103 protein-coding genes and 3 pseudogenes (2 of these 106 only partly in view) are annotated in these 114,675 nt (G+C 71.1%); 66 read left to right on the plus strand and 40 right to left on the minus strand.

Annotated features, from left to right (window positions below; translation table 11 throughout):
• Positions 1–165 carry the 5' end (the start) of a transketolase gene (gene tkt, locus O3597_RS06285; protein WP_164448287.1) on the minus strand. The gene continues 1,974 nt to the left of window position 1, outside the view, so 165 of the gene's 2,139 nt are visible here — the first part of the coding sequence; it begins with the start codon at positions 163–165; its stop codon lies off the left edge, out of view.
• Between the two features lie 289 nt (positions 166–454).
• Between tkt and O3597_RS06290 the strand changes: the two genes are divergently transcribed.
• From O3597_RS06290 to O3597_RS06300, 3 genes are all read left to right on the plus strand, one after another.
• On the plus strand, positions 455–1,411 hold the full coding sequence (locus O3597_RS06290) for a heme o synthase (protein ID WP_164448286.1): 957 nt from the start codon (positions 455–457) through the stop codon (positions 1,409–1,411).
• 194 nt (positions 1,412–1,605) lie between these two features.
• Positions 1,606–1,941: a hypothetical protein gene (locus O3597_RS06295; RefSeq protein ID WP_164448285.1), complete on the plus strand. Its 336-nt coding sequence runs from the start codon at positions 1,606–1,608 to the stop codon at positions 1,939–1,941.
• Positions 1,942–1,948: 7 nt separating this feature from the next.
• A complete protein-coding gene (locus O3597_RS06300; RefSeq protein ID WP_281603495.1) occupies positions 1,949–2,872 on the plus strand; it encodes a hypothetical protein in 924 nt (307 codons plus the stop codon).
• A 93-nt stretch (positions 2,873–2,965) separates the two neighbouring features.
• On the opposite strand, the gene O3597_RS06305 is transcribed toward O3597_RS06300, so the two are convergent.
• Positions 2,966–3,937 carry a COX15/CtaA family protein gene (locus O3597_RS06305; protein WP_281603496.1) on the minus strand — a complete coding sequence of 324 codons (972 nt, stop codon included), beginning with the start codon at positions 3,935–3,937 and terminating at the stop codon, positions 2,966–2,968.
• A gap of 178 nt (positions 3,938–4,115) precedes the next feature.
• Here O3597_RS06305 and O3597_RS06310 point away from each other — a divergent pair, with 178 nt between their 5' ends.
• From O3597_RS06310 to O3597_RS06355, 10 genes are all read left to right on the plus strand, one after another.
• Positions 4,116–4,853, plus strand: a complete 738-nt coding sequence (locus O3597_RS06310; RefSeq protein WP_164448393.1) for an HTH domain-containing protein — start codon at positions 4,116–4,118, stop codon at positions 4,851–4,853.
• Positions 4,850–6,280, plus strand: coding sequence for a Fe-S cluster assembly protein SufB (sufB, locus tag O3597_RS06315; protein WP_281563793.1), 1,431 nt, complete (start codon positions 4,850–4,852; stop codon positions 6,278–6,280). Before O3597_RS06310 ends, sufB begins: the two co-directional genes overlap by 4 nt.
• A gap of 55 nt (positions 6,281–6,335) precedes the next feature.
• Complete coding sequence (gene sufD / locus O3597_RS06320; protein WP_281603497.1) at positions 6,336–7,478, plus strand: Fe-S cluster assembly protein SufD; 1,143 nt, start codon at positions 6,336–6,338, stop codon at positions 7,476–7,478.
• Positions 7,478–7,804: a non-heme iron oxygenase ferredoxin subunit gene (locus tag O3597_RS06325; RefSeq protein ID WP_164448280.1), complete on the plus strand. Its 327-nt coding sequence runs from the start codon at positions 7,478–7,480 to the stop codon at positions 7,802–7,804. Before sufD ends, O3597_RS06325 begins: the two co-directional genes overlap by 1 nt.
• Positions 7,804–8,577, plus strand: a complete 774-nt coding sequence (sufC, locus tag O3597_RS06330) for a Fe-S cluster assembly ATPase SufC (RefSeq protein WP_164448279.1) — start codon at positions 7,804–7,806, stop codon at positions 8,575–8,577. The genes O3597_RS06325 and sufC overlap by 1 nt, the downstream gene beginning before the upstream one ends.
• 26 nt (positions 8,578–8,603) lie before the next feature.
• Complete coding sequence (locus O3597_RS06335) at positions 8,604–9,908, plus strand: cysteine desulfurase (RefSeq protein ID WP_164448278.1); 1,305 nt, start codon at positions 8,604–8,606, stop codon at positions 9,906–9,908.
• Positions 9,908–10,384, plus strand: a complete 477-nt coding sequence (gene sufU / locus O3597_RS06340; protein WP_164448277.1) for a Fe-S cluster assembly sulfur transfer protein SufU — start codon at positions 9,908–9,910, stop codon at positions 10,382–10,384. Before O3597_RS06335 ends, sufU begins: the two co-directional genes overlap by 1 nt.
• Positions 10,381–10,782: a metal-sulfur cluster assembly factor gene (locus O3597_RS06345; protein ID WP_164448276.1), complete on the plus strand. Its 402-nt coding sequence runs from the start codon at positions 10,381–10,383 to the stop codon at positions 10,780–10,782. Before sufU ends, O3597_RS06345 begins: the two co-directional genes overlap by 4 nt.
• 481 nt (positions 10,783–11,263) lie before the next feature.
• Complete coding sequence (locus tag O3597_RS06350) at positions 11,264–11,986, plus strand: LysE family transporter (protein WP_281603498.1); 723 nt, start codon at positions 11,264–11,266, stop codon at positions 11,984–11,986.
• A 30-nt stretch (positions 11,987–12,016) separates the two neighbouring features.
• Positions 12,017–12,679 carry an acVLRF1 family peptidyl-tRNA hydrolase gene (locus O3597_RS06355; protein WP_281603499.1) on the plus strand — a complete coding sequence of 221 codons (663 nt, stop codon included), beginning with the start codon at positions 12,017–12,019 and terminating at the stop codon, positions 12,677–12,679.
• Between the two features lie 78 nt (positions 12,680–12,757).
• Here O3597_RS06355 and O3597_RS06360 read toward each other — a convergent pair whose 3' ends face one another.
• A complete protein-coding gene (locus O3597_RS06360) occupies positions 12,758–13,666 on the minus strand; it encodes a neutral zinc metallopeptidase (RefSeq protein ID WP_164448275.1) in 909 nt (302 codons plus the stop codon).
• 232 nt (positions 13,667–13,898) lie between these two features.
• Between O3597_RS06360 and O3597_RS06365 the strand changes: the two genes are divergently transcribed.
• From O3597_RS06365 to O3597_RS06380, 4 genes are all read left to right on the plus strand, one after another.
• Positions 13,899–15,503 (plus strand): ABC-F family ATP-binding cassette domain-containing protein, encoded by a 1,605-nt coding sequence (locus tag O3597_RS06365; RefSeq protein ID WP_164448274.1) that lies wholly within the window; start codon positions 13,899–13,901, stop codon positions 15,501–15,503.
• 146 nt (positions 15,504–15,649) lie between these two features.
• Positions 15,650–15,877 carry a helix-turn-helix domain-containing protein gene (locus tag O3597_RS06370; protein ID WP_007072022.1) on the plus strand — a complete coding sequence of 76 codons (228 nt, stop codon included), beginning with the start codon at positions 15,650–15,652 and terminating at the stop codon, positions 15,875–15,877.
• A gap of 58 nt (positions 15,878–15,935) precedes the next feature.
• Positions 15,936–16,703 carry an enoyl-CoA hydratase/isomerase family protein gene (locus O3597_RS06375; RefSeq protein WP_281603500.1) on the plus strand — a complete coding sequence of 256 codons (768 nt, stop codon included), beginning with the start codon at positions 15,936–15,938 and terminating at the stop codon, positions 16,701–16,703.
• A 110-nt stretch (positions 16,704–16,813) separates the two neighbouring features.
• Complete coding sequence (locus O3597_RS06380) at positions 16,814–18,790, plus strand: ABC transporter ATP-binding protein (protein WP_164448392.1); 1,977 nt, start codon at positions 16,814–16,816, stop codon at positions 18,788–18,790.
• A gap of 21 nt (positions 18,791–18,811) precedes the next feature.
• On the opposite strand, the gene mug is transcribed toward O3597_RS06380, so the two are convergent.
• The 6 genes from mug to O3597_RS06410 all read right to left on the minus strand — a co-directional run bounded on the left by mug (position 18,812) and on the right by O3597_RS06410 (position 23,199).
• Positions 18,812–19,333, minus strand: coding sequence for a G/U mismatch-specific DNA glycosylase (mug, locus tag O3597_RS06385; RefSeq protein ID WP_281604491.1), 522 nt, complete (start codon positions 19,331–19,333; stop codon positions 18,812–18,814).
• 143 nt (positions 19,334–19,476) lie between these two features.
• Positions 19,477–20,238, minus strand: a complete 762-nt coding sequence (locus tag O3597_RS06390; protein ID WP_281603501.1) for an SDR family oxidoreductase — start codon at positions 20,236–20,238, stop codon at positions 19,477–19,479.
• Between the two features lie 64 nt (positions 20,239–20,302).
• Entirely contained in the window at positions 20,303–20,791 is a 489-nt protein-coding gene (locus O3597_RS06395; RefSeq protein ID WP_281603502.1) for a hypothetical protein, read from the minus strand.
• Entirely contained in the window at positions 20,788–21,606 is an 819-nt protein-coding gene (locus tag O3597_RS06400) for a DUF692 domain-containing protein (protein ID WP_281603503.1), read from the minus strand. The genes O3597_RS06395 and O3597_RS06400 overlap by 4 nt, the downstream gene beginning before the upstream one ends.
• Positions 21,603–22,523 carry a TIGR04222 domain-containing membrane protein gene (locus tag O3597_RS06405; protein WP_281603504.1) on the minus strand — a complete coding sequence of 307 codons (921 nt, stop codon included), beginning with the start codon at positions 22,521–22,523 and terminating at the stop codon, positions 21,603–21,605. The genes O3597_RS06400 and O3597_RS06405 overlap by 4 nt, the downstream gene beginning before the upstream one ends.
• 103 nt (positions 22,524–22,626) lie before the next feature.
• The gene (locus O3597_RS06410; RefSeq protein WP_093401424.1) at positions 22,627–23,199 is read right to left on the minus strand and encodes a TetR/AcrR family transcriptional regulator; all 573 of its coding nucleotides are present in this window, start codon (positions 23,197–23,199) and stop codon (positions 22,627–22,629) included.
• Positions 23,200–23,350: 151 nt separating this feature from the next.
• On the opposite strand from O3597_RS06410, the gene O3597_RS06415 reads away from it, so the two are divergent.
• Entirely contained in the window at positions 23,351–23,995 is a 645-nt protein-coding gene (locus tag O3597_RS06415) for an HAD family hydrolase (RefSeq protein ID WP_281603505.1), read from the plus strand.
• Positions 23,996–24,151: 156 nt separating this feature from the next.
• Positions 24,152–25,087, plus strand: coding sequence for an RIO1 family regulatory kinase/ATPase (locus O3597_RS06420; RefSeq protein WP_281603506.1), 936 nt, complete (start codon positions 24,152–24,154; stop codon positions 25,085–25,087).
• Between the two features lie 129 nt (positions 25,088–25,216).
• On the opposite strand, the gene O3597_RS06425 is transcribed toward O3597_RS06420, so the two are convergent.
• Positions 25,217–25,465: a DUF2630 family protein gene (locus tag O3597_RS06425; protein WP_281603507.1), complete on the minus strand. Its 249-nt coding sequence runs from the start codon at positions 25,463–25,465 to the stop codon at positions 25,217–25,219.
• A gap of 411 nt (positions 25,466–25,876) precedes the next feature.
• Between O3597_RS06425 and O3597_RS06430 the strand changes: the two genes are divergently transcribed.
• From O3597_RS06430 to O3597_RS06445, 4 genes are all read left to right on the plus strand, one after another.
• Positions 25,877–28,261, plus strand: coding sequence for a nitrate- and nitrite sensing domain-containing protein (locus O3597_RS06430; protein ID WP_281603508.1), 2,385 nt, complete (start codon positions 25,877–25,879; stop codon positions 28,259–28,261).
• A gap of 86 nt (positions 28,262–28,347) precedes the next feature.
• A complete protein-coding gene (locus tag O3597_RS06435; RefSeq protein WP_164448265.1) occupies positions 28,348–28,770 on the plus strand; it encodes a roadblock/LC7 domain-containing protein in 423 nt (140 codons plus the stop codon).
• Between the two features lie 30 nt (positions 28,771–28,800).
• A complete protein-coding gene (locus O3597_RS06440; RefSeq protein WP_281603509.1) occupies positions 28,801–28,977 on the plus strand; it encodes a DUF742 domain-containing protein in 177 nt (58 codons plus the stop codon).
• Positions 28,958–29,557 carry an ATP/GTP-binding protein gene (locus O3597_RS06445; protein WP_164448264.1) on the plus strand — a complete coding sequence of 200 codons (600 nt, stop codon included), beginning with the start codon at positions 28,958–28,960 and terminating at the stop codon, positions 29,555–29,557. The genes O3597_RS06440 and O3597_RS06445 overlap by 20 nt, the downstream gene beginning before the upstream one ends.
• A gap of 63 nt (positions 29,558–29,620) precedes the next feature.
• On the opposite strand, the gene O3597_RS06450 is transcribed toward O3597_RS06445, so the two are convergent.
• Positions 29,621–32,476, minus strand: coding sequence for an aconitate hydratase (locus O3597_RS06450; protein ID WP_281603510.1), 2,856 nt, complete (start codon positions 32,474–32,476; stop codon positions 29,621–29,623).
• 226 nt (positions 32,477–32,702) lie between these two features.
• Between O3597_RS06450 and O3597_RS06455 the strand changes: the two genes are divergently transcribed.
• Positions 32,703–33,062 carry a VOC family protein gene (locus O3597_RS06455; RefSeq protein ID WP_164448262.1) on the plus strand — a complete coding sequence of 120 codons (360 nt, stop codon included), beginning with the start codon at positions 32,703–32,705 and terminating at the stop codon, positions 33,060–33,062.
• Positions 33,063–33,263: 201 nt separating this feature from the next.
• Here O3597_RS06455 and O3597_RS06460 read toward each other — a convergent pair whose 3' ends face one another.
• Entirely contained in the window at positions 33,264–33,920 is a 657-nt protein-coding gene (locus tag O3597_RS06460) for a C39 family peptidase (protein WP_281603511.1), read from the minus strand.
• Positions 33,921–34,415: 495 nt separating this feature from the next.
• On the opposite strand from O3597_RS06460, the gene O3597_RS06465 reads away from it, so the two are divergent.
• Positions 34,416–36,089, plus strand: a complete 1,674-nt coding sequence (locus tag O3597_RS06465; protein WP_164448260.1) for a right-handed parallel beta-helix repeat-containing protein — start codon at positions 34,416–34,418, stop codon at positions 36,087–36,089.
• Positions 36,090–36,097: 8 nt separating this feature from the next.
• Here the strand turns inward: O3597_RS06465 and O3597_RS06470 are convergent, their stop codons facing one another.
• A complete protein-coding gene (locus tag O3597_RS06470; protein ID WP_208020949.1) occupies positions 36,098–36,286 on the minus strand; it encodes a hypothetical protein in 189 nt (62 codons plus the stop codon).
• A 19-nt stretch (positions 36,287–36,305) separates the two neighbouring features.
• On the opposite strand from O3597_RS06470, the gene O3597_RS06475 reads away from it, so the two are divergent.
• From O3597_RS06475 to pulA, 5 genes are all read left to right on the plus strand, one after another.
• A complete protein-coding gene (locus tag O3597_RS06475; RefSeq protein ID WP_281603512.1) occupies positions 36,306–36,965 on the plus strand; it encodes a hypothetical protein in 660 nt (219 codons plus the stop codon).
• A 37-nt stretch (positions 36,966–37,002) separates the two neighbouring features.
• Positions 37,003–37,392, plus strand: coding sequence for a hypothetical protein (locus O3597_RS06480; protein ID WP_164448257.1), 390 nt, complete (start codon positions 37,003–37,005; stop codon positions 37,390–37,392).
• Between the two features lie 154 nt (positions 37,393–37,546).
• Positions 37,547–38,401, plus strand: coding sequence for a hypothetical protein (locus tag O3597_RS06485; protein WP_281603513.1), 855 nt, complete (start codon positions 37,547–37,549; stop codon positions 38,399–38,401).
• Positions 38,402–38,480: 79 nt separating this feature from the next.
• Positions 38,481–39,176, plus strand: coding sequence for a cellulose binding domain-containing protein (locus tag O3597_RS06490; protein ID WP_281603514.1), 696 nt, complete (start codon positions 38,481–38,483; stop codon positions 39,174–39,176).
• 131 nt (positions 39,177–39,307) lie between these two features.
• Complete coding sequence (pulA, locus tag O3597_RS06495; RefSeq protein ID WP_281603515.1) at positions 39,308–44,800, plus strand: pullulanase-type alpha-1,6-glucosidase; 5,493 nt, start codon at positions 39,308–39,310, stop codon at positions 44,798–44,800.
• A 117-nt stretch (positions 44,801–44,917) separates the two neighbouring features.
• Here pulA and O3597_RS06500 read toward each other — a convergent pair whose 3' ends face one another.
• From O3597_RS06500 to O3597_RS06510, 3 genes are all read right to left on the minus strand, one after another.
• Positions 44,918–46,630 carry a hypothetical protein gene (locus O3597_RS06500; RefSeq protein WP_281603516.1) on the minus strand — a complete coding sequence of 571 codons (1,713 nt, stop codon included), beginning with the start codon at positions 46,628–46,630 and terminating at the stop codon, positions 44,918–44,920.
• A 352-nt stretch (positions 46,631–46,982) separates the two neighbouring features.
• Positions 46,983–48,716: a right-handed parallel beta-helix repeat-containing protein gene (locus O3597_RS06505; protein WP_281603517.1), complete on the minus strand. Its 1,734-nt coding sequence runs from the start codon at positions 48,714–48,716 to the stop codon at positions 46,983–46,985.
• Between the two features lie 355 nt (positions 48,717–49,071).
• Positions 49,072–50,553, minus strand: a complete 1,482-nt coding sequence (locus tag O3597_RS06510; RefSeq protein WP_281603518.1) for an aminopeptidase P family protein — start codon at positions 50,551–50,553, stop codon at positions 49,072–49,074.
• 134 nt (positions 50,554–50,687) lie between these two features.
• Between O3597_RS06510 and asnB the strand changes: the two genes are divergently transcribed.
• Complete coding sequence (gene asnB, locus O3597_RS06515; RefSeq protein WP_164448250.1) at positions 50,688–52,649, plus strand: asparagine synthase (glutamine-hydrolyzing); 1,962 nt, start codon at positions 50,688–50,690, stop codon at positions 52,647–52,649.
• A 61-nt stretch (positions 52,650–52,710) separates the two neighbouring features.
• On the opposite strand, the gene O3597_RS06520 is transcribed toward asnB, so the two are convergent.
• Positions 52,711–53,820, minus strand: coding sequence for a lytic polysaccharide monooxygenase (locus O3597_RS06520; protein ID WP_164448249.1), 1,110 nt, complete (start codon positions 53,818–53,820; stop codon positions 52,711–52,713).
• 398 nt (positions 53,821–54,218) lie between these two features.
• Between O3597_RS06520 and O3597_RS06525 the strand changes: the two genes are divergently transcribed.
• Complete coding sequence (locus tag O3597_RS06525) at positions 54,219–55,154, plus strand: PfkB family carbohydrate kinase (RefSeq protein WP_281603519.1); 936 nt, start codon at positions 54,219–54,221, stop codon at positions 55,152–55,154.
• Between the two features lie 37 nt (positions 55,155–55,191).
• Here the strand turns inward: O3597_RS06525 and O3597_RS06530 are convergent, their stop codons facing one another.
• Positions 55,192–56,028 carry an MBL fold metallo-hydrolase gene (locus O3597_RS06530; protein WP_164448248.1) on the minus strand — a complete coding sequence of 279 codons (837 nt, stop codon included), beginning with the start codon at positions 56,026–56,028 and terminating at the stop codon, positions 55,192–55,194.
• Positions 56,025–56,429, minus strand: coding sequence for a hotdog domain-containing protein (locus O3597_RS06535; protein WP_164448247.1), 405 nt, complete (start codon positions 56,427–56,429; stop codon positions 56,025–56,027). The genes O3597_RS06530 and O3597_RS06535 overlap by 4 nt, the downstream gene beginning before the upstream one ends.
• A gap of 109 nt (positions 56,430–56,538) precedes the next feature.
• On the opposite strand from O3597_RS06535, the gene O3597_RS06540 reads away from it, so the two are divergent.
• Positions 56,539–57,561, plus strand: coding sequence for a phosphatase PAP2 family protein (locus O3597_RS06540; protein ID WP_164448246.1), 1,023 nt, complete (start codon positions 56,539–56,541; stop codon positions 57,559–57,561).
• A gap of 22 nt (positions 57,562–57,583) precedes the next feature.
• Here the strand turns inward: O3597_RS06540 and O3597_RS06545 are convergent, their stop codons facing one another.
• The 3 genes from O3597_RS06545 to O3597_RS06555 form a co-directional block, all read right to left on the minus strand.
• Positions 57,584–58,915, minus strand: a complete 1,332-nt coding sequence (locus O3597_RS06545; RefSeq protein WP_281604492.1) for a PH domain-containing protein — start codon at positions 58,913–58,915, stop codon at positions 57,584–57,586.
• Between the two features lie 245 nt (positions 58,916–59,160).
• The gene (locus tag O3597_RS06550) at positions 59,161–59,691 is read right to left on the minus strand and encodes a PH domain-containing protein (protein ID WP_164448245.1); all 531 of its coding nucleotides are present in this window, start codon (positions 59,689–59,691) and stop codon (positions 59,161–59,163) included.
• Positions 59,692–59,786: 95 nt separating this feature from the next.
• Positions 59,787–60,059, minus strand: coding sequence for a hypothetical protein (locus tag O3597_RS06555; RefSeq protein ID WP_164448244.1), 273 nt, complete (start codon positions 60,057–60,059; stop codon positions 59,787–59,789).
• A 236-nt stretch (positions 60,060–60,295) separates the two neighbouring features.
• Here O3597_RS06555 and O3597_RS06560 point away from each other — a divergent pair, with 236 nt between their 5' ends.
• Genes O3597_RS06560 through O3597_RS06570 form a run of 3 tightly spaced genes read left to right on the plus strand, consistent with a single transcriptional unit; the run spans position 60,296 to position 63,341 of the window.
• The gene (locus O3597_RS06560; protein ID WP_164448243.1) at positions 60,296–61,402 is read left to right on the plus strand and encodes a MoxR family ATPase; all 1,107 of its coding nucleotides are present in this window, start codon (positions 60,296–60,298) and stop codon (positions 61,400–61,402) included.
• A complete protein-coding gene (locus O3597_RS06565; protein WP_281603520.1) occupies positions 61,381–62,394 on the plus strand; it encodes a DUF58 domain-containing protein in 1,014 nt (337 codons plus the stop codon). Before O3597_RS06560 ends, O3597_RS06565 begins: the two co-directional genes overlap by 22 nt.
• A complete protein-coding gene (locus O3597_RS06570; RefSeq protein WP_164448242.1) occupies positions 62,391–63,341 on the plus strand; it encodes a VWA domain-containing protein in 951 nt (316 codons plus the stop codon). The genes O3597_RS06565 and O3597_RS06570 overlap by 4 nt, the downstream gene beginning before the upstream one ends.
• A gap of 113 nt (positions 63,342–63,454) precedes the next feature.
• Here O3597_RS06570 and O3597_RS06575 read toward each other — a convergent pair whose 3' ends face one another.
• The 5 genes from O3597_RS06575 to O3597_RS06595 form a co-directional block, all read right to left on the minus strand.
• Positions 63,455–63,616: a hypothetical protein gene (locus tag O3597_RS06575; RefSeq protein WP_164447950.1), complete on the minus strand. Its 162-nt coding sequence runs from the start codon at positions 63,614–63,616 to the stop codon at positions 63,455–63,457.
• Positions 63,617–63,914: 298 nt separating this feature from the next.
• A complete protein-coding gene (locus O3597_RS06580) occupies positions 63,915–65,039 on the minus strand; it encodes an acyltransferase family protein (protein ID WP_281603521.1) in 1,125 nt (374 codons plus the stop codon).
• Positions 65,036–65,965 carry an alpha/beta hydrolase gene (locus O3597_RS06585; protein ID WP_281603522.1) on the minus strand — a complete coding sequence of 310 codons (930 nt, stop codon included), beginning with the start codon at positions 65,963–65,965 and terminating at the stop codon, positions 65,036–65,038. The genes O3597_RS06580 and O3597_RS06585 overlap by 4 nt, the downstream gene beginning before the upstream one ends.
• Before the next feature lie 97 nt (positions 65,966–66,062).
• Complete coding sequence (locus O3597_RS06590; RefSeq protein ID WP_269742475.1) at positions 66,063–66,725, minus strand: response regulator transcription factor; 663 nt, start codon at positions 66,723–66,725, stop codon at positions 66,063–66,065.
• Positions 66,722–68,008, minus strand: coding sequence for a histidine kinase (locus O3597_RS06595; RefSeq protein WP_281603523.1), 1,287 nt, complete (start codon positions 68,006–68,008; stop codon positions 66,722–66,724). Before O3597_RS06595 ends, O3597_RS06590 begins: the two co-directional genes overlap by 4 nt.
• Positions 68,009–68,161: 153 nt before the next feature.
• On the opposite strand from O3597_RS06595, the gene fabG reads away from it, so the two are divergent.
• The 4 genes from fabG (at position 68,162) to O3597_RS06615 (ending at position 71,591) form a co-directional block, all read left to right on the plus strand.
• Complete coding sequence (gene fabG / locus O3597_RS06600; RefSeq protein ID WP_164448237.1) at positions 68,162–68,866, plus strand: 3-oxoacyl-ACP reductase FabG; 705 nt, start codon at positions 68,162–68,164, stop codon at positions 68,864–68,866.
• A gap of 26 nt (positions 68,867–68,892) precedes the next feature.
• Positions 68,893–69,660: an enoyl-ACP reductase FabI gene (fabI, locus tag O3597_RS06605; RefSeq protein WP_164448236.1), complete on the plus strand. Its 768-nt coding sequence runs from the start codon at positions 68,893–68,895 to the stop codon at positions 69,658–69,660.
• Between the two features lie 82 nt (positions 69,661–69,742).
• A complete protein-coding gene (locus O3597_RS06610) occupies positions 69,743–70,774 on the plus strand; it encodes a ferrochelatase (RefSeq protein ID WP_164448235.1) in 1,032 nt (343 codons plus the stop codon).
• Between the two features lie 37 nt (positions 70,775–70,811).
• Positions 70,812–71,591, plus strand: coding sequence for an HAD-IIA family hydrolase (locus O3597_RS06615; protein WP_164448389.1), 780 nt, complete (start codon positions 70,812–70,814; stop codon positions 71,589–71,591).
• Between the two features lie 28 nt (positions 71,592–71,619).
• On the opposite strand, the gene O3597_RS06620 is transcribed toward O3597_RS06615, so the two are convergent.
• Positions 71,620–72,396 (minus strand): alpha/beta hydrolase, encoded by a 777-nt coding sequence (locus O3597_RS06620; protein WP_281603524.1) that lies wholly within the window; start codon positions 72,394–72,396, stop codon positions 71,620–71,622.
• A 28-nt stretch (positions 72,397–72,424) separates the two neighbouring features.
• Here O3597_RS06620 and O3597_RS06625 point away from each other — a divergent pair, with 28 nt between their 5' ends.
• Positions 72,425–73,030 carry a TetR/AcrR family transcriptional regulator gene (locus O3597_RS06625; protein ID WP_281603525.1) on the plus strand — a complete coding sequence of 202 codons (606 nt, stop codon included), beginning with the start codon at positions 72,425–72,427 and terminating at the stop codon, positions 73,028–73,030.
• A 186-nt stretch (positions 73,031–73,216) separates the two neighbouring features.
• Here the strand turns inward: O3597_RS06625 and O3597_RS06630 are convergent, their stop codons facing one another.
• A complete protein-coding gene (locus tag O3597_RS06630; protein WP_281603526.1) occupies positions 73,217–74,011 on the minus strand; it encodes a hypothetical protein in 795 nt (264 codons plus the stop codon).
• Between the two features lie 204 nt (positions 74,012–74,215).
• On the opposite strand from O3597_RS06630, the gene O3597_RS06635 reads away from it, so the two are divergent.
• A complete protein-coding gene (locus tag O3597_RS06635; protein ID WP_281603527.1) occupies positions 74,216–75,028 on the plus strand; it encodes a DUF3097 domain-containing protein in 813 nt (270 codons plus the stop codon).
• Positions 75,029–75,104: 76 nt separating this feature from the next.
• Positions 75,105–76,415 carry an AI-2E family transporter gene (locus O3597_RS06640; RefSeq protein WP_281603528.1) on the plus strand — a complete coding sequence of 437 codons (1,311 nt, stop codon included), beginning with the start codon at positions 75,105–75,107 and terminating at the stop codon, positions 76,413–76,415.
• Positions 76,416–76,502: 87 nt separating this feature from the next.
• Here the strand turns inward: O3597_RS06640 and O3597_RS06645 are convergent, their stop codons facing one another.
• Entirely contained in the window at positions 76,503–77,822 is a 1,320-nt protein-coding gene (locus O3597_RS06645; RefSeq protein WP_281603529.1) for a serine hydrolase domain-containing protein, read from the minus strand.
• 83 nt (positions 77,823–77,905) lie between these two features.
• Between O3597_RS06645 and O3597_RS06650 the strand changes: the two genes are divergently transcribed.
• The 4 genes from O3597_RS06650 (at position 77,906) to O3597_RS06665 (ending at position 82,953) form a co-directional block, all read left to right on the plus strand.
• Positions 77,906–78,376, plus strand: coding sequence for an NfeD family protein (locus tag O3597_RS06650; protein WP_269742465.1), 471 nt, complete (start codon positions 77,906–77,908; stop codon positions 78,374–78,376).
• A gap of 4 nt (positions 78,377–78,380) precedes the next feature.
• Positions 78,381–79,490 carry an SPFH domain-containing protein gene (locus O3597_RS06655; protein WP_164448229.1) on the plus strand — a complete coding sequence of 370 codons (1,110 nt, stop codon included), beginning with the start codon at positions 78,381–78,383 and terminating at the stop codon, positions 79,488–79,490.
• A 251-nt stretch (positions 79,491–79,741) separates the two neighbouring features.
• Entirely contained in the window at positions 79,742–80,551 is an 810-nt protein-coding gene (locus O3597_RS06660) for a hypothetical protein (protein WP_216592197.1), read from the plus strand.
• Positions 80,552–80,757: 206 nt separating this feature from the next.
• Positions 80,758–82,953: a transglycosylase domain-containing protein gene (locus O3597_RS06665; protein ID WP_281604493.1), complete on the plus strand. Its 2,196-nt coding sequence runs from the start codon at positions 80,758–80,760 to the stop codon at positions 82,951–82,953.
• Positions 82,954–83,068: 115 nt separating this feature from the next.
• On the opposite strand, the gene O3597_RS06670 is transcribed toward O3597_RS06665, so the two are convergent.
• On the minus strand, positions 83,069–84,919 hold the full coding sequence (locus tag O3597_RS06670) for a thiamine pyrophosphate-requiring protein (protein WP_281603530.1): 1,851 nt from the start codon (positions 84,917–84,919) through the stop codon (positions 83,069–83,071).
• A gap of 139 nt (positions 84,920–85,058) precedes the next feature.
• Between O3597_RS06670 and O3597_RS06675 the strand changes: the two genes are divergently transcribed.
• Both O3597_RS06675 and O3597_RS06680 read left to right on the plus strand, forming a co-directional pair.
• Positions 85,059–86,135, plus strand: coding sequence for a crosslink repair DNA glycosylase YcaQ family protein (locus O3597_RS06675; protein ID WP_281603531.1), 1,077 nt, complete (start codon positions 85,059–85,061; stop codon positions 86,133–86,135).
• A gap of 383 nt (positions 86,136–86,518) precedes the next feature.
• Positions 86,519–88,759, plus strand: a complete 2,241-nt coding sequence (locus O3597_RS06680; protein WP_281603532.1) for a tetratricopeptide repeat protein — start codon at positions 86,519–86,521, stop codon at positions 88,757–88,759.
• 127 nt (positions 88,760–88,886) lie between these two features.
• Here the strand turns inward: O3597_RS06680 and O3597_RS06685 are convergent.
• Positions 88,887–89,201: pseudogene (locus O3597_RS06685) on the minus strand (Scr1 family TA system antitoxin-like transcriptional regulator); the annotation flags it as partial.
• 65 nt (positions 89,202–89,266) lie between these two features.
• On the minus strand, positions 89,267–89,791 hold the full coding sequence (locus tag O3597_RS06690; protein WP_164448221.1) for a hypothetical protein: 525 nt from the start codon (positions 89,789–89,791) through the stop codon (positions 89,267–89,269).
• 71 nt (positions 89,792–89,862) lie between these two features.
• On the opposite strand from O3597_RS06690, the gene O3597_RS06695 reads away from it, so the two are divergent.
• From O3597_RS06695 to O3597_RS28520, 7 genes and pseudogenes are all read left to right on the plus strand, one after another.
• Positions 89,863–90,726, plus strand: coding sequence for a LysR family transcriptional regulator (locus tag O3597_RS06695; RefSeq protein ID WP_164448220.1), 864 nt, complete (start codon positions 89,863–89,865; stop codon positions 90,724–90,726).
• Positions 90,723–91,268, plus strand: coding sequence for an RNA 2'-phosphotransferase (locus O3597_RS06700; protein WP_164448219.1), 546 nt, complete (start codon positions 90,723–90,725; stop codon positions 91,266–91,268). The genes O3597_RS06695 and O3597_RS06700 overlap by 4 nt, the downstream gene beginning before the upstream one ends.
• 33 nt (positions 91,269–91,301) lie before the next feature.
• On the plus strand, positions 91,302–91,601 hold the full coding sequence (locus O3597_RS06705; RefSeq protein WP_281603533.1) for a metalloregulator ArsR/SmtB family transcription factor: 300 nt from the start codon (positions 91,302–91,304) through the stop codon (positions 91,599–91,601).
• Positions 91,601–91,987 carry a VOC family protein gene (locus O3597_RS06710; protein WP_216592259.1) on the plus strand — a complete coding sequence of 129 codons (387 nt, stop codon included), beginning with the start codon at positions 91,601–91,603 and terminating at the stop codon, positions 91,985–91,987. The genes O3597_RS06705 and O3597_RS06710 overlap by 1 nt, the downstream gene beginning before the upstream one ends.
• A gap of 97 nt (positions 91,988–92,084) precedes the next feature.
• Positions 92,085–92,894: an RNA methyltransferase gene (locus O3597_RS06715; protein ID WP_164448216.1), complete on the plus strand. Its 810-nt coding sequence runs from the start codon at positions 92,085–92,087 to the stop codon at positions 92,892–92,894.
• A gap of 48 nt (positions 92,895–92,942) precedes the next feature.
• Positions 92,943–93,656, plus strand: a pseudogene (locus O3597_RS28515) (PucR family transcriptional regulator ligand-binding domain-containing protein); the annotation flags it as partial.
• Positions 93,657–93,863: 207 nt separating this feature from the next.
• Positions 93,864–94,889: pseudogene (locus O3597_RS28520) on the plus strand (helix-turn-helix domain-containing protein); the annotation flags it as partial.
• Between the two features lie 160 nt (positions 94,890–95,049).
• On the opposite strand, the gene O3597_RS06725 reads toward O3597_RS28520, so the two are convergent.
• Positions 95,050–96,405 carry a hypothetical protein gene (locus tag O3597_RS06725; RefSeq protein ID WP_281603535.1) on the minus strand — a complete coding sequence of 452 codons (1,356 nt, stop codon included), beginning with the start codon at positions 96,403–96,405 and terminating at the stop codon, positions 95,050–95,052.
• A gap of 48 nt (positions 96,406–96,453) precedes the next feature.
• On the opposite strand from O3597_RS06725, the gene murD reads away from it, so the two are divergent.
• Positions 96,454–97,809 carry a UDP-N-acetylmuramoyl-L-alanine--D-glutamate ligase gene (gene murD / locus O3597_RS06730; protein ID WP_281603536.1) on the plus strand — a complete coding sequence of 452 codons (1,356 nt, stop codon included), beginning with the start codon at positions 96,454–96,456 and terminating at the stop codon, positions 97,807–97,809.
• Here the strand turns inward: murD and O3597_RS06735 are convergent.
• Positions 97,749–98,753 (minus strand): hypothetical protein, encoded by a 1,005-nt coding sequence (locus tag O3597_RS06735; RefSeq protein ID WP_281603537.1) that lies wholly within the window; start codon positions 98,751–98,753, stop codon positions 97,749–97,751. The two genes, murD and O3597_RS06735, sit on opposite strands and share 61 nt — an antisense overlap.
• The gene (locus O3597_RS06740; RefSeq protein WP_235944859.1) at positions 98,750–99,667 is read right to left on the minus strand and encodes a hypothetical protein; all 918 of its coding nucleotides are present in this window, start codon (positions 99,665–99,667) and stop codon (positions 98,750–98,752) included. Before O3597_RS06740 ends, O3597_RS06735 begins: the two co-directional genes overlap by 4 nt.
• Positions 99,668–100,010: 343 nt before the next feature.
• Between O3597_RS06740 and O3597_RS06745 the strand changes: the two genes are divergently transcribed.
• The 6 genes from O3597_RS06745 (at position 100,011) to O3597_RS06770 (ending at position 105,790) form a co-directional block, all read left to right on the plus strand.
• Positions 100,011–100,712, plus strand: coding sequence for a protein phosphatase 2C domain-containing protein (locus O3597_RS06745; protein WP_164448211.1), 702 nt, complete (start codon positions 100,011–100,013; stop codon positions 100,710–100,712).
• Positions 100,713–100,923: 211 nt separating this feature from the next.
• Positions 100,924–101,298 carry a hypothetical protein gene (locus O3597_RS06750; RefSeq protein WP_164448210.1) on the plus strand — a complete coding sequence of 125 codons (375 nt, stop codon included), beginning with the start codon at positions 100,924–100,926 and terminating at the stop codon, positions 101,296–101,298.
• Positions 101,299–101,357: 59 nt separating this feature from the next.
• Positions 101,358–102,371: a UDP-N-acetylmuramate dehydrogenase gene (locus O3597_RS06755; RefSeq protein ID WP_281603538.1), complete on the plus strand. Its 1,014-nt coding sequence runs from the start codon at positions 101,358–101,360 to the stop codon at positions 102,369–102,371.
• 182 nt (positions 102,372–102,553) lie between these two features.
• Positions 102,554–102,904, plus strand: coding sequence for a CATRA system-associated protein (locus tag O3597_RS06760; protein ID WP_164448208.1), 351 nt, complete (start codon positions 102,554–102,556; stop codon positions 102,902–102,904).
• Positions 102,905–102,906: 2 nt separating this feature from the next.
• Complete coding sequence (locus O3597_RS06765; RefSeq protein WP_281603539.1) at positions 102,907–104,385, plus strand: CATRA conflict system CASPASE/TPR repeat-associated protein; 1,479 nt, start codon at positions 102,907–102,909, stop codon at positions 104,383–104,385.
• Between the two features lie 118 nt (positions 104,386–104,503).
• A complete protein-coding gene (locus tag O3597_RS06770) occupies positions 104,504–105,790 on the plus strand; it encodes a hypothetical protein (protein WP_281603540.1) in 1,287 nt (428 codons plus the stop codon).
• Here the strand turns inward: O3597_RS06770 and O3597_RS06775 are convergent.
• The 4 genes from O3597_RS06775 to O3597_RS06790 all read right to left on the minus strand — a co-directional run bounded on the left by O3597_RS06775 (position 105,783) and on the right by O3597_RS06790 (position 111,691).
• Positions 105,783–108,077, minus strand: a complete 2,295-nt coding sequence (locus O3597_RS06775) for a CHAT domain-containing protein (RefSeq protein ID WP_281603541.1) — start codon at positions 108,075–108,077, stop codon at positions 105,783–105,785. The genes O3597_RS06770 and O3597_RS06775 overlap by 8 nt on opposite strands.
• The gene (locus O3597_RS06780) at positions 108,016–109,233 is read right to left on the minus strand and encodes a VWA domain-containing protein (RefSeq protein WP_281603542.1); all 1,218 of its coding nucleotides are present in this window, start codon (positions 109,231–109,233) and stop codon (positions 108,016–108,018) included. The genes O3597_RS06775 and O3597_RS06780 overlap by 62 nt, the downstream gene beginning before the upstream one ends.
• Positions 109,230–110,078, minus strand: a complete 849-nt coding sequence (locus tag O3597_RS06785; RefSeq protein WP_164448203.1) for a MoxR family ATPase — start codon at positions 110,076–110,078, stop codon at positions 109,230–109,232. Before O3597_RS06785 ends, O3597_RS06780 begins: the two co-directional genes overlap by 4 nt.
• A gap of 248 nt (positions 110,079–110,326) precedes the next feature.
• Positions 110,327–111,691: an acyltransferase gene (locus O3597_RS06790; protein WP_281603543.1), complete on the minus strand. Its 1,365-nt coding sequence runs from the start codon at positions 111,689–111,691 to the stop codon at positions 110,327–110,329.
• Positions 111,692–111,943: 252 nt separating this feature from the next.
• On the opposite strand from O3597_RS06790, the gene O3597_RS06795 reads away from it, so the two are divergent.
• The 3 genes in view from O3597_RS06795 to ngcE are tightly spaced (at most 26 nt apart) and all read left to right on the plus strand, a layout consistent with a single transcriptional unit that may run on beyond the window.
• On the plus strand, positions 111,944–112,942 hold the full coding sequence (locus O3597_RS06795; protein WP_164448202.1) for a MurR/RpiR family transcriptional regulator: 999 nt from the start codon (positions 111,944–111,946) through the stop codon (positions 112,940–112,942).
• Complete coding sequence (locus tag O3597_RS06800) at positions 112,939–113,688, plus strand: SIS domain-containing protein (protein ID WP_164448201.1); 750 nt, start codon at positions 112,939–112,941, stop codon at positions 113,686–113,688. Before O3597_RS06795 ends, O3597_RS06800 begins: the two co-directional genes overlap by 4 nt.
• 26 nt (positions 113,689–113,714) lie before the next feature.
• Positions 113,715–114,675, plus strand: partial view of an N-acetylglucosamine/diacetylchitobiose ABC transporter substrate-binding protein gene (gene ngcE / locus O3597_RS06805; RefSeq protein ID WP_164448200.1) — the 5' portion only. 443 nt of this gene lie beyond the right edge of the window; only the first 961 of its 1,404 coding nucleotides appear in the window; its start codon is at positions 113,715–113,717; its stop codon lies off the right edge, out of view.

Below are 114,675 nucleotides of genomic sequence, written 5' to 3' on the forward strand. Positions count from 1 at the left end.
GTTGAACAGCAGGTACGCCGCAGGGGCGAGGCTCATCGCGGTGCCCGGGTGGCCGTTGCCGGATTTCTCCACGGCGTCCATGGCCAGGACGCGGACGGTGTCCACGGCACGGCGGTCGAGATCGGACCAGTCAAGTGCGGGGTGCGCGGGTCGGTTGGCAGCCACGGTGGTTTGTGCTCCTCGGCGAGATGGGCGGAACCCTCAGTGGTGACCCTATCGAGCGCGGCTAAACGTGCGCCCGAGGATCTCAGCATGCTGGTCTGTACGTTTCGGGCGTGTCTCGCGGTTCACCCTCGTCGCCGGCTCGGTCGCCAGCCTCGGGTGTGACGACTGGCACCGTTGCCGGGTCGCCCGGGCAGCCAAAACGACGACGCGTAGTGTGTGGGTCGGTGTGTGGACCCGAGGTGGTCCCGCCGCCGTGACCTCCCCTCCCGACGCCGGAAGGTGGCAATCCGTGAGCATGATCACCGAGCGCCCCGTCAGTAACCCTGCCGGGCAGCCGCCGGTGCGTACGGCCGGGGAGACCCCAGCCCGCCCCCGCGACCTGCGGGCGGTGGTGGCGGCGTACGTGACGCTGACCAAGCCGCGGATCGTGGAGCTGCTGCTGGTCACCACGGTGCCGGCGATGATGCTCGCGCACGGGGGGCTGCCGTCGCTGTGGCTGGTCGCGGTGGTGCTGGTCGGCGGCTCGCTCGCGGCGGGCGCGGCCAGCGTGCTCAACTGCTACATCGACCGCGACATCGACCAGTTGATGCGACGGACGAAGCGGCGGCCGCTGCCGGCGCACACGGTGACGCCCCGCAACGCGCTGATCTTCGGCTTGGTGCTGGCGGTGGTCTCGGTCGCGTTGATGGCGGCCTTCACCAATCTGCTCGCCGCCGGGCTCACGCTGGCCGCGATCGTCTACTACGACGTCGTCTACACCCTGTGGCTCAAGCGCACGACGACGGCGAACACCTTCTGGGGCGGTGCCTGCGGTGCCGCGCCGGTGCTGATCGGCTGGGCGGCGGTTACCGGCTCGCTGTCGCCGGTGGCGTGGGCGCTGTTCGGGGTGGTCTTCTTCTGGCAGATGCCGCACTTCTATCCGCTGGCGATGAAATACAAAGACGACTACGCGCGGGCCGGCATCCCGATGCTCCCGGTGGTCGCCTCGGTGCGGCGGGTGAACGCCGAGATCGTGCTGTTCGCCTGGCTGACCGTGCTGACCTCGCTGGCCGTGTGGGCGTTGGGGCTGAGTGCGGTCTACGGCGTCCCGACGCTGGTGGTCGGCGCGATCTTCCTGGTCGAGGCGCACCGGCTCGCCGGGCGGGCCCGTCGGGGCGAGCCGGTCAAGCCGATGCGGTTGTTCCACTGGTCGACGTCGTACCTGACGATCGTCTTCGCCGCCGCGGCGCTCGACGCGCTGCTCTGACGGCCGCCCGCGGCGGGTTCCCCCTCGTCGGCTCCGTCCGTTTGCGGACGTTCTGTCGCTCCGATTCACCCGATTTGTTGCTGATAAATACGGGCGAAACGCCTTTGGTCTTCCTTAAACCTGCGGGTAATGGGTATCACAAAAGGTTGATGGTTCTCGCCCGTCCGGGTGCATCTCTGCTTAGTCTTCACGTTATGGCAGATGGTTCCGATACGACGTTGACGGCCGGTCAGACCGCCTCCGGGCAGGCCCCCAACGGCCTGATCGCGGGCATCCGGTCGTTCGCCGCCGAGCATGGCGGGGCGAAGGCGGTCATCGAGTACGTCGGCAAGCGCGGTGCCCGCATCGTCCTGGTGGGCTCCGACGGCGCGTGGGGCGACCAGTTCGCCGAGGACACGGTGACCGCCCGCGAGGCCTGTGCGCAGGCCGGGGTCGCCGTGGAGAACGCCTGGGAACGGGAACTGATGGACCAGATGCGCCCGAGCAACGACCTCTGGCGCTCGATGGCCCGACGCACCATGGCCCGTTGAGAATAAATTGACCGATCACCACCAGTCGACCCGGGGGAGACCCCGGGTCGCTCTCGTCACCTGCACCGAACTCGCCGACCTCGACGACGACGACCGTCTCGTGGTGGCTCCGCTGGCCGCGCGGGGGATCGCCGCCGAGCCGGTGGTCTGGGACGACCCGACCGTCGACTGGGCCCGCTACGACCTGGCGGTGCTCCGCTCGCCCTGGGATTACATGTCCCGCCGGGACGAGTTCGTCTCCTGGGCGACGGACGTACCCCGACTGGTCAATCCGGCGGACGTGGTGCGGTGGAACACCGACAAGCGCTACCTCGACGAGTTGTCAGCAGCCGGGGTGCCCACCGTCCCCACCGGTTGGGTACTGCCCGACCAGCCGTGGCAGCCACCTGCTGATCACGGTGAGTACGTCGTCAAACCGGCCGTGAGCGCCGGCAGCCTGGACACCGGCCGCTACGACCTGGCCGAGCCCGGCCACCGGGATCTCGCGGTGGCCCACGTACGTCGGCTCGGCGCGGCCGGTCGGGTGGCCATGGTCCAGCCGTACCTGACCGCGGTGGACACCGTCGGCGAGACCGCGCTGCTCTTCCTGACCGGCCCGACCGGTCTGACCTTCAGTCACGCCATCCGCAAGGGTCCGATGCTGACCGGGCCGGACGAGGGTGTCGACGCGCTGTACAAGGTCGAGGAGATCACCGCCCGCACCGCACAGCCGGCCCAGCTCGCCGTCGCGGCGCAGACCCTCGCGGCGGTGCCCGGCGGATCCGACCGCCTGCTCTACGCCCGGGTCGACCTGATCCCCGGCCCCGACGGCACCCCCGTGCTCGTGGAACTGGAACTGACCGAGCCCTCACTGTTCCTCGGCCACTCCGACGGCGTTCCCGACCGCCTAGCCCACGCCATCACCCTCCACCTGCCCCACCCCACCCGCTGACCCCACCCCACCCCCGCCCTCGGTCAGGTTGATCATGAAGTTGTTGTCACCCGCCCCGGCGTGGCGGGACAAGAACTTCATGATCAACGGAGGTCAGGCGGGGGTTGGGGCCGGGTGGGAGGGTTCGGCAGGGACGGATGTGGCCGGGCGGGTGGGCGGGGGTGGGTGGTCGGCGGGGCGGCGTTCGCGGGTGGACCAGAGCACGGCGAGGGTGGCGAGCCAGACCAGGCAGGAGCCGAGCATGTGCAGGCCGACCAGCAGTACCGGCAGGTTGGTGAAGTACTGCACGAAGCCGATCACCCCCTGACCCAGCTCGACCAGGAGCAGGGTCAGCGCCGCCCGCACGGCGGCTGCCGGCGCGCCGACCGCGCGCAGTGCCAGCCACAGGCCCACGGTCAGGCCGACGAGCAGGAAGACCAGGTCGGCGTGGATCTGGGAGATGGTCTGCGGGTCCAGGCCGTTACGGACGGCGTCGGCGTCGCCGGCGTGCGGGCCGCTGCCGGTCACCGCCACCCCGACGACGATCACCGCCGCGCTGGCCACCACGGTGAGCCAGGTCAGGGTCCGCACTGCCGGTGGCACCACGGGCACCGTCGGGCCGTCCGGCTCGCTCACCCGGCGCCACAGGGCGTACGCGACGAGCAGCAGCAGCATCGACACCACGAAGTGGATGCCGACGATCGAGGGATGCAGCTGGGTACGGACGGTGATCCCACCGATCACCGCCTGTGCCACGATGCCGAGCACGACCGCCAGCGCCAGCGGCACCGCACCGCGTCGCCGGGGACGGTGTGCCAGGGCGGCCAGCAGGGTGGCGCCCGCGATCAGCACCAGCACGAACGTGAGCAGCCGGTTGCCGAACTCGATCGCTCCGTGCATGCCCATCTCGGCGGTGGCGGTGTACGACTCGTCGGTGCACCGGGGCCAGGTGGGACAGCCCAGGCCGGACGCGGTCAACCGCACCGCCCCGCCGGTGACGACGATCGCGGCGTTCGCGACGATGTTGGCGAACGCCAGGCGGCGCAGCAGGGTGCCGGAGACCGGGGAGCGGTCGGGTCGCTTCACGAGGCGAATCCTACGCAACGTAGTTGTCACCGATCGGGTGACTCCGCCCGTGCGGTGGTTCGGATCACCGGGGTCACGTTTGCGGGCCCTGATTGAATTACGTAACGTGGGCGTTGTGAAAAAGGCGGCGGGGCTCACCGGGCACCAGCCGACGGCCGGTACGGTCGCCGGCCGGTCGCTGCCGGACACCCACGTCCCGCCTGCCACGACCAGCACCCAGGCCGCGCCGACCGGTGAGCAGTCGACCCGGGACCGGGTCACCCTGCTGCTGCTGGAGCGCCGCGCCGCCACCGCCGCCCAGTTGGGCGACGCGCTCGGGCTCAGCCCGGCGGCGATCCGCCGGCACCTGGACGCGATGCTCGCCGACGGTGACGTCGTGGCCCGCGAGCAGACCGTACGCGGTCACCGTGGGCGGGGCCGCCCGGCCAAGGTGTTCCTGCTCACCGACGCCGCCCGCAGCCGGTGTGGCACCCACCACTACGACAACATGGCCACCGCCGCGCTGCGCTGGATCGCCCGCACCGGTGGCTCGCAGGCGGTGGAGCGGTTCGCCGCCGAGCAGGTGGCCGCCCTGGAAACGCGCTGTCAGGCCGCCCTGGCCGACGCGGGCGACGATCCGATGGCCCGTGCGGAGGCACTCGCCGCGGCGCTGACCGCCGAGGGATACGCTGCCAGTGCCTCCACGATCGCCTCCGGCGGCCAGCTCTGCCAGCACCACTGCCCGGTGGCGCACGTGGCCGCCGAGTTTCCCCAACTGTGCGAGGCCGAGACCACGGTGATCTCCCGCCTGGTCGGTACCCACGTGCAGCGCCTGGCCACCATCGCGCACGGCGACGGGGTGTGCACCACGCACATCCCGGGTTCGCCGCACGCCCAGTCCGGTAAGACCGTCACCACTGTGAGGACAGATAGATGACCGAGCAGATCGTCCAGCCCCTGACCCAGGAGGAGCAGCTCGCCGCCCTGGGCAACTACGAGTACGGCTGGGCCGACCCGGACGTCGCCGGGGCCTCGGCTCAGCGCGGCCTCAACGAGGCGGTGGTGCGGGACATCTCGGCCAAGAAGAACGAGCCGGCCTGGATGCTCGACCTGCGCCTTAAGGGCCTGCGGCTGTTCGAGCGCAAGCCGATGCCGGCCTGGGGCGCCGACCTCACCGGGATCGACTTCGACAACATCAAGTACTTCGTGCGCTCCACCGAGAAGCAGGCCGCCAGCTGGGAGGACCTGCCCGAGGACATCAAGAACACCTACGACAAGCTGGGCATCCCGGAGGCGGAGAAGCAGCGCCTCGTCGCCGGTGTCGCCGCCCAGTACGAGTCCGAGGTGGTCTACCACAAGATCCGTGAGGACCTGGAGGAGCAGGGTGTCGTCTTCCTCGACACCGACACCGCCCTCAAGGAGCACGAGGACCTGTTCAAGGAGTACTTCGGCACGGTGATCCCGGTCGGCGACAACAAGTTCGCCGCGCTGAACACCTCCGTGTGGTCCGGCGGCTCGTTCATCTACGTGCCGAAGGGCGTGCACGTGGAGATCCCGCTGCAGGCGTACTTCCGGATCAACACCGAGAACATGGGCCAGTTCGAGCGGACGCTGATCATTGTCGACGAGGGTGCGTACGTGCACTACGTCGAGGGCTGCACCGCGCCCATCTACTCCTCGGACTCGCTGCACAGCGCCGTGGTGGAGATCGTCGTCAAGAAGAACGCCCGGTGCCGTTACACGACCATCCAGAACTGGTCGAACAACGTCTACAACCTGGTCACCAAGCGCGCCGTGTGTCACGAGGGCGCGACCATGGAGTGGATCGACGGCAACATCGGTTCCAAGGTCACCATGAAGTACCCGGCGGTCTACATGACCGGTGAGCACGCCAAGGGCGAGGTGCTCTCGGTGGCGATGGCCGGCGAGGGGCAGCACCAGGACGCCGGCGCCAAGATGGTGCACGCGGCACCGCACACCAGCAGCACCATCGTGTCGAAGTCGATCGCCCGGGGTGGCGGCCGGACCTCGTACCGGGGTCTGGTGCAGGTGCTGGAGGGCTCGCACAGCAGCGCCAGCACGGTCAAGTGCGACGCCCTGCTCGTCGACACCATCTCCCGCTCCGACACCTACCCCTACGTCGACATCCGCGAGGACGACGTGTCGATGGGGCACGAGGCGACCGTCTCCAAGGTCAGCGAGGACCAGCTCTTCTACCTGATGAGCCGGGGCCTGAGCGAGGACGAGGCGATGGCGATGATCGTGCGCGGCTTCATCGAGCCGATCGCCAAGGAACTGCCCATGGAGTACGCCCTGGAGCTCAACCGCCTGATCGAGCTGCAGATGGAGGGCGCGGTCGGCTGACCCCGGCCGCACCACAGCACCGGACACCGTCGTCGTAGACACAAGCAAGGACGAGATGACTACCCAGGCTTCCGCGCCGCCCAGCACCAAGTCGCAGGCGCTGCGTTCGTACGATGTCGCCGACTTCCCGGCCCTGACCGGCCTGGAGGAGGAGTGGCGCTTCACCCCGCTCAAGCGGCTGCGGGGGCTGGTCGGTGACGACCCGACCGCCACCGGCACGGTCCGGCACGAGTACGCCGACCTGCCCGAGGGCGTGTCCGTGGAGCGGGTCGGCCACGACGACCCGCGGGTCGGCAGCGTGCTCACCCCGTTCGACCGGGTCAGCGCGCTGGCCTACGGCGGGGCCGGGCAGGCGCTGCTGGTGCGGGTGGCGCAGGACGCGGTGATCAGTGGCCCGACCATCCTCCGGGCGGTCGGCGAGGGCGTCGAGGGCCTGGCCTTCGGTCACACGGTGATCGAGGTGGGCCGGTTCGCCGAGGCCATCCTGGTGCTGGAGCACGTCGGCTCGGCCACCCTCGCCGACAACGTCGAGGTGTCGGTGGGCGACGGGGCGAAGCTCACCCTGGTCACCGTCGCCGACTGGGCCGACGACGCCGTGCAGGCGCAGCACCTGAAGGTACGGCTGGGGCGCGACGCGCGGGTGCTGCACGTCCAGGTCACCCTCGGCGGTGACATGGTCCGGCAGTACACCACCGTGGAGTACACCGACCGGGGCGGCGAGGCCGAGCTGTACGGCGTCTACTTCGCCGACTCCGGCCAGCACCAGGAGCACCGCCAACTGGTCGACCACACCGTGCCGGACTGCCGCAGCTACGTCGGCTACCGGGGCGCGTTGCAGGGCGAGAGCGCCCGTACCGTCTGGGTCGGCGACGTGCTGATCCGGGCCGAGGCGACCGGCACCGACACGTACGAGATCAACCGGAACCTGCTGCTCACCGACGGTGCCCGGGCCGACTCGGTGCCGAACCTGGAGATCGAGACCGGCGAGATCGCCGGCGCCGGCCACGCCAGCGCCACCGGCCGCTTCGACGACGAGCAGTTGTTCTACCTGATGGCCCGGGGCATCCCGGAGGCCGAGGCTCGCCGGCTGGTGGTGCGCGGCTTCTTCGCCGAGCTGCTGCACAAGATCCCGGTGGAGTCCCTGCGGGAGCGCCTGGGGGACGCTATCGAGGCGCGGCTGACCAAGGCGGGCGCCTGATGATCCGCATCTGCGCCGTCGAGGACGTGCCGAAGGGCACCGCGATCAGCGCGGACGTCGACGGCACCCAGATCGCGCTCGTGCACGGCGAGGACGAACAGTTCTACGCCGTGTTCGACGAGTGCTCGCACGCGGCCGTCGCGCTCTCCGAGGGCGAGGTCGAGGGCTGCACGCTGGAGTGCTGGCTGCACGGCTCCCGTTTCGACCTGCGTACCGGCGAGCCCACCGGGCTGCCCGCCACCGAACCCGTACCCGTCTACCCCGTCGAAGTCCGCGACGGTGACATCTACGTCAGTCTGACGCCGAGCAATGGAGTGACCCGATAATGAGCACCCTGGAGATCCGCGACCTACAGGTGTCGGTGAAGCTGCCCGAGGGTGAGCTCAAGCCGATCCTGCACGGTGTCGACCTGACCGTGAAGTCGGGGGAGACCCACGCGATCATGGGCCCGAACGGCTCCGGCAAGTCGACCCTGGCGTACTCGGTCGCCGGCCACCCGAAGTACGAGATCACCGGCGGCTCGGTGACCCTGGACGGCGAGGACGTCCTGGAGATGTCCGTCGACGAGCGGGCCCGGGCCGGCCTTTTCCTCGCCATGCAGTACCCGGTCGAGGTGCCCGGCGTGTCGGTGGCGAACTTCCTGCGTACCGCGAAGACCGCGATCGACGGCGAGGCGCCGAAGCTGCGCACCTGGGGCGGCGAGCTGCGCGGTGCCATGGAGCGGTTGCACATGGACCCGGCCTTCGCCCAGCGCAACGTCAACGAGGGCTTCTCCGGTGGTGAGAAGAAGCGCCACGAGATCGTGCAGCTGGAGCTGCTCAAGCCGAAGATGGCAATCCTCGACGAGACCGACTCCGGTCTCGACGTGGACGCGCTGCGCGTGGTGAGTGAGGGCGTGAACCGGGTGCGCGACACCGGCGACACCGGCCTGCTGCTGATCACCCACTACACCCGGATCCTGCGCTACATCAAGCCCGACTACGTGCACGTCTTCGTCGCCGGCCGGATCGTCGAGCAGGGCGGCCCGGAGCTGGCCGACAAGCTCGAGGAGTCCGGCTACGAGCGGTACGCGGCCGGGGCCGGTCCGGCGCGGGTCTGACCCCGAAGGAAGGGGCGGTCACCACGATGACCACCATCGCGATCCCGCCGGGGATGCCGCAGTACGACGACGTGCCGCGCTACGACGTGGCGGCGGTACGCGCCGACTTCCCGATCCTCGATCGGGAAGTCAACGGGCATCCGCTGGTCTACCTGGACAGCGCCAACACCTCGCACAAGCCGCGTCAGGTGCTCGACGTACTTGCCGAGCACTACGCCCGGCACAACGCCAACGTGTCCCGTTCGGTGCACACCCTGGGCACCGAGGCGACCGAGGCGTACGAGGGAGCCCGGGCGAAGGTCGCCGCGTTCGTCAACGCGCCGAGCGTCGACGAGGTGGTCTTCACCAAGAACTCCACCGAGGCGATCAACATCGTGGCGTACGCGTTCTCCAACGCCTCGCTGCGGGCCGACGCCGACCCCCGGCTGCGGCTGGGGCCGGGCGACGAGATCGTCATCTCCGAGATGGAGCACCACTCGAACATCGTGCCGTGGCAGTTGCTGGCCGAGCGCACCGGCGCGACGCTGCGCTGGTTCCCGGTCACCGACAACGGCCGGCTGGACGAGTCGGGCCTGACCGACCTGGTCAACGAGCGGACGAAGATCGTCTCGCTGGTGCACATGTCCAACATCCTCGGCACCGTCAACGCCACCTCGCGGATCACCGCCCGGGTCCGCGAGGTGGAGGCGCTGCTGTTGCTGGACTGCTCGCAGTCGGTGCCGCACATGCCGATCGACGTGGTCGACCTGGACGCCGACTTCATCGTCTTCACCGGGCACAAGATGTGCGCCCCGACCGGCATCGGCGTGCTCTGGGGCCGCACCGAGCTGCTGGCGGCGATGCCGCCGGTGTTCGGCGGCGGCTCGATGATCGAGACGGTGACGATGGGCGGCTCCACCTACGCGGCACCGCCGGCCCGGTTCGAGGCCGGCACCCCGCCGATCGCCGAGGCGGTCGCGCTCGGCGCGGCCGTGGACTACCTCACCGGCATCGGCATGCGGTCGATCCAGTGGCACGAGAAGCAGCTGACCGCGTACGCGCTGGACGCCCTGGGCGGCGTGCCCGGCCTGCGGATCTTCGGCCCGGAGGTGCCGGTGGGCCGGGGCGGCACCATCTCGTTCGCGCTCGGCGACGTGCACCCGCACGACGTGGGGCAGGTGCTCGACTCCCTCGGCGTGCAGGTACGGGTCGGGCATCACTGCGCCCGCCCGGTCTGCACCCGGTTCGGGGTGCCGGCCACCACGCGGGCGTCGTTCTACCTCTACACCACCACCGAGGAGATCGACGCACTGGTGGCGGGCCTGGAACAGGTGCGGAAGGTGTTCGCCTGATGCAGCTTGATTCTCTCTACCAGGAGATCATCCTGGACCACTACAAGCACCCGCACGGTCGCGGGCTGCGCGACGCCGCGGACCCGGCCGACCGGGTCGGCGAGGCGCACCACGTCAACCCGACCTGCGGTGACGAGGTCACCGTCCGGGTGGCCACCGACGGTGCGACGTTGCACGACGTGTCGTACGACGGGATGGGCTGTTCGATCAGCCAGGCGTCCGCGAGCGTGCTGCACGAGCTGCTGACCGGCCGGGGTGCGACGGAGGCGTTCGAGGTGCACGAGGCGTTCGTGGCGTTGATGTCCGGCCGTGGTCAGGTCACGCCGGACGAGGATGTGCTCGGCGACGGGGTGGCGTTCGAGGGCGTGGCCCGCTATCCCGCCCGGGTCAAGTGCGCGCTGTTGCCGTGGATGGCGTTCAAGGACGCCGCGGCACGCGCCGGTGTGGGCGCGAGCCCGACGGAGGTGAAGGCATGACCGAGCAGACCAACAGCACGCCGGAGTCGGGCGCCGTGGCGACCGACGGCGCGGTGACCCCGGCGGTCGGCGGCAAGGCCGCCGTCGCCGACATCGAGGAGGCGATGAAGGACGTCGTCGACCCGGAGCTGGGCATCAACGTGGTCGACCTCGGCCTGGTGTACGGCGTACACGTCGACGACCAGAACGTCGCCACCCTGGACATGACGTTGACCTCGGCGGCCTGCCCGCTCACCGACGTGATCGAGGACCAGGCCCGTCAGGCGCTCACCACCGGCCCCGGCGGTGGTCTCGTCGACGACATCCGGATCAACTGGGTCTGGCTGCCCCCGTGGGGACCGGACAAGATCACTGACGAGGGCCGCGACCAGCTCCGCTCCCTCGGTTTCAACGTCTGACGGCTCCTCCGGGCAGTCTGCCTCGGGCGCGGCATCCACCGGGTGCCGCGCCCGACGTGACTCACCCGTCCGCCGCCGTGCCACCACGGTCGGACCGCCCGGAGTTATCGTTGCCGCGCGGCGACCCGTCCAGTGGGTCGACCCCGGTTGATGGTGGTGGTCCCGGCGCTGTCGAGCTGAGAGCGCAGACGCATCACCCCAGGCCCCGCTTGACGCCGACGGTTCAGCTCGACAGCCTCGGCAGGGGTAGAGGTGCCGGGCGTGCGGCGGTCCGCCACGGGTCGCGGTAGCGAGCCCTGATCGATCGCCTGACGGGAGAGGGCGTGCTGCTCTGTCGATAATCCGTGGCGTCGCCGCAGCCGGGCCCGGAAGATGGCGCGGTGAGTGAGGCGTACCCGAAAAAGCTGTGTCCTGTCGCCGTGGCCACCGCCGCGCGTCGACAGCGGCTCGCGCCGGGCCGCGTCTCGCCACGGCGTCGGTCGTGACCGGCGCGTTCCTCGCCGGTCTGGTCGCCGGCTACGGCGTGGCCGTCCCGGTCGGGGCGATCGCCGTGCTCATCCTCGGCCTCACCGCCCGGACCTCGTTCCGGGTCGGTTCGGCCGCCGCACTGGGGGTGGCCACCGACGACGGGCTCTACGCCGGCGTCGCGGCGCTCGGCGGCGCGGTGGTCGCGGGCTGGCTCGCGCCGGTCGCCGGGCCGCTGCGACTGATCGGCGCGACGGCGCTACTCGCCCTCGCCGCCCACGGCGCCTGGCGCGCCCTGCGGGTGCCCGGCCCACGCCGGTGCCCGAACCACGCGCCGACGCCGGGCGTCCCGGCCGTCTCGTCGGTGGGTGACCCGGACCGGTCGGCGGCCGTCGCGGCCGGGCCAGGGTCCGGTCCGGCATCGGTACGGCGTGGGTTGGACACGCCGACCCGGGCGTTTGTCGGGATCCTCGCGTTGACCCTGCTCAACCCGGCCACCATCGTCTACTTCACGGCGCTGGTGCTCGGCCGGGCCGACCTGGGCGGCTCCGGCACCGCCGTCGCGGTGGTGTTCACCCTCGGGGTGTTCCTCGCCTCGGCCAGTTGGCAGCTGTTGATCGCCGGGGGTGGCTCGCTGATCGGGCGGGTGCTCACCAGCGATCGTGGTCGGCTGGTCACCGCGCTGCTGTCCAGCGCCATCATCACCGTGCTCGCCGTCGGCATGCTCCTCGGTGGCTGAACCGGGCCACCCGTGCCGTACGGTCGGGTGATGAGCAGCCGACCCGCCGCCGGGGGCGGCCGGTGGGTGGAGGTCGATCCGGACCGCGTCGCCCGCTGGGTCGCCGGCTTCGCCGACCGGCACGGCCCGCCCACCGTCAGCGCGCACGGGTACGGCCTGCTGCTGTCCGCTCCGGACGGTGCCACCGCCGAACTGCACGCGCCCCCGGGCTCGTCGCCCGCCACCGATCTGGCGGGTTTCGTGGCGGCGGTCACCCTGCCGCACCGGCTCGGGCTGCTGCTGGTCCGCAAGGGCGCGGTGGCGGTGGGCATCGCGGAGGGGGAGCGGCTGCCGGTGCACAAGGTGGACACCCGCTACGTGCAGGGACGTACCGCCGCCGGTGGTTGGTCGCAGCAGCGTTTCGCCCGCCGCCGGGACAACCAGACCAAGGCGGCGCTGGCCGACGCCGTCGAGTTGGCCGTCCGGCTGCTGCTGCCGGCGGCCGACCGGCTCGACGCGCTTATCGCCGGCGGGGACCGGCGGGCCGTGGACACCGTGCTGGCCGACCGTCGACTCGCCCCGCTGGCCGCACTGCGCGCCGACCGTCTGCTCGACGTCCCCGAACCTCGACACGCGGTGCTGCTGGCCGCGGTGACCGCCGCCCGGGCGGTTCGCATCCTGGTCCGCGAACCGCAGCCGGAAGGCAGCCGCTAGCGCCCGGCCGGCGGAGAGGGCGCGTAGTACGGCTGTGGGCCCGGTCACCGGTGACCGGGCCCGCGGCGTGCCGCTTCGTCAGACCGCGCCGCTGAAGGTGTCGCAGGAGGCCGGGTCGCCGCTGTCGTAGCCCCGGTTGAACCACTGCTTACGCTGCTCCGACGAGCCGTGGGTGAACTCCTCCGGGTTGACCGGCCGGTCGGCGCGCTTGGAGATGGCGTCGTCACCGATGGCCTCGGCGGTGTCGATGGCCTCGGCGATGTCCCGCTCGGTGATGCTGGTGAAGATCTTCTGGCCGCTGTCGTCGGCCGTGCCGGTGGCGTTCTTGGCCCAGGCTCCGGCGTAGCAGTCGGCCTGCAACTCCAGGCGTACCGACAGGTCGTTGGCGTTGCCGGGGTCGCGCTGCTGCTGGCGGCGCACCTGCTCGTTGGTGCCGAGCAGGTTCTGCACGTGGTGGCCGTACTCGTGGGCCAGCACGTACGGCTGGGCGAACTCGCCCTCGGCGCCGAGTTGCGTGGCGAGCACCTCGTAGAAGGAGAGGTCGATGTAGACGAGCGAGTCGGCGGGGCAGTAGAACGGGCCGACGCCGGAGTCGGCCTGGCCGCAGGCGGTGTTGACGGCCTGGCTGAAGAAGACGGTGCGGGTCGGTTGGTACTGCTCGCCGAGCGCCTGCGGCAGGGCGGTGCGCCAGTACGCCTGGATCGAGTTGACGTAGAGGGTGTTGCGGCAGTCGAGCTGCTCCAGCGCGTTCTCGGCGGCGCAGCGCTGTTCCAGCGCGGTGTTGTCGCCCTGCTCCGCGCCGCCGGTCATGGCGTTCAGGCCGAAGCCGCCACCGACGAGGGCCACCAGTACGGCGATGACGATGCCGACGATGCCGCCGCGCCCGCCGCCGATCGGGATGGGGATGCCCATCCCACCGCCTCCGCCGCTGCCTCGCCGGTCCTCCACCTGACTGGTGTCGATCCGTGCGTTCTCGTTCAGCTCCATGGTGACCCCGATCAGTAAGTGGCTCGTTAGCCGGAACCGGGTCCGGTCGGCGATCCGGTACCCGACGATCTTGCTCGGTAATCCGCGTGGGGTACCGCGCCGGGCCCGGTACACTTGGTGCCGTGCTGCGCTGCGAAGGCTGAACGCCCCGCGCCGACGGGTCTGGTGGATCCGCCGGCGCTTTCGTGTGCCCTGAGTCAGCCCTTCGGATCCCGAGAGCGAGTACCTGGAAATGATCACTGCCACCGGCCTGGAACTGCGCGCCGGAGCCCGGATCCTGCTGTCCGACACCACGCTGCGGGTGCAGCCCGGTGACCGGATCGGCCTGGTCGGGCGCAACGGCGCCGGCAAGACCACCACGCTGAAGGTGCTCGCCGGGGAGGGCCAGCCGTACGCCGGGCAGGTCGACCGGCGCAGCGCCGTCGGCTACCTGCCGCAGGACCCGCGTACCGGCGACCTGGACGTCACCGGCCGGGACCGGGTGCTCTCCGCTCGCGGCCTGGACGCGCTGATGGCCGGGATGAAGGAGCTGGAGGCGCGGCTCGCCGAGGACGCCGACGAGCGCCTGGTGCGCCGCTACGGCGCGCTTGAGGATCAGTTCGCCGCGCTCGGCGGGTACGCGGCCGAGGCCGAGGCGGCTCGCATCTGCGCGAACCTGGGGCTGCCCGAGCGGGCCCTGGCGCAGACCATCGGCACCCTTTCCGGCGGTCAGCGTCGCCGCATCGAGCTGGCCCGGATCCTGTTCCGGGACGCCGGCGAGAACGGCGGCGGCATCCTGTTGCTGGACGAGCCGACCAACCACCTCGACGCCGACTCGATCACCTGGTTGCGGGGTTTCCTCGCCAACCACAAGGGCGGCCTGATCGTGATCTCCCACGACGGCGACCTGCTGGAGTCGGTGGTCAACAAGGTGTGGTTCCTCGACGCCACCCGCAGCGTGGTCGACGTCTACAACCTGGGCTGGAAGGCGTACCTGGAGGCGCGGGAGACCGACGAGCGGCGTCGTCGCCGGGAGCGGGCCAACGCCGAGAAGAAGGCCGGCGCGCTGATGGCCCAGGCCGACAAGATGCGGGCCAAGGCCACCAAGACGGTTGCCGCGCAGAACATGGCCCGTCGCGCGGAACGGCTGATGTCCGGCCTGGAGGAGGTACGCGTCGCCGACAAGGTGGCGAAGGTGCGGTTCCCCGCACCGGCGCCCTGCGGCAAGACGCCGCTGACCGCGACCGGGCTGTCCAAGTCGTACGGCTCGTTGGAGATCTTCACCGACGTGAGCGTGGCGGTGGACCGGGGCTCCCGGGTGGCCATCCTCGGGCTCAACGGCGCCGGCAAGACCACCCTGTTGCGGATGCTCGGCGGTCTGCTGGAGCCGGACACCGGCGAGGTGCGCCCCGGTCACGGTCTGCGACTGGGCTACTACGCCCAGGAGCACGAGACGCTTGACGTGGACCGGACCGTGCTGGAGAACATGCGGGCGGCGGCGGTCGAGCAGACCGACACCGAGCTGCGGAAGATCCTGGGCGCCTTCCTCTTCTCGGGCGAGGACGTCGACAAGCCCGCCGGGGTGCTCTCCGGTGGCGAGAAGACCCGGTTGGCGCTGTCGACCCTGGTCTGTTCCGGTGCCAACGTGCTGCTGCTCGACGAGCCGACGAACAACCTGGACCCGGTGAGCCGGGAGCAGGTGCTCGACGCCATCGCCCGCTATCCGGGCGCGATCGTGCTGGTCACGCACGACCCGGGCGCGGTCCTCGCGCTCAAGCCGGACCGGGCGATCCTGCTGCCCGACGGCGACGAGGACGCCTGGAGCGACGACCTGCTGGAACTGGTCGAGCTGGCCTGAGCCGGCGGTGCCATCACCTATCGGGAAGCTGACACTGCATAGCGTGTCGGTTGGCGAATAGTTGATATCTGGCGCATGATCGTTCGAGACGGTCTAATAGGTGGGACCGTATCCGAACCGCACAGTCTGGGACGTGAGGACACAGCATGGCAGCCACTGGCACAGCCACCAGCACTGAGAAGGGTCGCCGGATCGTCGGAGCCGAGCGTCAGACGCTCGCGAAGGACCTCGTCAAGCGGTACACCGGAGGCGAGAGCATCCGGGCGCTCGCGGCCTCGACCGGGCGATCGTACGGGTTCATCCACCGCGTACTCACCGAGTCCGGGGTGCAGCTGCGGCAGCGCGGCGGCGCCCGGCGCCGCAAGAAGGCGTGACCCGCCCGTCAGCGTCGTTCAGCAGCACCGCCACCACCACCGCGACCCGGGCCGCCCGGTGACCGCCGAGGCGACCGGGGTCCGGCTGGAATGCGACGGGCCGGTTGCCACGGTCACCCTGTGCCGGCCCGACGTGCTCAACGCGCAGACCCCGGCGATGTGGCGCGCGATGAGCGAATTCTCCCGGGAGCTTCCCGGTGACGTGCGCGTGGTCGTGGTACGCGGCGAGGGGCGGGCCTTCTCCGCCGGTCTCGACCTGGCGGTGGCCGGCGCCTCCGGGCCGGGTTCCTTCGCCGAGCTGACCACCCTGTCGGAGCAGGAGTGCGCCGACCGGATCGCCGAATATCAGGGCGGATTCACCTGGCTGCACCGCCCGGACGTCATCTCGGTCGCCGTCGTCCAGGGGCACGCCATCGGTGCCGGTTTCCAACTCGCCCTCGCCTGTGACCTGCGGGTGCTGGCCGATGATGCGAAGTTCGCCATGGCCGAGGCGACCTTGGGGCTGGTGCCCGACCTGGCCGGCACCAAGCGCCTGGTCGAGTTGGTCGGCTACGCCCGCGCGCTGGAGATCTGCACCACCGGGCGGCGGATGGACGCCGCCGAGGCCGACCGGATCGGGCTGGCCACGCTCGTGGTTCCCGCCGTCGAGTTGGACGACGCGGTGCGTGACCTGACCGCTGGGCTGCTCGCCCCCAGCCGGGACGCCGTCGTCGAGATCAAGGCGCTGCTCACCGGCGCCGCCGGGCGTACCCACGCCGAGCAGCAGCGCGCCGAGCGGGAGGCGCAGACGCGCCGACTGCGGGATCTTGCCGGACGGGGCGAATAGTAAGGACCGTTCGGGAAGATCCGGGTTACTCGCGTGGTTGTCGTAGGCGTCGGGAGAATTGACCCGACGGTGTACGACGTCCCGACCCGGAGGTGAGCGTGTCCAACCACATGGCCGCTGGCGGCATGGGCGGTTGGAGCATGCTCCGCTCGATGCGCAGCCAGGACGACATCTCCGCGCACCGGCTCAAGCGCGGTGTCGCCCGCCGGATCGTCGCATTCGCCCACCCCTACCGGCGCGACATCGTCGTCTTCCTGCTCACCGTCATCGTCGCCGCGGTGATCGGGGTGGCGACCCCGCTGCTGGCCGGCGACGTGATCGACGCGATCACCCGGGGTGGCGCCGAGGCCGGCGCACTGGTGACCCGGCTGGCCCTGTTCATCGCCGCGCTCGCGGTCGCCGACGCTCTCCTGTCGCTGGCCCAACGGTGGTATTCGGCCCGCATCGGCGAAGGCATCATCCTCGACCTGCGTACCCGCGTCTACGACCACGTGCAGCGGATGCCGCTGCAGTTCTTCACCCGGACGCAGACCGGTGCGTTGGTCAGCCGGCTCAACAACGACGTGATGGGGGCCCAGCGGGCGTTCACCTCGACGTTGTCGGGCGTGGTCAGCAACGTGATCCAACTGGTCCTCACCGCCGCGGTGATGTTCACCCTCTCCTGGCAGATCACGGCGCTGTCCCTGGTCCTGCTGCCGGTGTTCATCATTCCGGCGCGCCGGGTGGGCCGGCGGCTGGCCGAGATCACCCGCGAGTCGTACAACCTCGACGCCAAGATGAACGCGACGATGACCGAGCGGTTCGGGGTGGCCGGCGCGTTGCTGGTGAAGCTCTTCGGTCGACCCGACGCCGAGGCGGCCCGCTTCGCCGCCCGCGCCGAACGGGTCCGCGACATCGGCATCACCTCCGCGATGTACTCGCGGACCTTCTTCGTGGCCATGCTGCTGGTGGCCTCGCTGGCGCAGGCCCTGACCTACGGCCTCGGCGGCTGGCTCGCGGTCAGCGGCCAGGTCAGCGCCGGCACCGTGGTGACCCTCGCGCTGCTGCTCACCCGCCTCTACGGCCCGCTCACCGCGCTGAGCAACGTCCGGGTGGACGTGATGAGCGCGCTCGTCTCGTTCGACCGGGTCTTCGAAGTGCTCGACCTGCAACCGGGCATCAAGGAACGCCCCGACGCGGTGCGGATCCCCGAGGGCGCGGGGACCGTCGAGTTCCGGGACGTCCGGTTCCGCTACCCGAGCGCCGCGGAGATCTCGCTCGCGTCGTTGGAGGAGGTCGCCGCCCTGGATCGTACGGTCAACGAACCGGTGCTCAAGGGCGTCTCGTTCAGCGTCGAGCCGGGGCAGATGGTGGCGCTGGTCGGGCCCTCCGGTGCCGGCAAGTCCACGCTGTCCATGCTGATCTCCCGCATCTACGACGTCACCGACGGGCAGGTGCTCGTCGGCGGGGTCGATGTCCGCGATGCCCGGCTCGACTCGTTGCGCGACGAGATCGGCGTGGTCACCCAGGATTCGCACCTGTTCCACGAGACCATCGCGGAGAATCTGCGCTACGCCAAGCCGGACGCCACCGATGACGAGCTGTGGGCGGCGCTGGCCGGGGCGCAGGTCGCCGACCTGGTCAGGTCGCTGCCGGACGGGCTCGACACCACCGTCGGCGAGCGTGGATACCGCTTCTCCGGTGGCGAGAAGCAGCGCATCGCCATCGCCCGGCTGCTGCTCAAGGCACCGTCGATCGTGATCCTCGACGAGGCCACCGCCCACCTCGATTCGGAGAGCGAGGCGGCGGTGCAACGGGCACTGTCGGTGGCGTTGACCGGGCGTACCGCTCTGGTGATCGCCCACCGCCTGTCCACCGTCCGGGACGCCGACCAGATCCTGGTCCTCGACGACGGCCGCATCGTGGAGCGGGGCCGCCACGACGAGCTGGTCGCGGTCGGTGGCCTCTACGCCGAGCTGTACCGCACCCAGTTCGCGGTGGCTGATTCGCCGAGTCCGTACGCCGACGCCACCGGGCCGGAACCGGTGGTCATTCCCACCCGGGAGTACATCGCTGACGAGGCCATGCCGCCCGCCGCCGCCAACTGAGGCTGCTGGTCGAATCGCCGCTCACTCGATTGTGGCCGCGTGGAGTTCGGCGAAGGCGGCACCGAGGGTCTGCGGGGTGTAGTGGGCGTTCAGGCCGCTGGGGTTGGGCAGCACCCACAGCCGGGCGTCGGCCAGCTGTTCCGGTTGCGGCCCGAATCCCGCCTTCGGCCGGGCGAAGCCGATCCGGTACGCCGTCACCCCGACCACCGCGACCCAGCGCGGCCGGTACCGGGCCACCTTGTCGGTGAGTTGCCGGGCGCCGTCGGCCAGCTCGACGGCGGTCAACTCGTCGGCGCGGGCGCTGGCCCGGGCCACCATGTTGGTGATGCCGAGCCCGAGTGTCGGGAGTTGGTCCTGCTCGCTGGGGTGCAGCAGCCGGGGGGTGAACCCGCCCCGGTGCAGCGCCGGCCAGAACCGATTGCCGGGGCGGGCGAAGTGCCATCCGGTCGCGGCCGACCACAGCCCCGGGTTGATCCCGACGAAGAGCACGTCCAGCCCGACGGCGATGAGGTCCGGGATGGTCTTGTCGGCTGCGGCGGCCAGTTCCTCCCGGCTCGGGCGCGGGTACGGTCGTGGCTCCTCGGGCCTCGGCCGGGACGGGTTCGGTGACCTGCCGTCGGTGGCCGGTGCCGGCCGTGACGGGCTCGTGGGGGTGACCCGCTGATCGCGGGGCGACTGGCCGGCGATCACAGGCCGCGCAGCGCGCCGCCGTCGACCGGAACGGTGACGCCGGTGAGGTAGCTGGCCGCGGGAGAGAGCACGAAGGCGGCGACCCGGCCGAATTCCGCGGGGTCGCCGATGCGGCGCAGCGGGATGGCGGCTTCCGCCTCGGCCCGGGCCCGTTCGGGGTCGCCGGAGGCGGCGAAGAGTTCCCGGTTGCGGTCGGTCAGCAGTCGACCCGGCAGTAGCCCGACCACCCGTACGCCACGTGGGCCGTACTCGTCGGCGACGTCTTTGGCGACGCCGGCCAGGCCGGGCCGCAAGCCGTTGGAGATGCCCAGCCCGGGCACCGGGCCGCGCGCCGAGGTGGAGAGCACCAACGCGATGGCGCCGCCCTCGGGCAGTGCCGCGGCGACCGCCCGTACCATGCGGACGCTGCCGAGAAAGACGGTCTCGAAGGACTGCCGCCACTGCTCGTCGGCGACCGACGCGGCACTGCCGGCGGGCGGTCCGCCGACGGAGACCAGAGCGCCGTCGACGCGGCCGAAGTGCTGCTGTGCGGTGGTCAGCAACCGTTCGGGTGTCGCCGGGTCCGCCAGGTCGGCGGTGATGCCGACGGCCCGGTCGGGTCCGCCGAGGCCGGTCACGGCGGCCTCCATTGGTTCGGCGTGCCGGGCGCAGAGCACCACCCGGGCACCGTCGGCCACCAGGCACTGTGCGGTGGCGTATCCGAGCCCACGGGAGGCGCCGGTGAGCAGGTACACCCGATCGGTCAGTCCGAGATCCATGCCGACGATCCTGCCCCAGCCCGCCTGACGGGAAACAGGGGTGGTCCCGGGTCGTGGGTCGGGTTCAGGGGCGGGCCGGGCGCAGCAGGCGTACCCGGCCGGCGACCTGGACCGCGATCGCGCCGCCGACCCGCCGGATGGCGGGGGACCGGCGGCGACGCGGTGCCCGGTGCGCGTCGTAGCGGAATTCCGCCTCCCGGACGGCCAGTTCCTCCGCGCCCAGCGCCGGCAGGGCGGTACGGGCGTGCAGTACGCGGGCCAGGTCCCAGCCGTCGCGTAGTCCGCCGCCGGTGGGTCGGCCGGCCGCCCACTCGATGAATACCGTCGGCCAGGCCGGTCCGAGCCCGGCGGCGAGCAGCGGCCAGTGCCGGGCGACCTCGCCGGCCCGCTTGCGCAACAGTGCCGCGCGGGCGGCGGCCAACGGCCCGGGTGCGAAGCCGGACGGTGGTGGACCACCGGCCACCAGGGCCGCGACCAGTTCCGCCTGCCGCGAGGCCAGTGATCCGACCACCTGACCACCCGGGTCGTCGGGCCCCACCCCGGCCGGTGTCATGTCACCGCCGGAAAGCCGCAGGCGGCGGCCACGGCGTCGAGTTCGGTGCGTAGCTCGGCCGCGGGTGGGTAGTGCCCGTCGCGTTCCAGCAGGGCCGCTGGCGGACGGTGTCGGGCGCACAGTTCGGTGAGCAGCTCCAGCACCTCCCGTCCGATCGGATCGGTGTGCGTGTCGTGGTAGAAGCCGCCGCGCTCGGCGCCGCCCGCGACGTGCAGGTACGCCACCCGTTCCAGCGGCAGCCGGTCCAGTAGTGCCAGCGGGTCGGTGCCCCGGTTGCGGGCGTTGGCGTACACGTTGGCGATGTCGAGCAGCAGCAGCGCCGAGGTGCGGTCCAGGATCTCGGTGAGGAACGCCGCCTCGTCGAGTTCGTCGTCCGGCCAGTCGAACAGGGCGGCGATCGGCTCCAGCGCGATCGGCACCGGCAGTTCCGCCTGGGCGCGGACGATGTTGGCGCAGATCGCGTCGACCGCCTCGTGGGTGCGGGGCAGCGGCAGCAGGTGGCCCGCCTCCAGCCCGCCGGCCCGGACGAAGGCGATGTGCTCGCTGACCAGGGGAGCCGCCAGCTGCTGCGCGACCGCCGCCAGGTGGGCGACCCGGGCCGGGTCGACCGGTTCCGCGCCGCCGAGGGAGAGCCGCACGCCGTGCGGTACGACCGTGACGCCCCGGTCGCGCAGTTCGACAAGATCGTCCGGTGGCGGTCCGGCGGCCGGTACCGATTCGGCGACCACCTCGACGAAGCGCAGGCCGGGCAGCTCGGCGACGAACCCGGAGATCTCCGGCCGCCAGCCGATGCCGACGCCGTGCGGAAGGTTCATCCGCCGCACCCGCCGCCACCGCAGCCCCCACCGCCACCGCAGCTGCTGCTGCTGCCGCAACCGGCACCCGCGGTGCTGCCGCCGCCGCACCCTCCGGTGGACGTCGCGCCGCCGGCCACGGCCTGGCGCTGGATCTCGGCCTGCTGGGCGAACGTCGGATCGAGGGCCCAGAGCGACGCGGTGCCGTAGAGAGCCACCGCCATGGCCGCCCCCGCCGCTCCGTAGGTGGCGTACGCCGGGTTCGAGGCGGGCGCGAGGTGTCGGTTGCGCTGGCGCAGGGTCCGTAGCGCGGTCTCGGCCGCTCGGGTCCGGCGGGGCACCCGGACGAGCAGCACGGTGGTCAGCGCGCCGAGCGCGAGGACGGTGAGTACCAGGTACCAGACCGGACGGTGGTTGGCGAGCCCGGCGACGATCCGGGCGACACCGAGCGCCAGCAGCGCGACCAGCAGCAACGGGCCGTGGCGCAGGGCCGCCCGCCGGTCCGGGCCGATAACCAGACCGCGGTGGTCGAGCCCGTCGCGCAGCTCGGTGAGGGCCCGCTCGACCCACTCGGTGCGCCGCACGTCCCGGGCCAGGGTGCGCTGCGTCGCGGCGTAGTGGATGGCCCGGTCGAGTTGGGTGGCGGCGGGTGGCAGCGGACCGTCGGCGGTCAGTCGGTGGTCCGGGTGGACGCCGATCGCGCCCTGGCTGCGCAGCGTGCCCAGCGAGGTCCAGACGGCGAGGTCGTCGCCCCCGTTGAGGTAGGCGACCTGCTGTGGGCTCAGCTGGTTGGCCGGCGGAGCGGCATGCCCGCCCAGCAGCGCTCGGCGACGGATCAGCACGGCGGCGACGGCGATCACCGTGGCCAGCAGGTAGAGCGTGATGAAGGTGGGACCGGGAACTCCCCAGGTGTCGTAGTCGACTGCGAAACCCGTCATGGCCTGCTCCTGTCACGCGAGGGAACGCGGCTTCATTGTGGAGCGGCGACGCCAGCCTCCGGCTGCCCGGAGGGTCGAGTTATCTTCTCGTTACCTGCCGAGGTCAGCGCCGGCGTACCGCTTCCTCGACCAGGTCGAGCACCGCGCCCAGGTCACCGGCGGGTCGGCCCATGGCCAGGTGGAGCACCAGCCCGTCGTAGGCGAGTTCGAGGAAGCGGGCCAGCACGTCGATGGGGATGTCCTCGCGGAGTACGCCGGCCTCACGTTGACGGGCCAGCCGGTCCCGGGTCGCCTCGGCGATGGCGGCCGACCGCTGTGCCCACCGGGTGGCGAAGGTGGGGTCGGTACGCAGCCGCCGCGACACCTCCAGTTGGCTGCCCAGCCATCCGGTGGTGTCCGGGGAGACCGCCCGGGCGAGCAGGTCACGCATCACCTGGACCAGTCCGTTGCGGGCGACGGTTTCCACCATCGTGGCGGCGTCGTCCTCGGCGACGGCCAGGAAGAGCGAGTCCTTGTCCCGGAAGTGGTGGAAGATGGCGCCGCGGGAGAGGCCGGTGGCCTCCTCCAGCCGACGTACGGTGGCGCCCTCGTAGCCGTGCCGGGCGAAGCAGGCTCGCGCGGCGGCGAGGATCTCCTGTCGGCGGGCGTCGAGCTGGTCCTGGCTTACTCTGGGCACGTGTCGATCGTGTCAGCTCCCCCCTGCTGACGCAAACCGTACGTACGGCTTGGTTCTCTGGCGGGCCGTGGACGGTCACTGCTCCCGACCGACACCACCGCGTAACCTTCCGCCCTGTCGGCGAGGCACCCGATTCCCGTAAGGTGCCCGAGTGCCGCTGCTCCTGCTGGACCTGGACAACACCCTGCTCGATCGGGCCGGGCCGTTCCGCACCTGGGCGCAGCGCTTCCTCGACGGCATCGGTGCGCCATCGCACGACATCGAGTGGCTGCTGTCCATCGACGCCGACGGGTTGACGGACCGTTGGGACGTGGCGGACGCGATCCGGGACCGCTACCGGTTGCGGATCCCCTCCATCGACCTGGTGGAGGAGCTGCACGACGGGGTCGTCGAGTTCACCCGGCTGGATCCGCTGGTGGCGTGTGCCCTGCGGATCGCCGACGACGCCGGCTGGATGCCGGTCGTGGTGACCAACGGCGCGGTGCGGCAGCAGGACACCAAGATCCGCCGCACCGGGTTGGACCGGTACATCGCCGACTGGGTGATCTCCGAGGAGGCCGGGGTCAGCAAGCCCAACCCCCGCATCTTCGCGCTGGCCGCGCAGCGGGCCAGAATGCCGCTGCGCGGCGCCTGGGTGGTCGGGGACGGTCCGGAGGCGGACATCGGCGGAGCCACCGCCGTCGGCCTGCCCAGCATCTGGCTGCACCGGGGGCGTCCCTGGACCGACGCCCGCTTCGCGCCCACCGCGACGGTGGACACCGTGATCGCGGCCATCGCCGAGATCATGGGTGCCTGACTAATTCGATTGACCAGGTCGGTACCGCCGACGAGCATTGGTCCACGCATCGTGCGACCCGGGCGGGCGCCCGGACGAGGAAGGGAGGTCGGTCATGGCCGTCTTCGCAGGTCACTTCCTGCCTCCTGACAACTCGACCAAGGGACTACCCGCACCATGCGCGATCACGACTCCCCGGCGCCCGAGCGCCGGACCCGCGGCGGCCGCCGCCGCTTCGACGACGATGAACCGCACTTCCTGAAGCGCGGCCGACCGACCGGCCCCGCCCCGACCGACCCCGACGAGCCCGACCCGGAGACCGACGAGACGTGGTCCTCCTGGGATGGCGCGCTGCACGGTCCGCAACCGCACCCGCACTGGCTGGTCACCGAGCTGGCCGCGAAGGACACCGAACTCGGTGTGCTGAAGACCGGCAAGGAGGCCGACGTCCACCTGGTGCGCCGGGGCCTTCCCGGCACCGACCGGTTCTGCCTGCTGGCGGCGAAACGCTACCGGGATCCTCGGCACCGGCTGTTCCACCGGGACGCCGGGTACCTCGAAGGGCGCCGGGTTCGCCGCTCGCGTGAGATGCGGGCGATGACCGGCCGGACCGCGTTCGGCCGGCAGATGATCGCCGGGCAGTGGGCGGCGGCGGAGTTCGCGGCCCTCAGCCGGCTCTGGGAGATCGGTGAGCGCTACGGCACCGTCACCGTGCCGTACCCGGTGCAGTTGCGCGGCACCGAGCTGATGCTGGAGTTCCTCGGCGACCCCGACGAGGGAACGGCCGCACCCCGGCTGGCCGAGCTGCGTCCGTCACCGGCCGAACTGCGTGGCCTGTGGGGGCAGTTGGTCGACGCGCTTGTCGTCCTGGCCCGGGCCGGCTACGCGCACGGTGACCTGTCGCCGTACAACCTGCTGGTGCACGCGGGACGGTTGACGCTGATCGACCTGCCGCAGGTGGTCGACGTCGTGGTTAACCCACAGGGGCGGGAGTTCCTTGCCCGCGACGTCCGCATCGTCGCGAACTGGTTCGCCGCCCGGGGCCTGCCGGCGGATCTCGTGGACCCGACGGTGCTCACCGAGGTGCTGTGCCGCGAGGCCGGTCTGGCCTGACCGGCGGGCTCCGGGTGGTCACGCCGCCCGGAGCCCGTCGCGGCTACCGGGGCCCGACCGAGCTGGACCGCGTGGCGGGCACCGCCGACCGGGCGGTCGGCCCAACGGCGAGGTGCGGGTGCGCCCAGCTCACTGCAGATACCGTTCGACCTCGGACACGGGGCGGGCGCCCTGGGCCTCGGGATCGCCGTGGGCCTGCCGGGCGGCGCGGCGGCGGCGCAGCAGGTCCCAGCACTGGTCGAGGGATTCCTCCAGCTCGCGCAGCCGGGTGCGGGCCTCGTCGTTGGTGCCCGTCTCGTGTTCCTGCGCCTGTGCGCGCAGCCGGTGCTCCTCGTCGACCAGATCCGAGATCCGGCTCAGGATGGTCTTGTCGTCCATGTCCCTGAGCCTGGCACAGCGGGGCCGACCACGGCCCGCATTCCCGTCGGCGCATCCGACGGACGGGCTCACCGGTGCCGGCGAGCGACCGGCGCGACGGGCCGTGACCAGTTGTCCCGGCCCGCGGTTCGGGTCGGGTCGGTCGCGTCGACATGACGTAGATCACCCGGTTCTCGACGGGCGGGCCGAGACGCTTCGGCGCCCGCGCGACGCAGCTCATCGTACGGGCGGTGGTGCCGGTTGCCCGGCGCGACCCGGTGAACGTTCCGGGACACCACACCAGGCCGACCACGGCATGATCACGAGCGCTTGAGTTGATCCGGTGACGTTGTTAGGTTGCGCCGGGGTCGGTGTGCTGTGTGCCTCACTCCTGACTGACCGGTCAACTAGCTCAGGGCCAGGGACGGTGTAATGGGTTCCCGCAGTAGGAGTCTGCGTACCAAGGTGGTGGCCCTGCTGGCCGCGCTTGTGGCGCTGTGGGGCTTCACTGCCTGGGTCACCGTCCGCGATGGAGTCGACCTGCTCGGTATGCGGGCGCTCGACCTGCAGGTCTTCGACCCCACCGAGCCGCTGCTGCTGCAGTTGCAACTGGAACGGCGTACCTCACTCGTCTACCTCGGACGGCCGAACGAGACGACGTTGGACGAGCTGACCCGGTTGCGCGAGCGCACCGACCAGTTGGCCGCCGAGTACGTCGAGTCGACCGACAACTGGCAGGTCGGCCTGTTCGGCAGCGACGCGCTGCACGACCGTGTCACCGAGTCGAAGCGGCAACTGGCCGCGTTGCCCGACACGCGTACCGCCGTCGACGGGCGCAACGTCGGCCGCAGCGTCGCCGGGGCGGCGTTCACCGAGCTGATCGGGTCGTTCTACGAGGTGTACGACGAACTCGGCAATGTCGACGACGACCAGATCGCCGACGACACCACCCAACTGATCCGGCTCAACCAGGCCCGGGAACTGCTGTCCCAGGAGGACGCCCTGCTGGCCGGCGTGCTCGCCGCCGGCCGGATCACCCCGGCCGAGCGGGCCGAGTTCACCCGGATCGTCGGTGCCCGTCAGTTCCTCGCCGAGCAGGCGATCGTCCGGCTGCCCGATGCCGACCAGCGCCGCTACGAACAGCTGCTCACCGGGACGAGCTTCCGGCGGCTGGCCGACCTGGAAACCCGGATCATGAACGGCAACGGCACCTCCCGACCGCCGTTCTCGACCTCGGACTGGTCGAATGTCACGGCTGCGGCGCTGATCGAGATCGGTGACGTGGTGCTGGCCGGCGGTGACGACATCGTCAGGAACGCCACACCGGTCGCGATCGGCGTCATCGTCCGGCTGGTCCTCGCCGCAGGTCTCGGCCTGCTCGTGGTCATCACTGCGGTGGTCGTCTCGATCGCCACGGCACGGGCTCGGGCGCGGCAGTGGCACCGACTGCGCGACGCGGCGCTCCAGTTCGCCGAACGGTTGCCGCGCGTTGCCGAGCGGCTCGGCCGCGGCGAGCAGGTGGACATCGCCGAGGAGGCACCGCCGCTGCGCTTCGGCGACGACGAGACCGGCCAGGTCGGCCGGGCCCTCGACGTGGTGCGGCAGACCGCCGTCCGTACCGCCGTCGAGCAGGCCGAGCTGCGTCGGGCCCAAGACGAGGTGTTCCTGGGCCTGGCCCGGCGTACCCAGGCCCTGGTGCACCACCAGCTCACCCTGCTCGACGCGATGGAGCGGCGCGAGCACGACGCCGACGAACTGGAAGACCTGTTCCGCGTCGACCACCTGGCCACCCGGATGCGGCGCCACACAGAGAACCTGATCACCGTCGGCGGCGCCACCCCCGGCCGGGCCTGGCGCCGCGGCGTCCCGATGGTGGACGTGGTCCGGGGCGCGGTCGGTGAGGTCGAGGACTACACCCGCGTCACGGTGCGCGAGATCGCCGATGTCTCGCTGGCCGGGCCGGCCGTCGGTGCGGTCATCCACCTGCTCGCCGAGCTGATCGAGAACGGAGTCACCTACTCACCGCCGCACACCAGCGTCGAGGTCCGTGGTCAACCGGTCGCCAACGGCTTCGCCGTCGAGATCGAGGACCGCGGTCCGGGCATGACCGAGGCGGACCGCGCCGCCGCCAACCACCGGATCGCAGACCTTGGTGAGCTGACCCACGGCGACGCGTCCCGGCTGGGTCTCCACCTGGTGAGCCGGTTGGCCACCCGGCACGGCGTGCGGGTCCAGCTCAGGGAGTCGGCGTACGGCGGGACTACCGCCGTGGTGTTGATCCCGAGCGACCTGATCATCGGGGACGAGAGCGAGCCGAGCGTGCCGGGGAAGGCCTCGGCGGCCGGCGCCGACGGATCCGGACCGTCGACCGAACCCCGGCGCCGTCCGGAGCACACCGCGGCGCTGGACGGACCGACCGTTCCGACCGGACTGCCGGTCACCACCGCGCCCGTCGACGGCTCGCCCTGGCAGCCGCGCCGGTCGGCGAATCCCGGTCCGGGCGCCGGTGCCGACCCTGCCGGTCAGCCGGCCGAGCCGGGTGACCTCACGGTCAGCGGGATCGGCCCGACCCGTACCGAGTCGGGCCTGCCGGTTCGGGTACGCCAGGCGAGTTTGGCACCGGCGTTGCGGGCCGAGCCCGAGGCGGTGGCGGAGGGCGACGACGCGATCCGGGAGCCGGAGCAGGTTCGGCGCATGATGAGTTCGTACCAGACCGGCACCCGGCGGGGACGCTCCGACGCCGCCCGGCTGCTCGGTGCTGGGGGTCGGCCCGGACCCGACGATGAGTCCGACGACGCCGATCAACAGGAGACCTGACCGAGGTGCGCTGCCCGGTGAGCCCGGGGAGAACGGTCAGGCCCAAGTGAGCCGGCGATGAGCCGGAGGAGAAGAGGGACGACGAAGTGGCGCAGAAGACGGCTTCGAGTGCCGACCTGACGTGGTTGCTGGACGATCTGGTTGGCCGGGTCAAGCAGGCCGAGCACGCGGTCGCGTTGTCCGCCGACGGTCTGCTGATGGCCTCCTCGCAGGGGCTCGGTCGCGACGACGGCGAGCATCTGGCAGCGATGGCGGCCGGCATCCAGAGCCTGGCCCGTGGCGCTGGCAAGCGGTTCGGTGGCGGGCAGGTACAGCAGACGATCATCGAGATGCAGTCGTCGTTCCTGTTCGTCACAGCCGCCGGCCGCAACGCCTGCCTGGCGGTACTGGCCAGCGAGGACGCCGACGTCGGTCTGATCGCGTACGAGATGGCCATGCTGGTCACCCGGGTCGGCAAGTACGTGGCGTCGCCGCCCCGGTCAGCCGAGCAGACCGGCGGGGAGCAGTAACCCACATGGCGGTGCGGGGAGATCCGGCGGGTGCAGTCCGTCGCCGAGATCGCGGCGCACCTGGACCTGCCGGTAGGCGCCGTACGGGTCCTGCTCGGCGATCTGGTGGCGCGCAACCTGGTGCGGATCCGCGAACCGCACCTCACCGTCGGACCAACCGAACACAGCATCTTCGAGGCGGTTGTCAATGGACTACGGGCACTCTGAGCGGCCGTCGGACGCGGCCCCGCTGCCCACCGCGATCAAAATCCTGATCGCCGGCGGGTTCGGGGTGGGTAAGACCACCCTGGTGGGCGCGGTGAGTGAGACGCGGCCGCTGCGGACCGAGGAGGTGCTCACCGAGTCGGGTGTGGGCATCGACGACCTGGAGGGCGTCGAGACGAAGCGGACCACCACCGTCGCGATGGACTTCGGTCGGATCACCATCAGCGACGACCTGGTGCTGTACCTGTTCGGTACCCCGGGTCAGGACCGGTTCTGGTTCGTCTGGGACGAGTTGGCCCTCGGGGCGATCGGTGCGGTGGTGCTGGCCGACACCCGTCGGCTGGCTGACTGCTTCCCGTCCATCGACTACTTCGAGGGGCGGGGAACACCGTTCCTCGTCGCGGTCAACTGCTTCGAGGGAGCCCGCCGGTACCGGCTCGACGAGGTGCAGGCGGCGCTGAACCTCGACCCCGAGGTGCCGGTGCTGCTCTGCGACGCCCGGCAGCGGGAGTCGGCCAAGGAGGTGCTCATCATGCTCGTGGAGCACGCCATGAAGATCCGGGCGGCCCGTCGCGCCGACTGACGGAACCCGCACGTACTGAGGGCTCCCACCCCGTCCGGGGTGGGAGCCCTCACGGCATCGCAGTCAGTTGGCGATCATGCGGCGCAGCACGTACTGCAGGATGCCGCCGTGCCGGTAGTAGTCCGCCTCACCCGGGGTGTCGATCCGCACCACCGCGTCGAACTCCACCCCGGCGTCGGTGGTGACCTGCACCGTGCGCGGGGTGTCGCCGTCGTTGAGGGCGGTGACCCCGGAGATGGAGAACGTCTCGGTGCCGGTCAGCCCCAGCGACTCGGCGTTCTCTCCGGCGGGGAACTGCAACGGCAGCACGCCCATCCCGATCAGGTTGGAGCGGTGGATCCGCTCGTAGGACTCGGCGATGACCGCCTGCACCCCGAGCAGCATGGTGCCCTTGGCCGCCCAGTCCCGCGACGAGCCCGATCCGTACTCCTTGCCGGCCAGGATGACCAGCGGCACGCCCGCCTCCTGGTACGCCATGGAGGCGTCGTAGATCGACGTCTGCTCCCCGGTCAGGTGGTTGATGGTGAAGCCGCCCTCCACCCCGGGGACCAGCTGGTTGCGCAGCCGGATGTTGGCGAAGGTGCCCCGGATCATCACCTCGTGGTTGCCTCGGCGGGAACCGTAGGAGTTGAACTCGTGGCGCGGCACCCCGTGCTCGGCGAGGTACTGCCCGGCCGGGGAGTCGGCCTTGATGGAACCGGCCGGCGAGATGTGGTCGGTGGTCACCGAGTCGCCGAGCTTGGCCAGCACCCGAGCACCGGCGATGTCGGTCACCGGCTCCGGCTGCTGCCCCATGCCCTCGAAGTACGGGGGCTTGCGGACGTAGGTGGAGTCACCGTCCCAGGCGAAGGTGTCCCCGGTCGGAGTCGGCAGGGACTGCCACCGCTCGTCACCGGCGAACACGTCGGCGTACGCGGAGCTGAAGCCGGTGGCGCCGATCGCGGAGGCGATCACGTCCTGGATCTCGGCGGTGCTCGGCCAGATGTCGCGCAGGAAGACCGGGTTGCCCGCGCTGTCCTCACCGAGCGGCTCGTTGGCCAGGTCGATGTCCATGGTGCCGGCCAGGGCGTACGCCACCACCAGCGGCGGGGACGCCAGGTAGTTCATCTTCACGTCCGGGTTGATCCGGCCCTCGAAGTTGCGGTTGCCGGAGAGCACCGAGACGACCGCGAGGTCGGCCTCGTTCACCGCGGCGGAGATCTCCTCGGGCAGCGGGCCGGAGTTGCCGATGCAGGTGGTGCAGCCGTATCCGACCAGGTGGAAGCCGAGCTTCTCCAGGTACGGCGTCAGACCGGCCCGCTCGTAGTAGTCCATCACGACCTTGGAGCCGGGCGCGAGGGTGGTCTTCACCCACGGCTTGCGGTTCAGGCCCTTGTCGACGGCGTTGCGGGCGAGCAGCGCCGCACCGATCATCACCTGCGGGTTGGAGGTGTTGGTGCAGGAGGTGATCGCGGCGATCACCACGGCACCGTGGTCCAGCTCGAACTCGGTGCCGTCGGCGCCGGTGACCCGGATCGGGTTGCTGGCCCGGCCGCCCGAGCCCACGGCGGCGTTCACCAGGTCACGGGGCGCGTCGGCCGGGTCGTCGATGCCGTTGGCCGGGGAGTCGCTGGCCGGGAAGGACTCGGCGCTGGCCTCGTCGGCGTGGCCGGTCAAGCCGTACGGCTGCTCCTGCTGCGGGACGCCCGGCTTGCGGCCCGGGTCGCCGCCGGTCTCGTCGGCGGACACGTAGTCGGTGAGCGCCGAGCGGAACAGGGTCTTGGCGTTGCCGAGCGGCACCCGGTCCTGCGGGCGCTTCGGTCCGGCGAGCGAGGGCTCGATCGTGCCCAGGTCGAGTTCCAGCTGCTCGGAGTAGACCGGCTCGTGGTCCGGGTCGTGCCACAGGCCCTGCTCCTTGGCGTACGCCTCGACCAGGGCGACCTGCTGCGGGTCACGGCCGGTCAGCTCCAGGTAGCGGACGGTCTCGGCGTCGATCGGGAAGATCGCGACGGTGGAGCCGTACTCCGGGGACATGTTGCCGATGGTGGCCCGGTTGGCCAGCGGCACCGCGCTCACGCCGGGGCCGTAGAACTCGACGAACTTGCCGACCACGCCGTGCTTGCGCAGCATCTCGGTGATGGTCAGCACCAGGTCGGTGGCGGTGGTGCCGGCCGGCATCTCGCCGGAGAGCTTGAAGCCGACGACCCGCGGGATCAGCATGCTCACCGGCTGGCCGAGCATGGCGGCCTCGGCCTCGATGCCGCCGACGCCCCAGCCCAGCACGCCCAGGCCGTTGACCATGGTGGTGTGCGAGTCGGTGCCGACGACCGTGTCCGGGTACGCCTGGCCGCCGCGCTCCATCACCGTGCGGGCCAGGTACTCGATGTTGACCTGGTGCACGATGCCGGTGCCCGGCGGGACCACCTTGAACTCGTTGAACGCGCTCTGGCCCCAGCGCAGGAACTGGTAGCGCTCCTTGTTGCGCGCGTACTCCAGCTCGACGTTGCGCTCGAAGGCGTCCTCGCGGCCGAACAGGTCGGCGATGACCGAGTGGTCGATGACCAGCTCGGCGGGGGCGAGCGGGTTCACCTTGGTCGGGTCACCACCCAGCTCGCGGACGGCCTCACGCATGGTGGCCAGGTCGACCACGCACGGTACGCCGGTGAAGTCCTGCATCAGCACCCGGGCCGGGGTGAACTGGATCTCGACGTTCGGGTCCGCGGTCGGGTCCCACGCACCGAGCTGGCGGATGTGCTCGGCGGTGATGTTCGCGCCGTCCTCGGTCCGCAGCAGGTTCTCCAGCAGGATCTTCAGGCTGTAGGGGAGCCGTTCCTGGCCCTCCACCTTGCTGATCTTGAAAATCTCGTAGCTCGCGTCTCCGACGCGTAGCTGGGTCTTCGCACCGAAGGTGTCGAGGCTCGCCACGTCGTACTCCTTCACACCAGCGACCGTGAGTAGTCCTGAGCAGTCTTTCGCACCGGTCGGAGCGCCGCCGTGCTTAGGCAACACTTACCGCCGATTCCTGCCGTCAACAAAACCGTACGTCCGTCTTGCTATTCGTGCAACCCGGTGTCACTGGGTGGACGGGAGGTGCCTGCTGCGGCCCGATCTCGAACACTCCGTAACCGGTTGACATCGCGGGCGGAGGTGCCGAACGCTGGTCGGCGTGCGCCTTCGTCATCTCGGGCTGCCTGTGCGTGACCACGAACGCAGCTTGCGCTTCTACACGACGTACTTCGAGTTCGACCCTGCCACCGCGCGGTCGTACCCGGACGGCACGGTGATCGTACGCAACGCGGACGGGTTCGACCTGGCGCTGCACCCGGCGGCGGAGGTGCCCCCGTCGTCCACCTTCCTGCACATCGGATTCGCCATGGTCGACCCGGCGGCGGTCGACGACCTGCGTACCCGGTTGGCACGCGACGGCGTGCCGATCGTGGAACGGGACGACGAATCGGACCTGGTCTCGTTCAAGTGCCTGGACCCGGACGGTTGGCGGGTGGAGGTGTACTGGGAAGCGGCGTGACGCTGGATCCCGTGCTGGCGCCCGGCCCAACCGGAGGCTCCAACCGGAGGCGACAACATCGGGGATGTTGCTGGTTCACCGTGGCGTGACACGGCACTATCCCCGATGTTGTCGCATCCCCGGCGTCGTCCGGAGGTGGCTCGGGAGAGACGACGAAGGGCCGGCCCCGGGTGGGGTCGGCCCTTCGTGGTGTTGGGGTTGTCAGGAGGTGGCGCTGTAGCCGCGGGTGGCGATCCAGTCGGCCAGTGCGTCGATGTTCATCCGGTAGGAGGCCTGGGTGGGGTCGGCGGAGTCGGCGATGGTGACGGTGTCGCCGCCGTCGCGGTAGCCGACGATGCTGATGTAGTGGCCGCCTTCGAAGCTGTGGGTGGTGCCGTCGGTGTCGGTGGCGGTGCCGGCGATGTTGGCGACCACGGCGTGGCCGTTGTCGACGGTGGCGACGATGTCGTCGCGCAGCTTGTCGGTCTGCTTGTCGTCGGCCTTGGGGCTGGCGATCTCGACCGAGCGGTAGACGTCCTTGCCGGTCTCCTTGTTGAGTACCGGGGTGATGTCGTTGATGGAGTTGGTGCCGGCCTCGGTGGTGCGCATTTCCTTGGCCATGGTGTCGACGTCGATGTTCTTGCCCTGCACGCTCAGGGCGTTGCGGGCGGCGGCGGGGCCGCAGTAGTAGAAGTTGGGCTGGGCTTCGTAGCGGACGCCGAGTTCGCGTTCGCCGCCGGGCTTGCGGTCGGCCTGCACGGCGGCGGGCTTGGTGGCCGGTGCGGCGTGGGCGGCGACGGCGGGGCCGGCGATGCCACCGGCGGTGGCGGCGGCTGCGGCGATGGTCAGGGCGGTCTTGCGCAGGATGGTGGTAGCCATGATGATCTGCACCTTTCGGTCGGGGGTGCGCGCGGCGGTACCCGCGTGGGGGGTGCGGGTGGGCCGTGCGGAAAGGGGATGATCGTTGCTACGCGCTGTCCGGCGGGTCGGTGCCCGGGACGTGGTGTAACGCCGGGTGGGCCGGGGGTGATTCCGGGGGCCTCGCCGGGGGAGGTGGCTGACCTGGTTCCGGGGGGTGTAACGCCCGGTGGCGGGGGGTCATTCCGACCCGGGCCGGGGGCGGCGCTCGGAGGCGCTCGTGGTTACGCCATGTACAACCACCGGACCGGGCCCACGATTCCGCCGGGGGCGTGAGCCGGGTCACCGCAAAGCATGACATAACGGACATGTAGTCGGTGGTCGCCACATCGGTGGGCCCTGCCTGCGCGAGCCGAGGCTCGCGGTGGGCATGGCGGGGGTGGTGGGGCGTTTTTCAAGCGGGGGAAGGGGAAAGCGGCGGCCGGGGCAGCAGGTCACGACCGAGGGGAGAGGTCCGTGCGGCAGCAGGACCGGTCCACCGCCATCCGCGAGCGCCTGTCACCGGTCGCCGGTGCGCCGCTGTGGTGCGACGCGCTTGATTTCGGACTTCGGGGCGACGGGGTCACCAACGACCAGCCGGCGCTGTCTGCTCTGGTCGACCGCCTGGGTGAGGGATACGCCGCCGACAGCCGGGCGCGGGTCATCTACTGCCCGCCCGGGATCTACTCGATCCGGGACGCGGGCACGGTGTGGCGCAGCGGGGTGTCGCTGATCGGCGCCGGGCCGGGAGCGACCCGGTTCGTGCTGAGCAACGAAGGCAACCGTGCCGACCCGACACCGCTGGCCTTCTGGACCACGGTGCAGCATGGCGCCGACCGGGACCGGCACATCGCCGACTGCACCTTCGCCGATTTCGAGATCGACGGCTCCGGCGTGGCCATGGCCGAGTACAGCTATCTGGCCAAGGGGCTCGGCCTGCAGTACGTGGTGCGGGGCGTCTTCCGCAATCTCTACATCCACCACACCGGCGCCACCGGACTCGGTTGCGACTTCCTCCAGGACAGCCTGATCGACGGCGTGGTGGTGGTCGGGTGCGGACGGCTGGACACCGGTGAGGAGATGGGCGGCGCGGGCATCGGCATCGGCATCGGCGGCTGGGGTGCGGTGGAGCGTTGCACCATCAGCAACTGCACCACCCTGGGCAACGGCACCAACGGGATCTTCCTCGAACTGCAGAAGCCGTACTGGACGCCGCCGCGCGGCTACCGCATCATCGGCTGCCACAGCCAGGCCAACCGGTTCGGCATCTCGGACTGGGGCGCCGACGGCCTGATCGTCTCGGCCTGCACGATCACCGGGAACCTGGAGGCCGGGTTCGACGTGTCCGCCAACGGCACGGCCGGCATCGCCGGTCGGGGTGGCATCCTCACCGACTGCGTGATCGACCGCAATGTCCGCGACGGGATCAGCATGGGCAACACCCCGGGGGCGTACACGATCAGGGGCAATCGGATCAGCGGCAACGGCTGGTACGGGTACCACCAGCACAGCCTGGGCAACGGCTACGAGGGCCCGGCGTCGGACGTGGTGATCGACAACAACGAGTTCTGGGACAACGGTCTGGACGGGATCCGGGTGGACCGGCCGATGGTCGACGCGACGGTGACGAACAACCGGATCCGGAGCAACGGGCGGCAGTGCGCCCCGGCGGCCACCGGCTCCGGGGAGTCGGTGCGGTACGGCCGGCGTGCCGTGTCCGACCGGGCGGCGGCGTGGTCGGTCGACGGGCACCGCGGCAAGCTGCTCCGGGTGGGGTCCCGACTGGCCCTTGTGGTCGGCAACACCGAGATGGAGCTGGAACTGGCCGACCTGCGACCGGACGCGGCGATCGCCTGGAACGAGGACGTGCCGCCACCCGGTGCGCGCTACGAGCTGCCGGCGGCGGCACCGGTACGGGCCGGAATCACGGTGAACGCCCATTTCGAGTCCGCGACGGTGCGCGGCAACCGGATCTGGGACAACCGCGACGACCCGACGCAGAGTTACGGCATCTGGATCAGCGATCAGGGCGCGTGTGTCTCCTGCCGGGTCGAGGACAACGACCTCGCCGGCAACACCGAGGGAGCGCTGCGGCTGGACCACCAACCGGTCGGCGGCCGCTGGGACCGCAACCACGTCGACGTGGACTGAGGGACGCCTCAGCCGTCCGCCTCGGCCGGGGCGATCGAGCTGGCCTCCGCGTGCCGGTCGCGCAGCCGGGCCCGGATCTCCTCCGGGGTGTACGCGCGCCGCCGTCGTTCCGCTCGGGCGATCACCACGCCGGAGGCCGCGACACCGGCCAGACCGGCCAACCCGAGGACCTTCCACCACCGCATCCGTCGCCGCATCCGCTTAGGGTAGTCCCCTATGAGCATCAGCCTGGACGAGGCGGTGGAGCTGACCCGTACCGGCGATCTGTGGGTCTTCCGTGGCCGCAGCGTGCCCGACCGGGCCATCCAGTTGACCACCAACAGTCCGGTCAACCACGTCGGCATGGCGGTGGTGCTGGACGACATGCCGCCACTGATGTGGCACGCCGAGCTGGGCCGGTCGTTGCCGGACCTGTGGACCGGCACCCACCAACGTGGTGTGCAGCTGCACGACCTGCGCGACGCGGTCTGCGTCTGGGGCAACCGGTACGGCCAGCGTGGCTGGCTGCGCCAGCTCGAGCCGCCGGCGGACGCGGAGATGGAGCGGTCGGTGCTGCGGACCATCGCCCGGCTGGACGGCACACCGTTTCCGTCCACCGCCCAGTTGGCCTGGCGGTGGTTGCGCGGCCGGGTGCCGTCACCGCGGTTGCCGCTGCCGGCGGCGCGGCGGCGCGGCCCGGCGGCGCGGGACCTGGCCCTGGAGACCGCGTACTGCGCCGAGGTCGTCGCGGTCACCTACGAGGCGATGGGTCTGCTGCCGGTCGGTCGACGACCAAGCTGGTACGACCCGGGCCGGTTCTGGAGCGGGGACGACCTGGGCCTGCACGGTGGTGCCCGGCTGGGCAGCGAGATCGAGGTGCGGATCCCGCCGCGTTGAGGTTTCGGCGAGCCGCGCTGCGGCAATTGCTTGCGGCGTGACTGCTTCCACCGATCTCGACCTGCTGACCGACTTCTTCGACCGGTACGGGGTGGCGTTGACCGTCGGTGACGTGCCGGCGATCGCCGGCTGTTACGCCCTGCCCGGGCTGGTGGTGGCCGACACCTACAGCTTCTCGTTCAACTCACCGGCCGCCGTCGCGCTGTCGTTCGTGGGTGCCGCGCCGGACTACACCGAGCGCGAACTGGTCGCGGCGCACGCCGACATCGAGCAGGTACAGCAGATCTCCGCGCTGCTCGTGGAGGTCGCGGTGCGGTGGGAGTTCCTGGACAGTCAGGGTCGGCAGGTGCCCGGCGAACGGTACCGCTACCTGCTGCGCAGCACCGAGCAGGGGCTGGCCATCTGCACCGTCGTGCGGACGGGCTGAGCCGCCGGGACGACCGTGGCCGCCGACCGGCCAGGTACCCGACGTCGATGCGTCCGGTACGTCGGGCGGGTCGGACGGCTTCGGCACCTGCCCGTTTCGCGCCCCGCGTCGGCGTGACTAGGCTGCCCGTCGGCGACGACGAGTGGGGACCTCAATGTCAGTGCGGCCGTCCGGTGATGACGCCAACGACGATGCCACCGGTGACGGGTACGGCGACGACAACCGTGCCGGCACCGGTGACCGGCACGACGATGCCACCGGTGACCGGCCGGGCGAGCCTGCCGGCGCTGGTGACGCACCCGGTGGGCACGCCCTGTCCAGAATGATCGCCTCCGCGCCCTGGGTGGTGGTGCTGGTCGGCGTCGCGGTCCTGGCGGTGCTGCTGGTGGTGGCGCTGCTGTCGTTCCGTGGCCCCGAAAGTCCGTCGGCCTGGTCACCGGGCCCGCCGATGGGTCTGCCGACAGCCGTCGGGCAGCGCGGCGACTCGACGCCCACGGCACCATCGACCGCCTCGACCGGTCCGTCCGCCTCGGCCACCTCGACGGCCTCGGTGAGCCCGACCGGCTCACCCACCCGGTCCGGGTCGCCGCAGCCGCCGACCGACCCGTCGCGTACCGGATCGGCCGCCGGGCCGGACGCCAGCCGGTCGCCGAGTGCGTCGGTGTCGGCGGTGCCGGCCGACGAGGGTGGGACGGTCACCGCCAGCTACCGGGTGCAGGACAGCGACGCGGACCACTTCGAGGCGCAACTGGTGGTCCGCAACGGCACCAGCCGGTCGGATGACTGGCAGGTGGAGTTGCGTTTCGTCGGCGGCGTCACCGGCGTCCGCGCCTCCAGCGGTCCGGGGGTGTCGGTGACCATCAGGGGCAGCGGCTGGTATCTGCTCAGCGGCACCGGTCAGCTCGCCGCCGGCGCGCAGCAGTCGGTGCAACTGCGGTTCACCCGTACCGGGGGCGGGGAGTACCCGACACAGTGCACGGTGAACGGAGCCGGCTGCGGGATGGGTTAGGACAGTTCATGATTCGTCGGGCACTTTCCGGCGCGGCTGAAGATCGTTACGCTTGCCGGGCTGCCCGCTGAGGAGAGACATGTCCGGTACGCGTCGTGCTCCCCGTCAGTTTCCGCCGCACGGCTCCGCCGCCGTGGCTTCCTCGCCGTGGATCCTGGTGTCGATCGGGGTCGTCATCATGGTGGTGCTGCTCGTCGTCGCGGTCGGCGCGTACCGGGGTCCCGGGCCGGACTTCCAGCCGGTGCCGCCGGGACAGCCGCCGGTCGCCGCCGCGCCGATACCCGAGCGGGCCTCCTCGGCAGGTCGGGAGGTGTCGACACCACCGTCGGTCGCGGTGCCGGGGCTGTCCCCGCGCCGGACCGACCCACCGAGCCCGACTCCCAGCGCCTCCCGTACGACGTCGGCACCGCCATCGGTGGCACCGTCCCGTACGACGGTGCCACCGGCACCGCAGCCCGCACCGATCGACGCCCGCTACCGGGTCTTGCACACGTTTCATGGCGGCTTCATCGCCGAGGTGTCGATCCGCAACATCTCCTCCCGTGACCTGGACTGGGTGGCGCGGGTGGACTACCCGGGCGGGCGGGTGGTGACGGCCTGGCTGGAGGGCGTGCCGCAGGGGACGTTCAGCGGTACCGGCGGGACGCTGACCTACCGCAGCGGGCCGGACCTGGACGCCTGGTCGTCGGTGGACCTGCGCTTCCACATCGAGTCGGCCGATTTCCGTCCCGCGAGCTGCAGCGTCTCCGGACGCACCTGCCGCAGTCGTCGTTAGCCCACGGGCACGGGTGACTTTCCCTTCTTGCGCAAGTGTCTGCTTTGTTGCGGGTCTGTTTGCAAGGTATTGCAGAATCTTTCGGCAAGGGCTAGCGTGCGGGCCAATCAGCGACCAGAGGAAGGCCGTCGATGAAACCCCCGCCGACACCGCGAAAAATCCTGCTCGCCCTCGTCTTCCTGCTCACCGTCACCCTGGTCGGCACGCCCGTCGCGGTGACCCCCGCCGCCGCGATCGATCGGTCCGCCGGCATCGGGGCACCGAGCGCCACCGGCGCCGTCACCTGGCACCGGGAACCCTCCGCCACGGCCCTGCTCGCGGCCGGCCGTAATCAGGCAAAGGCCGAGCAGTTCTACTTCGTACTGCCGGACCGGTTCGCCAACGGCGACCCGCGCAACGACCGGGGCGGCCTGGCCGGCGACCGGCTGCGCACCGGGTACGACCCCACGGACAAGGGGTTCTACCAGGGCGGCGACCTCAAGGGACTCACCGAGCGACTCGACTACATCGAAGGGCTGGGCACCACCGCCATCTGGCTCGCCCCGGTCTTCAAGAACCGGCCGGTGCAGGGCGAGGGCGACGACGTGTCGGCGGGCTACCACGGCTACTGGATCACCGACTTCACCCAGGTCGACCCGCACTTCGGTAGCCCCGCCGACCTGAGGAAGCTGGTCCAGCTCGCCCACCGGCGCGGTATCAAGGTCTACCTCGACGTCATCGTCAACCACACCGCCGACGTCATCGCCTACGAAGAGGACACGTACACCTACGTCGACAAGGCGACCGCACCCTACCGCGACACACAGGGCCGAGCGTTCGAGGACCGCAACTACGCCGACGGCAGCCGGGCCTTCCCGAAGGTCGACGGCGACTCCTTCCCGTACACCCCGGCCTTCGAGACCCGGGCCGACGCGAAGGTCAAGGTTCCGGCGTGGTTGAACGATCCCACCATGTACCACAACCGCGGTGACTCCACCTTCGCCGGGGAGAACAGCGAGTACGGCGACTTCTTCGGCCTCGACGACCTGTGGACCGAGCGGCCCGAGGTGGTCCGTGGCATGACGAAGATCTACGCTGACTGGGTGCGGGCCACCGGTGTCGACGGCTTCCGGCTGGACACGGTCAAGCACGTCAACATGGACTTCTGGCCGCAGTTCAGCCAGGGGGTGCAGCAGGCGGCGGCCCGCGCCGGCAAGCGGGACTTCTTCATGTTCGGCGAGGTGTACAGCGCGGACCCGGAGATCGCCTCCAGCTACGTGCGGCAGGGCGGGCTGCCCGCCACCTTGGACTTCGGCTTCCAGGAGGCCGCGCGCGGCTACACCGCGAACGACGGATCGGCCAGGACGCTGGCCGACCTCTACGCCCGCGACGACCTCTACGCCGCCCGGGACACCCACGCCGGGCGACTCACCACCTTCCTCGGCAACCACGACATGGGCCGGATCGGGTCGTTCATCGCCAATGGTCCCACCGATCCGGCCAGCCACCTCCGTCGCGACCAGCTCGCCCACGAGCTGATGTTCCTCACCCGGGGTCAGCCGGTGATCTACTCCGGCGACGAGCAGGGCTTCACCGGTGCCGGCGGAGACAAGGACGCCCGGCAACCGATGTTCGCCTCGCGCACCCCGGACTACCTCGACGACGACCTGCTCGGCACCGACCGCACCCACGCGGTCGACCAGTTCGACCCGACGCACCCGCTCTACCGGACCATCGCCGACCTGGGCCGGTTGCGCCAGGCACACCCGGCCCTGCGGGACGGCGTGCAGGTCACCCGGTACGCGGCCGACGGACCCGGCGTCTTCGCCTTCTCCCGCTTCGACCCGGACAACCGCACCGAGTATCTGGTCGCGGTCAACAACGCCACGAGCGCGCAGACCGTCACGGTGGACACCTGGTCGGCCGGCGCCACCTTCACCGGTCTTCACGGCAGCACCGGCCGGCCGGTCGCCACCGGCGACGGCAAGCTGACCCTGACCGTCCCGCCCCTGTCGGCGGTGGTGCACCGGGCCGGCAAGCCGGTCGCGCTGCTCGACGCCAAACCGGGCATCACCATCACGGCCCCCGAGGGGTCGCCGGCCACCCGCGCCGAGGTGACCGCCCAGGTCACCGGCGACCCGCTGGCGCGTGTCGCGATGGCCGCCCGGGTGGCCGGTGGCAAGTGGACGCTGCTCGGCTCCGCCCAGCGTGCGCCCTACACCGTGCACCACGACCTGACCGGTCTGGCCGCCGGCACCAGGATCGAGTACAAGGCGGTGGTCCGTGACGGTCGGGGCCGCACCGCCGCCGCCCGCTCCACCACCACCGTCGGCACCCCGGATCTGCCTGGCTCGTCCCGGGACTGGCTGGTGGTCCACCACCAGCGCCCCGACGGCGACTACGACGACTGGGGGCTGTACGCCTGGGGTGACATCGACCCGGAGTACGCCACCGAGTGGCCGCAGGGACAGCCGTTCGCGGGCACCGACGCGTACGGACGGTTCGCCTGGGTGAAGCTCAAGCCGGGCGCGAAGACCGTCGGTTTCCTGGTGGTCGACGCCGACGGCAACAAGGACGTCGACAACGACCGGACCGTCGACGTGACGCGGACCGGCGAGGTCTGGGTCAAGCAGGGCGACCCGGCGACGTACCAGACCCGGGAGGAGGCCGCGGGCGAACCCGCCCCGCCGGTCGAGGAGGGTGTGGCGGTCATCCACTACCACCGTCCCGACGGCGACTACGACGGCTGGGGCCTGCACCTGTGGGACGGCGCGGCCACCCCCACCGACTGGGCGAAGCCGATGCCGCCGACCCGGATCGACTCCTTCGGCGCGGAGTTCCGGGTGCCGCTGGCCGAGGGGGCCACCGGGCTCAGCTACATCGTCCATCGTGGCGACGAGAAGGACCTGCCGCAGGATCAGCGGCTCGACTTCGCCGACGCCGGCCGGGAGGTCTGGTTGCTCGCCGCGACACCGGGCCGGCTGCTGCCGGTGACGGCCACCGGCAGCAGCAGGGACACCGACATCGGCAAGCAGCGGGCGCACTGGATCGACCGGTCCACCGTCGCCTGGCGCACCGGCCCCACCGACGGTCGGGCGTACGCCCTGGTGACCGCGCCGACCGGCGGGGTGAGGGTGGTGGACGGCGAGCTGGTCGGGACGTACACCTCGCTGCCGTTGACCGCGCAGCGCAACGGGCTCACCGAGGCCCAGCGCGCGGCCTTCCCGCACCTGTGGGACCACCGGGCCCTCACCCTCGACCGGCGGGACCTGGCCAAGGTGCCGGCGGCGCTGCGCGGGCAGCTGCTGGTGACCGAGCGGGCCGCCGACGGCACCCTGCTCGGTGCCACCGGTGTGCAGGTCCCCGGCGTGCTCGACGACGTGTACGCGTCGGCCACCGCCGCCCGACTCGGCGCCACGTTCACCGGTGGCGTACCGACCCTGTCGGTCTGGGCACCCACGGCCCGGACGGTGTCGCTGGAGCTGTCCGACTCGCCGACGGCCACCGCGCGGCCGGTGGCGATGCGCCGCGACGACGGTACCGGCGTCTGGTCGGTACGCGGGCAGCGGTCCTGGAGCGGCAAGTACTACCGCTACCGGGTGCAGGCGTGGCAGCCGGCCACGCAGCAGATGGTCACCGCCTCGGTCACCGACCCGTACTCGGTGGCGCTGGCGGCGGACTCCACGCACAGCCAGATCGTCGACCTGACCGACCCGAAGCTCGCCCCGGCGGGTTGGGCGCGGCTACGCAAACCGGCCGCGGTGCCCTCGGCCAAGGTGCAGATCTCCGAGCTGTCGGTGCGGGACTTCTCCATCGCCGACGACACCGTGCCGCCGCAGCGGCGGGGCACCTTCCTCGCCTTCACCGACCCGGCCACCGCCGGCATGCGGCACCTGAGGGCGATAAGCGACGCCGGGGTGACCCACCTGCACCTGCTGCCGGCGTTCGACTTCGCCACCATTCCCGAGCGCCGGGCCGACCAGCGACAGCCGGACTGCGACCTGGCCGCCCTGCCGCCGGACTCGGAGCGCCAGCAGGAGTGCGTCGCCGCGGTGCAGGAGACCGACGGCTACAACTGGGGGTACGACCCGCTGCACTACACCGTCCCCGAGGGCGGGTACGCGGTCGACCCGCAGGGCGCCGGGCGCACCACCGAGTTCCGGCAGTTGGTGGCCGGGGTCAACGACGCGGGTCTGCGGGTGGTCATGGACGTGGTCTACAACCACACCTCGGCCGCCGGCACCGACCCGAAGTCGGTGCTGGACCAGATCGTGCCCGGCTACTACCACCGGCTGCTCGACGACGGCACGGTGGCCACCTCCACCTGCTGCGCCAACACCGCACCCGAGCACGCCATGATGGGCAAGCTGGTGGTGGACTCGCTTGTCACCTGGGCGAAGGCGTACAAGGTCGACGGGTTCCGCTTCGACCTGATGGGGCACCACCCGAAGGCGAACATCCTGGCCGTACGCGCCGCACTGGACAAGCTGACGGTGGCCCGGGACGGGGTGGACGGAAGGAACATCCTGCTCTACGGCGAGGGATGGAACTTCGGCGAGGTGGCCGACGACGCCCGATTCGTGCAGGCCACCCAGGCCAACATGGCCGGTACCGGCATCGGCACGTTCAACGACCGGCTGCGCGACGCGGTACGCGGCGGCGGCCCGTTCGACGACAACCCACGCCGGCAGGGCTTCGCCTCCGGGCTGTTCACCGACCCCAACGGCGACCCGGTCAACGGCTCGACCGCCGAGCAGCGGGCCCGGCTGCTGCTCCAGCACGACCTGGTGAAGGTGGGGCTGACCGGCAACCTGCGCGGCTACCGGTTCGTCGACTCGGCGGGCCGGCAGGTCACCGGGACCGACGTGGACTACAACGGCTCGCCGGCCGGCTACACCGACGCACCCGGGGAGGCGGTCACCTACGTCGACGCGCACGACAACGAGATCCTGTACGACGCGCTTGCGTACAAGCTGCCGCAGGACACCTCGGCCACGGACCGGGCCCGGATGCAGGTGCTGGCGCTGAGCACCGTGGTCATGGGTCAGGGCACCGGCTTCGTCACCACCGGCACCGAGCGGCTGCGGTCGAAGTCGCTGGACCGCAACTCGTACAACTCGGGGGACTGGTTCAACCAGATCCGGTGGAACTGCGCCGACGGCAACGGCTTCGGCATCGGGCTGCCGCCGGCCGAGGACAACCGGGACAAGTGGCCGTACGCGAAGCCGCTGCTGGCCGATCCGTTGCTGGTGCCGGACTGCGCGGCGGTCGAGCTGACCGACGCCCGCTACGCCGAGCTGCTGCGGATCCGGGCCTCGTCGCCGGTCTTCGGCCTGCCCACCGCGAAGGAGGTGCAGCGGCGGGTCGCCTTCCCGCTGTCGGGTGCGGACGAGACCCCGGGTGTGCTCACCATGACCCTCGACGCCCGGGGGCTCGGCGGGGCGTGGAAGTCGGTGACTGTGGTCTTCAACGCCACTCCGGAGAGTGCCACGCAGCGGGTGACCGGGTTGCGTGGGGCGGACGTGACGCTGCACCCGGTGCTGCGCTCCTCGGCCGACCCGGTGTTGCGTACCGCGGCCTTCGACCGCTCCAGTGGCACGTTCACCGTGCCGGGACGCAGCGTGGCGGTGTTCGTCCAGCGGTAGTGCACCCGGAGACACGACGCGCGACACGCTCCGGCCCCGCCGGTCCGATCCTTCTGGATCGTCCCGGCGGGGCCGAAGTCCCTCACCTCGGTCCGGCGGAGCCGGTCACCCGGTTGATCAGCCGAAGCAGTTCGGGATCGGGGTGAAGGTGCCGGCGCAGTTGGTCGGCTTGTTGGCCGTGATGGCCGACTTGTCGTCCACGTTCACCTCACCGAGGAAGCTGAAGACGCCGCCAGCGGTGAGAGTGGCGAAGTTGTGCGCTACCTTCGTCTTCTCCAGGTCGATCACACCGGCGACGGTGAAGATGCCGCCGCCGACGCCCAGCGGGCCGACTGCCCGGTTGCCGCTGATCTCGCTGTGCCGGAAGGTCGCCTCACCGGTGCCGTTGAACACGCCACCGCCGAAGAAGCCGGCCTTGTTCTCGACGATCTTGCTTTCCGTGACGTTGGCGATCGCCCGGAAGCCGAGCGCCAGACCGCCGCCGACGCCGGCCGTGGTGTTCTTGGCGACCTCGGCGTGCGCCAGCTCGACGGTGCTGTCGTCGCCCGCGGCGGTGACCCCGGCGCCGGCCAGGACAGCGGTGTTGCCGGTGATCTTCGTGTACTTCACCGTGGTGTTGCCCTGGATGTCCAGCAGGCCGCCACCGAAGCCGAGAGCCTCGTTGCCGGTGATCTCGGCCTTCTCGATCAGGGCGGTGCCACCGTCGATGTCCCGCCGGAAGATGAACGCGGCGCCGTTGGCCACGCCACCCCCGCCGATGATGGCGTCGTTGTTGAGCACCCTCGACTCGCCCACCCGCAGGACGCCGGCGTTGAAGATGCCGCCGCCGTAGAGGAAAGCGGTGTTGTCGGCGACCGTGGTGTGGTGCAGGCTGGCCTTACCGAAGTTGGCCAGGCCACCCCCGACACCGCCGGCCTGGTTGGCGACGATGTGCGTCTCCTCGAACGAGGCGCTGCCGCCGGGCTGGACGAGTACGCCGCCACCGTCGTTCGACAACGGGTCGACAAGCGTCGACGGGGCGCTGTCGGCCTTGGCCTTGAGCGCGATGCCCTTCGGCGTGGCCTGGAGCAGCGGCAGGTACTCCTTCTTGGCCTCGGCGGCCTTGGTCGCCTCGACCGAGTTGGAGAACCGCGACCAGACCGCCTCCGGCGTTTCGTTGTTGATCGGCAGTGCCCGGGTCTGGCCGTTCTTGATGGTCAGGCCCTTGACGGTCAGGTTTCCGCCGCGACCCACGTTGAGGATCCGGAACTCCGCCGCGGTGGCGTCCCGGGTGATTGTGGTGTCGTGTCCCTTGAGCACGACATCCTCGGTGATGACCGGAAGCCCGTTCGAGCCGGTGCGGTCGTCGCCGACGCCGGACCGGGTCAGCTTGTAGGTGCACCCCTTGGCCAGGTTCAGCACGCCGCCGTGGTTCTCGTTGGCGAAGATCAGTGCCTGGATCAGCTTGTCGCTGTCGCAGGGCACATCCTTGCCCTCCGGCGGAGGGACGGGCATCCGCCGGTCGGCGCCGCGGTTGTCCCCGTTGCGTTCGTCACCGCGGTGCTCCCCGTTGCGTTCGTCGCCGCGGTCGGCCTGTCCGGGCGCGCCCTTCTTGCCCGCAGGTGCTGCCGGTGTCGCGGCAGGCTGATCCCCGTCCCTGCTGACCTGCTGGGCGGTGGACCAGCGCAGACCATCGGTACCAACCGCGCCGGCGCCAGTGGCGACCCCGACGGCGGCGATGCTGACCACGCCGGTGAGCCCGGCGACGCCACTGGCGAGCCAGAGCTTGCGACGCCGCTTGGGCGTCGCCTCCGGCTCACTGGCGTTGTTCTTAGCTACATAGTTGGACATCGGAGCTCTCTGCCCTCTCGTCGTACCAGACAGGGTCGTCACGCACAGGCGAGCGTCCCCTGCTACAAATCGGTTGTAGCTCCCAGAACCACCGTATGAGAATGTTCCTCGCCTCAAGGCCTTATCCGAAATAACCCCACATTGGGTACGCGGATGACCAGCGAGGCCAGGTCCGTGCTGATCGGCACGGTCGGGCGGCTTCCCCCCGGACCTGCTCTGACCTGCGCGGACGGCCCTGGATGGCACGGAATCGGGACGAAGGTGGGGCTCCTCCGTGGCGCCGAGCGGCACGGAGGAGCCCCGCTATGTGGTGGTGCTGTCCTGGTTGCTCGTCACTCGCCTCGGCGATGGCTCAGCCGAAGCAGCGTTCGGGGATGACCGGGCTGCCGAGGCAGTTGGTCGGTCGGTTGCCGGTGACCGCGGACTTCCGGTCGATCTCCACCCGGTTGTTGTCGGTGTAGATGCCGCCGGGTTGGTTGGTGGCCACGTTGTCGGCGACCCTGGTCCGGATGAGCGTGGTCACGCCGTCCTGATTGGCGATGCCCCCCGCGAAGCCAGCCGTACCCGACGCCTGGTTGCCCCACAGTTCGGAGTCGCGCAGGGTCACCGAGGCACCGTCGTTGAACAGCCCGCCGGCTGCGCCGTTGGCGGCCACGTTCTCCTTGACGACGCTGTGGTCGACGACGGCGATGGAGTCTTCGGCGATCCCGAGGCCGCCGGCGTCGTCGCTCGCGTAGTTCCGGACGACCAGCAGGTGCTCCAGGCTCACCCGGCTGTCGCCGAGGGCGACCAGACCGCCGCCGTCGAGGCTGCTGGTGTTGTCGGTGAGCTGGCTCTGGACGGCGGTCGTGTCACCGCCGTTGACGAAGACGCCGCCGCCGAGTACCCCGGTCCGGTTGTGGCTGATCGTGCTCTTCCAGATCCAGACCGTGCCACCCGTGCCGGCGAAGCCGTTGGGTGTGGAGCCGCTGGCGATGCCGCCGCCCCCGGCGCCCGAGGTGTTGTAGACGATCTTCGACTCCTCGACCCGTAGCGTGCCCGCGTTGAACACACCGCCGCCGAAGCTGCCGGCACTGTTCTGTTCGACGGTGCTGCTGCGGATCGTGGTGGTGCCGTAGTTGGCGACGCCACCTCCGTTACGGGTCGCCTGGTTCTGCACGATCCGGACGTGCTCCAGGTCGGCGGTGCCGCCCCGCTGCACCAGGATTCCACCCCCGTCGACGCCGTCGGCGGCGATGCTCGGCGGAGCGACGTCCGCTCCGACGATCCCGGTCCCGGCCTTGGTCGCCGGTGCCGCCTTGGCCCCGGCTGCCTTTGCTCCGGCCGCAGTGGCCCCGGCTGTCTTGGCCCCGTCGGCCGTGGGCTTCGCTCCGGCTGCCTTGGCCTTGGCTCCGGCCCTCGGGGCGGTCCCGGCGGCTTTCCCGGTGCCGAGTTCGAGTCCCGCGAGCGGCGCCGGGGGCGTGATGCCCGGAGCGGTCTGCCCGCCCTTGACCGTGACACCCTTCAGCGTCAGGTGACCCCCTCGACCGACGTTGAGGATGCGGAACCGCTCGACGTTGGCGGCCCGGACGATCTTGCTGTCGTCACCCGTCAACGTGATCGGCTTGGTGATCACCGGAAGCCCGTTGCCGTCGTCGCTGCGGGTCAGTTCGTACGTGCAGTGCCGGGCCAGGGTGAGCACGCCACCGTGGTTCTGGTTGGCGTGCACGATCGCCTGGATCAGCTTGTCGGTGTCGCAGGGCACCTCGTGGGCCCGGTCCTTGTCGCCGGCGGCGTCCTTGCGGCCAGCGCCCTTGCGGCCGGCGTGGTCACCGGCCGCCTCCTGCTCGCCGCCGCTCTCGGCCGCGTCTGCCTTCCCGGCGTCGCTGACGTTCTGCCGGGCGTTCGACTGCGCGTCCGTCCGACCCGACGTGCCGGACCGGTCGTCCCGGGCGGCCACCCCGCCCAGCGCGGCCAGACCGACGACGCCGGTCAGGCCGGCCACACCCGCTGTCAGCCATAGTTTTCGTCGTCGAAGTCCCGGCGGTGCCGCCGGTGGTGGTGCCGGGGGCGGCCCACCGTAGGAAGTGGTCACGTCATCAGACATCAGAGCCTTCCGCCCTTTCCTGCTACCAGACTGGCCCGCACCGAGCGAATAGGCGCGAGCAGCTACAAATGGGTTGCAGCCTCTGATGACCACCGTATGAGAATGTTCCTCGCGAGAGGGATGAATCCGAAACAACCCCGCATTGACACCTGATCGGGCATCACCCGGCCATCCCGCAAGATCTGGTTGAAAGCGGTTGACCAGGACGAACGCCGGATCCGCAGGACAGACGAGGGCGGACCCCATGCCAGGAGCATCGCTCCGGCGGGGGTCCGCCCTCGGTAGCCGGTGCCACGGCTCGGACGAGCCCTGGGCAACGCGGTTACGCGTCTCGCCCGATCAGTCGGGCGTCCGATCAGCCAGGCAGTCGCGGCCCGGCCGCACGCTGCTCGGCCAGCCAGGTCTCCACCTCGTCGGCCCGGCGCGGCAGGCCGGCCGACAGGTTCACCGCGCCCGAGGTGGTGACCAGGACGTCGTCCTCGATCCGGATGCCGATGCCACGCAACTCCTCCGGCACCAGCTCGTCCTCCGGCTGGAAGTACAGCCCCGGCTCGACCGTGAGCACGTACCCCTCACCCAGGGTGCCGTCGCGGTACATCTCCTTGCGGGCGTTCGAGCAGTCGTGCACGTCGATGCCGAGCATGTGCCCGAAGCCGTGCAGCGTCCAGCGGCGGTAGACCATGGAGTTCTCGTCCATCGCCTCGTCCACGCTCACCGGCAGCAGCCCCAGGTCGGCCAGTCCTTCGGCGAGCACCCGCATGCAGGTCAGGTGGACGTCCTTGAAGGTCACGCCCGGCTTGATGAAATCGATCCCGGCCTGCTGCGAGGCGTACACGACGTCGTAGACCTGGCGCTGCAACGGGCTGAACCGCCCGTTGACCGGCAACACCCGCGTCACGTCCGCGGTGTAGAGGTGGCGGCCCTCCACGCCCATGTCCATCAGCAGCAGCTCGCCCGGACGGGTGGCACCGTGGTTGTGCACCCAGTGCAGGATCGTGGCGTGCTCGCCGGCGCCGACGATCGAGCCGTAGCCGACGTCGTTGCCGTCATGCCGGGCCCGCAGCGCGAAGATGCCCTCCAGCAGCCGCTCGGAGACGCCTCGGTCGGCCGGCAGTGCCCGGGCCACGTCCTCGAAGCCGCGTACGGTGGCGTCGACCGCCTCCTGGAGCTGGGCGATCTCCCACTCGTCCTTGACCAGCTTCAGCTCCGAAACGGCGATCGCCAGCTCACGGTCGCGGGCCGGCTGCCCCTCTTCTCGCGGGCCGTCCCAGGCCCGCACCGCGGCGTCCACCCGGGCGTCGAAGCCACGCAGCACCCGGGTACGCGCCGGCGCCAGCTCCGCCAGCGCCGCGTCCAGCTCGGTCAGATCGGCGGTGGGCAGACCCAGCTCGGTCGACTTCTCGCTCAGGGTGTGTCGCCGGCCCACCCACAGCTCGCCGTGCCGGCTGCGGAAGAACTCGTCGTTCTCCCGCGACGAGCGGGGGCGCATGTACAGCGTGGCGTCGTGGCCGGAGCCGGTCGGCCGCAGCACCAGCACGCCGTCCGGGTCGTGGTCCCCGGTCAGGTACGCGAAGTCGCTGCCCGGCCGGAAGCGGTACTCGGTGTCGTTGGCGCGTACCTTCTCGCCGCCGGTGGGGATCACGAGCGTCTCACCCGGGAAGGCCGCCGAGAGGGCGGCCCGACGCTTGGCGTAGTTCGGCACCTCCGGCCGTGGACCGACCGGCAGGGTGGTGTCCCGCCAGCCCTGCCGCATGAACGACAGGAACGCCGGTGGGAAGTCCGGGTCGTGCGACTCGGTGCCGTCGGTCGGCTCGCCGTCGGTGCGTTCCTCGGTCATGCCCCGCTCCCTTCGCCTCGTTGCTGGTCCCGACGGTACCGCGAACCCGGTCCCGGGCCGACCCGCCGGTGGCCGTCCTGGCGGGCCCGGCAGTGCCGCGACGGCCGACAAACGCGCGTGGAAAGATGGCGGACATGTGCGGACTCCTGGCTTTCTTCAGTGCGCGCGGCGATGCCGCCGCCCACCGCGACAACATCGCCGGGGCGTTGGAATGCCTGCACCACCGCGGCCCGGACGAGACCGGGGTCGAGGTGGTCGGCGACGCCTCCGGCCGGTACGCGGACGGGGTGTTCGCCCACAAACGGTTGGCGATCATCGACGTCGCGCTCAGCCACGAGCCGCTGCCCTACGCCGACGGGCGTTACCTGCTGACCTTCAACGGCGAGATCTACAACTACATCGAGTTGCGCGAGGAGTTGATCCGCGACTTCGGCGCCCGGTTCGCCACCAACGGCGACGGCGAGGTCATCGTCGCCGGCTACCACTACTGGGGCGAGCAGGTGCTCACCCGGCTGCGGGGCATGTTCGCCTTCGTCATCTGGGACCGGCAGGAGCGTCGCGCGTTCGGTGCCCGCGACTACTACGGCATCAAGCCGCTGCACTACCTGGAGACCGCCGACGGGCTCTACCTCGCCTCGGAGAAGAAGGCCCTGCTGCCCTTCGCCCAGTCGGCGTACGCCGGGGACGCCGGGGTCGACCCGGCCAACCTCAGCCACTACCTCACCCTGCAGTACGTGCCCGAGCCCGGCACCCTGCACCGGGGGATCAGCCGGATCGGCTCGGGGGAGTACCTCACCTGGACCCCGGGCGGCCGGATCGACGTGCGGCGCTGGTACCGGCCGGTCTTCCGGCCGGCGCCGGTCTCCGACGAGCAGAAGCTCTACCACGAGATCCGCGAGACGCTGCGCGAGAGCGTACGCATGCACATGCGCTCCGACGTGCCGGTCGGCTCGTTCCTGTCCAGCGGGATCGACTCGACCGCGGTGGTCGCCCTGGCGCGGGAGTTCAACCCGAACATCCTCACCTTCACCGTCGGCTACGACGTGCCGGGCTACTCCGAGATCGACGTCGCCCAGGACTCGGCCCGCCACCTCGACGTGACCACCATCCCGACCAAGATCGGGCCACAGGACATGATCGAGGCGTTGCCGAAGATCGTCTGGCATCTGGACGACCCGGTCGCCGACCCGGCGCTGGTGCCGCTCTACTTCGTCGCGAAGAAGGCCGCCGAGCACGTCACCGTGGTGCTCTCCGGCGAGGGCGCCGACGAGTTCTTCGGCGGCTACACGATCTACCGGGAGCCGCTGTCGTTGAGCGGCGTCAACGGGCTGCCCGACGGGGTGCAGAAGGGCCTGCGGGCGGTCTCCAAGGCGATCCCGCAGGGGGTCAAGGGCAAGAGCTTCCTGGAGCGCGGCACCACGCCGATCGAACAGCGCTACTACGGCAATGCCCGGATGTTCACCGAGGAGGAGAAGCAGCACCTGCTGCGCCGCTACGACCCGTCGGTGCGCTACACCGACGTGACCGCGCCGATCTACGCCGAGTGCACCGAGCTGGACGACGTGACCAAGATGCAGTACGTCGACCTCTACACCTGGCTGCGCGGCGACATCCTGGTCAAGGCGGACCGGATCTCCATGGCGCACTCACTCGAGGTGCGGGTGCCCTTCCTCGACCGGGCGGTGTTCGAGGTGGCGGCGAAGATCCCGGTGGAGCTGAAGCTGCCGCCGCGTTCCGACGCCACCAAGTACGCCATGCGGCAGGCGTTGCAGGGTGTCGTGCCGCCGGCCATCGTCAACCGCAAGAAGCTGGGCTTCCCGACCCCGACCCGGGTCTGGCTGCGCGGCGAGATGTACGAGTGGGCCCGGCACGTGCTGTCCACCTCCGGCGCCGGTGAGCTGCTCGACCTGTCGTACGCGTTGCGCCTGCTGGAGGAGCACAAGCGGGAGGAGTTCGACCACTCCCGCAAGGTGTGGACGGTGCTGATCTTCTGCATCTGGCACGCGATCTTCGTCGCGAAGACCCTCGACCCGGGTATCCAACGCAACCAGTCGGCCCTGCTGACCAAGCCCGTCGTCGGCTCCATGGTGCGCTGACCGACGAGCAGACAAGCGGAAAGGGGGCCCCGCGAGGGGCCCCCTTTCGTGCTGCTGACGGTCAGCTGCTGGAGCAGGTCGCCGTCGGCGTTGCGCCACTGCCGCTGGCGAGGAAGCCGAAGCTCGTACTGCCGTTGGCCGCCACGGTGCCGTTGTACGACACGTTTCGGGCCGTCACCGACGATCCGGACGTGGTCTGGGTGGCGTTCCAGACCTGGCTGATCTGCTGACCACCGGGCCAGCTCCAGTTGGCGGTCCAACCGCTCAGCGCGGAGGTGCCGGTGTTGCGGATCTCCACCTCACCCTGGAACCCACCGGACCAGCTGCTGGTCACCTTGACCGTGGCGGTGCAGCCACCGGGGCCCGGCGGCGGGGTGGTCGGGTTCGGCGGCGGGGTGGTGGGGTTCGGCGGCGGAGTGGTGGGGTTCGGCGGCGGGGTAGTCGGGTTCGGCGGCGGGTTGTTGCCACCGATACCGGTCACCTCACCGTTGCCACCGTCGAAGACCACGTCGGAGCAGCCGAAGAAGTTCTCCTGGCTGTCCGAGCGCACCCACCGGGAGTAGATGATGTGCCGGCCGCTCTTGTTCGACGGCAGGTTCCCGGTGAAGTAGTAGTGGCCGTCGTTGGTGCCGACCGCACCGCGCTGCGGCGGGTTGGTCACCGTCAGGAACGGCTGGGCCTCCAGGTCGCTCCAGGCCAGCGCCCGGGTCGGGCTCCAGCTGTCGCGGGTCACGTAGAAGTAGAACGTACCCGGGTGGTGGGCCCAGTTGCTGTACTTGAACTCGATCGACCGGCCGGCGGTCAGGTGCGTCAGCGGCCAGTCGTTGCGGGCCAGGTCGAAGCCACGGAAGCCGGTGGCCCCGCCGCTGCACAGCTGGCCGTCCGGGATGAAGCCGGTGGTCCGACCGCCGGCGTCCGAACGCAGCACGCTGAACCAGTTGTAGAGCGAGTTCGTCCCGCTCTGCGCGACGGCGGCGGCGCAGGCCGGGTTGTTCGGCCTGATCTCACCGGTCTGGGTGAGGCCGTCGCGCCAGCACAGGAAGGTGCGGGCACCCGGCGTCATCGCCGCGCCGTGCGCGGCGGCCGGTTCGGGGCTGGCGGTCACGACGACCGCACCCGCGAGAAGAGTGAAAGCCGCGGTTAGCAGCGCGGCCAAGCGTGGACGGTGCACGGGTTCTCCTGACTCGCGGAGCGCATTGCGTGGGTGCGCCCCGCCGAACGAGCGGGTGGCGGATATGGTGCCGCCCCGCTGCGGGCGAAATGCGACTACGTGGCGACCGTGCGGATGGGGACGGATGGCCCAGCCGGCACGCTGCCGCCAGCGGAGTGTCGACGCGTGAATGCCCTCGCGCGATATGAAGCCCGGCGCCGGTGGACGCGCAGCCCCCGCGCCACCCGGCACCACCATCCCACCACGCCGGACCGCTCGGCGCAATAGTCGCTCCTCGATACGTGGAACCGGACCCGCCGCGGGACACCCAGGTCGCGCCAATACGGTGGCTTCCACGCCCGGCACACATCCGCTGTGCCAGCCTGGGCATCACGTACGGCAGACGGAAGGACCTGACGATGGGATACGCGGTCGTGCTCGGCGAGGCGCTCGTCGACCTGCTGGACAGCGAGTGCGACGGCGCGCCGGTATACCGACAGGCGATCGGTGGAGGACCGCTGAACGTCGCGGTCGGTGTCGCCCGGCTCGGTGGCGCGGTGCAGTTCGTCGGGTCGCTCGGCGACGACGTGCTCGCCGGTCGGATCCGTGACTTCCTCACCGTCGAGCAGGTGGGGCTGGCCGGGGCGGTGACCGCCGCGGTGCCGACCACGCTGGCCGTGGCCACCTTCTCCGGCGCGGAGCCGGACTTCCGCTTCTACGGCGAGCCGCCCTCGTACGCGCTGCTCGGTCCCGACGAACTCGACGTCGCGCTTGTCGAGGGCGCCGACGTGCTCTACTGCGGCTCGATCGTGCTGCTGGCGCCGACGACCCTGGCGGCCGCCCGCCGGGCCTGGGCGGCAGCCCCCGGGCTGCGGGTGTTCGATCCGAACGTCCGCCCCCGGCTGCTGGCCGGCCCGCAGGCGCTGGCCGGGCTGCGCGAGGTGGTCGCCGAGTTCGCCGCCGGGGCGCACCTGGTCAAGCTCAGCGCCGCCGACGCGGAACTGCTCTATCCAGGTGAGCCGGTCGAGTCGGTGGCGGTCTACCTGCGTGAACTGGGCGCGGCCACCGTGGTGGTCACCCTCGGCGCGGCCGGCGCGGTGGTCGCCGCCGCCGATGCCGATCCGGTACGCGTACCCGCCCCGAAGGTCGACGCCGTCGACGCCACCGGCGGAGGTGACTCGGTGATGGCCGCCCTCGTCGCCGACCTGCTGACCGGCGGCGAGCCGGTCGAGCCGTCCGGCTGGCACGAGCGGGTCGGGTACGCCCTGCGGGTCGCCGGCCTGGTCTGCGAACGTCCCGGTGGCGCGGTCGCCATGCCCACCCGCGACGAGGTGCGCCAGCGCTTCGGCGAGTGACGACGAACCGGCCCGCCGTCGCCGACAGCGGCCCCGGTCAGGCGGTGCCGTCGAGCTCGGCGTAACCGCGCCGGGCGGCGGCCAGTGCGTGGCGGGCCGGGAACGGGGCGTCGGCGGCCACCCGCTCCGGTGGTGCGCCGCCGGTGTGCCCGGCCCGGATCAGCCAGGCCAGCTCCACCAGCTGGGCATGCTGGGCCCGGACGAACTCCGCGTCGACCGGCTCGCCGTGCCCGGGCACGACCACCGTCGCCGGTGAGATCGACCGCGCCAGCTCGGCCAGCGCGTCGGGCCACTGCAACGGGTACGAGTCCTCGAACGCCGGGGGACCGGCCTGCTCGACAAGATCACCTGCCACCAGCAGGTCGGCGTCGGGCACCCGCACGACGAGGTCGGCGTCGGTGTGCCCGCGCCCGGGGTGGCGCAGCACCACCTGTCGGCCGCCGACGTCGAGGACCGCTTCGGTGCGGACGGTGTGGGTGGGGGCCAGCAACGCCGTGTCGGCCAGTTCGGCCGCGAGTTCCGGATGCCCGGCGTGCAACTCCGCGTACGCCTCCCGGCGCAGCCGGTCCGCCTCGTCGCGGATCGCCACGGCGGCCAGTTCGTGCGCCCACACCGGGCGAGGCGGGTCACCGGCGATCGTGGCGTTGCCGAAGCAGTGGTCGAAGTGATGGTGGGTGTTGACGAGCGTCAGCGGGTCGGTGGTGACCGCCCGTACGGCGGCGGCCAGTTCGGCCGCCTGCCCGGCGGTGGAGAGGGTGTCGACCAGCAGCGCCGCGCCGTCGCCCAGCACCAGCGTGACGTTCACCGCGAGCACCGGCTCGCGGAGCACCAGTACCCGGTCGGCGACCTCGACGAAGCGGCCGGTCGTCGTCATGCGGCCCCGCCGGCTCGGTCCAGGAACCGGTGCCGGTCGACCAGGGCCCGCTCCACCCGCCCCTCGGCGACGGTCTGCCCGCCCTCGGTGACGGTGATCTCGAACACCAGCCGGCGTCGGTCGACCTCGGTCAGCCGGGCCTGTGCCACGACCGTGCGGCCGACCGGTGTCGCGGCCAGGTGCTCCAGCTCCACTCGGGTGCCCACGGTGGTCGAGCCACTCGGCAGGTGGCGGGCGGTCGCGGCCACGGTCGCCGCCTCGGCCAGGGCGAGCACCCGTGGCGTGCCGAGCACCGGGACGTCACCGGAACCGACCGCCTGGGCGGTGTCGGCCTCGGTGACGGTCAACTCGACCCGGCCGGTCAGACCCGGGGCCAGGGTTTCCTCCGTCAGCTCCCGCATGGCCACAGCGTAGGTGGTCGGCGGAGCTCGGGCCACGCGGCCGGGCAGATGCGCCACGCAGGTGCTCCTGCGTCCGGTCCGGCGCAGGTCGCCGCTAACCTTGTCCGCGATGTCTGCCGAGACCGACCCCAAGCCCCCAGCCTCGACCGAGCCGCCCGCCCCCCGCGACGGCGGACGCCGCCGTGTGATCGCGATGTCGGTCTGGGCCGTCGTCTTCGTGGCGGGCTGGCTCGTCATCGGCCTGCCCACCGACCCGGTGTACGCGTTCTTCTGGATCTGGGCCGGCACCATCGCCTGGTACTCCAGCCGACCGTGGCGCAGCCACCTGCAGTTCGCCCGGGACTGGGTGCCGGTGGTCCTGCTGCTGGTGGCCTACAACCTCTCCCGTGGGTTCGCCTACCACGACGGCACCGTGCCGCACGCCTACGAACTGATCCTGGCCGACCGCCTGATGTTCGGCTGGGCCATGGACGGCCAGGTGCCGACCGTCTGGTTGCAGCAGCACCTGTACCAGCCGGAGGTCCGCTGGTGGGACGTCCTGGTCAGCTGGGTGTACTTCTCCCATTTCGTGGCGGCGCTGGCCGCCGCCGCGGTGCTCTGGCTGCGCGAGCGCAGCCGGTGGGCGGCGTTCATGCGCCGCTGGTTCTTCCTCTGCGCCACCGGCCTGATCACCTACTTCCTCTACCCGGCCGCCCCGCCGTGGTGGGCAGCCCAGAACGGGCTGATCGAGGAGGTCGCCCGGATCTCCACCCGAGGCTGGAAGGCGTTCGGCATGCACGGGGCGGGCAACCTGCTCAACGCCGGGCAGCTGGCCTCCAACCCGGTGGCCGCGATGCCGTCGCTGCACACCGCCTTCGCCCTGTTCGTGGTGGTGTTCTTCCTGCGTAACGTCCGGCGTCGCTGGTGGCCGCTGCTGCTGGCCTACCCGCTGGCGATGACCTTCACCCTGGTCTACAGCGGTGAGCACTACGTGATCGACGTGCTGGTCGGCTGGGCGTACGTCGCCATGACCTTCCTGGCGGTCGGCTGGGCCGAACGCTGGTGGGCCCGCCGGAAGGCCCGCCGCACCCCGCCCGACACCTCCGCCGAACCCGTACCCGTGGCGCCGTCCGCCCTTCCCACCCCCCGCTGACCCCGCCGACGGGACAGTCAGGTCAGCCCGCGCGTCGGGCGGCCTGACCCCGGGCGGTCAGCTCCGCCGCCAACGCCCAGGCGTCGGTGAGGTCCCGGTCCACCGCCGCCGCGCCGGCTCCGCCGGCGGTGTCGGCGTGCACGGTGGCCAACCCGAGCAGCCGCTGCACCGGCCCCTGCACCACCCGTACGCTCTGCAACCGGGCGTACGGCACGACCGTCAGTTGACGGGTGAGCAGGCCCGAGCGGACCGCGAAGACCTGCTCGGTCAGGCCGGCACCGAGCACCTGGCGACTCAGCGGGTTCACCCAGCGGGCTCGGGCCGGTGGGGGCCGCAACGGCAGCGACGCCAGCGCCACCCCGGGCAGCACTTCGGCGACGATCATCTCGCCCGTCGGCTGGTCACCGACGGGCAGCAGCCGGTCCGGCCGGTTGCGCTCGTCGGCCTCGCCGGCCGCGTAACCGGCCACCTCAAGCCGCAGCCGCAGCCAGCCCTTCATCCGCCAGAGCAGTGGCCAGGTCACCCGCACGGTCTGCACCCGGTGCAACGGTACGGTCTGCGACCTGGTCTCCAGCAGGCCGTTGCGGATGCGCAGCCGGTCGTCGTCGCGGGCCAACTGGAACCGCCAGTCGTCGAGCACCCGGCGGACGGGTTGCAGCAGGACACCGGCCATCGCGGTGAGCGTGCTCGCCACCGCGATGAAGGACCAGGACCCCTCGGACAGGAACTGCGTCGCCACGAAGGCCACCCCGAACGGCAGCAGGAACGCCTGCGGGGTCAGCAGCTGACTGATCAGCAGATCCCGGTTGCTCACCGCGTGCAACGGTCGCCCGGGCTGCGCGGGCGGCTCGGCGCCGGCCGGCACCGGCTGCGCCTGGGCTGCCGGCACCGTGCCGGAGGAGTGACCGGCCAGGGTCAGCAGCCGCTGCCGCAACGCCGCGGCCTCGGCGAGGCTCAGGTACGCCAGCGGCGCCTCGGTCTTGCCGCCGCCGACCACCTCCAGGCGCAGCTCGGCCAGCCCGGTGAGCTGGGCGAGCAACGGCCGGACCACCTCGACGGCCTGGAGCCGTTCCAGCGGGATCGCCCGGCTGCGGCGCCAGAGCAACCCCTCGTGGATGCGCAGCTCCCGGCCAACCACCTGGTAGCCGGTGTTGTACCAGCTGACCACCGCCAGCACGCTCGCGCCGAGCGCGAGCACGATCACCATCGCGGCGAACCAGCCGAGCCCCACCCGCGACAGGGTCGACCAGGACAGCCCGGCGATGACCACGACCAGTGACTTGGCGCCGTGCAGCACGGGGCTCAGCGGATGCAGCCGCTGCCGGGCCGATGGATCCGGCGACGGTGGACCGATCCACCCGCCGACCGGCGTCGATGGCCCCGCCACCTGGTACGGGCCCGGCTGCGGGCGCTCGCCCGGTGGTGATGCCTCGGGTGCCGCCGGCACGGCGTGGTCGGACGGTGGTGCTTCGGCGGGCACCGCCGGTACGGCCCGTTCGGCGGGCCGACCGGAAGCCTGGCCGCTCACCGTCTCCCCGACGTGATCCCGCTCGTCCGCGCCGGGCGGGGTCCGGTCCGGACCCGGAGCGGCCGAGCCGCTCACAGTCCTTCCGCCCGGTCCTCGCCGAGCGTGGTCAGGCGGTCCCGCAGCCGGGACGCCTCCGCCGGACGCAACCCCGGCACCCGGGCGTCGCTGGCAGCGGCCGCGGTGTGCAACTGGACGGTCGCCAGGTCGAAGGCCCGCTCCAGCGGTCCGGCGCTGACGTCGACGAACTGCATCCGTGAGTACGGGACGATGGACAGCCGGCGCACCAGCAGGCCGTGCCGGACCAGCAGGTCGTCCTCACGTTCGGCGTAGCCCCAGGCGCGTACCGCCCGCACGATGGTCACCACCCGCCAGAGAGCGAACAGCACGACCGCACCGAGCGCCAACCCGAACGGCCAGGAACCGGTGAGCGCCCAGCCGACCCCGAGCACCGCCGCGACGACGGCCACACCGGCCGCCAGGCGCAGCAGCTCCACCCAGATCAGGTCGGTCGATATCGACCGCCACCGCACGGTGTCCGGCCACGGTTCCAGCGGGCTGGCCGGCGCGGCCGACGGCGGAACCTCAGGCGCGTCATCGCTCACCGGGTCAGCCTTTCGTTCGCGGCTGCGGGGCTCGCAAGCTCACTCCTCGCGCTCACGGGGCCAGCCTTTCGTTCGCGACTGCGGGGCTCGCAAGCTCACTCCTCGCGCTCACGGGGCCAGCCTTTCGTTGTACGCGTCCACTCGTCGAGCGTAGGCGATTCCCCCATCGGGGCGACCTCACGCAGAAAGCCTCGTGCGTTGAGGAAGTCGCCGAGCGAGGGCCGGTGCGTGTCACAGGCGAGCCAGGTCTTGCGCCGCTCGGGCCGGTGCAGGCGGGGATTGTTCCAGCGCAGTGCCCATCGGGCCGGGGTGCGACACCCACGGGCCGAACAGGGCAGCGCCTCGGCGGGGCTGTCGGGGTGGGTCATCCCGCTCAGTCTAGGACGGCGGGGAAGATTGAGCGCCGGGCGGCCACGGGGGAAGCCGCCCGGCGACGGATGAATGGTACACACGCCGGGACGGCTTTTGTCCACTGGCGATCGGCGATTTTTCCGTCCCGGAACGGCGTGGCGGAAATCGGTCGCTCCCCCAGTCGGCACTCAGTCGGGCATGCGAGGCTTGGTACCGCACACGCCGCGACGACCGATCACGCTGTGGAGGACCAGTGGCCCAGCCGACCACGCCCGACGCCCCGCCGCCGAACGGGGCCCAACCGCAGGCGCCCGCGCCGCCGACCACCCCGGCGCAGGACGCCACCCTGCTGGAGCGGGCGCTGTTCGAGATCAAGCGCGTGATCGTCGGGCAGGACCGGATGGTCGAGCGGATGTTCGTCGCGTTGCTCGCCCGGGGCCACTGTCTGCTGGAAGGCGTACCGGGGGTGGCCAAGACCCTCGCGGTGGAGACCCTCGCCAAGGTGGTCGGCGGATCGTTCGCCCGGGTGCAGTTCACCCCGGATCTGGTGCCGGCCGACATCATGGGCACCAGGATCTACCGGCAGTCCAGCGAGAAGTTCGACGTCGAACTGGGCCCGGTCTTCGTCAACTTCCTGCTCGCCGACGAGATCAACCGGGCGCCGGCGAAGGTGCAGTCCGCGCTGCTGGAGGTGATGAGCGAGCGGCAGGTGTCGATCGGTGGCGAGAGCCACCGGGTGCCGAACCCGTTCCTGGTGATGGCGACGCAGAACCCGATCGAACAGGAAGGGGTGTACCCGCTGCCGGAGGCGCAGCGGGACCGCTTCCTGATGAAGATCATTGTGGGGTACCCGACCGACGCCGAGGAGCGGGAGATCGTCTACCGGATGGGTGTCGCGGCACCCGAGCCCACCCCGGTGTTCGACACCGACGATCTGGTCGCCCTCCAGCACAAGGCCGACCAGGTGTTCGTGCACAACGCCCTGGTCGACTACGCGGTCCGGCTGGTACTCGCCACCCGTACGCCGGCGGAACACGGCATGCCCGACGTGGCGCAACTGATCCAGTACGGTGCCAGCCCCCGGGCCTCGCTCGGGCTGGTCCGGGCGACCCGGGCGCTGGCCCTGCTCCGCGGCCGTGACTACGCCCTGCCGCAAGACGTGCAGGACATCGCACCGGACATCCTGCGGCACCGGCTGGTGCTCAGCTATGACGCGCTCGCCGACGACGTGCCGGCCGACCACGTGGTGCACCGGGTGATGTCGACCATCCCGCTGCCGTCGGTGGCACCCCGGCAGCAGGCCACCCCGCCCGCCGGGGCGGTGGCACCTACCTCAGGGTGGCCCGGGCAGCGGCCGTGACCTCCACCACCCCTCGACCCGGTGAGCCCGACCGCACGGCGGCCAGCGACCGTTCCGGTGCCGTGTTGTCCCGGCTGCAACTGCTGGTGACCCGCAAACTCGACGGACTTCTTCAGGGTGACTACGCGGGCCTGCTGCCCGGGCCGGGCAGCGAGGCGGGTGAGTCGCGCGAGTACCGTCCCGGCGACGACGTGCGCCGGATGGACTGGCCGGTGACCGCCCGGACCACCACCCCGCACGTGCGGCGTACCGTGGCCGACCGTGAGCTGGAGACGTGGCTGGCGGTGGACCTGTCGGCGAGCCTGGACTTCGGCACCGGCCGGTGGCTCAAGCGGGACGTGGTGATCGCGGCGGCCGCGGCGATCACGCACCTGACCGTGCGGGGCGGCAACCGGATCGGTGCGGTCGTTGGCAGCGGCGGCGACGTGCCGGTGCCCCGCCGTGGCCGGCGGCAGGCACCCCCGGCCGGCCCGGGGCGACTGGTCCGGTTGCCGGCCCGGTCCGGCCGCAAGGAGGCCCAGGGCATGCTGCGGGCCATCGCCGGCACCGAGATCCGGCCCGGCCGCGGTGACCTCGGCGCGCTCATCGACATGCTCAACCGGCCACCCCGGCGGCGCGGTGTCGCCGTGGTCATCTCCGACTTCCTCGCCCCGCCGGCCCAGTGGGCGCGCCCGCTGCGCAAGCTGCGGGTACGACAGGATCTGCTCGCCATCGAGGTGGTCGACCCGCGGGAGCTGGAACTGCCCGACGTCGGGGTGCTCCCGGTGGTCGACCCGGAGACCGGTGAACTGCACGAGGTGCAGACCGCCGACCCGAGCCTGCGGCATCGTTACGCGGCAGCCGCCGCGGCCCAGCGGGCGGAGATCTCCGCCGCCCTGCGCGCCGCCGGCGCCGCCCACCTGCGACTGCGTACCGACCGAGACTGGCTGCTGGACATGGTGCGCTTCGTGGCCGCCCAGCGGCACGCCCGCACCCGGGGGACGACACGATGATTCGACTGCTGCAACCGTGGTGGCTGCTGGCCGTGCTGCCGGTGCTCGCCCTCGCCGCGCTCTACGTCTGGCGGCAGCTGCGCCGGCGCGACTACGCGCTGCGGTTCACCAACGTGGACCTGCTGCGTACCGTGGCGCCGAAGGGTCTCGGCTGGCGCCGGCACGTGCCGGCCACCGCGTTCCTGCTGGCCCTGCTGGTGCTGGCCGGTGCGCTGGCCCGGCCCGCGGTCGACACCCGGGAGCCGTTGGAACGGGCCACCATCATGCTGGCCATCGACGTGTCGCTGTCCATGCAGGCCGACGACGTGCCGCCGAACCGGCTGGAGGCGGCCCAGGAGGCGGCAATGCAGTTCGTGGCGGAGCTGCCGGAGACGTACAACCTGGGGTTGGTCTCGTTCGCCAAGTCGGCGAACGTGCTGGTGCCGCCGACCAAGGACCGCCCGGCGGTGACCAGTGCCATCGAGGGCCTGGTGCTGGCCGAGGCGACGGCCACCGGCGAGGCGGTCTTCACCTGCCTGGAGGCGATCCGGTCGGTGCCGGCCGACGGGGCGGCCGGCATCCCGCCGGCCCGGATCGTGCTGCTCTCCGACGGTTTCCGGACGGCCGGACGGTCGGTGGAGGAGGCGGCCGCCGCGGCTCAGGCGGCGAACGTGCCGGTCTCCACGATCGCCTTCGGCACCGATTCCGGCCACGTCGACATCGGTGGTCAGTTGCAGCGGGTGCCGGTGGACCGGCTCGCCCTGGCCGAGTTGGCCGAGACCACCGAGGGCTTCTTCTACGAGGCGGCGACGGTCAACGAACTCAAGCAGGTCTACCAGGACATGGGCAGCTCGATCGGCTTCCGCACCGAACCCCGCGAGATCACCCAGTGGTACGCCGGCATAGCCCTGCTGCTGGCCCTCTGCGCCGGCGCATTCAGCCTCCTCTGGTCCTCCCGCATGATCTGACCACCGCCGGGACCCTCGGTTGATCATGAGGTTAGCGGCACTTTTGAAGATCAAGAACGCCGCTGACCTCATGATCAACGGAGCACGGGTGGGGGTGAGGTGGGACGGCGCGGTCAGTGGGTGGCGCTGGCCAGGAAGAAGAGGACGGCCACCCAGACGGCGGCGAGGGTGAAGCCCAGCGGGGCGACGTAGCGGCTCATGACAGCTCCGACGTGGCGACTGGCGGCCCGGGCAGGGCGGGGGACCGCGAGAGGGGTGGATCGGGACGCGCACACGGGAAGTCGTGACCGGGGTGCTTTCCGGCGGTAGCCGTCCGATCGGCCGCCGCGACAGGGTCGCCGGGCGGTGGGACGGCACGCGGGGGAGCGGGCCAGCTCAGGCGGAGCGGAGCTCAGCGTGGCTGGCGGTCGGCCCGGCCACGACTGGGAGGATCGCTATCTCGCACAGCGATCACCTCCTGCGGTCGAGTTCCGGGGCGACGCGGGCCGCCGAGCGACCCGCAAACGTCGATCATCGTACACCCGGCGGGCACGCCCGGCGCACTCGGCCGACCGGCCGACGGACCGCGCCCGTTCATCGGTCGACGACGGACCCGCCGCCGACGGGTGCCGTCGCCAGCCGGGGCCCGCCACGCCGGACGAGCAGCACCAGCACGGCGGTGAGCACCGGCAGCCAACCGATCCGGGCCAGCAGCCATCGCGGATCGTCCGGCACGGTGTGCAGCCCCGGCAGCGCGGTCCCGCCGTGCGCGGCGAGCACCACCACCGCGACCAGCACCGGCTGGTGCCAGAGGTAAACGCGTACCGCATGCCGGTTGATCTCGCCGGTCAGCCTGCGTGGCAACGGCCGGGACAGCAGTCGTACCAGCGTCGGCCGGGCCAACAGGCCGAGACCTGTCTGGGTCACCGCGAGCGCCACCACGAGCAACGATGGCGGATCGAGATTGGATCGGCCCTCGCCGGGGACCCCGACCGCGCTTGCCGGATAGCCGAGGGCGAGTACGGCGGCCAGTCCGACCGCCCCCGTGTAGGCCAGCCAGCGGGCGTCGCGCCGTCGGCTCAGCCGGCCGTCGGCGTGGGCCAGTCCCAGCAGATACGGCACGGCCCAGGCGGCCAGCACCGTCACCGGTGGCAGCCAGACGCCGGCGGGGAGCGGCCGCACGGCCAGGTCGGCGCCAGCCACCACGGCCGCTGCGGTGACCGCGCAGCGCGGGGTGCCCCAGCGGCGTACGGCGGCTCGCAGCGGGCCGGTGAGCACCACCAGGGCCAACAGGGGTGCCAGGAACCACAGTGGACTGATCGCCAGGGTCAGTGCCACCGACAGGGTGTCGTCGGCGACGCCGGCGACGGCGGCGGCCAGCAGTACGGCCGACCCGGTGCCGAGCAGGGCGACCGCCGGCAGCAGCAGCCGGCGCAGCCGGTGTCGCACCCAACCGACTCCGGGATGCCGGTCCGCCGAACGGGCGGAGGCGTGACCGGCGGCGAAGAAGAACAGCCCGAGAGTCTGCAACACCCAGCTGGCCGGGGCCAGGGCCGGCATCGCGGTCAGCGGGCTGGCCAGGTTCAACGCGCCTTCCTCGTCGAGCACCAGGCCGGTGACCAACCAGTGACCGAGCACCACCGCGGCGACGGCGAAGGCGCGCAGCCCGTCGACGAGCGGATCCCGAACCGGCCAATGGGCGATGTGCCGGCCGCTCATCGGACCGGTCCCGCGCTGACCGTGACGTCCGGTCGGACGTGGCCCGTGCCGATCGCACCAAACAGCACCACTTCGGCGACTGCCGCGAGGGTTGGCCCGCCGGGCAGCAGGTATCCGTCGTGGCCGGTCGAGGCGGCCGGCAGCGGCCGCGCACGGAAGGCGGCGTCGGCCGGCCGGGCCCCGTGTCCCAACTCGGGCAGGCGCAGTCGCGGCACGCGCCGGATCCAGTCGTCCGGCGCCTCGGCAGCCCAGACGCGGACCGGGCCGAGACGATCGGCGTGTTCCGCGCCGACGCCCACACCGCCGAGGGTGACCACGTCGGTGACCTGCGGCGGGGCGTCCATGGCGGCCAGCCCGACGACCAGCGCGCCGTAGCTGTGACCGACCAGGGTGATGCGGCTGGCCGGTAGCCGCCCGGCCAGTGTGCGCAGGTGGTGGCCGAGCTGGTCGGCACCGCGACGGGCGACGGCCGGGGTGGCTGCCGTGAAGAGACCGTCGGGCGGGTCGTAGCCGAGCCAGGCCAGCACGGCCACCCGGGCGTGCGGATCGACGGCGTGCAACGCGGCACGCAGGTCGCGGGCCTGCCGGGCCGGGGCGCGCTGGGGGACGCCGCCCAGCCCTCGATCGAAGTCGGCCAGCCGGGTGCCGACGCCGGGCACCAGCACCGCGATCCGATCGGCGGTGGCCAGATCACCGAGGACCTCGACGGCCCGGCCGTCGCCGCGCGGGTCGAAGGCCAGGAACTGCCGGCCCTGCGCGGCCCAGTGGCTGTACGGCGCGCCGGCGGCGTCCAGCGCGGCGGTGGTCGACGGGTACGCCTCGACGAAGCCGGCCGGCGCGTGGTCGAGCGGCACCGTCGAAGGCCGTACCAGTCCGGTCGCCAGCATCGCCGCGAGGCCCAGCCGGAACAGTCTGCTGCCCACCATCACGTGCTCCCTCCACCCGGTCGTGAAGGGCAGGATGTGTCGGCGGTGTGGTGCCGGTCGTCACCCCGGGGAGCCGTTCGCGGCTACCACCGTGGAGCTACTCCCCGGCGGCGACCAGACCGGTCTCGTAGGCGAGCACGACGGCCTGGGCCCGGTCGCGTAACTGGAGTTTGGCCAGGATCCGGCCGACGTGGGTCTTGACGGTCTGCTCCGCGACGACCAGTTCCGCGGCGATCTCGCCGTTGGACCGTCCCTGGGCGATCAGCCGCAGCACCTCGGTCTCGCGCGGGGTGAGCGCGGCGAGGGCGGTGGGTCGGGGCCGCTGCCGATGAGGTCGGGCCGCGAATTCGGCGATCAAACGGCGGGTGACGGTCGGGGCGAGCAGCGCGTCACCGCCGGCGACGACGCGTACCGCGTGGATCAGGTCGGCGGCGGGGGCATCCTTGAGCAGGAAGCCACTGGCGCCGGCGCGCAGCGCCTCGTAGACGTAGTCGTCCAGGTCGAAGGTGGTGAGGATGAGCACGCGGGGCCGGTCGGTCGGCCTGTCGCCGAGCAGTTTGCGGGTCGCGGCGAGCCCGTCGAGCACCGGCATCCGCACGTCCATCAGCACCACGTCCGGGTCGAGTCGGCGGGCCTGGGCGACCGCCTGGGCGCCGTCGGCGGCGTCGCCGACCACCAGCAGGTCCGGCTGGGCGGCCAGCAGGGCACCGAAGCCCTGCCGGACCATCGCCTGGTCGTCGGCGATCAGCACCCGGATCATGATGTTTCGTCCTCCGGCTCGTCGGATGGTGGCGGGTCGGCCGGCAGGAGTGCGTCGATCGCGTAGCCGTCGTCGGCGGTGGGACAGGCGGTGAAGCTGCCGCCGAGGGCGAGGACCCGCTCCCGCATGCCGGTCAGTCCCTGCCCGCCGCCGCGTGCGTCGGGGTCGGCCGGGGTTCCGCCGGCGGCGTTCTGGACGCGTACCGCCAGGACGCCGGGGCGATCGCGGAGCGTGACGCGCACCTCGGCGCCGGCCGCGTGGCGGGCCGCGTTGGCCAGTCCCTCCTGCACGATCCGGTACGCGGCCAGGCCGACCGGTGCCGGTGGCTCGGTGGTGACGTCGTTGTCCAGTTCCACGGTCATGCCGGCCCGCCGTGCGGCTGCCACCAGCGCCGGTAGTTCAGCCAGCGTCGGCTGCGGGGCGGTCCGGGGGTCCTCCGTCTCGCTGCGCAGGACCCGCAGCAGCCGCCGCATGTCGGTGAGCGCCGCCCGGGCGGCCTCGGCGATGGAGTTGAACTCGGCGCGGGCCGGCTCGGACACAGCGAGTCGGTACGGCGCGGTCTCGGCCTGGACGGCGATCAGTGACATGTGGTGCGCGACCACGTCGTGCATCTCCCGTGCGATGCGGGTGCGTTCCTCCAGCACCGCCCGCCGGGCCTTCTCCAACTCGCTCACCTCGGCCTGCTCGGCCAGGGCCCGTCGGGTGAGCAGGTTGTGCCGCAGCAGGTCGCCGACGATGAGCAGCACCACGAACAGCAGGGTGACGGCCACCTGGTTGCCCGGCGGCACGAACATCCAGACCGGGGTCAGGCTGAACAGTCCCGTCCAGGCGAGCACGGCCCGGTCGACCCGGGCGGCCACGGTGACCAGCACGACGATGATGACCAGGAGCTGCGTCGGGCTCCACGGCCAGAACTCGTACGTGGCGGGGCCGAGCACCACGGCGTCGTCCGTCGTGCGTCGGTTGAAGGTGCCGAACAGCTGCCCGATGAACATGATCCGCCAGGCCAGCAGTGGTCGGGTGGGCAGCAGGGGCAGCGGTGCGACGGTGAGCAGCGCGATGACCCACGCGGTGGCGACGGGCAGGCGCCGGGTGTCCAGCAGGAACTGCGCGGTGATCAGGACCAGCCCGAGCAGCGCCAGCAGCCCGAGCGTGCGCAGGACGGCGACGGTGCGGGGCCGGTGTCGCAACCGGTCCAGTGGTCGGCGCCTCGCCGGATAGTCCGGCCCCGCCACGGTTCGGCGCAGCCCCGCCAGGGCGGCACCGACGGTACTGCGGTCCATATCCCGGCAGGGTAGTTCGATTGGCGGCCCCCGTCGTGCGACCACGGAGTGATCCGCCACGTGGTACCCGGGTATGACGTGCGGCGGGTTAGTGATTACCGTGCGGTAACGCCTAGTCTCCAAGCCGCAGCGATCTTTGGGAGGGGACGCACCGTGTCGCGAACTGTGCTGGTTACCGGGGGCAACCGGGGGATCGGTCTGGCCATCGCCCAGGCATTCGCCAAGCAGGGCGACCGAGTGGCGATCACCCACCGGGGCAGCGGGGCGCCGGAGGGGTTGTTCGGCGTGCGGTGCGACATCACCGACGGTGAGTCCGTCGACGCGGCCTTCGCGGCGGTCGAGGCGGAGCTGGGGCCGGTGGAGGTGCTGGTCGCCAACGCGGGCATCACCGACGACACGCTGCTGCTGCGCATGTCGGAGGAGCAGTTCACCCGGGTGCTGGACACCAACCTGACCGGCGCGTACCGCTGCGCCAAGCGGGCCTCCGGGAAGATGCTGCGGGCCCGGTGGGGGCGCATGATCTTCGTCTCCTCGGTGGTCGGCCTCTCCGGCGGCGCCGGCCAGGTCAACTACGCGGCCAGCAAGGCCGGTCTGGTCGGGGTGGCCCGCTCGATCACCCGGGAGCTTGGCGGCCGCAACATCACCGCCAACGTGGTCGCGCCGGGCTTCATCGAGACCGACATGACCGCCGGGCTGACCGACCAGCGCAAGGCCGAGATCCTCAAGTCGATCCCGGCGGGCCGGATGGCCACTCCGGACGAGGTGGCGGCGGTGGTCACCTGGCTGGCGGGGGACAGCGCCGGGTACGTCTCCGGCGCGGTCGTCCCGGTCGACGGTGGCCTGGGCATGGGCCACTGAATCCCGAGCACGGAGGAATGAGCAAAATGTCCGGACTGTTGGCCGGTAAGCGGCTGCTCGTCACCGGCGTCATCACCGACGCCTCGATCGCCTTCTCGGTGGCCAAGCTCGCTCAGGAGAACGGCGCCCAGGTCGTGCTCACCGGCTACGGCCGACTGTCACTCGTGGAGCGGATCGCCAAGCGGCTGCCCGAGCCGGCACCCGTGATCGAGCTGGACGTGACCGACCCCGAGCACCTCGCCGGCCTGGCCGACAAGGTCCGCGAGCACGTCGACGGGCTCGACGGGCTGGTCCACTCGATCGGGTTCGCCCCACAGAGCTGCCTCGGCGGCGGGTTCCTCGACGCCTCCTGGGCGGATGTGTCGACGGCGCTGCACGTCTCGACGTACTCCTACAAGTCCCTGGCCGTCGCGGCGCTGCCGCTGATGTCGCCGGGTGGCTCGGTGGTCGGTCTGACCTTCGACGCCAGCCAGGCCTGGCCGGTGTACGACTGGATGGGCGTGGCCAAGGCCGGGCTGGAGGCGGCCTCCCGCTACCTCGCGCTGCACCTGGGCAAGCAGGGCATCCGCAGCAATCTGGTGGCCGCCGGTCCGCTGCGCACCATGGCCGCCAAGTCCATCCCCGGCTTCGAGCAGTTCGAGGACGCCTGGGCCGGGCGTGCCCCGCTGGGCTGGGACCTGACCGACCAGGAACCGGCCGCCCGGGCCTGTCTCGCCCTGCTGTCGGACTGGTTCCCTGCGACCACCGGCGAGATCGTGCACGTCGACGGCGGCTACCACGCGGTCGGCGCCTGACGCCGGCGATCCAGCGGTCTGTTTACGACCGGGACCCGGGGGCGTTGCCGGGACGCCGCAGGCCACCGGCAAGAATGGGACCATGGCGTACGACGCGGTGGTGCTGGTGTCCTTCGGCGGCCCGGAGGGGCCCGACGACGTGCTGCCGTTCCTGCGGAACGTGACCCGGGGGCGGGGCGTACCGCCGGAGCGGCTGGCCGAGGTCGCCGAGCACTACCAGCACTTCGGTGGGGTCTCCCCGATCAACCAGCAGTGCCGCGAGCTGTTGGCGGCGGTCCGCGCCGACTTCGCCGCCAACGGGCTCGACCTGCCGGTGTACTGGGGCAACCGGAACTGGGACCCGATGCTCGCCGACACGGTGGCCCAGATGCGCGACGACGGCGTACGGCGGGCGTTGGCGTTCGTCACGAGCGCCTTCGGCGGGTACTCCTCGTGCCGGCAGTACCAGGAGGACATCACCGCCGCGCGGGCGGCGGTCGGCCCGGACGCACCGGTGATCGAGAAGCTGCGCCAGTTCTGGGACCACCCCGGCTTCGTCGAGCCGCACGCCGACGCGGTGCGCGCCGCGTTGGCCCAGCTCGATCCGGCGCGGCGGGACAGCACCCGGCTCGTGTTCACCGCACACTCGGTGCCGGTCTCGGCGGCCGACAGCGCCGGTCCGCACGGCGGCCGGTACACCGCCCAACTCGCCGAGACGGCCCGGCTGGTGCACGCGGCGGCGGCCCCGGACCTGCCGTACGACCTGGTCTGGCAGAGCCGTTCCGGCCCACCCCACGTGCCGTGGCTGGAGCCGGACATCAACGACCACCTGGAAACGCTCGCCGAGCAGGGCGTCACCGGCGTGGTGGTCAGCCCGATCGGCTTCGTCTCCGACCACCTCGAGGTGGTGTGGGATCTCGACACCGAGGCGTTGGACACGGCCAAGCGGCTCGGTGTGGACTTCGTCCGCGCCGGTACCCCCGGCACCGACCCGCGCTACGTGACCATGGTGCGGGAACTGGTTCGGGAACGCATCGAACCGGACGGGGCGCAGTCGCGCCGTCGCCTGGGCCAGCTGCCGATGTGGGACACCTGTCCCACGGTCTGCTGCGTCCCGGCCCGCCGTCCGTCCTGACCGCCACGGCGCACCCGACGACACCCTGGGGATGATCATGCAGGACCGTAAGCCCGTCGAGAGCTGGCTCACCGACATGGACGGGGTGCTGGTGCACGAGGGCCAGCCGGTGCCGGGTGCGCCGGAGTTCGTCAAGCGACTGCGTACCTCCGGCAAGCCGTTCCTGGTGCTGACGAACAACTCCATCTACACCCCGCGCGATCTCCAGGCCCGGTTGGCCCGGATGGGCCTGGACGTGCCGGAGCAGGCGATCTGGTCGTCCGCGCTGGCCACCGCCCAGTTCCTGGCCGACCAACGGCCGGGCGGTACGGCGTACGTCATCGGCGAGGCCGGGCTGACCACCGCCCTGCACGCGGTGGGTTACGTGCTCAGCGACTTCGCCCCCGACTACGTGGTGCTGGGGGAGACCCGCACCTACAGCTTCGAGGCGATCACGAAGGCGGTCCGGCTGATCAACGACGGGGCCCGGTTCATCTGCACCAACCCCGACGCCACCGGGCCGTCCGTGGAGGGTGCCCTGCCGGCCGCCGGCTCGGTGGCCGCGATGATCTCCAAGGCCACCGGTGTCGAGCCGTACTTCGTCGGCAAGCCCAATCCGATGATGATGCGGTCGGCCCTGAACACGATAAACGCGCACTCGGAGAGCACCGCGATGATCGGTGACCGGATGGACACCGACATCCTCTGCGGCCTGGAAGCCGGGCTGGAGACCATCCTGGTGCTGACCGGGATCAGCTCCCGGGCGGAGGCGGAACGCTACCCGTACCGCCCCTCCCGCATCGTCAACTCGGTCGCCGACCTGATCGACGAGGTCTGACCCGGCACCTGGTCAGGCCGGCGCCCGATCAGTGTCGTGCCGTGTCGCGGAGCAGGAACTCGGTGAGCACGGGAGCGAGGGTCGCCGCCGGCACGCCGTGCCACTCGCCGGGCAGGCCGCGCCGCTCGGCGGCGGGCAGCAGGCCGGCGGTGGTGGCGGCCATCCCGGTCAGGTCGTCGCTGCTGCCGGCGCTGTGCAGGACGAGCGTCGGAGTGCGTACGCGGGCGAGCACGGTCGGTCCGGTGGCTCCACTGAGCAGGCTGTCGTACGCCAGGGTGTGCGCCACCGAGACCATGGCATTCCAGTGTGGTGTGTCGCGCATCCCGCTGATCATGTGCTCGGGCACGCCGATCTCGGTCAGGAAGAACGCCACCGCCTCGGCGCCGGTCAGTCGGCCCAGGTGCGCGATGAAGGCCCGTTGGCCAGCTTCGTCACCGTCGGTGTCCAGCGGTGGCTCCAAGAGGACCAGCCGTCGTACGTCGAGGCCGGCGGCGGCCGCGTGCAACGCGAGCAGGCAACCCGAGGAGTACCCGTACAGCGCGGCGGACCCGCCGGCCTCGGCGATCAGCGCGGCGAGGTCCTCGACCTCACGCTCGGGTGCGTAGGGCGGGGTGTCGTCGCTGTCCCCCCGCCCGCGCCGGTCGTAGCGGTAGACGGTGAAGCGGGGCGTGAGCAGGTCGGCGAGTTCGCCGAGCGGGCTGTTGGCGCGGAAGTGCCCGGCGGCGTCGAGGAGGATCAGCGCCGGTCCGGCGCCGTCGCGTTGGTATCCGATGCGGGTGCCGTCCCGGGACATGACCGTTGGCATGAACTGAACCGTACAGTACAGTTCGAGGATGCGAAAGGACGTCAACCGACGCGGGATCCTCGACGCGGCCCTGATCGAATTCCTCGAACACGGCTACCTGGCCGCCGGGATGGACCGGATCGCCGCCCGCGCCGGTGTCTCCAAGGTGACCGTGTACGCGCACTTCACCGACAAGCACGCCCTTTTCGAGGCGGTGTTCACCGGCGCGATCGCCGAGGCCGAGCGGGCCGGCTCGGCGCACGTCGAGGCCCTGGCCGACACCGACGACCTCCCGGGTGACCTGCGGGCCTTCGCCCGCGAACACATCGCCACGGTCACCGCACCGCACCTGCTCCAGCTGCGCCGGATGCTGATCGGGGAGGCGGGCCGTTTTCCGGAGCTGGCCCGCGCGTGGCACCACGCCGCGCCGGAACGCGGCCACGCCACCCTCGCCAGGGCCATCACCCGCCTCGCCGAGCGGGGCCTGTTACGGGTGGCGGACCCGCTGCTCGCCGCGCAGTACCTGAACTATCTGATCCTGTCGATCCCGCTCAACGAGGCCATGTTCGCCGTCCGCGTGTCCTTTCCCGAGACGGAGCTGCACCGCTGGGCCGACGAGGCCGTCCGCATCTTCCTCGCCGCCCACACCCCCTGACCGACACCGCTTCTTCACGACTCCCGCCCTCCGCGCCCTCCGCGCTCTCTGCGGATCTTGCACTTCTGGTCGGGGCAGAAGCTGACGAAAGCCACAATATGGCGACCGAAAGTGCAAGATCGCCGGGGCCGGGGCCGGGGCCGGGGCCGGGGCCGGGGCCGGGGCCGGGGCCGGGGCCGGGGTGCGTCAGGGGCGGAGGGGGGCGTTGCAGGCGGCGACGAGAGCCTGGCGGCAGGCGGCGGTGAGTGGGCGCAGGGCGGCGTCGCGCTGCTGGGCCTCGTAGTTGTTGACCGCGCCGCCGGGTGCCGCGTGCCCGGCCAGGGCGAGCACCCGGTCGAGCACCGCGGCGCGGGCGAACAGCCGACGCGAGCGCGGATCGAACCCGGGCGGCAGGTCGGTGGTGCCGTCGGGTCGGCGCAACGCCTCCAGGGCACCGGCCAGCTCCGGCCGCCACTGCGCCACGTCGAGACGGGTGAGCGCGGCGGTGGTGTCGGCCAGCGCGGCGGCCAGCTCCGCCTCCGCCTCGGCGGCACCGGGCAGGGTGAGGCAGGCGGCGGGCGCGTCCGCCGGCAGCGGGTGCACCCGCCAGAGCACCGTCTCGAAGGTGTCGCCGGAACCGGAGGTGTGCACGCGTACCTCGGGGATCAGCCCAAGCGCGCCGGCGATCACGGCCTCGCCGGCGAGCAGCGCGGCACCGGCGAAGTCACCCGGGCCGGGCAGGCCACGCGGGTCACCCGGCGCCGGAAGCACCAGCCGGATCTCGTCCGGCGAGAGCTTGGCCAGGGTGGGCAGTGCCTCCCGCAGCGGTACGTCGGTCCAGGTGCCCGGCGCGTCGGCGACCAGGTGCTCCTCGGTGCCGGCCACCGCGTCGGCGACCTCGTCGAAGGGCACCAGCCCGGCGCGCCACGCGCGCACCCAGGCGACGAACCGGCTCGACCGGCGCGGCGCCAGGATGGCCGCACCCGCAGCGGGGGTGGACATGCCGAAAGAGTACGTGGTGACGCCCGTCCGTGTCTCGGCTGCCGCGCCGCCGCCTCCCCGTCGCGCCGATCATGCAGGTGTGGCGCGCGATTGGTTGTTCTTCACGGCTTTTGTCACGTGCCACACCTGCATGATCGCGTACGTCGGCCGGGGGTGGGGTGTGTCGGGGTTGGGGGGTGGTGGCGGCGGGACTAGCGTGGCGGGATGGGGCGGCGCTACGGCGAGGACGTGTTGGCGGGGGACTGGCGGCGGCGGAGGGTGACCCCGGAGGTCGACGCCGAACCGGACCTCGTGGTCGAGGACGCCGAGTCCGGCTTCTGCGGTGCGGTCGTCGGCTTCGAGACCGGCGCGGTCGTGTTGGAGGACCGGCACGGCCGGCGGCGCAACTTCCCGTTGCTGCCGGCGGCGTTCCTGCTCGACGGCAGCCCGGTCACCCTGCGCCGTCCCACCCGGCCGGCGGTGCCGGCGGCCCGGCGGCGCACCGCCTCGGGCTCGGTGGCGGTGGACGGGGTGCGCGCCCGGGTCGCCCGGGCCAGCCGGATCTGGGTCGAGGGCGTGCACGACGCCGCGCTCGTCGAGCGGATCTGGGGCGACGATCTGCGCATCGAGGGTGTGGTGGTGCAACCGCTGTCCGGCATCGACGCCCTCGACGCCGAGGTACGCGACTTCGGCCCCGGCCCGGGCCGCCGGCTCGGCGTGCTGGTGGACCACCTCGTGCCCGGCTCCAAGGAGAGCCGCATCGTGGCCCGGGTCAACTCGCCGCACGTCCTGGTCACCGGTCACCCCTACGTCGACGTGTGGCAGGCGGTGAAACCCGCCGCGGTGGGCATCGCGGCGTGGCCGGTGGTGCCGCCGGGACGGCCGTGGAAGGAAGGTGTCTGCGCCGCGCTCGGCGTCGCCGAACCGGCCGACATGTGGCGACGCATCCTGTCCAGGGTGAACAACTTCGCCGACGTGGAGACTCCGCTGATCAACGCGATGGAGCGACTGATCGACTTCGTGACCGAACCGGACTGACCAACCGGCCCCACCGGCGCGGTCGTCGACCGTTACCGTGAACGGCCTGATCCCTACCACCCCCGGGGGTGTGCACGTGAGCCGGACAGGGCAACTGCGGCAGCGGTTGCGTCAGGCGTACGCGACGGGACGCGAGTCGGTGCGCGCGGCCCGTGAGCGGGAGAACGCGCGGCGGGCCGAGCGGGCGGCCGAGCGGGACCGGTTCATCGCCGAACCGGTTACGCCGACCGACGACGGTGCCGTGTCCACGGCGAGCCGGGACGACGCGGACGTGCCGAGAGGGCTACGGATCGCCGCCGCCTGGTCGTGGCGGCTCATCGTCATCGGGATCGTCGGCTGGGGACTGCTGCGCGTCCTCGGCGCCATCCGCGTCGTCATCGTGCCGTTGCTCGTGGCGTTGCTGCTCGCCGCCCTGCTGGCGCCGGCCGTCGGCTGGCTGCTGCGCGCCCGGTTCCCGCGTACGCTGGCCACGGCCGTGGTGCTCATCGGCGGGCTGGCTGCGGTGATCGGCACGTTGACGCTTGTGGTCAACGAGTTCATCGCCGGTCTGCCCGAGCTGAGTTCCAGCGCCGCGGCCGGCATCGGGCAGATCCAGGACTGGCTGCGCGACGGACCGCTGAACCTCTCCGACACCCAGCTCGACAGGTACATCGAGTCCGGACAGGACTGGATCAACGACAATTCGCAGGCGTTGACCAGCAACGCGATCTCGACCGCCGGCACTGTGGTCGAGGTGTTCACCGGCGCGCTGCTGGTGCTCTTCGCCACGTTCTTCTTCCTTCGGGACGGCGACCGGATCTGGCGCTTCCTGGTCGGGATGTTCCCGGTCGCCGCCCGCTGGCGGGTCGACGACGCCGGGCGTGCCTCCTGGCTGACCCTGGTCGCCTACGTGCGCGCCACGGTGCTCGTGGCGTTCATCGACGCGGTGGGCATCGGCATCGCGCTGGTGCTGTTCGACGTGCCGTTCGCCTTTCCGTTGACGGCGCTGGTGTTCCTCGGCGCGTTCATTCCGATCGTCGGCGCGACGTTGTCCGGCGCGGTCGCGGTGCTGGTGGCTCTGGTCGACGGTGGCTGGGTCACCGCGTTGATCATTCTCGGTGCGGTCGTCGTGGTGCAGCAGGTGGAGGGCAACGTCCTGCAACCCTGGATCATGGGCCGGGCGGTGGCGCTGCACCCGTTGCCCGTGGTGCTGGCGGTGACCGCCGGAGTGGTGCTGGAGGGCATCGTCGGCGCGCTCGTCGCGGTACCACTGATCGCGGTGCTCAACACCGCGGTGCGCCGGCTGTCCCGGCAACGGCCCGCGCCACCGGCGCCGTCGACCCCCGTGTCCCCGTCGCCGACGCCACAGGTGCCAGAGGCGGTGGTGGTCCGATCCACCCCGCCGTGACGGTGCCGGCGGGACCGGTCGCCGGCCGTCGACCGGGCGAGCCGCTCGGGTGACCGGCCTTCGCCGGTTCGGCGACCGGGATGGCCGTCAGGGTTCGCCGTCCGGGTCACGGGTGAAGACGAAGGTGGCGATGTCCAGGGCGACCGGGTGGCCCGCCTCGTCCCGCAGCACCGTCAGCACCTCGCCGTTTTCGACACCGCTGACGCCGCGCCACCGGTCGGGGCCCTCCGGGGCGTAGCGGCTGACCCGGTCGCCGCGCACCGTGCCGACCAGGTCGCCGGTCGCCCGGTCCCAGCTGACGTCGAGCGCCGTACCCATCCACCACCAGCGGCCGGTCAGCGGAGCCAGGTCGGCCGGCGGTGCGGCCTCGGCCGGCGTCCACGGCCGGGTCGGCCCGGGTTCGACGTCGAGTACGTGGGTGAGGATCCGGTGACCGAGCGGCCCGATCCCGCCGGTGCGCAACCCGTACGAGTTGGCGAAGCCGACGACGCCGGTGCGGCTGGGGCGGTGCACCGCCAGCGTGGCGACGTACCCGGGCATCGAACCGCCGTGCCCGACGTGTACCCGGTCGCCGTCGCGGGTGAGCTGGATGCCGAGGCCGTACCCGCCGCGCCAGGCGTCCAGGTCGCTGAGGATCACCGGAGCGCACATCTCCTCGACGGTGGCGGGGCTGAGGACGGCCGGATCCGGGTCGGCCAGGAAGGCCGCCCAGCGGGCGAGGTCGGTGACGGTGGACCAGAGCTGACCGGCCGGCGCCATCGCCCGGCTGTCGGTTCGTGGCTCCTCCCGCAGCGTGTCGTGCCAGGGGTGCAGCACGTAGCCGCGGGCGAACGGTTCGGTGGCCGCGTAGGTGGTGCGGCGCAGTCCGAGCGGCTCCAGGATCCGCTGGCGCACCAGCTGCGACCAGGGCGTCCCGGTGGTCCGCTCCAGCACCCCGCCGAGCAGCCCGAACGCCAGGTTGGAGTAGTGCCAGTACCGGTACGGCGGGTGCGCGACCTTCGCGGCGGTGAACCCGGTCAGCAGGGTGGTCAGGTCGACGCCCTCGTTGCGTTCCCACCACGGCCCGTCGGGTTCGCGTTGCAGGCCGCCGGCGTGCCCGAGCAGCTGCCGCAAAGTGACCCGCCCGGCCGCGGCGGCCTCGGGCAGGTGCCGACGCAGCGGGTCGTCAAGCGCCAGCTTGCCGGCGTCGCGTTCCTGCATGACCAGGACGGCGGTCATCGTCTTGGTGATCGAGCCGATGCGGTACTGGAAATCGGCGTCGGGGGATGGCTGTGTGCCGGCGGCGGCCAGGTGGGCCAGCGCACCGTCTCGGACCACGCCGATGATCAGCGATGGGGCGTGGCCGGCGCGCTGAGCGTCGGCCACCATAGCGTCGACCTGCCGGGCGGTTTCGGGACGCAGGGGCACGAAGTCTCCCTCGAGGTCGGTGGGGGTCGCTCTGAGATCATGACAGTTCGATGACACGTGCACGGACGTGTCACGATCGTTACGTGGATGCCGTGCTGTGGATCGTGCTGGGTGTGGTGCTGGCGGTCGCTGAGATCTTCACGGCGACCCTGTTCCTGATCATGTTCGCGGTCGGCGCGTTCGCCGCCGCCGGTGCCGCCGCGCTCGGCGCACCGGTGGCCGTGCAGGCGGTGGTCTTCGCGGTGGTCTCCGCGCTCACCGTCTTCGCCGCGCGGCCGGTCATCCAACGACACAAACAGACCAGCTCCGACAGCGGTGACACCACCTTCGGGGTCGAGGCGATCGAGGGCTCCACCGCCCTAGTACTCGAGCAGGTGGACGCCGACCGGGGCATGGTGAAGATCGACGGCGAGGTGTGGAGCGCTCGCGCCTACGACGCCACCCAGGTTTTCGCACCCGGCGAGCGGGTGCAGGTTATCCAGGTCAAGGGAGCGGTAGCCCTGGTCTGGCGGGACGTCACCACTCCCGGTGAGCTACCCGAAGCGGAAAGGTGAACGGATGGAGTTCGTAGTTCCCGCCCTACTGATAGCAGTGGCACTGATCGCGGTGGTCACCCTGGCCAAGTCGGTGCGGATCGTGCCGCAGCAGCGTCAGGACGTCGTCGAGCGGCTCGGCCGCTACAAGCGCACGCTGAACCCTGGCCTGAACATCCTCGTGCCGTTCATCGACGCGGTGCGTACCAAGGTCGACATGCGCGAGCAGGTGGTCAGTTTCCCGCCGCAGCCGGTGATCACCTCGGACAACCTGGTCGTGTCGATCGACACCGTCCTCTACTTCAAGGTGGTGGACTCCGTCCGGGCCACCTACGAGATCTCCAACTTCCTCCAGGCGATCGAGCAGTTGACCGTCACCACGCTGCGGAACGTCATCGGCTCGCTGGACCTGGAGCGGGCGCTGACCAGCCGGGAGGAGATCAACCGGCACCTCTCCGGCGTGCTGGACGAGACCACCGGCCGCTGGGGCATCAAGGTGACCCGGGTGGAGATCAAGGCGATCGAGCCGCCGCCGAGCATCCGCGATTCGATGGAGAAGCAGATGCGCGCCGAGCGGGACCGCCGGGCCGCGATCCTGAACGCCGAGGGGCACAAGCAGTCGCAGATCCTGTCCGCCGAGGGCGAGAAGCAGGCGGCGGTGCTGCGCGCCGACGGTGACCGGCAGGCTCGGATCCTGCAGGCCGAGGGTCAGGCCAAGGCGATCCGCACCGTGTTCGACGCCATCCACCAGGCCAACCCGAGCCAGAAGGTGCTCGCGTACCAGTACCTCCAGGCCCTGCCGCAGATCGCCAACGGCACGGCCAACAAGGTGTGGATCGTGCCGACCGAGCTGACCAGGGCCCTGGAGGGCATGGGCGGCGCACTCGGCGGTCTGGGCCAGATGGTCGGTGACGCGCCGAGCAAGGAGGCCTCCGACGACGCCAGCGCGGTCGAGCGGGAGGCCGCGGAGGCCGCGCAGGCCGCCGCCGCGGCGGCCCAGGAGATCCACGATGAGGTACGCGTGGCCGAGGCGCAGGCCACCGGCGGCAACAGCCCGCAGGGGCTGCCCGCGCCGGAGCCGGTCTCCCCGGCCGCCCTGCTCAACGACACCTCGGATCAGCGCGAGCGCGGCTGACCCGATCCGGTGCCGGCCCGAACCGCTTCGGCGGTTCGGGCCGGTTCGCGTCCTGCCCGGTTCGCGTCTGACCGGTGGTCTCGCGCCGATGCTGGGCGGAATTCCAGCGCGGCAAGGATGCGACGACAAATGCGAGAAACGCTCATTAAGCCGCCCGGCGCCTGCCACCATCGGTCCTAGCGCGGGTGGTGACCAGGCATCGGGGCGCCTCGGCGTGTCCCGGCACCGCCCGCAGGTGAGCGAGGTGACGCATGGAGCCGGTGCGGCGACTGTGGTCCACGCCGGAGGTGCCCGGGGCCCACGACCCGAAGGGGCCGATCGGCACCCGACGTACCGGCGGGGGGTTCGGCGTCCTGCCCTTCGTCGACGAGCCGGCGCCACCCAGGGCGGCCACCAACGCCAGCTGGGCCTGGTCGCTGCGGCGGCTGGCCCGGGCCGCGGTCTGGCTGCTGCCGGCGTACGCGATCCTCTACGGCGCGGTGGCGATGGCCAGCGACGGCGGGGTGGGCAACGACCCGTACCCGGCCGACGGTCGGGCGCTTTACCTGGTCGGCTGGGTGGCCGCGGTCTGGCTGGGCCTGCTGGCCCTGCTCGGGCTGACCGGGCTGCTCGCGGCCACCCGCAGCCGGCACGCCGCCGTGGCCGGCCTGCTGGTCAGCATCGCCGGTACGGTGCTCATGCTGCCCTTCGCCGGGCTGTCCGAGCAGACCCCGGTCTTCGGCACCAACGCCCGATCGCTGGTGCTGGTCGGTGCCACCTGCTACAGCGCCGGCTGGCTGCTCACCGGGTGGGCGGTGGCCCGTTCGGGGATGTTCAGCATCGGGGACGGGGCGATGCTGATGATCGCGAGCCCGCTGCTCGGTCTCGGCGGCGCGTTGATCGGCTCGTTGCAGACCTTCGGGGCGATCTTCGTGCTGATCTCCGGTATCGGCATCTGCTACCGCTCGGGTCGCCTGCTGCCCCGGGAGATCCTCCGGGACGCGACCAGCGCCAGCGTCGCCACCGCCGGTCCGGCCGCGCCGATGGGCCCCGGTGGCGCGGGCCCGCTCGGAACCGCCTGAACGGCCGTCCGCCGTGTCCACGACGGTTTTCGTCCACCTGAGGGTTGTCGTACGGGCTGCGGCCGATGCACCGCTTGTCGGTTGTCGAACAGGTCGGGGCGATCCTCCTCGGTACGGCATTGGAAGCTGGCAAATGGCGGTGAATTGCCTAACAATTGGCCGATTGTGGTGGCCGGAAGATGGCTTTCGCGGCAATCCTGGTGACCATGGCCACCCCTACGCCGCTGTCGCGGCTGTTCACCGTCGTGCTGACCGGCGTACTCGCCGGCCTGGTCCTGGCGGTCGCCGCGCTACCGGGCAACCTGCTGCTCGGTTTCGCCGCGAAGGCGGCACTCGGCAACTACGCCGCGTTGCCCGAGGCGCTGCGGACCCCGGCCACCCCGCAGCGGTCCTACCTCTACGCCAACGACGGTAAGACGCTGATCACCACGTTCTACGACGTCAATCGCACCGACGTGGCGCTGGCGGAGATCGCGCCGGTGATGCGCCAGGCGATCGTGGCCGCCGAGGACCGGCGGTTCTACGACCACGGCGGGGTCGACCTGCGCGGCATGCTCCGGGCGGTGGTCAGCAACGTCACCGAGGGCAGCGGGCAGGGCGGCTCGACGCTGACCATGCAGTACGTCCGCAACGTGCTCAAGACCGACCCGAACCGCACCGCGGAGGAGCGGGCCGCGGCCACCGAACCGACGATCGGCCGCAAGCTCCAGGAGATCCGGTACGCGAACGCCCTGGAACAGCGCCTCGGCAAGGACGAGATCCTCAACCGCTACCTCAACATCGCGTACTTCGGGTCCGGGGCGTACGGGGTGGCGGCCGCGAGCCAGCGCTACTTCTCCAAGGCGCCGGCCGACCTGACTCTCGCCGAGGCGGCGCTGCTCGCCGGCCTGGTGCAGTCGCCGGAGGCGTACAGCCCGATCGACGGCGACGCCGACGCGGCGCTGGAACGCCGAGGTTACGTGCTGGACTCGATGGTCGAGACCGGGGCGATCACCGCCGATCAGGCCGCCGAGGCTCGCGCCGAGAAGCTGACGCTGGACCCGAGCGAGCAGGCCAACGGCTGCGCCGCCACCGCCGGTGGGCGCGACGGGTGGGGCTTCTTCTGCGACTACCTGCGCCGCTGGTGGGTCGCCCAGCCGGAGTTCGGCGACACCGTGCAGGAGCGGGAGCAGGCACTACGACGCGGTGGTTACACCGTGGTGACGACGCTGGATCCGAAGATCCAGGCCACCGCGCAGCGCCAGGCCACCGGCATCTACGGGTACGACAACCCGCGCGCCGTACCGATCGCCGCCGTCGAGCCGGGCACCGGTCGCGTCCTGGCGATGGCGGTCAACCGGCACTACAGCCTCGACGGCAACCCCGACGGTCAGGTCAACTACCCGAACACCGTCAACCCGTTGATCTCCGGCGGTGCCGGTGTCGCCGGCTACCAGGCCGGTTCCACCTTCAAGCTGTTCACCATGCTCGCCGCGCTGGAGTCCGGCCGGACCCTGTCCACCGGCTTCGACGCGCCCAGCCGGCTGCCCACCCGGTACGCCGCCGAGGGGGAGGGCAGCTGCGACGGTCGCTGGTGTCCCGCCAACGCCAACCCGGAGTGGATGGACGGGTACCGGATGATGTGGGACGGCTTCGGCCGCTCGGTGAACACCTACTTCGTCTGGCTGGCTGAGCAGGTCGGACCGGAGAAGGTGGTCGAGATGGCCCAGCGGCTGGGCATCACCTTCCGGGCGGAGTCCGACGCCGACTTCGCCGAGAACGACGCGGCCGACTGGGGCGCGTTCACCCTCGGCGTGGCCGCCACCACCCCACTCGACCTGGCCAACGCGTACGCCACGGTGGCGGCGGAGGGGACGTACTGCGCGCCGCTGCCGGTGGTGTCGGTGACCGCGCCGGACGGTCAGCGGCTGCCCGTCGGCGACCCGGACTGCCGCGAGGTGCTCGACCCCGACGTGGCCCGCGCCGCCACCGACGCCGCGCGCTGCCCGGTGGGTCAGCAGTCCGCCTTCGGGCAGTGCAACGGTGGCACCGCCACCGCGGTGAACCGGATCCTCGACGGGCGTCCGGTGGCCGGCAAGACCGGCAGCTCCGACCAGGCCGCCACGGAGAGCTTCGTCGGGTACACCCCGCAGGTCGCGGTCGCCGGCATCGCCGCCAACCCGGACGACCCGACCGACTCGGTCGGTGCCGCCGTCCAGGCCCGGGTGATCGACGCGGTAGCCCGGATCATCGGCACGGCAGTCGAGGGCCAGCCGGAGCAGTCCTTCACCCCGCCCACCCGCGAACTGGCTGGCACCCCCCGCCGCCCGGTCGACCGCGACCCGCTCACCGATCCCCGCCGCGCCGACGACGACCCCCTGTCCGACCTCCGCCGCTGGTTCCGAGACCGCACCCGCGGCTGACCCACACCCTTCTTGCTGCCCGACCTTACCCCCGTTGATCATGAGGTTGACGGCAGTTTGAAGATCAAAAACTGCCGTCAACCTCATGATCGACAAGGTGGGGGAGGGGGTGGGGTTAGTGGCGGCGGGGGCGGTAGGTGGTGAGGACGCTGGGGATGCCGCGGCGGACGATGCCGGCCCAGTCGGTGTCGCCGCGCAGCACCGCGGCGGCGGTCTTGCGGGCCTGGTCGACGGTGAAGTGTGGCGGCATCATCAGCTCGGCGGGGTCGACCAGCGCGTTGATCACCGTCGGGCGGTCGGCGCACAGTGCCCGGTCCCACACGTCGGTCACCTGGTCCGGGTGGTCGACCAGCTCGCCGCGCAGCCCCAGCACCTCACCCCAGCGGTGGTACGCGATGTCGGGCAGCTGCTGGCTGTCCGGGAACATCGGGGTGCCCTCGTCGGAGCGCTGCTCCCAGCTGACGAAGGCCAGGTCCCGGTTGTTGAGCACCAGCACCACGAACCGTGGGTCGGCCCAGCCCTGCCAGTACTTCGCCACCGTGATCAGCTCGTTGACCCCGTTCATCTGCATCGCGCCGTCACCGATCAGGGCCACCAGCGGACGGTCCGGGTGGGCGAACTTCGCCGCCAGGGCGTACGGCATGGCACCGCCCATCGACAGCAGGGTGCCCGACAGGCTGGCCAGCATCCCCGGACGCACCTTGACGTGCCGGGCGTACCAGGCGGTGGTGGTGCCGCAGTCCACGGCGAGCATCACGTCGTCGGGCAGACGTTCGCTGAGGGTGGCGAAGAGCAGCTGCGGGTTGACCGGGTGGGCGGCCTGCTCGGCCAGTTCCCGCTGCGACTGCCGCCACGCGGCGGTGGCCCCGGCGACGGTCTCCCGCCAACGGGTCGGTCCGGGGCCGGGACCGAGGGCGGCGAGCAGCGCCCGCAGGGTCGGCGCGGCGTCACCGGTCAGGTTCACCTCGGTCGGGTAACGCAGCCCGAGTTGGGTGCCGTCGTGGTCGATCTGCACCGCGCGCGCCTGGCCGGGCGGCGGGTAGAACTCCGAGTACGGCATGTTGCTGCCGACGATGAGCAGCCGGTCACACTGGTTCATCAACTGCCAGCTGGGTCGGGTGCCCAGCAGACCGATGGCGCCGGTCACCCACGGCTCCCGGTGGTCCACGGCGGTGAACCCGAGCAGCGCCGTCGCCACGCCCGCGCCGAGCCGGTGGGCGATCTCGCGGACCTCGTTCTCGGCGCCGAGCGCACCCTGGCCGACCAGCATGGCCACCCGCTCGCCGCTGCCCAGCACCTGCGCGGCGTGCCGGATGTCCGCCTCCGGCGGCGTGGTCGGACCGCTGCTCGGCACGCTGCTGGTGTGGTAGAAGCCGTGCGCGTGCGGTGGGTTGGGCACCGCCGGCAGGTCCTGCACGTCGAGCGGCAGCACCAGGGCGGTGACGGTACGCCGGGCCAGCGCGGTCCGGCACGCCCGGTCCACCAGGTGGCGTACCTGGGACGGGTGGTCGAGCTGGGCCAGGAACGCCGCCGCCACGTCCTTGTAGAGGGCGAGCAGGTCCACCTCCTGGTAGTAGCCGCCCCCCTCGGCGGTGAGCGCGGTGTGTCCGACCAGGGCGATCACCGGCTGGTGGTCCAGCTTCGCGTCGTAGAGCCCGTTGAGGGCGTGGATGGCGCCCGGACCGCTGGTGACCAGCACCGCGCCGAGCGGCCCGCCGCCGTACTTCACGTGTGCCGAGGCGGCGAACCCGGCGGTCTCCTCGTGCCGCACCTGGACGAACTGCGTCTGCTCGTTGGTGCGTTGCAGGGCGGAGGTCATCCCGTTGATGCCGTCGCCGGGGAAGCCGAAGTAGCGGCGTACGCCCCAGCAGGCGAGCCGCTGCACGAGGTGGTCCGCGACGCTGGCGTCGCGGGGCAACGGCCACGGCTCGGCCGGCACCCGCGTGCCGACATGGTCTGCGCTCATCGGGTACGCCTTCCGGGTCGGACTACCGGCACTGCGCCGCAACTTCCCTGATGGTGCGGCGTCGCGGGTGCCGGAGGCAGCGATATCCCCGAAAGTGCGCGGATCTTGAGGGGGCTGGTCGACCGGGTAGGGTCGCGGAATGGTCGTTCATCGGCTGACGCGGGACGACGCCCGGCGGATCGCGGTCCGGGCCCAGTTGCTCGCCGTGCCGCGCCCGAGCGACCTGGTGGCGGTCGTCGAGCGGCTCACGGTCCTGCAACTCGATCCCACGGCGGCCATTGCGCCAAGCGCCGATCTCGTGCTGTTCAGCCGACTCGGTCCGACCTACGATCCCGCGCAGCTGACCAGGGCGATCGAGGTCGAGCGCCGCCTGGTCGAGACCGTCGCCTACATCCGGACGCCGGATGATCTGCCCGCCGTGATCGCCGAGGCCCGCGCCGCGACCCATCCGTCCGCCCGGGCCTGGCTGGAACAGAACGCGTCGTTCCGCCGGGACATCCTGGCTGTGCTGGCGGCGAAGGGCCCGTTGCTGTCCCGGGACATCCCGGACACCAGTGCGGTGCCCTGGCCGTCGAGCGGCTGGACCAACAACCGCAACGAACTGCTGGCCCGGCACGGCGAGGTGGCGATCGCCGGCCGCAAGGGACGGCAGCGCTACTGGGATCTTCCCGAGCGGGTCTACCCGGTCGACCTGCCCGACCTCGATCCGGGCGAGGCGGCCCGGCTGCGCGACGAGCGCCGGCTCGCCGCGTTGGGCATCGCCCGGTCCGGTGGCACGTTGACCCCGGGTGAGTCGCCGTTCGTCGGCCTCGCCGGGGAGGAGGCCGTGGTCGAGGGCGTACCCGGAACCTGGCGGGTCGACCCGGCGTACCTCGGGTTGCCGTTCGAGGGGCGTACCGCGTTGCTGTCGCCGTTCGACCGGCTGATCCACGATCGGGTACGCACCGAGCAGTTGTTCGGCTACGAGTATCTCCTGGAGATGTACAAGCCCCGAGAGAAACGCCGCTGGGGCTACTTCGCCCTGCCGGTCCTTCATCACGACCGGCTCGTCGGCAAGCTGGACGCGACCGCCGACCGCAAGGCGGGCGTCCTCGTCGTCAACGCACTGCACGAGGACGTCCCCTTCACCCCGGCGATGACCGCCGAGGTCGACGCCGAGATCGAGGCTCTCGCCACCTGGCTGAATCTGGAGACCACCCGACCCCGGTCGTCGTAGTCGCCGCCCGGATGGCCCCGGCTGGCCGACCACCGGGTCGGCGTGACGCGGTCCAGCCGGCAACTGCCGGTCAACTGCCGGTCAATCTCCTGGATGGCCCCAGTTCGTGGAAATAGCGTTCCTGGTAACCGCTGCGGGTGACACTTCTGTCAACGGGACCCTCCCGCAGCGGTTTTTCAACGCTGAGCCTTGCCACGGTGGCGGAGAACCCGACCGACAGCGTGGTCAACTCCTGAGGAGACGGACCCGCCCGCGCCGTCCCGGCCGTCGGGCTCCGGCTCGACATGGGCAACGCCGTCCAGTAGAAACCATCACCGGACATCCATTTTCCCGTCGAGAGGCTGAAGGGTCCACTTCGGACCGGAGGCCGTGAGTGGATGGGCATGGCCCGGTTCAGTCAGATGGTGACGGCCCACCGGCGACGGCTCGGGTTGACCCAGGAGGATGTCGCGGCCGCCACCGGGCTGGCCGTGCGCAGCATCCGGGACGTGGAGAGCGGGCGGGTGGCCCGGCCGCGCGCGTCGACGGTCCGGTTGCTCGCCGAGGCGTTCAACCTGTCCGCCGCCGACCGGGTCCACTTCATCCACGCCGCCGACCCCGACCTGGCCGCCCCGGAGGGGGAACGACCGCAGCAACTGCCGCTGGCGGTGCCGGGTTTCGTTGGCCGCTGCGCCGAACTGGAGACCCTCGACTCCGGCCGCCACCCGGAACCGGCGAAGCGTCCGGCGGTGGCCATCTTCACGATCTCCGGAATGGCCGGGGTGGGCAAGACCGCGCTCGCCCTGCACTGGGCGCACCGGGCCGCCGGCTCGTTTCCCGAAGGCCAGCTCTACGTCAATCTTCGGGGCTACGACGAGGCCGACGTCGTCGATCCGAACGACGCGCTGCGCGGCTTCCTCGAGGCGCTCGGCGTGCCGGCCACCGGCATACCGGCCGGGCTGGAGGCCCGCGTCGGACTGCACCGCAGCCTGCTGGCCGAGCGGCGCATGCTGCTGGTGCTCGACAACGCCCGCGACTCGGCGCAGGTCCGGCCGCTGCTGCCCGGCGCGGGCGGCTGCGTGGTCGTGGTGACCAGCCGGGACGAACTGTCCGGGCTGATCGCGGCGGAGGGAGCGCACCCGATCCGGCTGAACGTACTCACCGGCACCGAGTCGATGAGTCTGCTCGCCAGTCGGCTCGGCGCCGGTCGGCTGGCCGCCGAGCCGGCCGCCGCGGCGGACATCATCGACTCGACCGGCCGGCTGCCGCTGGCGTTGTCGATCGTGGCGGCGCGGATGGCGCTGCATCCCGGCTTTCCGCTCGACGCCTTCGCCGCCAGCCTGCGCCCCGACGAGGCGATGCTGGACGCGTTGGCCGACGGCGACGTACGCGCCGTCTTCTCCTGGTCCTACCTGGCGCTGAGCCGGCCGGCGGCCCGCCTGTTCCGCCTGCTGGGGTTGCACCCCGGTCCGGATCTGACCGCCGAGGCCGCCGCGGCACTCACCGGCCAGACCCCGGCGAGTGTCGCGTCGTCACTGCGGGAGCTGACGCGGCTACATCTGCTGGCCGAGCACCTGCCCGGCCGGTACGCCTTCCACGACCTGCTCCGCGCGTACGCGGCCGAGCTGACCCGGTCCGCCGGGAAGGCCGACGAGTCGCGGCAGGCACGCCACCGGCTGTTCGACTACTACCTGCACAGCTCCTATCCGGCGGCGGTGCTGCTCCAGCCGCAGTGGCCGACGATCGACCCGGTCCCCGCGGTGCCGTCGAACGTCAGGTCCGTCTCGAAGGACCACGACGCCGCGCTCGGCTGGTTCGCGGCGGAGCACCAGGTGCTGCTGCGGGCGGTGCGTCAGGCCGCCGAGACCGGCTTCGAGGCGTACGCCTGGCAACTGGCCTGGGCGCTCACCACGTTCTTCGCCCCGCGTGGTCTGTGGCAGGAGCAACGCGCCGCCCAACAGGTCGCCCTCGCCGCGGCCGAGCGCGTCGACGACCTGGCCGGCCAAGCCGTCGCCAACCGGTTGCTGTCCCGCGCCCAGACCCGCCTCGGCGACCTCGACGCGGCGGAGAAACGGCTGCTGCGCGCACTGGAGCTGCACCGGCGACTGGACGACCCCACCGGTCAGGCGCTCACGCTGCACAACCACGCCGAGGTCTGCTACATGCGGGGGCGACCCGAGGAGGGGCTGCGCCACGGTCAGGAGGCGCTGCGGCTCTACCGGTCGGTCGGCAACCGCGCCGGGGAGGCTCGGGCGTTGAACGCGGTCGGCTGGCTCTACGCCGCCACCGGGGACTACCCACGGGCGATCGAGAGCTGCACCGAGGCGCTCGTGCAGCAACGGGCGAGCGGCGACCACAACGGCCAGGCGGCGACGTTGGACAGTCTGGGTTTCGCCCACGCCCGGCTGGGCGAGCACGATCGGGCGGCCGGCTGCTACGAGGAGGCCATCGCGCTGTTCCGCGAGTCCGCCGACCGCTACCACGAGGCCGAGACCCTCCAGCGGCTCGGCGAGGCGCGCGAGGCGACGGGCGACGTCCCCGGGGCCGTCGACGCGTGGCGACGGGCGGCGCAGATCCTCGACGATCTCGGTGACCCGGCGGCCGAGGACGCCCACCGCACGCTGTCACGACTGTCGCCACCCTGACCACCGCGCTGCCGGCACGCGCTGCGCACCCGGCGGCCGTGCGGCCCGCCCGGTGGCTGTGTTCGCGGGTTGCGGCATCTTGGGGTGTCAGCGGAGCGGGAGGCCGCAACATGCCGCAACTCGCGAGCGCGGTCGGGCCTGCGAGGGCCGGCGCTGGCGGGGACGATCTCTGGATGCGGACGGGCGGTAGCTCGGCCGTCCGCAGCAGGTGCGCGAGCTGCTCGGCCATGATGGCGTCCCGGCGGCGCAGCACGGACTCGTCGATCACCGCGACGAGCCGGCCAACGTCCGGCGGCTCGGTCCTGCGCCTGCTGTGGGTGCGTTTGTTGTCGTGGGAACGACAACAAACGCACCCAGACGGTCTGCCGTGGAGGTCGATGTGCGTACCGGTGGTGATCGGTGCCCCGCACCGTCCCGTCTGGCGAGTGGCGGCGCCGGCCACCCGCCGCCGCCCGAGCGTACCGCTGTGACGCCTCGGTCGCTGAGCACCACCAGCGACGGTCGCGGTCAGGGACTCGGCGGGGTCGCGACGTGCAGCGTACGCAGGACGAGGCGTTCCACATCGGCCCAGGTTGGTGTCGGTCGGCCGTAGGCGGGCACCGGTCGGCGCTGGGGTCCGAAGAAGTACTGGTGGGCGACGGTGCCCCGGATGGCGGCGTGCACCTCGGGATGGTCGTCGACGAAGTGGGTCAGGGCGAGGTCGCGGCAGTGGGCCCGCTTGTCGGCCCGCGCCCGGCAGAACCGGACGTGGTCGTGGGGGACGCCGCTGCGCCGGTGGAAGTCGTGGCCGGCGAGCCAGCGCAGGGTACGGGCCTGCACGCGCGGGCCGCACTTGGAGACCAGCCACACCCGGCCGTCGAACAGGGGGACGAGGCGGGCGATGGTCTCGACGGCACCGGGCACCTCGGGGGTGGCCAGCATGGTCGCCTCGTCCCCGCTGAAGAAGGCGGTGTCACCGCCGCCCGGATGGGCCGGACCGTCGATGATCACCCGGCCGATGTCGATGCCGAGGCGGGGGAGGATGTTCGTCATGCCGCTCAGGATGCGGCGCGCTCACTACCATCCGGAACTATTGTTCGCGATGCCCCCTATAGTTACCGACTATGGACGGGCGGGACCTGCTGGAAGCCGACGCGCTGCGCTCGTTCGCGGTCTTCGCCGAGCACCGCAACTTCACCACCGCCGCGCGGGAGCTGCACATCAGCCAGCCGTCCCTGCACGTGAAGATCCGGAAGCTGGCCACCGCGCTCGGCGTGGAGCTGTACGAGCGCGACGGTCGCCGGCTGACGCTGACGGCCGCCGGTGACCGCCTCGCCGCGTACGCGCTCGACTCACGCCGCCGGGCCGAGGAGTTCCTGCGCGAGCTGGACCACGAGTCCGCGCCGACGCTCACCATCGCGGCCGGCCGGGGCGCGCTGCGGTGGGTGATCGGCGAATCGATCGAGCGGATCGGCCGCCAGGGTCGCCGGGTCCACGTGATCACCGCTGACCGGGACGCCGCCCTCGCCGCCGTCACCAGTGGGCGGGCCGACCTGGCCGTGGTCGCCCACGATCCGCCCGGCCGGCAGGTCGAGGCGAGACAGATCGCCGCCTACCGGCAGGTGCTCGTACTCGGTGCCGAGCACCCGCTCGCCACGCGCCGGCAGGTCCGGCTCGGTGATCTCGACGGCCTGGATCTCGTCGTACCGCCGGCCGGGCGCCCGCATCGCAGGGCGCTGGACCGTGCCCTGCACGACGCGGGCGTGCGCTGGCAGGTCGCCGCCGAGGTCGACGGCTGGGACCTGCTGGTGCACCTGGCCGCGTTGGGGGTCGGCGCCACCGTGGTCAACGGATGTGTCGGGCTGCCCGACGGTCTGCGTGCCGTCCCGATCCACGGCCTGCCGGAGGTCCGGTACTGGGCCACCTGGCGGCCTGCTCGACGGCCCGTGGTGCGGGACCTGCTCGACCAGTTCGGCACGGACCGGTGACCGACCGGCTCACCGCTGCCAGCAGGTTCCTCGCGTACGTGCTCCGTCATCGTCCGGACGCCATCGACATCACGCTGGACGGGAGCGGCTGGGTCGAGGTGAACGTGCTGCTTGCCGCGCTCGCCCGGCACGGCCGTCCGGTCAGCCGGCAGGTGCTCGCCGAGCTGGTCGCCGGTACCGACAAGCGGCGGTTCGAGCTGCGCGCCGGGCGGATCCGGGCCGCGCAGGGCCACTCGGTCCGCGTCGACCTGCGGCTCGATTCCGTGGTGCCGCCGTCGCTGCTCTACCACGGCACGGTGGCCCGTCACCTGCCCGGCATCCGCGCGGAGGGGCTGCGACCACGCGGTCGTACCCACGTCCACCTGTCGGTGGACCCGGAGACCGCCGCCACGGTCGGTGCCCGACGCGGTGTCCCGGTGGTGCTGAGCATCGACGCGGCCGGCATGCACCGCCACGGGTTCGTCTTCTACCGGGCCGTCAACGGCGTCTGGCTGACCGACCACGTCCCACCCGGTTGGATCATCGGTGCCGGGTCCGCTTGACAGGCAAGCAGCCACTTGCCTATAACTGTGTCTGTGGACGCCGACCCTGACCTGTTGTTCAAGGCCATCGGTGACGCGACGCGACGCACGATCCTGGACGAGTTGATCGACCGGGACGGTCAGACGCTCTTCGAGATCTGCAGCCGTCTGACCATGAAGCACCATCTGACCTCCTCGCGCCAGGCGATCTCACAGCACCTCGCGGTGCTCGAACAGGCCGGTCTGGTCCGCACTCGGCGAGCAGGCCGCTACAAGTTCCACCACATCGACACCAGCCCGCTGCGCTCGATCGTCGAGCGGTGGCCCATCGACCGAGAGGCACCACACCCGTGATCCGTATCCACGTGACCAGCGTGTTCGTCGACGACCAGGCCAAGGCGCTCGCCTTCTACACGGAGAAGCTGGGGTTCACCAAGAAGACCGACGTGCCCGCCGGTGAGTACCGCTGGCTCACCGTCGTCTCGCCGGCCGACCCCGACGGTGTCGAGCTGCTGCTGGAACCGGCCGGCCACCCGGCGGTGGGTCCGTTCCGACAGGCCCTGGTCGCCGACGGCATCCCGTTCACCTCGTTCGCCGTCGACGACGTGTACGCCGAGGTCGAGCGGCTCAAGGGGCTGGGCGTGGAGTTCACCCAGGAGGCGACCGACATGGGTCCGGTGGTCACCGCAGTGCTCGACGACACCTGCGGCAACCTGATCCAGCTCGCCACCATGAAGTAGCCGTCCCGCCGATTCTGCCGGACGATCACCCCGCAGGTGCCGGCGTACCGCCGGCACCTGCGGTGTCCGGTGTCGGGGGGTCCGGCAGAATCGGCGGGTGCCCGTCCACCTGATCACCGAGCCCGACGACGAGCGGATCGCCGACTACCGGGCGCTCACCGACGTCGAGCTGCGTACCCGCTGGGAGCCGCCGCACGGCCTGTTCATCGCCGAGGGTGAGCTGGTGCTGCGGCGGGCGCTGCGGGCCGGCTATCCGGCCCGGTCCTTCCTCGTCGACGCCAAGCGGGTCGACCAACTGGCCGACCTCGACACCGGTGAGGCCCCGGTGTACGCCGCCACCCCCGACGTGCTGCGTGAGGCCACCGGGTTCCACGTGCACCGGGGTGTGCTCGCCTCGTTCCGGCGCAAACCGCTGCCGGCCGCCGGTGAGGTGCTCGCCGCCGCCGGTCGCGTGGTGATCCTCGAAGACGTCAACAACCACACCAACCTGGGGGCGATCTTCCGGGCGGTGGCGGGGCTGGGGGTGGACGCCGTGCTGCTCTCGCCAACCTGCGCCGACCCGCTCTACCGGCGCAGCGTACGGGTCAGCATGGGTGAGGTCTTCGCCGTGCCGTACGCGAAGCTGGAACCCTGGCCGGCGGCGCTGGCCGACGTGCGGGCCGCCGGGTTCACCGTGCTGGCGATGACGCCGGCACCGGACGCGGTGCCCATCCAACGACTGGACCCGGCCCGGCGGTCCCGGGCCGCGCTACTGCTCGGCGCCGAGGGCACCGGGCTGACCGACGCGGCGATGGCCGCCAGCGACGCCCGAGTGGTGATCCCGATGCGCCGTGGCGTGGACTCGCTGAACGTCGCCGCCGCCACCGCCGTGGCCTGCTGGGAACTCGGCCGCGACGACCCACTCTGAGGCACCGCCAAGCGGCCCCCACGTGTCACGGACGGTAGCGTGTCGCGGGTGTTCCCTACCGTGCGTGAGGTCCTCGCCCTGGACCCGGTCCGCCACGGCGCGCCGCGCCTGGTCGCGGGGGAGAACGGGCTGGACCGTCGGGTGCGCTGGGTGCACGTCGCCGAGGTACCGGACATCGCCACCCTGCTCGGCGGCGGTGAGCTGGTGCTCACCACGGGTATCGGGCTGCCCGGCGACGACACCGGGCTGCGGGCCTTCATCGGAGACCTGGCCGGCGTCGGCGTCTCCGGACTGGTGGTCGAGTTGGGTCGGCGCTACCTCGACGGCGTACCCCGGGTCATGGTGGCCGCCGCCGAACGCCACGGCCTGCCACTGGTGGAGCTGCGCCGGGCCACCCCGTTCGTGCGGATCACCGAGGCGGTGCACGCCCTGATCGTGGACGCCCAGCTCACCGAGCTGCGGGCCACCGAGGAGATCCACCAGCGGTTCACCGAGCTGTCGGTGGAGGGGGCGGACCCGGGGGAGGTGGTCCGGCAGGCGGCCGAGTTGTCCGGCTGCCCGGTGGTGTTGGAGAACCTGTCCCGCCAGGTGCTGGCGTACGACCCGGCGGGGGAGAGCGCCGAGCTGCTGCTGGACGGGTGGGAGCAGCACTCACGGCGGATCCGGCCCGAGGGTCGGACGGCGTACGACCCGGACCGGGGCTGGCTGGTCACCATGGTGGGTGCCCGGGGGCAGGACTGGGGGCGGCTGCTGCTGCGCTGGCCGCCCGGTGGCGACCTGGCTGGCGGGCAGCCGTTGCCGGTGCCAGCCGACGGGCGGTCTGCCTCGGCGTCGGCTGGTGGGCGGTCTGCCTCGGCGTCGGCTGGTGGGCGGTCCGCCTCGGCGTCGGCTGGTGGGCGGTCCGCCTCGGCGTCGGCCTCCGGACGGGCCGACGCGGTCCCGGCCGGAGACGGTGGCTCGTTCTCGGCGCCACCGACCAGGCTGACCATTCTGGTGGAGCGGGCCGCCTCCACGCTGGCCCTCGGTCGGCTGATCCGACGCGACGCCGAAGGGCTGGAACGCCAACTGCACCGGACCCTGCTCACCGCCCTGCTCGACCATTCCTGGCCGGTGGACGAGGTGGCCCTGCGGGCGCGGGCGCTCGGGGTGGTGCTGGAACGCCGTCTGCTCGTCGGTGTGGTGGTCCGCCACCGGGCCGACGACGGCGGTGCGGAGACCGTGCGCCACCGTCAACCGGCGGGCAGCGGGCCGCTCACCGAGCCGGGACACTCCGGCGAGGTGCTCGACCACGCCGACACCGGGCCGGCCCGGTTGCGCGACCTCGCCGAGGCCGCCGGACAGGCGCTGCGCGAGGCCGGGCTGACCGGGCTCACGAGCGCCCTGGACGACCAGACGGTGGGTGTCCTACTCGCCCTGCCGGACGCGGCGGCGGAGGAGCGGGCACTGTCCGCCTTCGCCGCCGCGCTGCGCCGGTCCCGCCCCGACCCGCCAGCGTCCAGCCGTTCCGATGAGGCGCTGGCACTGAGTGCTGGCCGACGGTCCGTCGCCGGGCTGCTGATCGCCGCCGGATCCGGCGTGGGCAGCCTGCGGGAGGCGCGCCGGTCACTGATCGAGGCCCGTCAGGTCGCCGACGCGGCCCGCCGGGACCGACGTGACCTGCCGATCTTCCGGCTGCCGCATGTCGGGTTGGCCGGACTGCTGCACCTGCTGCGTGACGAGCCCCGGGTGCAGACCTTCGTCGAGCGGCAGCTCGGCGCGCTACTCGCCTACGACGCGCAACATCCCCGGGAGCAGTTGCTCGGTACCCTACGCGCCTACCTGGAGCAGGGCCGGAACAAGTCGGCGGCGGCGTCCGTCGCCCACCTGTCCCGCCCGGCGTTCTACGAGCGGCTGGCCCGGATCGGCCGGGTCCTCGACGTCGACCTCGACTCGGTCGACGCCTGCCTCTCCCTCCACGTAGCCCTCCTGGCCCTGGACGCCATCCGCACCCCCTGACCGCCCCCTCCCACCCCCTTCCGCCCCCCGGACCTCCGCCAGCTTCGTCGATCATGAAGTTGTTGTTGCGACACGTCGATATCGATGACAACAACTTCATGATCAACCGTGGCGTTGCTCGGGAGGGGTGGGCGGTGGGGTGGGTGGTGGGGTGGGTGGGTTAGGGAGTGAGGGTTTGGAGGGTTTTCTGGTAGGTGGGGGGGATGTGGTGGTCGGCGGCGGCTGGAGTGAAGGTGTCGGAGGTGGCGGCGGTGGACCACGCCTGCTCGGGGACGGCGGCGACCAGAGCGGTCACCACGGGGGTGTCGCGCCAGTCGGGTTGTTGGGCGAGCAGGCTCAGCGCGACCACCGACTCCTCCACCTCGCCGACGCACTCGAACGGCTTGTGGCCGTCGATGCCGAGCAGCTCGCGGTAGCCGGGGATCTGCGCGGAGTCGGCGAGCAGGTCACCGCCGAAGATGCGGGTGATCCGCTCGCGGGGCATGAACGGAGCCAGGGCCAGAAAGACGAACCGGCATTTGGGGCAGTCGCGGCACCACCGCTCACTGGCGTCGCGGAGCTTGAACGCGGCGTTGCAGCTGGTGACCACGTCGTCGTAGCGGTCGATGCCGGCGAACAACCGGGCGATGTGCAGCTCGGACAGCGGGCGCAGCAGCGAGAAGTACGGCTCGGCCAGCCCGGCGTGCTCCGCGAGGGCCGCCCGCAGCAGCCCCTCGGCCTCGACGCCCTTGGACCACTGGTGGTTGATCTCGTGACCGTTCCAGATCAGGTTCGGGTCCGACGCCGAGCGCTCGTTGGACATCACCACCGGACCCAGGCCGTGCAGCACCGCCGTGGCGACCGCGATCAGGGAGTTGATCGCGGTGACCGGGATGTGGCCGTTGCGGGCGCCGGCCGCGTTCAGCTCGAACAGCACCGGGTCGATGCGCCGCCGGGCCGCGAGAGCGGGCAGCCCCGACGCCGCGTTCACCGCGTTGATCACGTGGTTCGGGTTGACCGAGAAGGGCACCGGGTCGAGGCCGGCCCGACGCAGCGCCTCCAGGCTGACGATCGAGTCCTTGCCGCCGCCGACCGCCGACAGCGGACGCCGGTCGGAGTTGTCGTACTCGGCCGCGGGTTTGACCCGTCCCTCGGGCACGCGCGGGGTCAGCTCCAGCACGTGCGGCAGTTGGTTGCGGTACGCGTACTCGGCGAGGCCCTTGGTGTAGACGGCCGTGACGAGCTCGACGGCGGCCGGGCCGAGCGGTGCCGGCAGCACCAGCTGCCCCGGCGCGGCCGTCTTGTAGTAGCTGACCCCGGCCACCACGTGCAGCAGCTCCAGCACCCGACCCAGCGCCGCCACGGCGGCGTCCGACGGGGACTCCGCCGGCACCGGCAACGTGACCACCTCGGTGAACCGTTGCTCGCCGTCAGGCCCGGTCAGGGCGTAGTCGAGCAACACCTCGCCGGTGGACAGGTCGATCGAGTAGGACGGGAAGGTGAACGCGTCCATCCGCGCCAGCTGCTTGTTGGGCACAGGTCATACTAGTCCGGGCAGCGCTGGCCGCGAGCAAGGAGATCACACGTGCACCTGTCTGACCTGCGCGGACGCTCTGTGGCGATCTGGGGCACTGGCCGTGAGGGGATGGCTGCGGCCATCGCCGTCGCCGCGCACGGTCCGGCGGCCCTGGTGGCGGTGGACGACCGCGAGGACTTCCTGTCGCTGCCCTGGGTGGGCGCTGTCGCCGAGGCGGCGCCGCTGGTCAGCGGTAAGGCTGGGCTGGAGCGCCTGCTCGCTGCGGACGTGGTGGTCCGCTCGCCGGGAGTGCCGCAGACCCACCCCTGGATGCCACAGCTGCGTGAGCGCGGCGTGCTGATCACTCAGGGTACGGCCCTGTGGATGGCCGACCATGCCGAACGCACCATCGGGGTGACCGGCAGTAAGGGAAAGAGCACCACCTCCAGCCTGATCAGCCACCTGCTCACCGCCGTCGACCGGTCGAACGTGTTCGGTGGCAACATCGGCGTACCGACACTCGAACTGCCCGAGGCGGAGCTGTATGTGCTGGAACTCTCCAGCTACCAGTGCAGCGATCTGACCGAATCACCCCGAGTCGCCGTGGTCACCGCGCTCTTCCCGGAGCACCTCGACGCCCATGGCAGCGAGCAGCAGTACTACCGGGACAAGCTCAACCTGATCGCTTATGGTCCACGTACCGTCGTGGTGAACGGCAGCGACCCCCGGCTGGACGTGGAACTGGGCGACCGCGCGGCGGTACGCGCCGGCACGGGCGATTCAGTGAACGTGGCGGTCGGGCCGGACGGCGAACCCTGGTTCCACCTGGTCGATCAGCCGCTGTTTCCGCGTGCGGTGCTGTCGTTGGTGGGCCGGCACAACGAGGGCAACCTCTGCGTGGCGCTGGCGGTGCTCGGCGCGATCGGCGTGGACGTGGTCGCGCGCAAGGACACCCTGGCGATCGCGGTCGCCGAGTTCCAGGGCCTGGCTCACCGACTCACCGAGATCGCCGACCCGTCGGGCATCACGTTCGTCGACGACACCCTCGCGACCAGCCCGTACGCGGCCATGTACGCCATCGACGCCTACGACGGCAGACCGCTCACGGTGATCCTCGGTGGCAATGACCGGGGAGTGGACTACGGCCCGCTGCGCGATCACCTTGCCGAACGAGAGATCACTGTCATCGGCATCCCGGACAGCGGTCCTCGAATCGTCGCGACCCTGGCCGATCTACCAGGTGTAAATAGCGAGATCGCCGAGGGTCTGACGGCCGCGGTCCGGCAGGCCCGCAAGCTCACGCCACCCGGCGGGGTGGTACTTCTGTCACCGGCCGCCCCCAGCTACGGTCGCTACCGCAACTATCAACACCGGTCTGAGGCGTTTCGCGAGGCCATCAAGGAAACCGCTGGCAGCGCCTCGTAGAGAGCGCGCATCGATCGCACGGCGGACCTCAACTCCTGAAGTACGGCCGATGTCGGATACGCGTGCCGCAGCTGCGGGTCGGCCAACGCCTGTGGCTCCAGCCCCACGGTGTCGACGCCGCAGCCGTAGCGCAGCGAGAGGGTGCGGACTGCGTCGCAGTGCTGGAACGGCACGTGCAGATCGGTGGTCACCAGCAGCACCTGATCCTCGGGTCCGGGACGTCCTACCTGCTCGGCCCAGAAGCGCAGGGTGTCCGCGGTGTTCGCGCGGCGGATCGCCGGCTCGCTGGACGGGGCAGCCAGCACGTGGACGAGTCGGCACCCGGTCTGGTATGTGCGTTTCCGCCAGCCGCCGGACCCGGCGCCCGGCACCAGATCGTCGACGACTGGCCGGTCGAGCCGCAACGCACGCCGCAGCCCGGCGTCCATGCCGTCGAACTCGATCTCGATGCAGGGTAGGCCCAGACTGCGGGCGTGGCCGCGTTCCTGATCGGTGACCGGTCGTAGACTGCCGAGTCCCGCGACCTGATCGGCCTCAAGGCCGCCGGTGATCAGGGTGACGGCGAAAGCCGACCGGGCGACACAGGTCCGCACGCCACCACCGGCTACCAGCACGTGCCGGTAGTGAATGTGCCGAGGGCGGTGCCGACCGCGCAAACCCAGCGACATGGCCGCTCGATCGACCAGGTCACGGATGCTCCGGTCGTAGTCGATCTGCCGGGACTCGTGACGCTCGCCGCCGTCTCGGCTGTCCCAGACCCTTGAGAAGCTGTCGAGCCAGTCCAACCGGTCACCGAGCTTACCCTTTGGCATCGCCCCGCCGAACGTCGAGACGAGGGTGCGCAGGGCAGCAGCGCCGGTCCAGCCGTCGATCGCCTCGATCAGCCTCGCCGGATCAGCGGGGGAACGAGTGCCGGGCAGTTCGACGGCCGGGAAGCCGGTCACGCTGGCGCGGTCGTCGGCGCCGTCGCCTGCTGCGCCGCCGTGACCAGCCAGCGCATCGACCGGATGCCCGAGCGGATCTCCTGTAGGTACTTCCCCGGAGTCACCGGTTGGTGCAGAGTCGGCTCGTGGGACCAGTCGGCTTCCACTCCCACGGTGTCCACGTCGACTCCGAAGGGGACACCGAGGGTCCGGATCGCGTCGGCGTGCTGGAACGGTACGTAGATCGCCGAGGTGACCACCAGAACGCGATCCTCTGCGGTTAGTTGCAATCGCTGCGCCCAGTACCGCTGGGTGTCGCCGGTGTTGGCCCGCCGTGCCGGGTCGCTGGAGGGTGCGGCGAGCACCCGCACGGTCGGCGTGTCGTCGCGCTGGTATGTGCGTACCCGCCAGGAGAGGTTCTGATTGCTCCCGTCCAGGACGGACTCGTCATCGATCGGCGACCGAAGACCGAGGTATCGCTGCACACCGGCGTCCATTGCGTCCATCTCGGTCGCACCGCCGGCCGCCCCGTGTGCTGCGAGCAGTGCCTGCTCCTCCGTGGCGAGGGGCCGGAAGCTGCCCAGGGCCGCCACCTCCGGACGGCCGACGAATCCACCGTTGATCAGGGCGGCGGCGTAGGAAGTCCGTTGCAGACAGGCACGCGCCATGCCGCCGAGCACGATCAGGTGGGTGTACTGCTCGTGCAGCGGCTTGGTGGCCTCGACCAGACCGAGCGCCACCGCAGCCGACAACACCAACGCCCTTGTGTCACCATCCAATTCGGGCTCGGGTGCCGCCGGACGTTCGGCGCCGGCCCGGAAGTTCCAACAGCCGGCGGAGAAGTCATCGAGCCATTTCAGCAGCACTCCGGTAGCCGTCAGATCATCCGAAGTCGCGGGAAACGCGCCGCCGAAGGCGTCGACCAGATCGCGCATGGGCGCAGAGGTGGCCCAGTGATGTACGTCCGCGACGATCGTCTGCGGCGACGGTTGCGATGGGCACCTCGGCAGCATCACCGGCTCGTATGCGACCACGACGTTCCTCTCGCAGTTTCAGCGACGGCGTGGCATCGATACTAGGGCCGTCAAGTATTGATCGACAGGCGACGCCCCGATACGACAGTCACACCGAAAAGGTCGGTAAGATCCGCCAGGCGGATGGTGCCCGCGGCCGAGTGGCGTCCGTCGTCGTCCATCGTGGCAAGGATCGAGAGGGCGAAGGATGCACATCGCTCTCGCCAGCGCGCCGGGCTCGGACCGACCCAACGAGGATCACGTCGTGGCCACTGCGGATTTCGTGATCGTTCTTGACGGCGTCACGCAGTTGCCCGGGCTGGACACCGGCTGTGTGCATGACCCCGTGTGGTTGGTACGGGCGCTCGGTTGTTTCCTGACCGAGGCCTTGACAGACAACCAGAGCAGCGGCCTGGACGGCATCCTGGCAGCGGCGATCGACCGGTTGCGTCACCACCACGGCGGCCGGTGCGACCTGACGAACCCGCACAGTCCGTCGTCGACGGTCGCCATGGTGCGCGATCGGGGAGACCGGGTGGATTACCTCGTGTTGTGCGACTCGTCGGTGGTCTACGAGAACGCAGAAGGCATCACCGCCGTGCATGACGACCGCACGGATCATCTGCCAGCCTACGATCGGCACGCCGTCGCGCAGCTGCGCAACCGGCCGGGCGGTTTCTGGGTGGCATCGACCGATCCGGCGGCGGCAGCCGAGGCGGTGACCGGCAGTGTCCGCCGGGCGGGTCTACGCCGGATGTTGCTGTGCACCGATGGTGCCTCGCGGCTCACCGAGTTCTTTCGACTCGGCTGGGCCGATGTCTTCGAGCTGGCCGAGCGGTCCGGACCTCGCGCCATCATCGACACCGTGCGCGCGTACGAGATGAGCCATCCCGAACTGCTCGTCAAGCCGGGTCGCCGTCCGCTCAAGCGGCACGACGACGCGACCCTTGCCCTCCTGAGCTACTGAGCCATCCGGAGACTCGCCTTCGGCTCAAGACGCGATGAATCCTCTGACCGGAGTCCGACAGTCCGGTTGCACGAGGACGGTGACGCGGCTTGACTACTGTGAGTCGACTTCCTTCCAGGAAGACCACAATCACAAGTCACCCCGCACATCGATCGCTAGCATGAACTGTCGTTATCGCAGCGGTGTCGGGCCGGGCTCGACGGGACGTGCCGTGATCGAGGACATTGGCAACCGGGTTTCCCTGGAGGACGGGTATCGCCTGGCAGCCGTCGACGCATTGAGGTTGCTGGACCGGATAATGGCGGCGACGGACACGGGCGCTGACGAAGAGAGTCGGCATGGTTGCGCCCTGGCGCTCGGGACCGCACTCCTTGCAGTGGTGCAGGAATACCTTGAGCGGACCTCCAACGATCACGATGTCGAGCTGTTTCTTGAGGTGAACGGTCGCCAGCCGGAGGAGATGGTGGCCTGGTCGGTGAACATCCTGGCCGGCCTCCGACTGCGAAGGATCCCGACGGTTGAGTACCGCTCGATCTGCGACAGCGCGGTCGAGGTCGCTGCGCGTCGCCTGCACTCGTCGTCCTGAGCCCCGCGCGTGGGGAGACGCAGCCGACCGCCCGGCGACCGAACAGTAGGCTGAGCGGCGTGACCATCACGTTCGCCGACCTCACGACTATGCGGGTGGGCGGGCCCGTCGGCCGCCTGCTCGTGCCCGAATCCATGTCGCAACTGGTCGATGCGCTGCACGAGTCGGCCGGGTCGGATGTTCCGCTGTTGGTGATGGGTGGCGGATCCAACCTCGTGGTCGGCGATATCGGCTGGCACGGCACGGTGATCAAGGTCGGCTCCTCGGAGCTCGACGTCGACGGCGAGCGGGTGACTGCCGCCGCCGGAGTCGATTGGGACCACGTCGTGCGGGTGAGTCTTGACCAGGGGCTTGCCGGTCTTGAGGCGCTGTCCGGCATTCCCGGCGCAGCCGGCGGCACGCCCGTGCAGAACGTCGGCGCGTTCGGCACGGTGACCTCGGACGTCCTCGAATCACTGTTGGTGTTCGATCGCACGACTGGCGACCTGGAGCGGTGGCCGGCGGACCGCTGCGGGTTCGGCTCACACCGGCAGTCGGTGTTCAAACGTAGTGATCGCTGGGTGGTGGTGGAGGTGACGTTCCGGCTGCGCCGCAGCGAGCAGTCGCGAGCCATCGAGTACGCCGATCTGGCCAACCGACTGGGCATCGAGGTCGGTGGCACCGCGGCCCCCGCGGACGTCCGACAGGCGGTGCTCGAACTGCGACGTAGCCGGGGCATGGTGCTCGATCCACGGGACCATGACACATGGAGCGTCGGTTCGTTCTTCGTCAACCCGGTCTTGGCCGACGTACCGGAACGCGCGGCCGAATGTCCGCGCTACTTCGACGTCAAGGGTACGAAGCTGCCGGCGGCGTGGTTGATCGAGCGGTCCGGCTTCCCGCGTGGCTACGGCCGTGAGTGGGGCAACGGCACCGTGTCGCTGTCCACCCGCCATGCGCTCTCGGTGACCAATCGCGGCGGAGCCACCGCTTCTGACGTGATGAAGTTCGCGGCGCACATCCGGGACGGGGTGGAGGCTCGCTTCGGCATTCGGCTCGGCCCCGAATGTGATCTCGTCAACTGCTCTTTCTGATCATGAAGTCCCCCGGGAATCCGGCGGCGTCACTGACATTCGTGAGGCGTACGAATTAAACTCGTCGGCCGAACGTCCATAATGGGCGCTACCCGTGTCGCGGGCAGGCTGCCCTAACGATAGGCGAAGTATTCCAACGGCCGACTTATCCCACGGGGCCGCCTCGCCTACCATCCATGTCGATGGCTGACATTGGCGATGTTGAAGCTGTTCAGATCCTCGACGAGGCGGTACAGACGCTCGAGTTCGTCCGGAAGAAAGGCAAGCTGCCGCTCGTCGAATGGGAAGCGGTCGACGACGCGGTAAAGCGCATGGGGGAAGCCCTGGACCGTGCGGACCTCGGAGGCGTGCGCAGCGCCCGAGAGCACATCGATCTGCGGTTCTTCCGGCATGGCGCAAGGTCCGAGCTGAAACCGCCGGACGAGTCGGTGCCGATGCCTCCCCCGATGCGGACGAGCAGCGACAACCTGACTGGGCGGATCAGGCTCGTTAGGCAGCGAATTCCGCACGACACGGGCGAGCTACAGCGATGAGGGTGCGTCGTCAGGCGTTGCATGTGTACAACTATCTGGACACTGGGCCGCATCGCGACGTACTCGCCTCGCTTGTTGCCGCATGCCGCACACTCGGCATCGCCAACCTGTCCGAAGTGGCAGAGGCCCGCCCCAGCCGCCAGTCGGCGCGTAGGTTGTTCTCCTCACCCACCCCAGGTCTGATCTTCGAGGCTCTTGAGTACGTCACCGCGCGTGTCGCAGCGTTTCTCGTCTGCCTTGCGGCGGACGACGACAGCGGCACCTGGCGCGAGTTCGACCGCGACTGGCGCAACGCCCTCGGTCGGCCGCAGGACAGCGGATACTCCGGTCGGGTCCGGCTCTTCTACGGTTTGTACGACGGCGACGGCGACCCAGATCGACTTGCCGGGATTGTCGCGGCGGCACTGCCCGACGGGCTCGGCTCGCTTCAGGCTGCGCCGACCGTCCTTTTCGAAGGCTGTTATCTCTGGGAGGTCGGCGGCGCCGCGGAGCCGCATCGGCTGGAGCGGGTGATGGTACTCCTTGCGCCGGCCGACCGTGAGTGCGACAGCGACCGGTTGGTCTGGCCGCACGGACACTCCGTCCTGCGTCCGTTGCCCGCCTACCTGTGGGAGATGGCCAACGTGCGGCACCAGGCACGACGACTGGCCGAGCGGCGCATGGTGTACCAGCCCGAGGCATTGCTCGAACGCGCCGGACGGTTCGAGCGTGCGGAGGTGAAGCATCCACGGGGGGCGGCAGTGCGGGAGGCGATGCTGTCGACGCTTCGGCGCGAGGTGGCGCTTGTCGCCGCCCATGAGGCGGTGCTGCGTACGATGCATCGCACCGTGGAGGCGGCGACCGCCAACGCTAGGGTCTGGCTGGAAGCCGGGTGGGTGAAGCCGGTCTCACCTGACGTGGGTGGCGACGTGGTGGCCCCGCATGTGTCTGACCCGGTCGGTCAGGATCTGCGGTACGCGAAATGGCTGCTGGTAGAAATTCTGGACGAGGCGGATACCGTTCGAGACGCGGTGAGCTACGCCGAGCCGATGGCTCGGATCGGCACAGCCGAGATCGAGCAACGGCTGCGCGAGCAGGGCGAACGCGCGGAGTTCCGCTCCGTGCTGCAGACCTCGGTCATCGCGGCGATCGGGTTGCTGCTCGCCGCCGCGCAGACCTTCGACTACTCCATCCCGATGTACGCATCGCTGAAGATGCCCTCCGTGGTCACCATCGCCTGTGTCGCGTTGCTCATCCCGCTCGCCGTCGCCTTGCGATCGAGACCTGAATCCAGATGGCGCTGGCTGTGGGCCGGGCTTGCGGGCATCTCGGTCGCGTCCGCCCTTGTCTGGCTCGCGACGACCGCGCTGATCCGCTGGCGCACCGGGCATCCGGCGACAGTGCAGCTGAGCAGGACTGCCGTAGCGATCACCGCTGCGGCCGTGTCGGTGGGGTTCATCGCGATGAGGCGAGCCACGCGCTCGCGCCATACATCCTGGTGAACCGAACAATCCCCGGTCCGATCGATGTGGAGACCTGTTGACCATGATGAGCGCTGAGCGGCTGCGGACACTGTGTCACGCCCTGCGCGCGGGCGAGATCGATTGTGACGACGACCTGGTGAGGAGCATCGAAGCCGACGTCGAGGAGTATGGACGGGAGGAACGGACGCAACTGCCTCCTCGCCATCTCGCGGCGCGGCTGCCGCTGATGGGCTGGTTGATCTACGAGGCGACCTGGAGCGCTCTCACCCAGATCAGCGACGGCCGTCGAGAGGACGACGCCGAGGTGCTGGCCGCGATCAAGGCAAGGTACGAGCTCATCGCCAGGACCAAGAACGCGGCGCTGATGCTGCCCTGGCCGGAACATGCTTCCAGGGCCCTCGGTGCCCTGCGCGCCCAGGCGTTGGCGGAGTCCAAGCGTGATACCGAAGATGGTTACCTGCGGGCGCAGATGGAGCACCAGCAAGCCCGTAACCGGCACGGCGAGTACATGACGTACCCCCGTCGCTCACCCGATGCCGTGGACCGGACTGAGTTTTCGTTGGCACTGGACGAGATCCTGCTGCAACTCAACCTCGCCGAGGCAGGTACGGCTTGTCGAGTAGCCGAGCGGGTGATCGGCCACTGGGCGGAGGAGTACGGGTCGGCCGACCAGACCGAGTACGCGCAGCGGATGTTCGACCAGCTGACGAACGGGGTGGACGTCGGTGAGCAGGCACTGGCCGCTGCTGACCGGATCGCCAACGGGCCTGGATTCGCCGACGAGGTGTCCGAGACCCGCCTCGCGCTACCCACCAGTTTCATCAATCCGGGCATCATGACGGCCCGTGCGGTGCTGCTGATGCTGGCGCTTTCCGCGAACATGGACGAACTCGGTCGGCTGCCGCTCGCAAACGACGAGAGCTGGGACGACACCCGCCGCCGGTTGTGTGAGCGCTTCAAAAATGCCTACGACTACGTCGAGCGTCCGATCGTCAACTCCAAGGGCGAACGGATCGAGCCTCGGGACACCCTCAAGCTCGCGATCGTCCAGACCCGACTCAGCGCGGCGCTGCTCATGCCCGGTCTGCGGCTGCCCAGCTCGTGGACGTTCGCGCCCTTTCTCGCTCACGAGCTGCTCGACGACGAGGCGGTCGAGGCGATGTGTGCCTGGATGACCGAGCGGGTGACCGATGCCCGTGGTCGTCGCAAGCAGCGGAGCGTGCACCGGGGTATCGGTAGCGCCGTCATGCCGAGCTTCATCGACAGCGTCGAGGCCTGCCGGGTGGCGATGGGCGGCAGCGCCGGCTTTCGCGACTGGCGGGCCCGTTGGTACGTGCTCGACGCGTACGCGCACGAGAATGGACGGGCTGAGCGGGTGTCCGCGGTACTTGGTATTCCACTGACCCGGCAGCGACCTATCTGACGTAGGCGTTGAAGAGGGCCCAGGACAGTTCGTGCTCGCGGGCACGGTTCAGTTGGGCCCTTCGCAGTGCGTGGTCCAACCGTACCCCGCCGCCACGGATGATCTGGACCAGATGCCGGGACATCCGTCCCGCAGGCACGTCCGGCACCTTGTCGATCGCTGCCACGACGCACTGGCTGCCGCCGGTGAGCACCGCCATCACGAATCCCACCGGCTCGGCCTCTGCCACATTTACCACACGCCCGATGTGGCAGGAGGCCATGAGCGTCGACTCCGGCCAGCGCAGCGCGAGCGCCTGCGCGGCCGAGAGCTGCCCAGCGGCCTCAGCCGGCAGGGCGAGGTACTGATCAAGACCGGTGCCGTCGCCATGGGCGGCGATGTGCACGAATCGCCATCCCTCCTCGGGGTCCAACAGCTCGTCGCTGAGCCGGGTACGGGTCGTGGGTAGCGGCGGCTCACCGTCCAGCGCACAACGGCTGAGCGGAATCGGACCGTCCGTCACCGGGAGGTTCCATGCCTGGCGTTCGCCTTCGACCCACAGATCGTTCTCGGCGATCAGTTGGACGAGCGCCGGGCCGGACACGGCCGGCGGGTGCGGCCTCGACACGCAGGTCAACGCCGGAGTATGGGTCAGTACGGCGCGATGTACCAGCCGAGTGCCAGCTTCGTCGACCTTGAGGGCGGCCCAGGGCAGGAGGCTCAGCTCCTGGTGTGCGGAGATCAGCAGTTCCAGCGGGTTCTCCTCAGTGGCGGACTCTCGCAGTCGATGAAGCAGTTCGTCGGGCAGGATCTCGACCGCCAGGGCGTGCCAGTTCGGCTGGGCGTCGTCGTGGTGAAGACGGTCCTTGAATGGCTGCTGCCCTCCCCTCCCGGCGAAGTACGCGTCGAAGTGATCGCCAGGAACGAAGTTGTCGAACAGCACATCGCCGGTGGGAGTGATAAGCGTTCGGAACCAGTTGGTCCCCTCGGCCAGGCTGTCCGGCAGCCCGGCGAGGTCCAGCGCGTGTCGAGCACCGAGGGCCCGCAGCAGGTCGCTGACGTCCGTGGCGGTCGGCACGATCATGTCGGCCAACATCGGGTTGATTCTTCGCTGAATCGTGTCACGCAACACCGCGAGCGTACGGTCCTGCTGCTGACGGTGGTCGCGCAACACGTCCTGGCTGCTCTCCGGTGCCACCGTGAGGCGTTCGGCGGCCAGTGCCTGGGTGACCAGACCACGGATCCGGGGCGGCAACAGTGGCTCGGCGGCGCGCAGGTGGCTGGCGAATCCGGTCTGCTTGGCCGAGAGGCAGACCCGCAGACCGAGCTGGGCGGCCATGGTGCTGTCGCGCAGCTGTGCCGCCAACAGGGCGAGATCCCCATAGACCCGCCGGATGGCACGCGACAGGGGCGTCCGGGCACGGGCGATCACCCCCCATCGCTCACGAATCTGCTCGGCGACGTCGAGCGCCTGCTGGGCGAGGGTGACCGCCCGTTCCGACCGGGAGAACGCGGCGGCCAGCGTCTCGGCGAGTGTCAGGGTCAACGACAACTCGTACGTGAGGTGACGAGTGTCGGGAACGCGGTGGCGGACCAGATGTTCCAGTGCCACCTCCATCCGCTGGATGGCGCGGTCCCATTCGCCGACGGACTGCTCGGCGAGCGCGAGGACGAACCCGTACCGATGTCGGGTGGAGTATGCGGCGGCCTCGGTGGCCTCCCAGTAGGCCTCTCCTGACTCGCCGAGGGCCTTGAACACCTGGCGGGGCCGACCCATCGCCAACAGGCAGGCACCGGTCTCGAACTGGACATCCGCGATCCGTGGCTCGGCACCACTGGCCTTGTAGAACGGCGGATCAAGGCGTGCCTCGCGGAGCGCCTCGGTGTGTCGGCCCCCCACCCGCAAACTCCTCACCAACCGATAGGTGGTGGTGACCTCGGAGAGCCGGTCGAGCGCCGGTTTTCCCGTGCCGAGCGGCCGCAGTTGCGCGAGCGCCGCCCGATACAGCTCCTCGACGTCGTGCTGGTCGGGTAACTCGGTGCCCATGAAGGCACAGAAGCCCAGGATGTCGGCGGCATTGCGCAGTGCGATGCTGCGGTTGGACCAGTCCAGGTCGGCACGTGTCTCGTCTGAACCGCTGGCGGCCTGTTTCAGGTAGGCCTGGACAGCGTGTTGGAACATGGCCCGCTCGCTGCCGACCGCCACCGCCAACTTGTCCCGGTTGCGGAACGCGACCATCGCGTCCTCAGCGTGCTGCGCCAGGGTCAGCATCGTGTCGCGGGCGAGCGAACGGGATGTCACGGTCATGGGGCGATACTCTCCAGTTCGCTGGCTGGCGGTGGCGCGGACAGCGCGGTCCACATGTGGTACAGGCCAGTAATGCGGTAAGTGTGCGCAACGCAGCAGGGTCGTGGGCGGCTACCAGGTGCACGTAGCGAAGGCTTTCCACCAGGGCCGGCGCCACGGGGGTGAAGTTCGGCTCGGCGGTGTCCGGGCAGGCCCAGATCACGCGGTGGGCCAATCGGGCCAGCCGCGCGATCTGTGCCACCAGTGGGGCAGGCCCGGCCGGCTCCCAGCCGTCGGAGAAGAGGACGAGGTTTGCCGCGCGTACCATCCGGTGTTCGCCCCACGTCTGGGTGAACGTGGTGACCGCAGCGCCGAGTCTGGTTCCGGCGTCCCAGTCGGCGCGTCGATCGGCCAGCGCGTCCATAGCCGCCTGCGGATCAGGCCGTCGCAGCAGGGCGGTGATCCGGTCGAGTCGGGTGCCTACCGTGAAGACCTCGGTCGTGGCCGGCGCGGCGGTCACGGCCGCGTAGGCGAACCGCAGTAGGAGACTGCGGTGATCCTCCATCGACTTGCTGACGTCGATCAGCAGCACCAGACGACGACGCTGGCGCGCGGGGCGCCGGTAGGAGAGACGAAGCGGCTCGCAGCCGTGGCGCATCATTGTCCGGGCGACTCTCGGGACGTCGAGCGACCCGCGGCCACCGGGTACCCGTCGGCTCGTTCTACGCTGGGAGTACGCCCTGGTCAAGTCGGCGATGAAGCCGGACGTCTCGGCGATGTCGGTGGGGCTCAACGACAAGCGTGGCGGCATCCGCAACTGCTCGACGAAGCCGGCGCTGCCTGGCATCGGTGAATCTGCGGCATCATCGGCCGCTACGGTGTCAACTGCTGATGCACCGGCTCGGTCGGCGTCGCGCCGTAGCGGTGCGACGCCGACGGTGGGCGGTGTCAGACCGAACCAGGCCCGGTACGCCGTGTCGAACGTCGGTACGTCCTCACGCCGAGAGCACAGGGTCAGTCGGGTGGACCAGTAAAGGTCATCGCTGCCGAGAACGCCGTACGAGGCCAGCGCCCGCAGCGTGGCGGCTACCCGCCCGAGGTCGACGGCGAGGCCGTCCGCGCGTAGCCGGCGGGCGAAGCCGACCAGCTCGCCAACCGCGTCGTCGCGGATCCTCATGTCCGGCCTGACTTGAGGATGCCGCGTACGGTCTCCTGGTCTTCGTGGTGTTTGACAAGGACGCCGAGCGCCTCGTCTGCCGCGTCTGCCACGGTCTGCCGTCCGAGGCTTACCGCAGCGCGAGCGAAACCGATCGACTCCGCCACACCGGGTGGTCGGACCAGCGGCAACGTCCGCAACCGGTTCATCGCCACCGCTATCTGCTCAGCGAGCGGAGTTCCGGCCACCTCTGGAACGTTGCGTCGAATTATCTCTGCCTCGCGCTGTTCATCGGGGTGGTCTATCCAGTGGTAGAGACACCGCCGCTTGAGGGCGCCGTGCACCTCCCGGGTGCCGTTCGAGGTGAGTACCACGAAGGGCGGCTCGTCGATCTGGATCGTCCCGTAATCAGGAATGCTCAGCGTCTTGCCCTCCAAGACCTCAAGCAGGAATGCCTCGAACTCGTCGTCCGCCCGGTCGATCTCGTCAATGAGCAGCACGGACGGTCGCTCTTCGACCGCGCGCAGAATCGGCCGTGCGATCAGGAAGTCGCGGTGGTAGATCGAACGGCCGTCATGCCCGGCGCGCACGTGCAGCAGTTGTCGAGCGAAGTCCCACTCGTATAGAGCCTGCGAGCGATCGATGCCGGCATAGCACTGTAGCCGGATCAGGTGCGCACCCAGAACCTCGCTGACTTTCTGCGCCAGCATCGTCTTTCCCACTCCGGGAGCGCCTTCCAGAAACAACGGCATGGCAAGCTGATCGGCGAGATAGACCGCTGCCGCGAGGCCGGGGTCTGTCAGATAGTGTTGCGACGCCAGGATTGCTGCGACCCGTTCCGGGCTAGCGAAGAGCGCATTCGGCATCGTTCGAGATTCCCGTAGGGCGGTAATCTGTGTCGATCGTATGAGTAGCCAGTAACGCGTGATGATCGAGATCTGTGAGTGCTACGAACAGTTCGGTGTGCGGTAGTCAACCCCTGATGAGGCGGCCTGGCGAGAAATGGGTCGGAAAGCCGACAGTAATTGCAGCTGCCTCCGGCGCTGGATGCGAGCAGTGCGTATCCGGGGCAAGGTGGTCACCAGCCGCTGGCTGGACCCGCGCCACGGCGGGGTCAATCTCGGCTGCCCCACCCGGACCTGAGCAGGCGCAGCGTGCCCGCGCCGGCCAGGTAGGCCACCAGCGCCTCCACCGGCCACCCGAGCGGCTCCGGCGCGGTCTTGGCCGCCGCGCCGTTGGCCGCCAGGGCGTAGACGACGGCGGCGAATGCGGCGACGGTGAAAGCGGCGCGGGCGCCCGCCCACCTCGCCGGCGCCCGCAGGTGCCGGGGACGACCCGTTGACGCCTCGATCGGACCGAAGATGGCGACCAGGACGGCCAGCACCACCGCCAGCATCAACACCCACGGCAGCCGCCAGGCCAGCCAGGCCGCCGTGCCGGCTTCCGGCGTGGGCAACAGGCCGAGCCCGTGCAGCGCGCCGACGAGCAGTACGGCAGCGCTCAGGTGCCACAGGAAGACCGTCAGCACGACCGAGTTGACCGCGATCACCGCCTGCCACGGGCGGTCGCGGTGCAGCCACCGTTCCGCCCGCTGCCGTAGCAGCAGGATCAGCCCGAGTTGCGCGGTGGCGACCGCGAGCAGCGCCACGCTGGGTGGGGCGGCGTTGGCCAGCCGCTGACCGGGCAGGTTGATCATGCTGATCGGGTACGGACCGGGGCCGGTGAGCAGGACCGCCACGCCGAGACCGCCGAGCAGCATCACAACCGCGGCCCGGCGGGACATCGGCAGGCACCGGGTGCGTGGGCCGCTCTGGCGGCAGTGTCCCTGGCGGGCGTCGTACCAGGCGAAACCGAGCTGGTGGACGGCGAGCCAGCCGAGCAGGTAGCTGGGCAGGGCCAGGCCGGCCGGCCCGAGCGCCCGGCCGGCGTCGCCGGCGGCGACCAGCAGCACCAGCGCCAGCGGCACCAGCAGCCCGAGGCGGCGGTGCAGCGCGTACATGACCGGGGTCAGCGGCACCACGGCCAGGTAGGCGGCGAGGAACCACAGTGGGATGGTGGCGAACCAGACGACCGGGCGAACCTCGTCCGGCTGGGCGCCGCCGAGCCGGGCCACCAGCGCGCCACCGGCGAGTACCAGGACCAGGGCGCTGGTCGGGCGCAGCAGGCGGGCGCTGCGGCCGAGCAGCCATCCGATCGCGTCGCCGCCACGGCTCTGGTGGGCGGCCAGCGAGGCGGCGTTGGCGTACCCGCCGACCAGGAAGAACACCGGCATGACCTGGACCGCCCAGGTCAGCGGATAGGCCCAGGGCATCGTGGTCAGGGCCGAGTGCCCGTCGGGTCGGCCGCTCTCGTCGTACTCGACCGCGGATATCGCCCAGTGGCCGAGGACCACCAGGATGATCGCCACCGCGCGGAGCAGGTCGAGGTAGCGCTCCCGGTCCGGCGGCGTATGGGCGGCGAGGCGGGCCAGGCGGCGCATCCTTCGAGCGTAGGCCAGTCCCGGCAGCGGCCGGGGTGGTTGTGGCGCCGGCCCGGGGCGCACCCGCGTCATCTCCTGGACCGGCTCACGTTCATGCTGGTCGCGGCATCGGCGCGGGGCGGCGGGCGGGCTCGGTGACGGGCTGTGCGCCAGGTAACAGTTTGAAAACTTCGCCCATGGTCTTGACATGGAGGGGCCTTCAGTAAGAACTTTTACCACTAACAGTTAACAGTCTTTTCCGAAAGGCATCCCATGGTTGATCACGAGTCGGACACCTCCGCGGGCACCGCGGTGGCCGACGCCGACGAGATCGATCGACGGGGTGCCCTCGGTGTCGTCCCCGACGGGATCGACCGGCGCGCTGCCCTCGTCACCTCCGACGGGACACTGGCTCGGGTCCGCACCGGTGCCGCCGAACTGACCGGCGCGCTGCGCCGGGTCGCCGAGCACGTGCTCAGCGACCCGGAGGCGGCGGCCCGGGCCACCATCGTCGAATTGGCCGAACGCAGCGGCACGTCGCCGGCCACGGTCACCCGGTTCTGTCGGGCGATGGGCTTCGACGGCTACGCCGACCTGCGACTGGGCATCGCCGCCGAGACCGGCCGGGCCCGCTCGGCCGGCTGGACCGTCGACATCGGCCGCGAGATCCAACCCGGTGACCCGCTGGAGCGGGTGCTGGAGCAGATCATGGCCGCCGACACCCGGGCCATGCACGACACCGCCGCGCTGCTCGACCTGAGCGAGGTGGAGCGGGCCGCCGTCGCCATCGCCGGCGCCGAACGGGTGAACATCTTCGGCGCCAGCGGCAGCGCACTCGTCGGCGAGGAGATGCAGTTCAGCCTGCACCGCATCGGCGTGGCCGCGTGGGCGTGGAACGACGTGCACTCCGGGCTGGCCGCCGCCGCGTTGCTGCGCCCCGGTGACGTCGCGTTGGGCATCTCGCACAGCGGCCAGACCCGCGAGGCCATCGAGATGCTCGCCGAGGGTGGCAGCCGGGGCGCGACCACCATCGCGCTCACCGGGTTCCGCCGGTCGCCGCTGGCCGAGCTGGCCGACATCGTGCTGCTCACCGCCAGCCAGGCCACCACGTTCCGGCCGGACGCGCTGTCGGCCCGGCACCCGCAACTGGTCGTGCTCGACCTGCTCTACATCGCCGTCGCCCAACGTACTCACGACCGCGCCCACGCGGCCTTCCGGCGTACCGCCCAGGCCGTCGACGGGCACAAGGCCGCGAGGGAGGCCACCGCATGATCAGCGCCCAGGGGTACGCCGAGGCGGTCCGGCCGGTCCTCGACCGGCTGGTCGAGCGGGGGTCCGAGGCGCTGGGTCGGGCCGCCGACCTGATCGCCACCAGCCTGCGCGCCGGTGGGGTGCTGCAGGCGTTCGGCGCGGGGCACTCGGAGGTCTTCGCCGCCGAACTCGTCGCCCGGGCCGGTGGGCTGGTACCCACCAACCGGATCTCCCTGCACGACCTGGTGCTGCACGGCGACGCCGCACGCCAGGTGCTCGCCGACCCCAAGCTGGAGCGCGACCCGGCCGTCGCACATCAGCTCTACGCGCTCGCCGCACCTCAGCCGCAGGACGTGTTCGTGGTGGCGTCCCAGTCCGGCATCAACGGTTCGGTGGTCGAACTGGCCCTGCTGGCCACCGGACGCGGTCACCCGTTGATCGCGGTCACCTCGGTCGAGCACACCGGACGGGTGGCCCCGCGGCACCCCTCCGGCCGCCGGCTCGTCGATCTCGCCGACGTCGTGCTGGACAACGGCGCGCCGTACGGCGACGCACTGCTGCCGCTCGAGGGCGGCGGCGCGGTCTGTGCGGTCTCCTCGGTCACCTCGGCGCTGCTGGCGCAGCTGCTGACCGCGGAGGTCGTACGACGGTTCCACCAGGCCGGAGAGGTACCCCCTATCTACCTCTCCGCCAACGTCCCCGGTGGGGACGAGCACAACCTCGCCCTCGAGTCGCGGTACGCCGGGCGTCTCCGGCGCACCGCCTGACCCGACATCACAAGGAGAGTCACACGATGTCCGTTACCCCCGATCTCGACCGCCGGACCCTGCTGCGCCGCGCGGCGGCCGCGGGCCTCCTGGTGACCCCGGCCGCCGGTCTGCTCAGCGCCTGCGCCGGCAGCACGCCGAGCCAGAACGACGACAGCGCCGGGGAGAAGAGCAACGACAACCCGTTCGGCGTGCAGGACGGCAGCGCCGTCAAGGTGGTCATCTTCAACGGTGGGTTGGGTGACGCCTGGGCCAAGGAGGACCAGGCGATCTTCAACGCCAAGTACCCGAACGTCACCGTGAACATGAGCTCCACCCAGAAGATCAAGACCGAAGAGCAGCCGAAGATGGCGACGCAGCCCAGCGACGTCGTGATGAACTCCGGCGCCGACATGATGGACATCAGCACCCTGGTCAACGAGGGGGCCATCGAGCCGCTGGACGACCTGCTCGCCGCGCCCGCCTGGGACAGCGAGGGCACCGTGGCCGACACGCTGCTGCCGGGCACCGTCGGCGACGGCACCTACCAGGGCAAGTTCTTCGTGGTGAACGTGGCCTACACGGTCTGGGGCAACTGGTACAACTCGGTGCTGTTCGACAAGGAGGGCTGGACCCCGCCGAAGACCTTCGACGAGTTCTTCGCCCTCGCCCCGAAGATCAAGGCCAAGGGCATGGCACCGTACGTGTACGACGCCGTGCACGGCTACTACCCGCGCTGGGCGCTGATGGCGACGGTCTGGAAGTCCGCCGGCAAGCAGGCCGTCATCGACATCGACAACCTCAAGGAGAACGCCTGGCGGGCCGAGGGCGTCCTGCCGGCGCTCGAGGCGTGGGAGAAGCTGGTCAAGGACAAGCTGCTGCTGCCCGGCAAGCTCGACCACACCCAGTCGCAGCAGGCCTGGCTCGACGGCAAGGCCGCGTTCATCCAGGTCGGTACCTGGCTGAAGAACGAGATGGCGGCGACCATCCCGCCGGGCTTCGAGATGA

This window comes from Verrucosispora sp. WMMA2044 (assembly GCF_027497155.1).
Lineage (GTDB): Bacteria > Actinomycetota > Actinomycetes > Mycobacteriales > Micromonosporaceae > Micromonospora > Micromonospora palythoicola.

Bases quoted from the DNA above. Each gene is read 5' to 3' on its own strand.
- O3597_RS06295 (WP_164448285.1), top strand. From the start codon at position 1,606: ATGGCAGATGGTTCCGATACGACGTTGACGGCCGGTCAGACCGCCTCC.
- sufB (WP_281563793.1), top strand. From the start codon at position 4,850: ATGACCGAGCAGATCGTCCAGCCCCTGACCCAGGAGGAGCAGCTCGCC.
- sufD (WP_281603497.1), top strand. From the start codon at position 6,336: ATGACTACCCAGGCTTCCGCGCCGCCCAGCACCAAGTCGCAGGCGCTG.
- O3597_RS06325 (WP_164448280.1), top strand. From the start codon at position 7,478: ATGATCCGCATCTGCGCCGTCGAGGACGTGCCGAAGGGCACCGCGATC.
- sufC (WP_164448279.1), top strand. From the start codon at position 7,804: ATGAGCACCCTGGAGATCCGCGACCTACAGGTGTCGGTGAAGCTGCCC.
- O3597_RS06335 (WP_164448278.1), top strand. From the start codon at position 8,604: ATGACCACCATCGCGATCCCGCCGGGGATGCCGCAGTACGACGACGTG.
- sufU (WP_164448277.1), top strand. From the start codon at position 9,908: ATGCAGCTTGATTCTCTCTACCAGGAGATCATCCTGGACCACTACAAG.
- O3597_RS06345 (WP_164448276.1), top strand. From the start codon at position 10,381: ATGACCGAGCAGACCAACAGCACGCCGGAGTCGGGCGCCGTGGCGACC.
- O3597_RS06355 (WP_281603499.1), top strand. From the start codon at position 12,017: ATGAGCAGCCGACCCGCCGCCGGGGGCGGCCGGTGGGTGGAGGTCGAT.
- O3597_RS06360 (WP_164448275.1), bottom strand. From the start codon at position 13,666: ATGGAGCTGAACGAGAACGCACGGATCGACACCAGTCAGGTGGAGGAC.
- O3597_RS06365 (WP_164448274.1), top strand. From the start codon at position 13,899: ATGATCACTGCCACCGGCCTGGAACTGCGCGCCGGAGCCCGGATCCTG.
- O3597_RS06370 (WP_007072022.1), top strand. From the start codon at position 15,650: ATGGCAGCCACTGGCACAGCCACCAGCACTGAGAAGGGTCGCCGGATC.
- O3597_RS06380 (WP_164448392.1), top strand. From the start codon at position 16,814: ATGGCCGCTGGCGGCATGGGCGGTTGGAGCATGCTCCGCTCGATGCGC.
- O3597_RS06390 (WP_281603501.1), bottom strand. From the start codon at position 20,238: ATGGATCTCGGACTGACCGATCGGGTGTACCTGCTCACCGGCGCCTCC.
- O3597_RS06395 (WP_281603502.1), bottom strand. From the start codon at position 20,791: ATGACACCGGCCGGGGTGGGGCCCGACGACCCGGGTGGTCAGGTGGTC.
- O3597_RS06400 (WP_281603503.1), bottom strand. From the start codon at position 21,606: ATGAACCTTCCGCACGGCGTCGGCATCGGCTGGCGGCCGGAGATCTCC.
- O3597_RS06405 (WP_281603504.1), bottom strand. From the start codon at position 22,523: ATGACGGGTTTCGCAGTCGACTACGACACCTGGGGAGTTCCCGGTCCC.
- O3597_RS06420 (WP_281603506.1), top strand. From the start codon at position 24,152: ATGCGCGATCACGACTCCCCGGCGCCCGAGCGCCGGACCCGCGGCGGC.
- O3597_RS06425 (WP_281603507.1), bottom strand. From the start codon at position 25,465: ATGGACGACAAGACCATCCTGAGCCGGATCTCGGATCTGGTCGACGAG.
- O3597_RS06430 (WP_281603508.1), top strand. From the start codon at position 25,877: ATGGGTTCCCGCAGTAGGAGTCTGCGTACCAAGGTGGTGGCCCTGCTG.
- O3597_RS06445 (WP_164448264.1), top strand. From the start codon at position 28,958: ATGGACTACGGGCACTCTGAGCGGCCGTCGGACGCGGCCCCGCTGCCC.
- O3597_RS06460 (WP_281603511.1), bottom strand. From the start codon at position 33,920: ATGGCTACCACCATCCTGCGCAAGACCGCCCTGACCATCGCCGCAGCC.
- O3597_RS06470 (WP_208020949.1), bottom strand. From the start codon at position 36,286: ATGCGGCGACGGATGCGGTGGTGGAAGGTCCTCGGGTTGGCCGGTCTG.
- O3597_RS06475 (WP_281603512.1), top strand. From the start codon at position 36,306: ATGAGCATCAGCCTGGACGAGGCGGTGGAGCTGACCCGTACCGGCGAT.
- O3597_RS06485 (WP_281603513.1), top strand. From the start codon at position 37,547: ATGTCAGTGCGGCCGTCCGGTGATGACGCCAACGACGATGCCACCGGT.
- O3597_RS06490 (WP_281603514.1), top strand. From the start codon at position 38,481: ATGTCCGGTACGCGTCGTGCTCCCCGTCAGTTTCCGCCGCACGGCTCC.
- pulA (WP_281603515.1), top strand. From the start codon at position 39,308: ATGAAACCCCCGCCGACACCGCGAAAAATCCTGCTCGCCCTCGTCTTC.
- O3597_RS06500 (WP_281603516.1), bottom strand. From the start codon at position 46,630: ATGTCCAACTATGTAGCTAAGAACAACGCCAGTGAGCCGGAGGCGACG.
- O3597_RS06505 (WP_281603517.1), bottom strand. From the start codon at position 48,716: ATGTCTGATGACGTGACCACTTCCTACGGTGGGCCGCCCCCGGCACCA.
- O3597_RS06510 (WP_281603518.1), bottom strand. From the start codon at position 50,553: ATGACCGAGGAACGCACCGACGGCGAGCCGACCGACGGCACCGAGTCG.
- asnB (WP_164448250.1), top strand. From the start codon at position 50,688: ATGTGCGGACTCCTGGCTTTCTTCAGTGCGCGCGGCGATGCCGCCGCC.
- O3597_RS06525 (WP_281603519.1), top strand. From the start codon at position 54,219: ATGGGATACGCGGTCGTGCTCGGCGAGGCGCTCGTCGACCTGCTGGAC.
- O3597_RS06530 (WP_164448248.1), bottom strand. From the start codon at position 56,028: ATGACGACGACCGGCCGCTTCGTCGAGGTCGCCGACCGGGTACTGGTG.
- O3597_RS06535 (WP_164448247.1), bottom strand. From the start codon at position 56,429: ATGCGGGAGCTGACGGAGGAAACCCTGGCCCCGGGTCTGACCGGCCGG.
- O3597_RS06540 (WP_164448246.1), top strand. From the start codon at position 56,539: ATGTCTGCCGAGACCGACCCCAAGCCCCCAGCCTCGACCGAGCCGCCC.
- O3597_RS06555 (WP_164448244.1), bottom strand. From the start codon at position 60,059: ATGACCCACCCCGACAGCCCCGCCGAGGCGCTGCCCTGTTCGGCCCGT.
- O3597_RS06570 (WP_164448242.1), top strand. From the start codon at position 62,391: ATGATTCGACTGCTGCAACCGTGGTGGCTGCTGGCCGTGCTGCCGGTG.
- O3597_RS06580 (WP_281603521.1), bottom strand. From the start codon at position 65,039: ATGAGCGGCCGGCACATCGCCCATTGGCCGGTTCGGGATCCGCTCGTC.
- O3597_RS06585 (WP_281603522.1), bottom strand. From the start codon at position 65,965: ATGGTGGGCAGCAGACTGTTCCGGCTGGGCCTCGCGGCGATGCTGGCG.
- O3597_RS06590 (WP_269742475.1), bottom strand. From the start codon at position 66,725: ATGATCCGGGTGCTGATCGCCGACGACCAGGCGATGGTCCGGCAGGGC.
- O3597_RS06595 (WP_281603523.1), bottom strand. From the start codon at position 68,008: ATGGACCGCAGTACCGTCGGTGCCGCCCTGGCGGGGCTGCGCCGAACC.
- fabI (WP_164448236.1), top strand. From the start codon at position 68,893: ATGTCCGGACTGTTGGCCGGTAAGCGGCTGCTCGTCACCGGCGTCATC.
- O3597_RS06610 (WP_164448235.1), top strand. From the start codon at position 69,743: ATGGCGTACGACGCGGTGGTGCTGGTGTCCTTCGGCGGCCCGGAGGGG.
- O3597_RS06615 (WP_164448389.1), top strand. From the start codon at position 70,812: ATGCAGGACCGTAAGCCCGTCGAGAGCTGGCTCACCGACATGGACGGG.
- O3597_RS06620 (WP_281603524.1), bottom strand. From the start codon at position 72,396: ATGCCAACGGTCATGTCCCGGGACGGCACCCGCATCGGATACCAACGC.
- O3597_RS06625 (WP_281603525.1), top strand. From the start codon at position 72,425: ATGCGAAAGGACGTCAACCGACGCGGGATCCTCGACGCGGCCCTGATC.
- O3597_RS06630 (WP_281603526.1), bottom strand. From the start codon at position 74,011: ATGTCCACCCCCGCTGCGGGTGCGGCCATCCTGGCGCCGCGCCGGTCG.
- O3597_RS06635 (WP_281603527.1), top strand. From the start codon at position 74,216: ATGGGGCGGCGCTACGGCGAGGACGTGTTGGCGGGGGACTGGCGGCGG.
- O3597_RS06655 (WP_164448229.1), top strand. From the start codon at position 78,381: ATGGAGTTCGTAGTTCCCGCCCTACTGATAGCAGTGGCACTGATCGCG.
- O3597_RS06660 (WP_216592197.1), top strand. From the start codon at position 79,742: ATGGAGCCGGTGCGGCGACTGTGGTCCACGCCGGAGGTGCCCGGGGCC.
- O3597_RS06665 (WP_281604493.1), top strand. From the start codon at position 80,758: ATGGCCACCCCTACGCCGCTGTCGCGGCTGTTCACCGTCGTGCTGACC.
- O3597_RS06670 (WP_281603530.1), bottom strand. From the start codon at position 84,919: ATGAGCGCAGACCATGTCGGCACGCGGGTGCCGGCCGAGCCGTGGCCG.
- O3597_RS06675 (WP_281603531.1), top strand. From the start codon at position 85,059: ATGGTCGTTCATCGGCTGACGCGGGACGACGCCCGGCGGATCGCGGTC.
- O3597_RS06680 (WP_281603532.1), top strand. From the start codon at position 86,519: ATGGCCCGGTTCAGTCAGATGGTGACGGCCCACCGGCGACGGCTCGGG.
- O3597_RS06690 (WP_164448221.1), bottom strand. From the start codon at position 89,791: ATGACGAACATCCTCCCCCGCCTCGGCATCGACATCGGCCGGGTGATC.
- O3597_RS06695 (WP_164448220.1), top strand. From the start codon at position 89,863: ATGGACGGGCGGGACCTGCTGGAAGCCGACGCGCTGCGCTCGTTCGCG.
- O3597_RS06740 (WP_235944859.1), bottom strand. From the start codon at position 99,667: ATGCGCGATCTGGTCGACGCCTTCGGCGGCGCGTTTCCCGCGACTTCG.
- O3597_RS06760 (WP_164448208.1), top strand. From the start codon at position 102,554: ATGGCTGACATTGGCGATGTTGAAGCTGTTCAGATCCTCGACGAGGCG.
- O3597_RS06775 (WP_281603541.1), bottom strand. From the start codon at position 108,077: ATGACCGTGACATCCCGTTCGCTCGCCCGCGACACGATGCTGACCCTG.
- O3597_RS06780 (WP_281603542.1), bottom strand. From the start codon at position 109,233: ATGAGGATCCGCGACGACGCGGTTGGCGAGCTGGTCGGCTTCGCCCGC.
- O3597_RS06785 (WP_164448203.1), bottom strand. From the start codon at position 110,078: ATGCCGAATGCGCTCTTCGCTAGCCCGGAACGGGTCGCAGCAATCCTG.
- O3597_RS06790 (WP_281603543.1), bottom strand. From the start codon at position 111,691: ATGCGCCGCCTGGCCCGCCTCGCCGCCCATACGCCGCCGGACCGGGAG.
- O3597_RS06795 (WP_164448202.1), top strand. From the start codon at position 111,944: ATGGTTGATCACGAGTCGGACACCTCCGCGGGCACCGCGGTGGCCGAC.
- O3597_RS06800 (WP_164448201.1), top strand. From the start codon at position 112,939: ATGATCAGCGCCCAGGGGTACGCCGAGGCGGTCCGGCCGGTCCTCGAC.